The 115,343-nt window shown below is 70.5% G+C and carries 64 protein-coding genes (2 of these 64 running past the window's edge); 34 read left to right on the top strand and 30 right to left on the bottom strand.

The genetic code is table 11. The features are described 5' to 3' along the window. The 3 genes from ACZ63D_RS01770 to ACZ63D_RS01760 all read left to right on the top strand — a co-directional run. Positions 1-393, top strand: the 3' portion of a protein-coding gene (locus ACZ63D_RS01770; RefSeq protein WP_465352375.1) for an MBL fold metallo-hydrolase. It extends 507 nt beyond the left edge of the window; 393 of the gene's 900 nt are visible here — the last part of the coding sequence; its start codon lies beyond the left edge, outside the window; its stop codon occupies positions 391-393. Positions 394-478: 85 nt separating this feature from the next. Continuing rightward, positions 479-1,279: a M15 family metallopeptidase gene (locus tag ACZ63D_RS01765; RefSeq protein WP_465352374.1), complete on the top strand. Its 801-nt coding sequence runs from the start codon at positions 479-481 to the stop codon at positions 1,277-1,279. 52 nt (positions 1,280-1,331) lie between these two features. Further along, positions 1,332-1,835, top strand: a complete 504-nt coding sequence (locus ACZ63D_RS01760) for a DUF2199 domain-containing protein (RefSeq protein WP_465352373.1) — start codon at positions 1,332-1,334, stop codon at positions 1,833-1,835. 5 nt (positions 1,836-1,840) lie between these two features. Here ACZ63D_RS01760 and ACZ63D_RS01755 read toward each other — a convergent pair whose 3' ends face one another. Together ACZ63D_RS01755 and ACZ63D_RS01750 are read right to left on the bottom strand one after the other, a co-directional pair. Then, positions 1,841-3,883 carry an amino acid permease gene (locus ACZ63D_RS01755; RefSeq protein WP_465352372.1) on the bottom strand — a complete coding sequence of 681 codons (2,043 nt, stop codon included), beginning with the start codon at positions 3,881-3,883 and terminating at the stop codon, positions 1,841-1,843. 324 nt (positions 3,884-4,207) lie between these two features. Further along, a complete protein-coding gene (locus ACZ63D_RS01750) occupies positions 4,208-4,966 on the bottom strand; it encodes a hypothetical protein (protein ID WP_465352371.1) in 759 nt (252 codons plus the stop codon). Positions 4,967-5,270: 304 nt separating this feature from the next. Here ACZ63D_RS01750 and ACZ63D_RS01745 point away from each other — a divergent pair, with 304 nt between their 5' ends. Then, entirely contained in the window at positions 5,271-5,642 is a 372-nt protein-coding gene (locus ACZ63D_RS01745) for a neocarzinostatin apoprotein domain-containing protein (protein ID WP_465352370.1), read from the top strand. A gap of 59 nt (positions 5,643-5,701) precedes the next feature. Here ACZ63D_RS01745 and ACZ63D_RS01740 read toward each other — a convergent pair whose 3' ends face one another. The 4 genes from ACZ63D_RS01740 to ACZ63D_RS01725 are packed head-to-tail and all read right to left on the bottom strand — an operon-like array spanning position 5,702 to position 10,124. After that, complete coding sequence (locus tag ACZ63D_RS01740; protein WP_465352369.1) at positions 5,702-6,574, bottom strand: aminoglycoside phosphotransferase family protein; 873 nt, start codon at positions 6,572-6,574, stop codon at positions 5,702-5,704. Positions 6,575-6,608: 34 nt separating this feature from the next. Next, a complete protein-coding gene (locus ACZ63D_RS01735) occupies positions 6,609-7,706 on the bottom strand; it encodes a glycerate kinase (RefSeq protein WP_465352368.1) in 1,098 nt (365 codons plus the stop codon). Between the two features lie 8 nt (positions 7,707-7,714). Continuing rightward, positions 7,715-9,025 (bottom strand): 2-hydroxycarboxylate transporter family protein, encoded by a 1,311-nt coding sequence (locus ACZ63D_RS01730; protein ID WP_465352367.1) that lies wholly within the window; start codon positions 9,023-9,025, stop codon positions 7,715-7,717. A gap of 25 nt (positions 9,026-9,050) precedes the next feature. Then, positions 9,051-10,124, bottom strand: a complete 1,074-nt coding sequence (locus ACZ63D_RS01725) for a tartrate dehydrogenase (protein ID WP_465352366.1) — start codon at positions 10,122-10,124, stop codon at positions 9,051-9,053. A 118-nt stretch (positions 10,125-10,242) separates the two neighbouring features. On the opposite strand from ACZ63D_RS01725, the gene ACZ63D_RS01720 reads away from it, so the two are divergent. Continuing rightward, a complete protein-coding gene (locus ACZ63D_RS01720) occupies positions 10,243-11,178 on the top strand; it encodes a LysR family transcriptional regulator (RefSeq protein WP_465352365.1) in 936 nt (311 codons plus the stop codon). On the opposite strand, the gene ACZ63D_RS01715 is transcribed toward ACZ63D_RS01720, so the two are convergent. Further along, the gene (locus ACZ63D_RS01715) at positions 11,109-12,059 is read right to left on the bottom strand and encodes a LysR family transcriptional regulator (RefSeq protein WP_465352364.1); all 951 of its coding nucleotides are present in this window, start codon (positions 12,057-12,059) and stop codon (positions 11,109-11,111) included. The genes ACZ63D_RS01720 and ACZ63D_RS01715 overlap by 70 nt on opposite strands. Positions 12,060-12,164: 105 nt before the next feature. On the opposite strand from ACZ63D_RS01715, the gene ACZ63D_RS01710 reads away from it, so the two are divergent. Beyond that, positions 12,165-13,160: an amidohydrolase family protein gene (locus tag ACZ63D_RS01710; RefSeq protein WP_465352363.1), complete on the top strand. Its 996-nt coding sequence runs from the start codon at positions 12,165-12,167 to the stop codon at positions 13,158-13,160. Between the two features lie 22 nt (positions 13,161-13,182). On the opposite strand, the gene ACZ63D_RS01705 is transcribed toward ACZ63D_RS01710, so the two are convergent. The 3 genes from ACZ63D_RS01705 to ACZ63D_RS01695 form a co-directional block, all read right to left on the bottom strand. After that, a complete protein-coding gene (locus ACZ63D_RS01705; protein WP_465352362.1) occupies positions 13,183-15,441 on the bottom strand; it encodes a serine/threonine-protein kinase in 2,259 nt (752 codons plus the stop codon). Positions 15,442-15,522: 81 nt separating this feature from the next. After that, on the bottom strand, positions 15,523-16,536 hold the full coding sequence (locus tag ACZ63D_RS01700) for an ArsR/SmtB family transcription factor (RefSeq protein ID WP_465352361.1): 1,014 nt from the start codon (positions 16,534-16,536) through the stop codon (positions 15,523-15,525). 373 nt (positions 16,537-16,909) lie between these two features. Next, a complete protein-coding gene (locus tag ACZ63D_RS01695) occupies positions 16,910-18,322 on the bottom strand; it encodes an FAD-dependent monooxygenase (RefSeq protein ID WP_465352360.1) in 1,413 nt (470 codons plus the stop codon). 1,202 nt (positions 18,323-19,524) lie between these two features. Between ACZ63D_RS01695 and ACZ63D_RS01690 the strand changes: the two genes are divergently transcribed. From ACZ63D_RS01690 to ACZ63D_RS01665, 6 genes are all read left to right on the top strand, one after another. Continuing rightward, a complete protein-coding gene (locus ACZ63D_RS01690; RefSeq protein WP_465352359.1) occupies positions 19,525-20,745 on the top strand; it encodes an MFS transporter in 1,221 nt (406 codons plus the stop codon). Positions 20,746-21,712: 967 nt separating this feature from the next. Then, positions 21,713-22,954: a serine hydrolase domain-containing protein gene (locus ACZ63D_RS01685; RefSeq protein WP_465352358.1), complete on the top strand. Its 1,242-nt coding sequence runs from the start codon at positions 21,713-21,715 to the stop codon at positions 22,952-22,954. A 91-nt stretch (positions 22,955-23,045) separates the two neighbouring features. After that, the gene (locus ACZ63D_RS01680; RefSeq protein ID WP_465353677.1) at positions 23,046-40,607 is read left to right on the top strand and encodes a non-ribosomal peptide synthetase; all 17,562 of its coding nucleotides are present in this window, start codon (positions 23,046-23,048) and stop codon (positions 40,605-40,607) included. A gap of 9 nt (positions 40,608-40,616) precedes the next feature. Further along, on the top strand, positions 40,617-55,412 hold the full coding sequence (locus tag ACZ63D_RS01675) for a non-ribosomal peptide synthetase (protein ID WP_465352357.1): 14,796 nt from the start codon (positions 40,617-40,619) through the stop codon (positions 55,410-55,412). Next, on the top strand, positions 55,409-56,665 hold the full coding sequence (locus tag ACZ63D_RS01670; protein WP_465352356.1) for an MFS transporter: 1,257 nt from the start codon (positions 55,409-55,411) through the stop codon (positions 56,663-56,665). Before ACZ63D_RS01675 ends, ACZ63D_RS01670 begins: the two co-directional genes overlap by 4 nt. Beyond that, on the top strand, positions 56,665-56,862 hold the full coding sequence (locus ACZ63D_RS01665) for an MbtH family protein (protein WP_465352355.1): 198 nt from the start codon (positions 56,665-56,667) through the stop codon (positions 56,860-56,862). The genes ACZ63D_RS01670 and ACZ63D_RS01665 overlap by 1 nt, the downstream gene beginning before the upstream one ends. A gap of 488 nt (positions 56,863-57,350) precedes the next feature. Here the strand turns inward: ACZ63D_RS01665 and ACZ63D_RS01660 are convergent, their stop codons facing one another. Beyond that, complete coding sequence (locus tag ACZ63D_RS01660; RefSeq protein ID WP_465352354.1) at positions 57,351-58,421, bottom strand: S1 family peptidase; 1,071 nt, start codon at positions 58,419-58,421, stop codon at positions 57,351-57,353. Between the two features lie 451 nt (positions 58,422-58,872). Here ACZ63D_RS01660 and ACZ63D_RS01655 point away from each other — a divergent pair, with 451 nt between their 5' ends. Beyond that, a complete protein-coding gene (locus ACZ63D_RS01655; protein ID WP_465352353.1) occupies positions 58,873-59,568 on the top strand; it encodes a S1 family peptidase in 696 nt (231 codons plus the stop codon). 38 nt (positions 59,569-59,606) lie between these two features. After that, positions 59,607-60,143 carry a snapalysin family zinc-dependent metalloprotease gene (locus tag ACZ63D_RS01650; RefSeq protein WP_465352352.1) on the top strand — a complete coding sequence of 179 codons (537 nt, stop codon included), beginning with the start codon at positions 59,607-59,609 and terminating at the stop codon, positions 60,141-60,143. A 420-nt stretch (positions 60,144-60,563) separates the two neighbouring features. Here the strand turns inward: ACZ63D_RS01650 and ACZ63D_RS01645 are convergent, their stop codons facing one another. From ACZ63D_RS01645 to ACZ63D_RS01620, 6 genes are all read right to left on the bottom strand, one after another. Beyond that, a complete protein-coding gene (locus ACZ63D_RS01645; protein WP_465352351.1) occupies positions 60,564-61,964 on the bottom strand; it encodes a family 2B encapsulin nanocompartment shell protein in 1,401 nt (466 codons plus the stop codon). Between the two features lie 5 nt (positions 61,965-61,969). After that, positions 61,970-63,385 carry a family 2B encapsulin nanocompartment shell protein gene (locus tag ACZ63D_RS01640; protein WP_465352350.1) on the bottom strand — a complete coding sequence of 472 codons (1,416 nt, stop codon included), beginning with the start codon at positions 63,383-63,385 and terminating at the stop codon, positions 61,970-61,972. Between the two features lie 52 nt (positions 63,386-63,437). Continuing rightward, on the bottom strand, positions 63,438-64,550 hold the full coding sequence (locus tag ACZ63D_RS01635) for a family 2 encapsulin nanocompartment cargo protein terpene cyclase (protein WP_465352349.1): 1,113 nt from the start codon (positions 64,548-64,550) through the stop codon (positions 63,438-63,440). A 14-nt stretch (positions 64,551-64,564) separates the two neighbouring features. After that, positions 64,565-65,416, bottom strand: a complete 852-nt coding sequence (locus ACZ63D_RS01630) for a geranyl diphosphate 2-C-methyltransferase (RefSeq protein ID WP_465352348.1) — start codon at positions 65,414-65,416, stop codon at positions 64,565-64,567. A 325-nt stretch (positions 65,417-65,741) separates the two neighbouring features. Further along, the gene (locus tag ACZ63D_RS01625; RefSeq protein ID WP_465352347.1) at positions 65,742-66,065 is read right to left on the bottom strand and encodes a DMT family transporter; all 324 of its coding nucleotides are present in this window, start codon (positions 66,063-66,065) and stop codon (positions 65,742-65,744) included. A 2-nt stretch (positions 66,066-66,067) separates the two neighbouring features. Beyond that, a complete protein-coding gene (locus ACZ63D_RS01620; protein ID WP_465352346.1) occupies positions 66,068-66,901 on the bottom strand; it encodes an aldo/keto reductase in 834 nt (277 codons plus the stop codon). Between the two features lie 39 nt (positions 66,902-66,940). Between ACZ63D_RS01620 and ACZ63D_RS01615 the strand changes: the two genes are divergently transcribed. The 3 genes from ACZ63D_RS01615 to ACZ63D_RS01605 all read left to right on the top strand — a co-directional run bounded on the left by ACZ63D_RS01615 (position 66,941) and on the right by ACZ63D_RS01605 (position 68,962). Continuing rightward, a complete protein-coding gene (locus ACZ63D_RS01615; protein ID WP_465352345.1) occupies positions 66,941-67,558 on the top strand; it encodes a TetR/AcrR family transcriptional regulator in 618 nt (205 codons plus the stop codon). 304 nt (positions 67,559-67,862) lie between these two features. After that, on the top strand, positions 67,863-68,246 hold the full coding sequence (locus ACZ63D_RS01610; RefSeq protein WP_465352344.1) for a hypothetical protein: 384 nt from the start codon (positions 67,863-67,865) through the stop codon (positions 68,244-68,246). A 47-nt stretch (positions 68,247-68,293) separates the two neighbouring features. Further along, positions 68,294-68,962, top strand: coding sequence for a hypothetical protein (locus ACZ63D_RS01605; RefSeq protein WP_465352343.1), 669 nt, complete (start codon positions 68,294-68,296; stop codon positions 68,960-68,962). Positions 68,963-69,016: 54 nt separating this feature from the next. On the opposite strand, the gene ACZ63D_RS01600 is transcribed toward ACZ63D_RS01605, so the two are convergent. The 4 genes from ACZ63D_RS01600 to ACZ63D_RS01585 form a co-directional block, all read right to left on the bottom strand. After that, positions 69,017-69,457: a lasso peptide biosynthesis B2 protein gene (locus ACZ63D_RS01600; RefSeq protein WP_465352342.1), complete on the bottom strand. Its 441-nt coding sequence runs from the start codon at positions 69,455-69,457 to the stop codon at positions 69,017-69,019. Next, a complete protein-coding gene (locus tag ACZ63D_RS01595; RefSeq protein ID WP_465352341.1) occupies positions 69,454-69,720 on the bottom strand; it encodes a PqqD family peptide modification chaperone in 267 nt (88 codons plus the stop codon). The genes ACZ63D_RS01600 and ACZ63D_RS01595 overlap by 4 nt, the downstream gene beginning before the upstream one ends. A gap of 93 nt (positions 69,721-69,813) precedes the next feature. Beyond that, on the bottom strand, positions 69,814-71,466 hold the full coding sequence (locus ACZ63D_RS01590; RefSeq protein ID WP_465352340.1) for an asparagine synthase-related protein: 1,653 nt from the start codon (positions 71,464-71,466) through the stop codon (positions 69,814-69,816). A 270-nt stretch (positions 71,467-71,736) separates the two neighbouring features. Next, positions 71,737-71,856, bottom strand: coding sequence for a lasso RiPP family leader peptide-containing protein (locus tag ACZ63D_RS01585; protein WP_465352339.1), 120 nt, complete (start codon positions 71,854-71,856; stop codon positions 71,737-71,739). A gap of 318 nt (positions 71,857-72,174) precedes the next feature. Between ACZ63D_RS01585 and ACZ63D_RS01580 the strand changes: the two genes are divergently transcribed. The 4 genes from ACZ63D_RS01580 (at position 72,175) to ACZ63D_RS01565 (ending at position 76,203) form a co-directional block, all read left to right on the top strand. Continuing rightward, on the top strand, positions 72,175-73,842 hold the full coding sequence (locus ACZ63D_RS01580) for an ABC transporter ATP-binding protein (protein ID WP_465352338.1): 1,668 nt from the start codon (positions 72,175-72,177) through the stop codon (positions 73,840-73,842). 134 nt (positions 73,843-73,976) lie between these two features. Next, positions 73,977-74,684, top strand: coding sequence for an ABC transporter ATP-binding protein (locus tag ACZ63D_RS01575; protein ID WP_465352337.1), 708 nt, complete (start codon positions 73,977-73,979; stop codon positions 74,682-74,684). Next, complete coding sequence (locus ACZ63D_RS01570; protein WP_465352336.1) at positions 74,684-75,445, top strand: ABC transporter permease; 762 nt, start codon at positions 74,684-74,686, stop codon at positions 75,443-75,445. The genes ACZ63D_RS01575 and ACZ63D_RS01570 overlap by 1 nt, the downstream gene beginning before the upstream one ends. Beyond that, complete coding sequence (locus ACZ63D_RS01565) at positions 75,442-76,203, top strand: hypothetical protein (RefSeq protein WP_465352335.1); 762 nt, start codon at positions 75,442-75,444, stop codon at positions 76,201-76,203. Before ACZ63D_RS01570 ends, ACZ63D_RS01565 begins: the two co-directional genes overlap by 4 nt. 12 nt (positions 76,204-76,215) lie before the next feature. On the opposite strand, the gene ACZ63D_RS01560 is transcribed toward ACZ63D_RS01565, so the two are convergent. Next, positions 76,216-76,911, bottom strand: coding sequence for a response regulator (locus ACZ63D_RS01560; protein ID WP_465352334.1), 696 nt, complete (start codon positions 76,909-76,911; stop codon positions 76,216-76,218). Further along, on the bottom strand, positions 76,908-77,768 hold the full coding sequence (locus tag ACZ63D_RS01555) for a sensor histidine kinase (protein WP_465352333.1): 861 nt from the start codon (positions 77,766-77,768) through the stop codon (positions 76,908-76,910). Before ACZ63D_RS01555 ends, ACZ63D_RS01560 begins: the two co-directional genes overlap by 4 nt. Before the next feature lie 206 nt (positions 77,769-77,974). On the opposite strand from ACZ63D_RS01555, the gene ACZ63D_RS01550 reads away from it, so the two are divergent. Beyond that, positions 77,975-79,798, top strand: a complete 1,824-nt coding sequence (locus tag ACZ63D_RS01550) for an amino acid adenylation domain-containing protein (RefSeq protein ID WP_465352332.1) — start codon at positions 77,975-77,977, stop codon at positions 79,796-79,798. Between the two features lie 113 nt (positions 79,799-79,911). On the opposite strand, the gene ACZ63D_RS01545 is transcribed toward ACZ63D_RS01550, so the two are convergent. After that, entirely contained in the window at positions 79,912-83,016 is a 3,105-nt protein-coding gene (locus tag ACZ63D_RS01545; RefSeq protein WP_465352331.1) for an amino acid adenylation domain-containing protein, read from the bottom strand. Between the two features lie 148 nt (positions 83,017-83,164). Between ACZ63D_RS01545 and ACZ63D_RS01540 the strand changes: the two genes are divergently transcribed. From ACZ63D_RS01540 to ACZ63D_RS01525, 4 genes are all read left to right on the top strand, one after another. Beyond that, positions 83,165-83,368 (top strand): MbtH family protein, encoded by a 204-nt coding sequence (locus tag ACZ63D_RS01540; RefSeq protein WP_465352330.1) that lies wholly within the window; start codon positions 83,165-83,167, stop codon positions 83,366-83,368. A gap of 46 nt (positions 83,369-83,414) precedes the next feature. Beyond that, positions 83,415-89,654, top strand: coding sequence for an amino acid adenylation domain-containing protein (locus tag ACZ63D_RS01535; RefSeq protein WP_465352329.1), 6,240 nt, complete (start codon positions 83,415-83,417; stop codon positions 89,652-89,654). A 759-nt stretch (positions 89,655-90,413) separates the two neighbouring features. Then, positions 90,414-93,305 (top strand): amino acid adenylation domain-containing protein, encoded by a 2,892-nt coding sequence (locus tag ACZ63D_RS01530; protein ID WP_465352328.1) that lies wholly within the window; start codon positions 90,414-90,416, stop codon positions 93,303-93,305. A gap of 22 nt (positions 93,306-93,327) precedes the next feature. Beyond that, positions 93,328-93,543 (top strand): response regulator transcription factor, encoded by a 216-nt coding sequence (locus tag ACZ63D_RS01525; RefSeq protein WP_465352327.1) that lies wholly within the window; start codon positions 93,328-93,330, stop codon positions 93,541-93,543. A gap of 329 nt (positions 93,544-93,872) precedes the next feature. On the opposite strand, the gene ACZ63D_RS01520 is transcribed toward ACZ63D_RS01525, so the two are convergent. From ACZ63D_RS01520 to ACZ63D_RS01495, 6 genes are read right to left on the bottom strand one after another with little or no spacing between them, the layout of a single operon-like run. After that, complete coding sequence (locus ACZ63D_RS01520) at positions 93,873-94,460, bottom strand: response regulator transcription factor (protein ID WP_465352326.1); 588 nt, start codon at positions 94,458-94,460, stop codon at positions 93,873-93,875. Beyond that, the gene (locus ACZ63D_RS01515) at positions 94,457-95,785 is read right to left on the bottom strand and encodes an MFS transporter (RefSeq protein ID WP_465353676.1); all 1,329 of its coding nucleotides are present in this window, start codon (positions 95,783-95,785) and stop codon (positions 94,457-94,459) included. Before ACZ63D_RS01515 ends, ACZ63D_RS01520 begins: the two co-directional genes overlap by 4 nt. A gap of 5 nt (positions 95,786-95,790) precedes the next feature. After that, on the bottom strand, positions 95,791-100,176 hold the full coding sequence (locus ACZ63D_RS01510) for a non-ribosomal peptide synthetase (RefSeq protein ID WP_465352325.1): 4,386 nt from the start codon (positions 100,174-100,176) through the stop codon (positions 95,791-95,793). Then, entirely contained in the window at positions 100,173-103,340 is a 3,168-nt protein-coding gene (locus ACZ63D_RS01505; protein WP_465352324.1) for an amino acid adenylation domain-containing protein, read from the bottom strand. The genes ACZ63D_RS01510 and ACZ63D_RS01505 overlap by 4 nt, the downstream gene beginning before the upstream one ends. After that, positions 103,337-104,047, bottom strand: coding sequence for a DUF6875 domain-containing protein (locus ACZ63D_RS01500; protein ID WP_465352323.1), 711 nt, complete (start codon positions 104,045-104,047; stop codon positions 103,337-103,339). The genes ACZ63D_RS01505 and ACZ63D_RS01500 overlap by 4 nt, the downstream gene beginning before the upstream one ends. Next, complete coding sequence (locus ACZ63D_RS01495; RefSeq protein ID WP_465352322.1) at positions 104,047-105,411, bottom strand: FAD-dependent oxidoreductase; 1,365 nt, start codon at positions 105,409-105,411, stop codon at positions 104,047-104,049. Before ACZ63D_RS01495 ends, ACZ63D_RS01500 begins: the two co-directional genes overlap by 1 nt. 513 nt (positions 105,412-105,924) lie before the next feature. Between ACZ63D_RS01495 and ACZ63D_RS01490 the strand changes: the two genes are divergently transcribed. From ACZ63D_RS01490 to ACZ63D_RS01455, 8 genes are all read left to right on the top strand, one after another. After that, positions 105,925-108,480 carry a helix-turn-helix transcriptional regulator gene (locus ACZ63D_RS01490; RefSeq protein WP_465352321.1) on the top strand — a complete coding sequence of 852 codons (2,556 nt, stop codon included), beginning with the start codon at positions 105,925-105,927 and terminating at the stop codon, positions 108,478-108,480. 176 nt (positions 108,481-108,656) lie between these two features. Then, positions 108,657-109,376, top strand: coding sequence for an HAD family hydrolase (locus ACZ63D_RS01485; protein ID WP_465352320.1), 720 nt, complete (start codon positions 108,657-108,659; stop codon positions 109,374-109,376). 921 nt (positions 109,377-110,297) lie between these two features. After that, positions 110,298-111,137, top strand: coding sequence for an IclR family transcriptional regulator (locus ACZ63D_RS01480; RefSeq protein WP_465352319.1), 840 nt, complete (start codon positions 110,298-110,300; stop codon positions 111,135-111,137). A 631-nt stretch (positions 111,138-111,768) separates the two neighbouring features. After that, positions 111,769-111,906, top strand: coding sequence for a hypothetical protein (locus ACZ63D_RS01475; protein ID WP_465352318.1), 138 nt, complete (start codon positions 111,769-111,771; stop codon positions 111,904-111,906). Next, positions 111,897-112,709, top strand: coding sequence for a universal stress protein (locus ACZ63D_RS01470; RefSeq protein WP_465352317.1), 813 nt, complete (start codon positions 111,897-111,899; stop codon positions 112,707-112,709). The genes ACZ63D_RS01475 and ACZ63D_RS01470 overlap by 10 nt, the downstream gene beginning before the upstream one ends. A gap of 148 nt (positions 112,710-112,857) precedes the next feature. Next, a complete protein-coding gene (locus tag ACZ63D_RS01465) occupies positions 112,858-113,259 on the top strand; it encodes an Hsp20/alpha crystallin family protein (RefSeq protein ID WP_465352316.1) in 402 nt (133 codons plus the stop codon). A 145-nt stretch (positions 113,260-113,404) separates the two neighbouring features. Next, positions 113,405-114,070: a CBS domain-containing protein gene (locus ACZ63D_RS01460; RefSeq protein ID WP_465352315.1), complete on the top strand. Its 666-nt coding sequence runs from the start codon at positions 113,405-113,407 to the stop codon at positions 114,068-114,070. Positions 114,071-114,681: 611 nt separating this feature from the next. Beyond that, a protein-coding gene (locus ACZ63D_RS01455; RefSeq protein ID WP_465352314.1) for a universal stress protein crosses the window boundary here: on the top strand, positions 114,682-115,343 show its 5' portion. Its footprint extends 136 nt past the window's final position; 662 of the gene's 798 nt are visible here — the first part of the coding sequence; its start codon is at positions 114,682-114,684; its stop codon lies beyond the right edge, outside the window.

Raw genomic sequence — 115,343 nt, 5'->3', positions numbered from 1 at the left:
GAGGTGCTGCGCACGACGGCCACGCGGTTCCTCGACGTGTACCGCGGCCAGCTGCGGCCGTTCGAGACCGAGCACGAGGTGGCGCCGGGCGTGCGGATCTGCCGCACCGGCGGGCACACTCCCGGCCACAGCATCGTCCGGCTGGAGTCCCGCGGCGACCGGCTGACCTTCGCGGGCGACGCGGTGTTCCAGCCCGGATTCGAGAATCCCGACTGGTACAACGGTTTCGAGCACGATCCCGAGGAATCGGCGCGGGTCCGGATCCAGCTTTTGAAGGAGCTGGCGGCCAGCGGCGAGCAGCTGGTGGCCACGCACCTGCCGTTCCCGTCCGTCTGCCATGTGGCGGTCGCCGGGAACGCGTTCCGTTTCGTGCCGTCGGTCTGGGACTACTGAGCCTGCCTTCCCCGGGTGCGATCTCGCACCCGGGGATCGCTCAGGGGCTACGCCGGGGCGTGCTCTTGTGGTAAGCAATCCGGCTATGCGCCGAAAGATGATGCGCGGCCTGGCGGTCGCCGCGATGAGCCTGCTGACCTGTCTCGTCGCCGCACCGCCGGCGCCTGCCGCGCCGGAGCCCAAGGCACCGCCCGAATTCGTCGCCCTGCGTGACGTCGATCCGACGATCGTGCAGGAAATCCGGTACATCACGCCGCACAATTTCACCGGCGCGCCGGTCGACGGCTACCGCCAGCCGATGTGCATCCTGACCCGCGCCGCCGCCGTCGCCCTGCACAAGGCGCAGCTGTCGTTCCTGCGCCAGGGTTACACGTTGAAGGTCTACGACTGCTACCGCCCGCAGCGCGCGGTCGACAACTTCGTGCGCTGGGCCGAAGATCTGTCCGACCTGCGGATGAAAGCCGAGTTCTACCCGCGCGTGGAGAAGGACCGGCTATTCGCGGACGGCTACATCGCGGCGAAATCCGGCCACAGCCGGGGAAGCACGGTCGACCTGACGCTCGTCCGGCTTCCCGCGTTCCCGACGCGGCCGTACCGTCCCGGCCAGGCGCTGACGCCTTGCTACGGCCCGAAAGCCGAACGTTTCCCGGACAACTCGCTCGACATGGGCACCGGTTTCGACTGCTTCGACACTCTCGCGCACACGCTCGACCCGCGCATCGTCGGCGTGCAGCGGGAGAACCGGATGCTCCTGCTGCACGGGCTCGAACGGGCCGGGTTCAAGAACCTGCCCGAGGAATGGTGGCACTACACGTTCCAGCCGGAGACCTTCCCGGACACCTACTTCGACTTCCCGATCTGGCGGAGGTCGCTGACCTGCCGGTGAGATTTGGCCGGTTTGCCGGATTGGCCCCGGCCGCTTCGCTAAGCTCCCGATCATGACGACCGACCTGGGGTTCGACTGCTCATGCTGCGGTCGTCGCCACGACGAACTCCCGCTGGCCTACGGCGCGCCCGCCCCGGCGTACTGGCACGACGGGCTCGCCGGAAAACCCGGCTGCCTCCTCAGCGGCGAGCAGTGCGTGCTCGACGGCGAGCACTTCTTCGTCCGGGGCAGGCTGGTGCTGCCGATGCCGGACGGCGAGACTTTCGAATGGGGCGTGTGGGTGTCGCTCAGCGAAGCCAGCTTCGCCCGCGTCACCGAACTGTGGGAGGACCCTGCCCGGGTCGAGGAACCGCCGTATTTCGGCTGGCTGTCGACCGAACTGCCCGGCTACGAGCCGACCACGCTCAATCTCAAGACCAATCTGCACAGCCAGCCGGTCGGCGTCCGGCCGCTCGTGGAGCTGGAGCCGACGGACCATCCGCTCGCGGTGGAGCAGCGCACCGGCATCGACCGGGCCCGGGTGCAGGAGATCGCCGAACTGCTCCTGCACCCGTAGGCGGCTCAGCCCTTCCGCAGCTTCCGGCGCACCAGCGGCCAGAACGCCGCGATCACGGCCAGCGACACGAGGCTCGTCCACACCTGGGTGCGGGCGGAATCGTCGGTCAGCAGCATGACCACGACGATCGCCACGACGCCGGCGACGGTCAGCAGGCCGAGCCACGGGTGCAGCCACATCTTGAGCTTAAGCCCGGCGCGTTCCTCGGGCGTCATCTTCTGCCGCATCCGCATCTGGGTGAAGGCGATGAACGAGTAGACGAACAGCGCGACCAGGCCCGCGGAGTTCATGATGAAATCGAAGATGCCGGAGTCGGGCGCGACGAAGTTGACGAAGACCGCGAGGTAGCCGCCGATCGTGCAAGCCGCCACCGCGACGACCGGCACGCCGGACTTGCTCTTCCTGGCCACCACGCGCGGGGCCAGGCGCTTTTCGGCGAGCGCGGAGAACATCCGGCCCGCTGAGTAGAGCCCGGAATTGAGCACCGAACACGCCGCGGTGAGCACGACCGCGTTCATCACGAGCCCGGCGCCGGGAAGCCCGAACAACGTGAAGGCGTGCGCGAACGGCCCCTCCTGCTTGGGATTCGGCAGCTGGTTCCACGGGACGATGGTGACGATCAGCAGCACCCCGCCCACGAAGAACAGCAGGATCCGCCAGATCACCGTGACGACCGCCTGCCGCACGCCCTTGGCCGGATCCTCGGATTCGGCCGCGGCCATCACCGCGATTTCCGTGCCGAAGTAGGAGAAAATCACGATCGCGACGCCGCTGAGCACCGGCCACCAGCCGTTCGGCGCGAACCCGCCGTGCTGCCACAGGTTCGGGATCGAGAAACTCGCCCTCGGCCAGAGCCCGAACGCGAACAGCGCGCCGACCGCGAGGAACACGACGATCGCGGCGACCTTGATGCTCGCCAGCCAGTACTCGACCTCGCCGAACGACCGCGCGGACACCAGGTTCGTGCCGGTGAAGAACAGCAGCAGCACCACCGAAAACGCCCACTGCGGCACGTCCGGGAACCAGCCGCCGAGCACCGACCCGCCGACGACCGCCTCGAACGCGATCACGCCGATCCAGTAGTACCAGTACAGCCAGCCGACGAGATACCCCGCCCACTCGCCGAGCCCGACCCGCGCGTACTCCATGAACGACCCGATCGCCGGACGCGCCGCGGCCATCTCGCCGAGCATCCGCATCGCGAGGAAGACGAGCAGCCCGCCGATCAGATAGGACACGACGGCCGCGGGACCGACCGCGCGGACGACGTTGCCCGAGCCGACGAAGAGGCTGGCCCCGATGATGCCGCCGAGGGTGATCATGGTGATGTGGCGGGAGCGGAGCTTCTTGGGGGCGGGGGTGGTTTCGGCGGAGGCCGGGGCGGTTGTGGTGGCGGTGCCTGAGGTGGGCTTGGGTGGGGGCGCGGTGGCGTAGGTGGAGTCGCCTGGATTGGTCGCGGTGGTTTCGGCGAAGCCCGGTTTGGGTCGCGTCGTTGCGCCAGTGGCACCGTCCAGGGCTGCCGTGCGTGCGGCGGCCTCGCTGGAGGTTCCGTCGGTGCGGGTCGCCTTGCCCGAGGCGGTGTCGTCCGGAGCTGCCGTGCGTGCGGAGGCCGAGGCCGGGTTGCTCGTGGCGGCGGTGTCTGAGGTGGGGTCGTGCGGGGTCGCGGTGGAGTCGCTTGGATTGGCCGCGTATGGGGTGGTTTCGGCGGAGGCCGGGGTGGCTGCGGTGGCGGTGCCTGAGGTTTGGTCGGCTGGAGCCGCCTCGGAGCGAGTCGGTTTGCTGGTGCCGTCGCTTCGGGTGGCCTCGTTTGCGGCGGTCTCTCCTGGAGCGGCCGTGCTGGGGGCGGTCTCGGCAGCGGTTGCGTCGGTCCGGGTCGCCTCGGGCTGGACCGCTTTGCCAGTGGCCTCGGCCCGGGTCGCCTCGCGCGCGGCGGTCTCGTCCGGGGCGGCCGTGCGTGCGGTGGCCTCGGCCGGGGTCGCCTCGCTGGCGTCCGTCGCGCCCGGAGCGTCGGGGCTTCCCTTGCCCTGCCCGGTGATCCGATCAGCCATGGATCGATTTTCCTCTCCCTCGGCCGTGCCGTCCCGGCCGACAACGATGTCGGAACCGGCCGTCGAGCTGGGCCTCGCTGGACGGGGGACAGTGTGCGGCCGCCGGGTCCGTCGAGGCTAGGTGCGGGCGGGGGAGGATGCCCGGCGAGAGGGTTGTCGATCATCCGAATGGAGCAGCGAAGAGTGCCCGCCAGTGTCGGTTTTGTCGGGTGCTGGCCAATCAGCGTGCGGAATCCGCTGTACGCGCTCGTTGAGGGTCCGTCATGGTAGCGATGGTCTTGGACCTCGTTCGGCGGCGGAAGTTCGGCAATCGCGGCTGCCGTCCTAGCCTTCGGGGCAGGAGCTGATGCAGCGCACGGCGATGGTGGTGCTCATTTCGTTGCCAGGCCCGGAGATCAAGCCAGTCAGAAGCCGGTCCAAGTCTTCCCGGACGCCGCATCCGGAGAACGGCGGGATGTCGAAGCTGCTCGTGAGCACTGTCGGCGGCGCGGTGTTCTGCAGTCCGGTCAGTCCTTTGACCTTGATCGTCAGCGGGCCCGCCGTCGTGCAGTGGGGTCCCAGGTCCAGCACCTTGCCGTCGACCTTGGCGTCGCTCAGGCGAAGTCCGAGACTGAGGGTCAAATCGACGATCACCGACAGGTATTTCTTGCCGTCGGGGAAAAGTCTGGAGGCCACCACGCCCGCATCACCGGGGTTTTTCAGCAATACCCCGTGCTGTTCGCCCTCGGAGGTCAGGCTGACGGTGCTCGTCACCGGCATGAAGCGAAATGCCACGAAATACGCGTTCACAGTGGGCGGCAGGGTGATCGATCCCGATAGGGTTTCTTTCACCGAATCGACAGTGCTGTCGAAACGTCCTTCGCCGGTGGTCAGCTGGGAGCCCAGCTTCGCGATGCGTGTCACGGTATTCCGCACGAAATACGACGCTTTCAAACCCGCGGCAGCCGCGTCCATCCTCTGGGCGTCGGGCGTCGCTTTGACCTCGCCGGGGACGGCGGAGGCGGAGCTCAGCGAAAAGACTCCCAGCGAGAGCGTTGTGACGGCCGCGAGCAGCCGAAGGGCATGTCGTTTCCGCAGAGACATAGTGCGCAAGTCCTTCACCGCCAGAGGCATCGAGATGTCGAACCGTACTCGGCGCAGTTCTCGCCATGCAAGGACGAGAGTGTCAGGTCCGCGAAACGCGCACCATCGCCACGGTGGTTGTCATCTGCGTCCGAAACTCCGTCGTCCCGATTGTGATCCGCGTGATAACGGCCGATTCCTCGCCGCTCATCTCGGGCTGAAGCTTGACGCGTCTCTCGTCTTGACGGCAGACTGGGTCGCGAATTCCGAAAGAGGGGGAATAGTGAATTCATCGGGATATGTGCGAACGGGTGCTATTTCCGCGGTGATCGCCGTCGCGACTTTGGGCGGATCTTCTGTCGCGGCGGCGGCGCAGCCACCGGCCTGGACATTGTCCGTGTCGCCGTCAACCGGTCTCGCCGCTGAGCAGACGGTGAGCGTGAATGCCCGGGGTCTTGCCGCCAATCAGCAGATATTGCTGCTCGAATGCCCTACCCAGGACGGCAGTTGTTACGTCATCGGATATCCGATTGCGGACGCCAACGGCGACATCTCGACCACTGCCACGGTTTACCGGCATATGTCGTTTAGCGACCGCACCTATGACTGCAACACTTTGAGCGGGGGATGTTCGGTCGTCGGCAGCGATTCCTCCTCCAGCAGCGATCTGGTCAAGGTGCCGCTTAGTTTCCTGTAGTGAAGAACGGAGTTCAGCCGAACGGGACTCCCTCGCGGGACAGTGCGGAATCCGCCGGATCAAGCGCGCTGGAAGTCCGCCGCCGTCTCGGTGATCTGGTACGTCGTGCTCGCTGCTACGCGCGGATTCGTTGCCGCGTAAGCGGTGTAGGCGTTGAGCCCGGTGCTCAACGCGTAACCGCGTCCGCGGGCCCAAGCGTCCTCGTCGAGGCCTGACTCCACCCGGAAGATCTCTCGCGCCGAAGCCGGGAGCAGCGTCCACGCGATCAACGCGTCGCACGCTGGATCGCCGACGCCTAGCTCGCCGAAGTCGAGGACGGCGCTTATCCGATCGCCGGTCAGCAGGAGGTTGCCCGGATGAAGGTCGCCGTGCACCCACACCGGCGGATGCGGCCACGGCGGTGCGGCGAGCGCGGCGTCCCAGATCGCGGTGAGCGCGGAGCTGTCGAAAACGTCGGCGGTGGCGGCGATCGCGGCGCGAGTATCGGCATCCCGCCCGGCCAAGGGCGAGCCGGCGGACCCCGCGGCGGGGGCGGGGATCCGGTGGAGAGCCGAGACGAAACGGGCCAGTTCCGACGCGGTCCGGTCCGGGTGGGCGAGGCCGCCGATTTCCGGGGGCGAGCCCGGTCGCCAGCGGGACACCGACCAGTGCCAGGGATAGCCTTCGCCCGGCGCTCCGAGCGCGACGGGTTCGGGTATCGCCAGCGGCAGGTGCGGCGCGAGCCGGGGGAGCCACTGGGCTTCCTTCTCCGGTTGCCCCGCTGCCCATTCGCCGCGCGGCAGGCGCACGGACAGCTCGTCCCCGAGCCGGTAGATGACGTTGTCGGAGCCAGCCGGGTCGAGCCGCGACAGCGGAAGCGCTGCCAGTTCGGGCAGCTGACTCGCCAGCAGGCGCTTGACCAAGGTTTCGTCGGCAGGGTGCGTGGTCGGCAAAGGCGAGTCTCCCCGTGCGGAACGTTCGCCTTGATCAAACCATGCCTGGCGGCGGTGAGCTAACGGATTTCCGGGGCAGGTCGACGGTCTGTGCGATCCGTCGAAGCAACGCACCGGACAACCGCGGATCCGCGGCGGGATCGGCGGAACTGTGGTCGGTCAGGGCATGCACCGCGGACAGGCCCAGCGCTGCCGCGTCCTCCCGTTCCAGCTCGGAGCGCCCGACGACCGCGATCACCGGGACGCCGTTGCCGCGCCGGGCGACCGCGGCGGCGAGTTTTCCTTCCGCGGTCTGGCGGTCGATCCGGCCTTCTCCGGTGACGACCAGATCGCAGCCGCGCAAAGCCGCCGGGAAGTCCAGCAGGTCAAGGAAAAAATCGGCACCCGACACGATCCGGCCGCCCAGCAGGAGTGCGGCGAAACCGATGCCGCCAGCTGCTCCGGCTCCGGGCGTGGCGGCCAAAGCGGGTGCGTCCAAGAGTTGGACGAAGTGGTTCAGGCCAGCGTCCAGGTATTCGACGTCAACCGGGGCCGCGCCCTTCTGCGGGCCGTACACCGCCGCTGCGCCAGCCGGGCCGAGCAACGGACCCCGGACATCGGTGGCGATGACAATCTCGACGTCCAGGCTCGGTAGGTCGACCGCCGCGATGTCGGGAAGGGTTTGCCCGTTCAGGGTTTCCATCGGGCGGCCGCGATGGTCGGTGAACGCGGCGCCGAGGGCGGCGAGCATGCCGGTGCCGCCGTCAGTGCTGGCGGAGCCGCCCAGCGCGAGAACGATGCGGCGGGGGCCGAGCCGCAGGGCGTGCCGGAGTGCCTCGCCGAAGCCGCGGCTTGAGGCGGAAAGCGGAGCGAGCACGCCGGACCGGGTTTGCAGGCCGCAGGTGTTGGCGACTTCGACAATGGCGGTCGTGCCGTCGAGGGCGAGGACGGACCGGGTGGTGCCGGTGACTGTTACCGGCACGGGGCGGAAGCCGCTGGAGAGGGCGGCGGCGACGCTTCCGTCGCCGCCGTCGGCCAGCGCGAGAGCGCGGCTCTCGATTCCGCGGTCGGCCAGTCCGTCGGCAAGGTGGGCGGCGACTTCGGCGGCGCTGAGGCAGCCTTTGAATTTGTCCGGGGCCAGCAAGACTTTCATGACCGTCCTCAGTGGAAAGCTTGGATGAGCGACGCCGCGCTGATCACGGTCACGACGCCGCCGATGCGGGTGGAGATCTGCGCGAACGGCATGAGGACCATCCGATCGGAGGCGGACAGGATGGCGACGTCCCCGGTACCGCCGAGTCCACTGTGGCACACGGTGACCAGCGCGGCGTCGACCGGGTACATCCTCAGCAGTTTGCCGACGAGGAAACCGGAAGCGGCCATCGCGAGGACCACAGCGGCGCAGGTGAGCACGAAACCGGCGGAGAATACGCTGAAAACGCTTGCCAGCGGGACGTAAAGCATGCCGAGCCCGACCATGACCGGATAGATGAAATGCCCGGCGACCAGGTCGTAGCACGCCCGGGCGCTGTGCTCGACGCTGGCGGGCACCGCGCCGGAAAGCTTGGCGAGCACCGAAAAAACGATGGTGAGCACCGGGGCGGGCAAATGCAGGGCGGGTTCGCAGAGGGTGGCGGTGACGAACACGGTGCAGATGACCAGAATTCCGGCACCGTAATTCGCCACGGCGGCGGGCGGGTCATTGAACACCGGAGCGTTGTGCTTGACCAGATCGCCGCCGCCGTCGAGGTGTGGGCGCCGGGTGCCGAGGCGGCGAAGCAAACCAGCGGTCACGATGGCGACGATATTGCCGAGCACGGCGGCCGGAATCAGTTGCGAGACAAAGGATGCGGGCTCGCCGCCGAGCGCGTGCGCGTAGCCCGCCGACAGCGGCACAACGCCTTCGCCGATGCCGCCGCCGATGATCGGGACGACAATGAAAAAGAACGCTCGGTGCACGGAATAGCCGAACAGCGTCGCCACCCCGATCCCGGCGCCTACCGCGACGAGAGTGCCGAGCACGAGCGGCGGGAAAATCTTGACGAGCGCCTTGAGCATGGTCGTCCGGCGCATGCCCAGGATGCTGCCGACAACCAGCGCGGAGATGACGAAGTAGAGGAAGTTTGCCTTCTTCATCAAGGCCGCGGCGGCGTTCAGGATATTGTCGTCGAACACTCCGAAGTAGACGAGAACCGACGGGATCAGCAAGCACAGCAACGCGCCGCCGCCGATTTTCGAGATGACCGGCAGCCGGTTGCCGAGCGGGCCGAGCAGCATTCCGAAACCGGTGAGCACCGCGAGCCCGCCGATCATGTCTTCCGGGACGCGGTGCACGGCACCGGCGGCGACCACGAGAGCGGTGAGGACGACCGGCACGGGCAGCGGTACGCCGCCGACTTTGGCTTTGAAAGGGTTCCAGGTTCTGTGTTCGGTGGCGGAATCGCCGGTGGCTGCGGTGGATGTGCTCGTCATTGAGTTCTCTCCAGCCGGAAGGGGGTCAGCGGATGGCGTCGGCGATGGCGGTGCCGAGGTCGGTGGTAGTGGCGTTCCCGCCCAGATCCGGGGTGAGCGGGGCGTCGGAGCGGCCGAGCACGTCCTCGATCGCGCGCAGCACTGCGGCTCCAGCGGCGGGTTCGCCGAGGTGGTCGAGCATCATCGAGGCGCACCAGATCTGCCCGACCGGGTTGGCGATGCCCTTGCCCGCGATGTCCGGAGCGGAGCCGTGGACCGGTTCGAAAAGGCTCGGGAAGGTGCGTTCCGGGTTGATGTTGGCGCTGGGCGCCACGCCGATCGTGCCGGTGCAGGCCGGGCCGAGGTCGGACAGGATGTCGCCGAAGAGGTTGCTGGCCACGACGACGTCGAACCAGTCGGGGTGCAGCACGAAATGCGCGGCGAGGATGTCGATGTGGTACTTGTCCGTCGTCACGTCCGGGTAGCCCGCGGCCATGCGCTCGACGCGTTCGTCCCAGTAGGGCATGGAAATCGAGATCCCGTTGCTTTTCGTGGCCGACGTCAGCCGGCGCCGGGGCCGCGCTTGAGCCAGTTCGAACGCGTACTTGAGGATCCGGTCGACGCCGGTGCGCGTCATGACCGTTTCCTGCACCACCGTCTCGCGGTCGGTGCCCTCGAAGATTTTCCCGCCGATGCTGGAGTATTCGCCCTCGGTGTTCTCCCGCACGACCAGGAAATCGACGTCGCCGGGGACGCGCCCGGCCAGCGGGCTCGCGACTCCGGGCAGCAGCCGGACCGGCCGGAGCGAGACGTACTGGTCGAATCGGCGGCGGAACTGCAGCAGGCTGCCCCACAGCGACACGTGGTCGGGCACCGCGTCCGGCCAGCCGACGGCGCCGAAGAACAGGGCGTCGAAATCGTGCAGTTGCTCGAACCAGTCGTCCGGGAGCATCGTGCCGTGTTCGAGGTAATAGTCGGCACTGGCGAAGTCGAACTCGACCAGGTCGAGGTCGAAGCCGCCGGTTTTCGCCGCCGCGGTGAGCGCGCGCACGCCCTCGGGCACGACTTCCTTGCCGATCCCGTCGCCGGGGATCACCGCGATCCGGTGGGTGGTCGTCATTGTCGAAGTCCTTGGGAGTCGAGAGCGGTCAGGAGGTGGTGCGTATCGTATGAAGCACGAAACCTCGGAAAAACCCTCGAAGGCACACGACACCGTTGCGTCAGACGAAAGGAGCGGCATGGATCTGCCCGGACTGGACGATCTCCAGTTCTTCGACGTGGTCGCCCGCTCGGAGACGCTGACCCAGGCCGCGCGCCGTTGGGGCGTGTCGCCGTCGGCGGTCAGCAAACGGCTGACGCAGCTGGAGCGGCGGCTCGGCGTGCAGCTGGTCACGCGCAGCACGCGCCGGCTGAACCTCACCGACGAGGGGGAGCGCTACGCCGCGGGCGCCGCCCGGCTGCTTCCCGAGATCACCGACCTGGAGGACGAGGTCAGCCGTCTCCGGCACGGCGTGCGCGGGCGGGTCGCGGTGCATTCGACCATCGGGCTCGGCCGGGCGCACATCGCGCCGCTGCTGGGCCGGTTTCAACGGCAGCACCCCGGGGTCGAAATCGACTTGGAACTGTCTCATCTGCCGCTGCACATCGCGGGCACGCCGTTCGATTTCGCGATTCGCGTGGGACGGCAACGGGATTCCGCTCTGCACGCCCGGTTGCTGTACCCGAACCGCCGGGTAGTCTGCGCCGCGCCGAGCTATCTGTCCGCGCGGCCCGCGCCGGAGTCCATTCAGGACTTGCCCGCGCACGAATGCATTGTCATCCGCGAGAACGACTCGGACTACGCGATCTGGCGCTTCGGCACGGACGGCGACGAGGCCGCGGTCAAGGTCCCCGGCGCGATGATCAGCAACGACGGCGAGATCGCGACCCAGTGGTGCCTTGCCGGGCACGGGCTGCTGATGCGTTCGCTGTGGAATGTCGCCCCGATGCTGCGGAGCGGGGAATTGGTCCAGGTCCTCGCCGACATTCCCACTCCGGACGCTCCGATCTACGCGGTTTATCCCTCCGCGGATGCGGTGCCGCATCGCGCCCGGGCGGCACTCGACTATCTCGCCGGGGGACTCGCGGAGCGGCTCGGCGCGGAATTGCCGTCCGCGGGCGGCTCGATTTCTTGACCGGGTACCGGCGGTCGCTGGCAGGCGCGGACGAAGGCGGCCACGGCCGGGGCGGTCTCGGCGCTGCGGTACAGCAAATGAAAGTCGGTCGAGAGGCCGGGCTCGGCCAGCGGCCGGTACACCACCTCCGGAACCGCGGCCCGGTCCACGCCCGCCGGGATCACTGCTAGACCTGCCTTCGCGGCGACCAAAGCGAGAACGCTCAGCGTGGTGTCGGCGCGGAAGCGGGCCGGCGAGTCCCTCTCGCGGCGCAGCGGCCCCGGCGACGCGAGGTCGCCGTCGCCGGTGATGTACTCGATCAGTTCCTCACCGGCGAGCTGCTCGACGGTCAGCGTCCGACGCCGGGCGAGCCGGTGCCCGGCGGGCAGTGCGACCAGGAATGACACCGAAGTGGCCGGGAACGAGGCCAGCCGGGACTCGCCGGCCGGAGCCGGGAGCGCGCTGAAGCCGACGTCCAGTTGCCCGGAGAGGACCGCGGCGCGCTGCGCGTGCGGCCCGGTCTCCCGCAGCTCGATCCGGACCAGCGGGCGCGCCTGGTGGAAATCGCGGATCAGGCCTGCCACAAGGCCGCCGAACACGGCAGCGCCCGCCACGCCGATCCGGACATTCCCGGTCTCTCCGCGCAACGCCGACCGAGCCGTGTCGGCCGCCCGTTCGGCCTGGGCGAGCACTTGCCGCGCTTCGATCAGGAACGCTTCGCCCGCCGGGGTGAGCCGGGGCCGCCGCCCGGCGCGATCGAACAGCGGCCCGCCGAGTTCGTGCTCCAGGTCCCGGATCTGCATGCTGAGCGTGGGCTGGACCACATGCAGCGTGCGCGCGGCCGCGCTGAACCCGCCCTCCTCGGCCACCGCGACGAAATAGCGCAGGTGTCGCAGCTCCATCCCGGCTCCTATCAGTAGCACTGATCAATGGATCAGAAACAAGTGCTTGAGCCTATCGCTCGGCAGGGTCATCGTGGAGGGACAGACCGACGAACGGGGACAGCGATGCGGATCGTCACGCTCGAAGAACACTGGACCGACCCGGCGGTGACCGCCGCGGGCATGCCGACCATGCTCGAACACGTGCCCGGCTATGCGGCCGCGTTCGACGCGGACACGGGAATGCCGTACCCGCGGCACCCGGATCTCCTGGCGGACCTCGGTTCCGCCCGGATCGCCGACATGGACCGCCACGGCATCACCACGCAGGTCCTGTCCCTGGTCAACACTTTTCTCCCCGCGGACGTCGCCCCGGCGCTGACCGCCGCGGCCAACGACGCCGCGGCCGCGGCGGTCGAAGCGTTTCCCGGCCGGTTCGCGGCGTTCGCCGCCCTGCCCACGGCTGTGCCCGGCACCGCCGCCGACGAGCTGCGCCGATGCGTCGGCGAACTGGGCTTCGTCGGCACGATGATCATGGGACGCACCGACGGCGAATTCCTGGACCAGCCGCGGTTCGACCCCATTCTGCGCGCCGCGAGCGACCTGTCCGTGCCGATCTACCTGCATCCGGCCCCGCCGCCGGTGCCGGTCAGCGAGGCCAATTACGCCGGCGGGCTCTCGCCCGCGGTGTCGGCAGCGCTCCGCCTCGCCGCGTGGGGGTGGCATCAGGAGACGGCTGTGCATTTCCTGCACCTCGTGCTCGCCGGGGTGCTCGACCGGTACCCGGGCCTGCAGTTCGTCCTCGGCCACTGGGGCGAGTTCATCCCGTTCTACCTCGACCGGCTGGACGAGAGCATGCCGCGGCGGATGACCGGGCTCGGCCGGACGTTCCGCGAATACTTCCGGGACAACGTGTTCATCACCCCCAGCGGCATGTTCAGCCAAGCCCAGCTGCGGTACTGCGTGGACACCGTCGGCGCTGACCGGATCATCCACTCCGTCGATTTCCCGATGCTCGGCAACGAAGGCGCCGTGTCGTTCCTGACCGATTCGCAGCTTTCCCGCGAGGATCAGGAAAAGATCGCCCACGGCAATGCCGACGTGCTGCTCGGCCTCGGCTGATTTCGCGGCTGTGCGCTGCGGATCAGTGCGGCTGGGACAGATCGCCTGGACGGAAAGCTTCCGCGGTAGTGCTTACGGGCGTGTCGAGTTCTGCCTTGTGTTCGCGCGGATAAACCCAGCGCAGCGAGGCCGTTGACCCGGCTCCGATGAAACCGCGCTCGTAGAAGATCTTGCCGTCGCTTTGGTAGCCGGAAATCGAGTAGTGGTCGCCTTCGTCCTTGCGGTAGGTCACCCGGCCGCCGTTCGCTTCCGCTTCGGCGGCTGCGTCGTTGAGCGCTGCTGTGGCGGAGCGGCCGCCCGAATTGGTGCCCCAGACGGTCAAAGTCGCGTCGAGGGTGGGGTTGGTGAACGTCACTCCATCGCCGTTGTCCGGGCTGTAGGGCGCTGCGGTGTAGCCCTGGGGGACGCTGGTGGTGAAGCCGAAGCGAGGGTTGGTGTAGGTGCCGCTGACCGCGGGCGAGGACGAAGACGAGGACGGGGGCGCGGGCGGCCGGGAAGACGTTGTGACGCCTAGCATTGTCAGGAGTTTCGGTTGCAGCAAGTCGGTGAGCTCGGCGTACGGGACGGTCACTGTTTCTTTTCCGGACGCGGTGTCGCAGCCTAGGTCGTACCACAGGATTTCGAACTGGACTCCGGTCTTGGCGAAGCCGAATGAGGCTCCCGGGACGTGGTCGCGGGACGGGACCCGGTCCGCGGCGTCGATGCTGGCTTTCCGGCTCTCGCCGTCCACGGAGACTAAGCGGCAGAGACCGTTTCTGGTGTGTGGCTCGATGCGTTCGGTCAGGGTTTTCATTCCGGCGGCGGTCAGGATTTCGGGCCGGAACGTGTCCTTCGGGCCGAGCGTATTTCCGGTGGTGAGGTCGACGGTCACGATTTCCGGGAATCGCCATGTCGTGTGCCACAAGACATTCGAATCGAGATCGTGGTCGTAGCGTACGGAAAGCAGGCTCGGCGTCTGCAGCAGGATCTGCGCGGTGGTGCGTGCGGCGGGTGTTTCGCCGGTCTCGGTGAATCGCGGCTGCCAGTCCGGATTGGCGCGCGCGTCGCGGATAGCCTTGAGCCGCTTGTCGATCGGAGCTCGGAGAGCGTCGTTGAGGTGTTTTCGCACGACGGCGTCCGGTCCGCCGGACACCTGCGGATACTGGAGCCGATAGGTGATCGGCAGGGTTTGGTCGCGCCCCGAATCGGTTTGGATCGCTACGGTGAGCGCCGCGGGCGCGGGTGGATCGTCCTGGCGGTTGAAGACCAGGATTCCGCCGGTGACCAGCGCGCCGACGACCACCAGCACCGCGACGACCTTGCCCACGAGCACCGCGGTCGCCCCGGCCCCGGTGCCGGTGGCGGGAACCCCGGCCGCCACCGCGCCCGCACTCGCGCCGACCGGAGCGGCGGCGGTGCCGGCGGCGGTGAGGAGGGCTAGCGGAGTGAGCGCGGTCAGTGCGGCGGCTGAGGCGGCCAGGCGTTTCCAGCCGCGTTTCTCCCAGTCCTTTCCGTAGGCCTGGCGGGCGACGGTTTCCAATTCGGACACAAAAGCGTCCGCTGTGGACGGTCGCCACGCCGGGTCTTTGGCCATGCCGCGCGCGATCAGCGGGCGAAGCTGCTCGGGTACCGCGTCGAGCGGCACAGGCGCCATCTGGTGCAGGGAGCGCAGTTCGTCGGTGGTGGTCGCCTCGAACGGCTGGTGGCCGGTGATGCACTGGTAGAACACACAAGTAGCGGCGTACACGTCGGTGGCGGGACGGCCCGGTTGCCCGGCCCATTGCTCGGGCGCCATGTAGGACGGGGAACCGGCGTTAAGTCCATTGTGTCCGTCCAAAGTGGCCAGTCCGAAGTCGACCAGTTTCGACTGGCCTTCCCGGGACACCAGCACGTTTCCCGGTTTATAGTCGCGGTGGACGACTCCGGCGGCGTGCGCGTCGGCGAGGCCGAGCAGCGAACCCTTGAGCACGGCCAGTGCGGATTCCGGGGCGAGGACGTTTTCCGTCGCGAGAAGGGCGTGCAGGGACACGCCGGGCACCGCCTCCATCACGAGCGCGGCGCCTTGCGGTGTCTCGACGAAGTCGAACAGCCGCACGACGTGCGGGCTTCGGACGCCCGACAACAGCCACGCCTCGCGGCGGAACCCGGCGGCGATGTCCGGGTCGGCGAGGTACTCCGGGAGCAGGTACTTGATCGCCGCCATCCGGCCGGATTCCTGGTGCTTGGCCAGCACGACGCGGCCGAAGCCGCCGATGCCGAGCACGTCGACCTCGGTGAACCCGGGCACCTGCCAGTCGCTCATCCCCGCCGCTTCCCCTCTCCGCGAGGCCGGTCGCGGTCGGCGAGATCGTACTCCGGAAATGTGGCATCCGGGGCGGGTTTGTCACATTCGTGGTTTGGTCGAGGTATCGGGCTGTCCGGCCGCGGGATCCAGCAGGCGCAGTCCTTGCTCAGTAGTGCGGTAGCGGACCTCGCGGCCGGACCGCTGCCCGGCGACCAGGCCGCTGTCGCGCAGGACCCGGAGATGCTGCGAAACCGCGCTCGGCGATACGCGGAGGACTTCGGCGAGGTCGGTGGTCGTGGCGGGCGAGCGCAGGGTCTCGAGCAGTTCGGCGCGACGCCGTCCCAGGAGCCGGACCGCGGGTTCGGCGGGACGGCGCTCGGCGGCTGTCCACAGTGCACCGCTGCCTCGGGCCGGATAGCGGATCGTGGTCTGGGTGGTGGTGTGCAGTTTGATCATCACCCACGGCGGGCCGAGCACGACGGGGGAGAGCACCAGCCCGCCGGCGGGCCGCCCGGGCGAGGGACGGTGGTCGCCGTCGAGAGTGAGGCGCCCGCCGTGCCAGTTCAGTCTGGTGTGCAGGTCGTCGAACAAGCGGCCGGCGCCGCCGTCGGCCCATTGCTTGGCCCGGTAGGCGATGTCGGCGTCGAGGACGGCGCGCAGCCGGGGCCAGTGCGGTGCGATCAGGCGGTCGTGGGCCTGGCGCAGCTCGGCGGCGATGGCGCGAAGCCCGGCCGCGGGGTCGGCGGCGAGTGCCCGGGCCGACGCGGGCAGATCGTCGCCGAAGACGCCGCGCAGACTGCGCCGGACCTCACCCGCGGTGGTCCGGCACATCGCGGCGAGGGCCTCGTCGATCGTGCTCGCCGCGCGGGCCGGTGCGGGCAGCAGGAACTGCGGCCAGCTGGCCCGCCCCGTGACGAGCAGCGGCCAGGTCCGCGACAGGTCCAGCGGCCGGGCGGCGAGTTCGCCCGCGGCCCAGCGGGTCCAGCGCGCGTGGCGCGTCCGGCCCCAGCAACCGGCCAGGGTGTGCAGGCCGGACACGGTCTCGGACAGCGGCGAGACGGCGAGCCTGGTGCCTGCCAGGTCGCTGGTGCTCAGGTCGAGGGTGAGCGGCACGTGGCGATTATGCGGCAGATGGAGGGGGTGTGCGGGGTTGTGGGAGGGGGCGGGTGGGGTCGCTGCTGGCTTGGGTTTGCTCGGTTGGCGGTGGACTTTCCGGGATGTCTGGGGGTTGAGGTCTTTGGAGGTGCGGGGGTGTTCGGCTGGTTGCCGGTGTTGGTCGGGGTGCGCGGTGGCTGAGGTATTCGCTAGTCCAGGTCTGCGTGGCTCGCGGCAGGTCTCCCTGGGGAGCGCGACCGCTGCGATCTTCGCCGGTCCGGGTCGTCCGCGCGGAATGATCGTCGGCGAGTGGCGACGGTTGCCGGTTCTCTTCGGTCTCGGACCTGTCCGTAGTGCAGGGACCGCCGGGTGGGGCAGTCGTGCCGCTGGTTCAGGCGGCGGGCTCGCCGAACCACCGGGCGAGGTGGTGGTTCAGTTCCTGCTGGTTGTCGCCGATCCAGGCGACGTAGCCGTCCGGGCGGAGCAGCACGGCCGGGGCGTCCAGTGCGGCGGCGGGGTCGGTGCGGAGGTCGATCCGGTCTGCCCAGCCCGCGACGTTCAGCTGTCCGGTGCGGTCGAGCACCAGGCCGCGTCCCTGGCGCAGGTGATTGAAGAGGCGGCCCTGCGCGAGGTCGAGGTCGGGGAGGCGGCGGCCGAGCAGGCCGGGACCGTCGCCGAAGTCGTAGCGGACGTCGATCGCGGTGATTTTCCCGATTAGGCGGCGGTTGACCTCGTCTATGTCCATCAGTTCGGTCACCAGCCTGCGCACGGCCCGCGGTCCGGCTTCGGCGGAGGACAGTTCCATCTGGGCGCGGGTGTTGTCGAGGACGTCCGCGGCGACCGGATGGCGTTCGGCCTGGTAGGTGTCCAGCAGGGTTTCCGGGGCCCAGCCGCGGACCTGTGCGGCCAGCTTCCAGCCGAGGTTGAACGCGTCCTGAACGCCCAGGTTGAGCCCTTGCCCGCCCGCGGGCGGGTGGATGTGCGCGGCGTCGCCGGCCAGCAGCACCCGGTCGACGCGGTACCGCTCGGCCAGCCGGGTGGCGTCGCCGAAGCGGGACAGCCAGCGCGGCGAGTGCACGCCGAAATCGGTTCCGGCGACCGTACGGAGTCGTTCCCGGAAGTCTTCGAGAACGGGCGGTTCGGCGCTGAGGCCCGCGGCGGGGACCACGACGCGATACGCGCCTTCGCCTATGGGACTGATGAGGAAGCGCTTATCGATCTCGCGGACCTCGGCGACCTTGGCGGCGATCTCGTCCTGCGGTGCCGTCGCGGCCATTTCGCCCATCAGGGTCTCAGTTCGCGAGGGTTCGCCGGGGAAACCGACGCCGAGCAGTTTGCGCACTGTGCTGCGGGCGCCGTCGCAGCCGACGAGGTAACGCGATCGCAGCCGTTCGCCGTCGGACAGTTCGACGGTCACTCCGTCGTCGTCCTGGGCGAAGCCGGTGATCGCGCGGCCGTGCTGGACTTGCGCGCCCAGTTCGATCGCGCGTTCTTCGAGCAGCCGGACGACGACCGGCTGGGGAATGCCGAGCAGGTAAGCGGAATCGAGGTCTGCGGGAGCGGGTTTGGCGATCCCGGCGAAGACGCCGCCGACTGGACGCCGCCGTCCGTGTTCGAGGAGAGGCTCCAGCAAGCCGCGCATCGCGAATTGTTCGAGGCTGCGGATGTGCAGGCTGACGATGCGCGCGAGCGGGACGGGCTCGGTTTCCTTCTCCAGCACGAGAACCCGGACGCCGTGGAGCCGGAGCTCGGCGGCTAGCGTCGCGCCGGTGGGACCGCCGCCTGCGATGATTACGTCGATCATGAAAGGTCCGTTCGTTCGGTTTTCGTACGCTCAGCTCTGGCGCGGGTGATTGCCGGAGTGGTGATTGCGGGGCGCGTGATTGCCGGGCGGGTGGTTGCGGCGGTCGGGGTTCGCCTGGTCGGTGGCGTGCGTCGCGGTCTGATTCCGCTAGCCGCTGTTCGCCGAGATCGGGCGGTTTTGGTTGTGCGCTTGGATGTGGTGGGCTGAATTGTTGCCACGCCTGCTGTTGCGCGCTCGGCTGCTCGTCTCGGGACGGCTCGGCTGGCTGCCGGGTGCCGCGCTGTCGTGCGATGCGGGGCGGTGCGCGTGGCTATTGGCTGCTCCCGCATTGTCACCGCGACCCCAACTGCCGCCCGCTCGGCTGCCTGCCTCGCGATGGTTCGCCTGGCTGCCGGGTGCCTCGTCGTCGTGCGGCTTGCCGCCTGCCTTGGCGTGGTTTGCCCGGGTTGCGGGTGCCTCGTCGCACGGCTTGCCGCGATGCGCAGGACTGTTGCCCGCCTCGGCGCGGTTCGACTGGCTGCTGTGTGCTGCGCTGTCGTGCGGTGCGCTGAGGTTCGCGTGGCTGTTGCCCGCTTTGGCGTGGTTGGGCTGGTTGCCGTGTGCTGCGCTGTCGTGCGGTGTGCCGGGGTGCGCCTGACTGTTGCCCGCCTTGGCATGGTTCGCGTGGCTGCTGTGTGCTGCGCCGTCCTGCGGTGCGCCGAGGTGCGCCTGACTGTTGCTCGCCTTGGCGTGGTTGGGCTGGTTGCCGTGTGCTGCGCTGTCGTGCGGTGGGCCGAGGCGCGCGTGGCTGCTGCCCTCCTTGGCACGGCTCGCCCGGGTTCCGTGTGCCGCCCCCTCGTGCGGTTTGCGAGGTAGCTGGCTGCTTCCTGCCCAGCTGCCGTCACCATGGCCCCAGCCGTTGCCTGCTCAGCCACCGTCGTCGTCAGCTCGTACTGCCGCCGCGCCTCGGCCCGTCCGATTGGCGTGCAGCCAACAGCGACCGACGACAGTCGTCTCTCCCGCCGTCGCAGGCGGCCGCGCCCGGGCAGGGACGCGTCGAGCTGATCTTGGGTTCGCGCAGGACTTGGCATCGGCCGGTCAGTCTGTGGCACCCCACGTCTCGCGGCAACCCAAATACCCGGACAGTCCGCCATGAAGCAAGTCGATGTAGCCCCAGCCTACATGATGGCGAACATATGTTCGACCCGACAAAGCTCCCGGGCATGAAGAAAGACCGAAAGACGAAACTCCACGCCGCGTACTGGCGGCTGTGGTGGGCATCGGCGGCGGACAACGTGGGCGACGGGGTCTTCTCGGCTGCGGTCCCGCTGCTGACGGTGACCCTCACTAGCGACCCGGTGCTGGTCTCGGTCGTCTCGGCCGCGACCTTCCTTCCCTGGCTGTTGTTCTCCTTGCCTGCGGGAGCGCTCGTCGACCGGTGCGATCGGGTCGGTTTGCTGTGGCGGTCGCAGGCGATCCAGGCGGTGATCGTCGCGGTGGTCACCGTGATGATCGGGCTGGGGAGGATCGACGTCATCGGGCTGGCGGTCATGGGGTTCGGGCTCAGTGCGTGCGAGGTCGTGTTCGCCAGCGCGTCGCTCGCGGTGCTGCCGGACCTTGTGCCCGACGAACACCTGCACCGGGCGAACGGAAGTCAGTACGCGATCGCCAATGCCGGCCAGTTGTTCATCGGCCCGCCGCTCGGCAGTCTGCTGTTCGCCTTCGCGGCGGCGGCGCCGTTCGGGGTGGACGCGGCTTCGTTCGTGGTTTCCGCCGCGTTGCTGGCGAGCCTGCCTCGACGCCGGGCGCCGTGGGTCGCGCAGCCGTCGATCCGGGTCGCGGTGGCGGAGGGGGTGCGCTGGCTCGGGCGGCATCGGCTGTTGCGGACGTTGGCTGGGCTGCTGGCGGTGAATACGTTCTGCTATCAGCTCGGCAACGTCTCGGTCGTATTGCTCGCGACGCGGACGCTGCACGTCAGCGAGCGCGGTTACGGCGTGCTGCTCGCGGGGGCGGCGGCCGGAAGCGTGCTCGGCGGGGTGGTCAACGCGCGGGTAGTGGCGAGAATCGGTGCGCTGCGGGCGTTGGTGCTCGCGTTGGCTGTCAACGTGGTGATCTTCGTGCTCGCCGGGGTCAGTCCGAATGCGATCGTTCTCGGTGTCCTGCTGGGAATCAACGGGTTCGCCACGACGCTCTGGAGTGTCGTCACGGTCAGTCTGCGGCAGCGGGCGGTGCCGCCGGAACTGCGCGGGCGGGTGCACAGCGTCTACCGGATGCTGGGCTGGGGGTTGATGCCGCTGGGGGCGCTGGCCGGCGGGCTGCTCGCGGACGCGTTCGGTGTCCGGGCGGCGTATCCGGTGGCCGGGGCGGTGCGAGGGGTCGCGTTGGCTGTCGCGTTGCCGGTGCTGGTCTCGGCGATGCGGGCGGAGCGAGCAGAGGGTCCTTAGTGGACACTGGTGAAGGTCAATGCGCGGACACCTGGGCGTGGGATTTCCTTTACTCATCCGGGCGAAGAAGCGCTATGGAATATTCCATCCTAATTGGCAGTGTGCCGATAGCGGGCTCCCGCGGCGGCCGGTTCCGCTGTTCGGCTAATGGTCGACGGCGGCTGCAACGTTTCGGCTCGGGAAGGCGACTGAGCGGGCGGAGGTGGCGGCGATGGAATCGATAGCGGCGGAGCGGGACTCGAACAACGGTAAGCGCGGACTCGGGAGAGCCGGTTACCGAGCGGTAAGAGCTACTGCCGTCGCGCGCCATTCGTGTGGTCGTCCCGGGAGTCGTGAATTCCGCCCGGCAAGGAAGCGGCGGAATTTTCCGGTGATCGGGTGAGGTTTAGCGGAAGGAATCCCGATTCTGTGAGATCGACTTGTCTCGCGAGCTGTCCGGAAGCCTTTTAGACGCGGAGGAAGGTGATCGTTTTCCAGTATGCGGGGCAAGCCGGACAGGCGGCGGCGAGATTGCTGCGAATGGGGGAACGGCGACGGCTGTCGGCACCACTTCTTTGGTGGTGAGCGCTGATTCCGTGATCGCGAGAAATGCCGGTTTACGCTGGTCGGCGCAGCGGTATTCGGTGCGGTGCGCGGCCGGGACGTCCGCTGAATGCGAAAGAAGATCTTCCGCATATCTGCGTGTCGCCCCGAGGTGTGAGTCCCTTGTTCATATTTTAGAATGCTCTCGGCAATGTGTGACGCTGGGTGCAGCCACGGTATGCGGGAGTCCATCGTTTGGCGGTTGCTGGAGCGCAACCGAGCTAGGCAGGGTATGGATTCCAGTGCGGGTCTGGGGTTGCTCGCGCTCTGCTGGGGCTAGCGCCGCACGGGCGGGGGAATTCCCCCGGGCGGCTCCTACGAGTATTCGAAAGGCATGGTCATGCACTCCCGGAAAGAAAGATTCGACGTCCCGAGACCGTGCCCGGTGCCTGGTGCGGAGAGTGCGGACCGGCTGGCCGCGGCGCTCTCGCGGCTGGCCGTCCGGCATCGGGTTCCGGGAGCGCAAGTCGCCGTCTGGTCTGGAGGCGAGACGGCAGTGGTCCAGACCGGCGCCGAGGGCGCCGGCAGGCCGATGCGGGCGGATTCGCGGGTGCCGATCGGGTCGATCACCAAGGTGGCGACCGCGACGCTGGCGATGATGCTCGTTTCCGACGGCGATCTCGAACTGGACCAGCCGGTCGGCGAGATCCTGGGCGACCCCGGGCTTCCCGGGTCGCTGACCCTGCGCGGGCTGCTGAGCCACACCAGCGGCCTGCCCTGCGACCCGGCCGACTCCGCCGGGTCCTGCCGGAAGGAAGTGCGGTCCGCGGAGTTCGTCTGCGCGCCGGGGACCGCGTTTTCCTACTCCAACCTCGGCTACGCGCTGGTCGGCCTGCTGATCGAAGAGGTCACGGGCATGGGCTGGCGGGAGGCGGTCGGGTCGATCCTGTTGCGGCCCTTGGAGATCAAGCCCGTTTTCGTCGACAGCCCGGGCGTCGCGACCGGGCACGCGCGCGACGGCGAGCGGCCGCTCGCGCAGGTGCTGCCGCCGATGCTGGAGCCGGCCGGCGCGCTCGCGCTGAGCGCCCGGGACCTGGTCGAGCTCGGGCGGGTCCACCTCGGCAAGCCGGGGCTGCTCGACGTCGTGACCGCGAGCGACCTGCACCGTCCGGTGGCGGGCGCGCGACCGTTCGGCCTCGCCGACGGCTGGGGGCTGGGGCTGGCTTGTTTCGGCGACGAGGAATTCCGCTGGCTCGGGCACGACGGAACGGCCGACGGGACCTCGTGCCATCTGCGGATCGACCAGGCCGGGGCGTGTGTGCTCGCGCTGACCGCCAACGGGGCCGGGGGCACTGACCTCTGGCACGACCTGGCGGCGGAACTGCCGGAACTCGGCCTCCCGCCCCGTCCCGCGGGTGCGGAATCCTGCCCGATTCCCATGCCGGACGGCGATTTCGGCAGTTATCGCAACGGTTCCCTCGAATACACGGTCCGGCCGGACCCCGGCGGCGGCGTCTGCCTCGACGTGGACGGCGACCTCTTCCGCGAACTGACCCGGTACGCCGACGGCACGTTCACCGTCCGCGATCCGGCGACCGGCCGCGCCACCCCGTGCGGCCGGTTCCGCGGCCGGCCCGGCGCGGCGACCGCCGTCGAAATCGGCGGCCGGCTCGCGCGGCGGTGCTGAGCAGCGCCTTCGAACTCCTCGTCCCCACCCGCGCCAGGCGGGATCCCTTGGTGTGCCCGGAAGGTAGCGAAAAACGATGACCGCCCCAGAAATTCCGGCCGGACCGGACCGGACCGGCAGCCTGCCGGAACTGTTCGCCGCACAGGTGCGGCAGACCCCGGACGCGCTCGCCGTCGACGGCGCGACCCGGCTGACCTATGCCGAACTGGCCGGCGAAGCAGGTCGGCTCGCCGCTTCCCTGCTGCGGCTGGGAGTGCGCGCGGAGGACCGGATCGGGGTGCTGGCGGAGCGGTCGGCCGGGCTGGTCGTCGCGGAGCTGGCGGTGGTCGCCGCGGGCGGCGCGTATGTGCCGCTCGACCGGCGCGCGCCGGACAGCCGGTTGCGGACACTGCTGGCCGAGTCCGGGGTCTCGGTGCTGCTGACCGACGACCCGGCCCGGGCCGGGAAGGTCCACAACGGACAGATTGTCCCATTGGGACGGAAGTTGCCGGATGCGGCTTTTCCTTCGGCAGCAGTGCATCCGGACAATCTGGCGTATCTGATGCACACGTCCGGATCGACCGGAACGCCCAAAGGGGTAGCGGTCCGGCATCGGGACGTCGCGGCGCTCGCGGCCGATCAGCGCTTCGCCGGGAAAGCGCATCGGCGGGTGCTGCTGCACTCCCCGGCGGCCTTCGACGCCTCCACCTACGAAATGTGGGTGCCGTTGCTGAGCGGCGGCACCGTGGTGGTCGCGCCGCCCGGGGACCTCGACGTCGAGAGCCTTCGCGACGTTCTGTCCCGGTACGACGTCGGGGCGATCTGGCTGACGGCAGGGTTGTTCCGGGTCGTCGCGCAGGAAGCACCGGATGTTTTCCGGAGCGTGCGAGAGGTCTGGACCGGTGGCGACGTCGTCCCGGCCGGCGCGGTGCGGCGCGTGCTGCGGGCCTGCCCCGGCGTCACGGTGGTCGACGGCTACGGCCCGACCGAGACCACCACCTTCATGACCGCGCACCCGATCCGGTCGGCGGACGTGACAGCGGTGCCGATCGGCCGCCCGCTGGACGGCGTGCGCGCTTACGTCCTGGACGGTGCGCTGAATCCGGTCGCTCCCGGGGAACCCGGCGAACTCCACCTGGCCGGAGCCGGGGTGGCGCGCGGATACTGGGCGCGTCCCGGGGCGACGGCGGAGAAGTTCATCGCCGACCCCGTGGTGCCGGGCGAGCGGATGTACCGGACCGGCGATCTCGTCCGCTGGAACGACCAGGGCGAACTGGAATTCCTCGGCCGCACCGACGACCAGGTCAAGATCCGCGGGTTCCGGGTGGAACCCGGCGAGATCGAATCCGTGCTCGCCGCCGACGAGACCGTGGCGGAGGCGGTGGTCGTCGCGCGGCAGGACGGCCCGGGAGCGAAGCGTCTGGTCGGCTATGTCGTGCTGGTGCCGGGAGCGCCGCATAAAGACCTGAAAGCCGTCGTCGCGGCGGTCTTGCCGAGTTATCAGGTGCCCTCGGCGATTGTCGTTCTGGACGAGCTTCCGTTGAGTGCCAACGGAAAGGTCGACCGGAAGGCGCTTCCCGCGCCGTCGGCGGAACCGGAAGGCGCCGAACCGACAACGGACACCGAACGCGCCGTCGCCGAGATTCTCACGGAAGTGCTGGGACTGGACCGCATCGGAGTCGAGGACGATTTCTTCGCTCTGGGCGGGGATTCGATCCTGGCCGTGCAGGCGTTGTCCCGGTTGCGCCGCACGCTCGGCGCGGACCTTTCGGCGCGGGCCCTGTTCGACGCGCCCAGCGTGGCGCAACTCGCGAAACTCCTGGAAAACGGCCCACGCGCCGAGCAGGCAATCCCGAGAGCGGCAGCGCGGGACCTGCTTCCGCTGTCCCCGGCGCAGCGGCGGCTGTGGTTGCTCGACGAAATGACCGGCGGCAGCAGCGAATACAACACCGGCGTCGGAATCCGGCTGTCCGGTCCGCTCGACCTCGCCAAGTTGCGGACGGCGTTGGCCGCGCTGTGCGCACGGCATGAATCGCTGCGCACGACCTTCGAATCCGTTGCGGAACAGGGAATGCAGCGGATTTCTCCGACCGGGGATATCCCCTTGCGGGTAGCGGATTCCGTCCCGGACGACGAGACGCTGAAGGCCGAGCTGAGCGCACCGTTCGACCTGCGGACTGGCCCGCTGACCCGGGCCGTCCTGTTCCCGCTCGGTCCGGACGAGCATCTGCTTCTCTTGTGCCAGCACCACATCGTCACCGACGGCCGGTCGATCTCCGTGCTCACCGAAGAACTTCTCGACCTTTACCGGGGCGTGTCCTTGCCCCCGTTGCCGCTCGGCTACCAGGACTACACCCAGTGGCGCCTGGCGTCCGAAGGCCTCGACCAGCTCGGCTACTGGCGCGAGGCGCTCGACGGTCTCGAACCGCTCGCGCTGCCGACCGACCGCCCGCGACCCCCGCAGCGCACCACCGAAGGCGCGGTGCACCGGCACGACTTGCCCGCTGACCTGGTGCGCCGGGTCGCGGAAGCCGGCCGCGCGCAGGGTGCCACGCTGTTCATGACCCTGACCGCCGCCGTGCAGCTTGTCCTGGCCGCCTACAGCGGACAGCGCGACATCGCAGTGGGCACGGCGGTGTCCGGACGCGACCGGGCCGAACTGGAGCAGCTGACCGGATTTTTCGTCAACACCCTCGTGCTGCGGTCCTCTGTGGACGGTGGGCAACCGTTCGGGCACTTCCTCGCGGAGTTCCGCGAAACAGTGCTGGCCGCGTTCGCGCACGGTGATGTCCCGTTCGACCGGGTCGTAGAGGAAGTCCAGCCCGAACGCGACCCCTCGCGGACGCCGTTGGTGCAAGCCGTCGTCGTCCTGCAGCGACCGCTGGTGACGGAGCGAACGGTCGCCGGAGTGCAGGTCAGCGAGTACGCCCTGCCGCGGCCCTCGGCACGTTTCGACCTCGTCATCGAGTTCTGGCCGCAGCCGGACGGCTTGCGGGTCACCGTCGAGTACGCCACCGCGCTTTTCGACGACTCCACCATCGAGCGCCTCGCGCGAACCCTGGAGGTCGTGCTCGCCGGGATCGCGGCCGACCCGGCGCGTCCGGTGGGCGATTTCCCGCTGCTCACCGCCGAGGACCGCCGGTTCCTGCTCCCGAGCCAGCCGGAGCACGCGGCCGCCGGAACGGTGCCGGAGCTGTTCGACCGACGCGCCGCCGAAAGCCCGGACCGCACCGCGGTGGTGTGCGGCGACCTCAGCCTGAGCTACGCGGAGCTGCGGGCCCGGGCGAATCGCCTCGCGCAGCACTTGGTCCGGCAAGGCGTCCGCCCGGAGGACCGGGTCGGCGTGCTGCTGGACCGTTCGGCCGACCTCGTCGTGGCCGTCCTGGCGATCCTCAAGGCAGGCGCGGCTTACCTGCCGCTGGACCTGCGTGCCCCGGCCGACCGCCTGCGCCGCGTCCTCGACGGAGTGCCGGTGGTCCTCACCGACCACGCCTGGCACGACACCGCCAACACTGTCCACAATGGAATGTCATTGGTCGTGTCGGATGTGGACGAGTCCTCCACGGCGCCGGAAATCCGGCTGAGCCCGGAGAATCTGGCCTACGTCGAGTACACCTCGGGCTCCACCGGCGTCCCGAAGGGCGTAGCCGTGCGGCACGCGGACGTCACGGCACTCGCGGCCGATCCGCGGTTTTCCGGCCACGAGCGGGTCCTGGTGCATTCCCCGCTGGCCTTCGACGCCTCCACCTACGAGCTGTGGGTGCCGCTGCTCAACGGCGGCACCGTGATCGTAGCGCCGCCCGGCGACCTGGACGCCGACGCGATCGGGCGGTTGGTCGCCACGCACCGCATCACCGCGCTCTGGCTGACCGCGGGCCTTTTCCGGCTCTTCGCCGAGGAGAAGCCGGAGTGCTTCGCCGGCCTGCGCGAGGTCTGGACCGGCGGCGACGTCGTGCCGCCGCCCGCCGTCCGCCGGGTGCTCGACAGCTGCCCCGGCACCGCGGTCGTGGACGGGTACGGCCCGACCGAGACCACCACCTTCGCCACCTCCTTCGGGATGACGGCCGAGGTCCCCGACGTCATCCCGATCGGCACGCCGCTGCGGGACGTCCGGATCCACGTCGTCGACGACCGGCTCCGCCTGCTGCCGCGCGGCGCGGCAGGCGAGGTGTGCATCGCCGGGGCCGGGCTCGCGCGGGGATACTTCGGCCAGGCGGGCGCGACCGCGGAGAAGTTCGTCGCCGACCCGTTCGGCGAGCCCGGCGCGAGGATGTACCGGACCGGCGACCTGGGCCGGTGGCGCACCGACGGGACGCTCGAATTCCTCGGCCGCGTGGACGACCAGGTCAAGATCCGCGGCTTCCGGGTCGAACCGGCCGAGATCGAACGCGCGCTGGCCGCCGAGGACGGGGTGGCGCAGGCGTTCGTGACGATCCGGGGCACGGGCGGGCGCAAGCAGCTGGTCGGTTACGTGGTCGCGGCGGAGGAACTGGACACCGAGGCGCTGCGCCGCGCGGTCGCGCGCACGCTGCCGGAGTACATGGTGCCGTCGGTGCTCGTCCCGCTGGCTGAGTTGCCGCTCACCGCCAACGGCAAGGTCGACCGGCGCGCGTTGCCGGAGCCGCGGGTCTCCAGCGAGCGGACGGTGGCTCCGCGCACCGAACGGGAGGCCGTGCTCGCTGGGATCTGGGCTGACGTGCTCGGCCTCGACCGCGTCGGCGTGGACGACAATTTCTTCGCCCTCGGGGGCGATTCGATCCTGAGCATCCAGGTGAGCGCCCGGGCCCGGCAGGCGGGGCTCAGCGTGACCACCGCCGATCTCTTCCGGCATCAGACCATCGCCGCCCTTGCCCCGGCCGTCAACGAGGCCACGGCGATCCCCGAGCGCGGTCCGGAATGCGGCGACGTCGTCCTGACTCCGATCCAGCACTGGTTCTTCGGGCTCAACGCGGACCGCTTCGACCAGACGATCGCCGTCCAGCTGCCCGCCGACGTCGACTTGACCGCGTTGATCAGCGCGTTGGGCGCGTTGTCCGAGCGGCACGACGCGCTGCGCATGCGGTTCCGGCACGACCGCGACGCTTGGCATCAGCACAACACCGCCGTCGGAGAAGGACACACGCTGCTGCGATGGTCGCTCAGCGGCGAACCGCGGACGCTGCACTTGGCCGCGCACCACCTGGTGGTCGACGGCGTGTCGTGGCGGTTGCTGCTCGAAGACCTCGACCGCGCCTATCAGCAGGCCGTGCGCGGCGAACCGATCGATCTCGGCCCGCGGACGACGTCCTTCCGCGAGTGGGCGGGAAGGCTGGCCGAACACGCCGAAGCGGGCGGCTTCGACGACGAACTCGCGCACTGGTGGGAACTTCCGACGCCCACGCCGCTCCCCGTTGACGGCACGGCGGAGAACACGTTCGGCCGCGCCCGGGTCGTGACGGCCCGGCTGACTGCGGCCGAGACGCACGCGCTGCTGCGCGAAGTCCCGCAGGCGTACCGGACGCAGGTCAACGACGTGCTGCTGGCCGCGCTCGGCCGGGTGCTGGGAGACTGGACCGGGCACCAGCCGGTGATCGACCTGGAAGGGCACGGTCGCGAGGAGCTGTTCGAGGGCGTCGATCTGTCGCGGACGGTTGGCTGGTTCACCAGCATGTTCCCGGTGGCGCTGGACGTCCCGGACGGCTGGGGCGCGGCGCTGAAGGCGGTCAAGGAACAACTGCGCGCGGTTCCGCGCCGGGGGATCGGCTACGGCGCGCTGCGCTATCTCGCCGGGTCGGCTCCGGTGATCGAACCGCAGGTGAGTTTCAACTATCTCGGCCAATTCGACCTGCCCGGCGACCTTTACCCAGGCCTGCACCGCGAACTCGCGCTGGACGTCTCGCCCGGGACCGTCCGTCCGCACCTGCTGGAGGTGGTCGGCCGCGTCGAGGGCGGCGAGCTGGAGCTGGCCTGGCATTACGCCGAGGGGGTCCACGAGAAGTCCACTGTGGACCGGCTGGCCGCGGCGATGGCCGAAGCATTGCGCGAAATCGTCCGGCATTGCGCGGAGCCGGGCGCGGGCGGCCGGACTCCGTCGGACTTCCCGCTGGCCGGGCTCGGTCAATCCACAGTGGACGAACTGGTCGGCGACGGCCGGGATGTCGAGGACATCTACCCGCTCACGCCCATGCAGGCCGGGATGGTGTTCCACGATGTGGCGCAGCCCGGCGACCGGGTCTACTTCGAACAGATTTCGTTCACTGTGGACGAGGTGCCGGATCCGCGGCGGCTCGGCGAGGCCTGGCACAAGATCTTCGAGCGGACGCCGATCCTGCGCAGCCGGATCGTCTGGGACGGCGTGCCTCAACCGCTGCAGGTCGTGCACCGCTCGGTCGAACTTCCGGTGTCCTATCTGGACTGGTCCACAGTGGATCCCGAAGAGGCCCTCTCCCAGCTGTTGGAGCAAGACCTCGCCGACGGATTCGACCTTGCCCGCGCCCCGCTCGCGCGGCTGGCCATCGCGCGGGAATCCGCCACCCGGGTGCGCGTGCTCTGGACCTTCCACCACGTCCTGCTCGACGGCTGGAGCGTCTTCGGCCTCCTCTCCGACGTCCTCGCCCTGCTGCGCGGCGAAGAACCGCCGGTGCGGCCGCCGTTCCGCGACTATGCCGCCTGGCTCGCCAGCCAAGACGACGACCAAGCCGAGGCGCACTGGCGGGCCGAACTCGCCGGGGTGACGCCGACGCCGTTGCCCCTCGAACGCCCCGCGGTCCGCACGCACTCATCGAGTTCGACCGGCCGGATCCCCGTGGAGTTGGACGACGAGACCTCCGCCGCGGTGTACGCCTTCGCACGGCGGCACCGGCTGACTGTCAACACGGTCGTCCAGGGTGCGTGGGCCGCCCTGCTTGCGCGCTACAGCGGCGAAACCGAGGTGTGCTTTGGCGCGACGGTGTCCGGCCGTCCGGCGGAGCTGCCTGGCGCGGACGACATTCCGGGCATTTTCATCAATACCCTGCCGGTGCGGGTCCGGCTCGACGGCACCCGCGCGGTCTCGGACTGGTTGCGTGATCTTCAAGCGGCACAAGCGGAATCCCGTCGCTTCGGACACGTCGGCCTGACGAGACTGCAGGCGTGGAGTGGCGGCGGGAGCCTGTTCGACAGCATCGTCGTCTTCGAGAACTACCCGATCGACGAGGTGTCGCAACTGCGGGACGTCCGCGCGGCCGAACGGACCAGCTACCCGCTGGGCGTCGTCGCCTATCCCGGACGACGGCTGTCGCTGATCCTCACACACGACCCGGCGCGGATCGCCGACCCGGCGGCGGCCAGGCTCGCGAGGCACCTGGAAGCGCTGGTCCGGGGCATGATCGCGGCCCCGCACGAGCCGGTGTCCCGGGTGCCGATGCTGTCCGGAGCCGAAACCGGGCAGTTGCTCGCCGAGCGGAACGAGACCGCCCGCCCGGTGCCCGACGCGGCCGTTCCGGAGCTGTTCGAGGCGCAGGCCCGCCGCACCCCGGACGCCGTCGCGCTGGTGACCGACGACGAGCAGCTCACCTACCGCGAACTCGACGTCCGCGCGAACCGGCTGGCCCACCGGCTGATCGAGGCGGGTGTGCGGGCGGAGGACCGCGTCGCCGTCCTGATGAACCGCTCGCCGGAACTCGTCGTCGCGGAACTGGCGATCATCAAGGCCGGTGGTGCCTACCTGCCGCTGGATTTGCGCGCCCCGGCCGAGCGGCTGCGCCTGCTCCTGCACGAGGCCGAAGCGACCATCTTGGTAGCCGACGCCGCGTGGTTGGCGACCGCCGAGGAAGTCCACACCGGCACCATCCTCACCGGCGAGCGCAGCGCCCCGGACACGTCGCCAGCTGTCCGGGTCGATCCTGAGCAACTCGCGTACGTCATCTACACGTCCGGTTCGACCGGCCGTCCGAAGGGTGTGGCCGCGCGGCATTGCGACGTCGTGGCGCTCACCGCCGACCAGCGATTCGCCCGGCACGACCGGATTCTGCTGCATTCGCAACAGGCCTTCGACGCCGCGACCTACGAGCTGTGGGTGCCGCTGCTCAACGGCGGCACCGTCGTGCTGGCCCCGCCGGGAGACGTGGACGTCGAGACGCTCGGGCGTTCGCTCATCACCCATGGCGTGACCGGCGCGTTCCTCACCACCGGGCTGTTCCGCCTGGTCGCGCAGGAATCGCCGGAGGTCTTCGCGGGCGTGCGGGAAGTCTGGACCGGCGGCGACGCCGTGCCCGCGGCCGCGCTGCGCCGGGTCCAGGCGGCGTGCCCGGACACCCTGGTCGCCGACGTCTACGGCCCCACCGAGACCACCACGTTCGCGACCGTGCACCCGCTGCCCGGCGAGGTGCCGGACGTCGTCCCGATCGGCGGGCCGCTCGACCACACCCGGGTTTACGTCCTCGACGACGACCTCCGGCTCGTCCCGCCCGGCGCGCCCGGCGAACTGCACATCGCCGGCGCCGGGCTGGCGCGCGGCTATCTCGGCCGGGCCGGGCTGACCGCTGACCGGTTCGTCGCGGACCCGTTCGGCCCGCCGGGGGAGCGGATGTACCGCACCGGCGACCTGGTGCGCTGGAACGACGAGGGCGCGCTCGAGTTCGTCGGCCGGGCGGACGAGCAGGTCAAGATCCGCGGGTTCCGGGTCGAGCCGAGCGAGATCGAGGCCGCGCTCGGCGAGCATCCGGGCGTCGAACAGGCGGCTGTGCTGGCGCGCTCGGACGGCGGGGTGAAGCGGCTGGTGGCCTACGTCGTCGGCGAAACCGATGGGCTGGCGGAGTTCCTCGGCCGGACGCTGCCGGACTACATGGTGCCCGCCGCGTTCGTCCGGCTGGAGCGGTTCCCGGTGAACGTCAACGGGAAACTCGACCGGCAGGCGTTGCCGGAGCCCGAGTTCGGCGCGCGGGACCACGTCGCGCCACGGACCGAGCGCGAACGCGCGATCGCCGAAATCTGGGCCGACGTGCTCGGCGTGGAACGCGTCGGCGCGACGGATGACTTTTTCGAGCTGGGCGGCGATTCGATCCTCAGCATGCAGGTCGTTTCCCGGGCTCGCCGGGCCGGGCTGGAGTTGCAGCCCGGCGACCAGTTCGCGCACCGCACCCCGGCCGCGCTCGCTGCGGCGGCCCGCACCGCGACAGCGGCGGTCGAGCGCGGCCCGGTCCACGGCCCGGTGCCGCTCACTCCGATCCAGCGCTGGTTCTTCGCGACGCAAACCGCCGAACCTGACCATTTCCACCAGTTCGTCCGTCTCGACGCCCCCGACGCGGACGCGGCGCAGGCAGCCGTCGAGGCGCTGCTGACCCACCACGATGCGCTCCGGATGCGCTTCGCCCGCGGCGAAACGGACTGGCTCCAGGAGAACGGCCCGGTGGGTGCCGACGCACCGCTGGTCCGCCTCGACGGAGACCGGCTCTTCGTGCACCACCTCGTGGTCGACGGCGTCTCGTGGCGCGTGCTCATCGAGGACTTCGAGCGCGCCTACGACCAAGCGCTGCACGGCAAGCCGATCGACCTCGGACCCCGCACGACATCGTTCCGCGACTGGGCGATCCGGCTCGCCGAGCATGCTGCCGAGGGCGGGTTCGACGACGAACTCGCTTACTGGCGCGGCGTATCCGGCCGGACCACGGTGCCGGTGGACGGCCGGGGCAGTGCGACCGTCGCGTCGATGCGCTCGGTGACCGCCCGACTGTCCGCGGCCGAGACGAGCGCCTTGCTGCGAGACGTGCCGAAGGTCTATCGCACCCAGGTCAACGACGTCCTGCTCACCGCACTCGGCCGGGTCCTGCGCGACTGGACCGGCGGGACTCCCGTGGTCGACCTGGAAGGCCACGGCCGCGAGGAGCTGTTCGACGACGTCGACCTGTCCCGGACGGTCGGCTGGTTCACCACGGTCTTCCCGGTGGCGCTGGACGTCCCCGACGACTGGGGCGTGGCGCTCAAGTCCGTCAAGGAACAGTTGCGAGCGGTGCCGCGGCGCGGGATCGGTTACGGCGCATTGCGCTACTTGACCGGCACCGCCCCGGAGATCGATCCGCAGGTGAGCTTCAACTACCTCGGCCAGTTCGGCTCCGGCCGCCTGGAGTCCGACGAAAGCCCGCGCTCGGCTCGCGCGCACCTGCTGGACGTCGTCGGCCGCGTCGAGACCGGCGAGCTGGAATTGACCTGGTACTACGCCGAAGGCGTCCACGATAAGTCCACTGTGGACATGGTGGCCACCGCGATGACCACCGCTCTGCGCGAGATCATCCGGCACTGTGCCGACCCCGCGGCGGGCGGCCGGACGCCGTCCGACTTCCCGCTCGTCGCACTCGAACAGTCCGTTGTGGACGACCTGGTCGGCGACGGCCGTGAAGTGGAGGATGTCTACCCACTGACCCCGATGCAGTCCGGGATGGTGTTCCACGCGCTGTCCCAGCCGGGGGAGCGGGTCTACTTCCAGCAGGTCGGTTTCGTGCTCGACGGCGTCGAAGACCTGGCCGCGCTGGAACGCGCGTGGCAGCGGGTGGTCGACCGGACGCCGGTTCTGCGGATGCGGATCGCCTGGGAGGGCGTGCCCGAGCCGGTCCAGGTCGTCCAGCGGCACGTCCCGGTCCCGATCGCCCGGCACGACTGGCGCGACCGCACCCCGGACGAACGCGAGCAGGCCTGGCAGGAGCTTCTCGCCGCCGATCGGGACCAAGGGCTCGACCTCACCGAAATGCCGTTGCTGCGCCTGGCTTTCGCGCGGCTGTCGGACACCGAAGTCCGGGTGCTGTGGACGTTCCATCACGTCCTGCTCGACGGCTGGAGCGTTTTCGGCGTGCTGTCCGACGTCTTCGCCGCCTACTCCGGCGCCGAGCTCCCCGAGCGCCCGCCGTTCCGCGACTACGTCGCCTGGCTGGACCGGCAGGACGACGCGGCGGCCGAGGAACACTGGCGGCGCGAACTCGGCAGCCTCGTCGCCCCGGCCCGGCTGCCCTACGACCGGGCTCCCGCGCAGGCGCACACCAGCCGCTCGTCGGAATGGCTGCGCGTGCCGGTGGAAAACTCCGCACGGCTCAAGGACTTCGCCCGCCGGGCCGGTCTCACCCTGAACACCGTTCTGCAGGGCGCGTGGGCACTGGTGCTGGCGCGGCTCAGCGGCGAGCGCGACGTTTGCTTCGGCACCACGGTCTCCGGCCGTCCGGTCGATCTGCCCGGCGCGGACGACATCACCGGCATCTTCATCAACACCCTGCCGGTGCGGACCACGGCGACCGGCGCCGACGTGACCGCGTGGCTGGCCGAACTGCAGGCCGCGCAGGTCGAGTCCCGCCGGTACGGTCACCTTCCGCTGACCAAGCTGCAGGCGTGGAGTGGTTGCGGCGGAAGCCTTTTCGACAGCATCGTGGTGTTCGAGAACTACCCGATCGACAAAGCCTCGACGCGCGGATTGCGGCTCCGCGACGTCGACGCGGCCGAGACGACGAACTACCCGATCAGCGTCGTCGCGTCGCCGGGGGAGCAGCTGACCCTGGACGTCGGCTACGACCCCGATCTGTTCGACCCCGGCACCGCCGAGCAGATCACCCGGCAGCTCACCGCCGTTCTCGACGCTTTCAGCGCTGATCCGCACCAATCGCTGGAGGACATCGACCTGCTCACCGAGGCCGAACGCCACCGGGTGCTGGTCGAGTGGAACGAGACCGCGCAGCCGCTCCCCGCGGAGGACCTGACCGAACTGTTCGCCGCGCAGGTCCGGCGCGCGCCGGAAGCGGTCGCGGTGGCCGGCGACGGGGTCCGGCTGACGTATGCGGAGCTGGACCGGCAGGCCGACCAGCTCGCGCGGTACCTGGTCTCGCTCGGCGCGGGGCCGGAGACGCTCGTCGGCGTGCTGATGGACCGCTCGCCCGGCCTGATCGTCGCCGAGCTGGCGATCGTCAAAGCGGGGGCGGCCTATCTGCCGCTCGACACTCGCGCCCCGGAACCCCGGCTCAAGACTCTCCTGTCCGACGTGAAGCTCCTGGTCACCGACGAGTCCTGGCGCGCTACCGCCGCGAAGGTCCACAGTGGACCGACGGTCGTGCCCGGCGAGCACACCGCGGACGTCCCGCTCCCGAAGCCGGATCCGGACAACCTGGCGTACGTCATGTACACCTCGGGTTCGACCGGAAAGCCCAAGGGCGTGGCACCCCGCCGCCGGGACATCGTGGCGCTCGCGGCGGATCGTCGCTTCGCCGCGCACCGCCGGGTCCTGCTGCACGCGTCACAGGCCTTCGACGCCTCGACCTACGAGCTGTGGGTGCCGCTGCTCAACGGCGGCACGGTCGTCGTCGCCCCGCCCGGCGACCTCGATCTCGAGACCCTCGGCCGCGTGATCGCCGAACATAGCGTCGACGGCGCGTTCGTCACCGCGGGCCTGTTCCGGCTCGCGGCGCGGGAAGCCCCGGAGATCTTCCGCGGGATGCGCGAGGTGTGGGCGGGTGGCGACGCCGTGCCCTCGGCCTCGGTGCGGCGGGTGCGGGAAGCGTGCCCGGACACGATCGTCGTGGACGCTTACGGCCCGACCGAGACCACGACGTTCGCGCTGGCGCATCCAGTGCTCGGCCCGGTGCCGGACCTCGTGCCGATCGGGAAGCCGCTGGACAACACCCGGGCCTACGTCCTCGGCCCGGACCTGCGGCCGGTGCCGCCGGGCGCGGTCGGCGAACTCCACCTCGCCGGCGCGGGGCTGGCGCGCGGCTACCTCGGCGCGCCCGGCCTGACCGCCGAGCGGTTCCTGCCCGATCCGTTCGGCCCGCCGGGGGCGCGGATGTACCGCACCGGCGACCTGGTCCGCTGGACCGCCGACGGCGAACTGGACTTCGCCGGGCGCGCGGACGAGCAGGTCAAGATCCGCGGGTTCCGGATCGAACCGGGCGAGGTCGAGGCCGCGCTGGCCGCGCACCCGGGGATCTCCCAGGCCGCCGTGCTGGCCCGCGAGGACCACGGCGTCAAGCGGCTCGTCGCCTACTACACCGGTGACGTCGGGGACACCGCCGACCTGCCCGCGTTCCTCGGCCGGACCCTGCCGGACTACCTGGTCCCGGCCGCGTTCGTCCGGCTCGACCGGTTGCCGTTGACCGGCAACGGAAAACTCGACCGGCACGCCCTGCCCGCCCCGGACTTCGCCGCTACCGGCGGCCACACCGCCCCGGCGACGGAGGCCGAACGGGTGCTGGCCGGGATCTGGTCCGAGGTGCTCGGCGTCCAGGACGTCGGGGCCGAGGCGAACTTCTTCGAACTCGGCGGCGACTCGATCCTGAGCATCCAGGTCGTCTCCCGGGCCCGCCGCGCCGGGCTGATCCTCTTGCCGCACGAGGTGTTCCGGCATCCGACGCTGGCCGCACTGGCCGCGCACGCGGGCGGCGACCGCGGACCGCAGGCAGAGCAGGGCCCGGTCGTCGGCGAAGCGCCGCTCACGCCGATCCAGCGGTGGTACTTCGAGACCCAGCCGGAACGGTTCGACCAGCGGGTGGTGCTGGAATTCGCCGAGGACGTCGACGAGCCAGCGCTGCGACGCGCTCTGGAGACAGTCTGGGCGCACCATGACGCGCTGCGCCTGCGCTTCGGCCAGACGCAGCACAGTGACCCGCCGGGCCCGGTGGAACTGCTCGTCGGCGAACCCCATTTCGACCTCGAACGCGGTCCGCTGCTGAACGCGGTCCTCGACGGGCGACGGCTGCTGCTGGCCGCGCACCACCTGGTCATCGACGGCGTTTCGTGGCGGATTCTCCTGGAGGACCTGGAAACCGCTTACCGGGGCGAAGACCTCGAACCGAAGACGACGTCGTTCCTCGCCTGGGCCCGGAAGCTCGCCGAACACGCGGAGGCAGGCGGTTTCGACGACGAACTCGCGCACTGGCAGTCCCTCCCGCCGGTGTCCCCGGACGACCCGGGCGTCATCGCCGACACCCGCGAGGTCACCGTCCGCCTCACCGCCGAGGAAACGCGGGCGCTGCTGCAGGACGTCCCCGAGGTCTACCGGACGCAGGTCAACGACGTGCTGCTGACCGCGCTGGGCCGCGTGCTGCGGGACTGGACCGGCGAGGCCCCGGTGGTCGATCTCGAAGGGCACGGCCGCGAGGACCTGTTCGAGGGCGTCGACCTGTCCCGGACGGTCGGCTGGTTCACCAGCATGTTCCCGGTGGCGCTGGACGTCCCGGACGACTGGGGCACCGCGCTGAAAGCGGTCAAGGAACAGCTGCGCGCGATCCCGCGCCGGGGCATCGGCTACGGCGCACTGCGCTACCTGACCGGCACGGCCCCGGCGATCGACCCGCAGGTGAGTTTCAACTACCTCGGCCAGTTCAGCAGGGCAGAAGGCGGGCCTTTCCGCGTCGGAAGCCTGGACGCCGATGTGGCCCCGGACGCGCCCCGCACGCACGTGCTCGACGTCGTCGGCCGGGTCGAAGGCGGCGTTCTGGAACTGACCTGGTCGCACGCCACCGCCGGGGACACTGTCGAAGCCCTGGCCGAGCGAATGCTGTCGGCACTGCGGGAAATCATCGCCCACTGCGCCGAACCGGGCGCGGGCGGGCGCACCCCGTCCGACTTCCCGCTGGCCGCGCTCGATCAGGCAGCGGTGGACCAGCTGGTCGACGGGCGAGCAGTGGAGGACATCTATCCGCTGACGCCGATGCAGGGCGGGATGGTCTTCCACGGACTCTCGCAGACCGCGCAGGGCATGTACTTCGAGCAGGCGACTTTCGTGCTCGAAGGCGTCACCGATCCGCAGCGGCTCGGCCGGGCGTGGCAGCAGGTCGTCGACCGCACCCCGGTCCTGCGCACGTCGTTCGTCTGGACCGGCGTGGCCGAACCGGTCCAGGTCGTGCACCGCGAAGCCGAATTGCCGGTCCAGTACCTCGACTGGACGGACCTGGACGGGCACGAGGCGGAACTGGCGCGGCTGCTGGCCGAGGACCGCGCGCAAGGCTTGGACCTGGCCGTCGCCCCGCTGGCCCGAGTCGCGCTCGCCCGGCTCTCGGCGACGGAAGTCCAGGTGCTGTGGACGTTCCACCACGTCCTGCTCGACGGCTGGAGCGTCTTCCAGGTGCTCTCGGACGTCTGCACCGCCTACGCCGGGCAGCCGCTTCCGACGCGGCCGCCGTTCCGCGACTACCTCGCCTGGCTGGGCGGACACGACCAGGCCGCCGCCGAAGAGTTCTGGCGCACCGCACTCGCCGGGATCGAAGGCCCGACGCGGCTGCCGAGCGACCGGACCCCGCCGTCCGGCCACGCCCCGTGCTCGGCCGAGTGGCTGCCGGTGCGCTTGGACCGCGCCGCGACCGCCCGGTTGGACGCGTTCGTCAAACGCCACGGCCTCACGCACAACGTCGTGCTGCAGGGAGCCTGGGCGCTGCTGCTGTCGGCCTACAGTGGACAGAACGACGTCGTGTTCGGCGCGACCGCTTCCGGCCGTCCGGCCGAAGTGCCCGGGGTGGACGACATTCCCGGCATCTTCATCAACACCCTGCCGGTGCGGGTCGCCGTGGACCGCGCCGCCCCCGTCGCGGACTGGCTCGCGCAACTGCAGGCGGCGCAGGCCGAAGCACGCGGGCACGGGCACGTCCCGCTCGCCCGGGTCCAGGACTGGGCGGGCCTGCCGGGCGGGGTGAACCTGTGCGACAGCCTGGTGGTGTTCGAGAACTACCCGATCACCGGCGCGGCGGCGGGGCACGGCCTCGCCGTGCGCGACCTGTCCGCCCGGGAGACGACGAACTTCCCGGTCACCGTGGTCGCCTCGCCCGGTGCGGAGCTGACCGTGGACGTCGGCTACGACCCGGCGCTCTTCGACCCGCGGACGGTGACCGGCCTGGCCGCCCGGCTGCTGGAAATCCTCAGCGGCCTGACCGCGGACGGCGGCCGCGCGCTCGGCGCCGTGCCGGTCATGACCGCCGCCGAAACCCAGTTCCTCGCCGAACAATCCGACTCCCGCGGCGAACCGGAGCCCCGGTCTCTCCCGGACCTGTTCGCCGAGCAGGTCCGCCTCCGGCCGAACGCGCTCGCGGCCGTGCTCGGCGGCGAACCGGTCACCTACGCCGAGCTGAACCGGCGGGCCAACCGGCTCGCGAACCGGCTCGCCGGGCTCGGGCTGCGGCCGGAGGAACCGGTCGGGCTCGCCGTGGACCACGCGGACGCGGTGCTCGCCGAACTGGCCGTGGCCAAGGCGGGCGGCGCGTACCTGCCGATCGACGCGCGCGCTCCGCTGGAGCGGCAGCGGACGCTGCTCGACGGCGTCCGGTTCGTCGTCGCGGCGGAGGCGCATCCGCTCGGCCAGACGGTGCTGCTGTCCTCTGTGGACGACGAACCGGACAGCGACCCGGAGATCGCCGTCGATCCGGATCAGGCGGCCTGCGTGATGTACACGTCCGGGTCCGCCGGGGTGCCGAAGGGCGTGGTGGTGCGCCACCGCGACATCACGGCGCTGGCCGCCGACCACCGGTTCCGCGGCGGGGCGCACGAACGGGTCCTGCTGCACTCGCCGCTGGCGTTCGACGCCTCGACCTACGAGCTGTGGGTGCCGCTGCTCACCGGCGGCTGGGTCGTCACCAGCCCGGACACCGGCCTCGACGCGCCGCTGCTGCGCGGTCTCGTCCGCGAGCACGGCCTGACCGCGGTGTGGGTCACCGCCGGGCTGTTCCGGATCCTCGCCCAGGAAACGCCGGAGTGCTTCGCCGGCCTGCGCGAGGTCTGGACCGGCGGCGACGTCGTCCCGGCGGAAGCGGTGCGCCGGGTGCTGGCCGCGTGCCCGGGGCTGCGGGTCGTCGACGGCTACGGCCCGACCGAGACCACCGTGTTCGCCACCGCCCATCCGATGGACGGCGCGGTGCCGGACCGGATCCCGATCGGCCGCCCGCTGGACGGCACGCGCGTCCGGGTGCTGGACGCGGACCTGCGCCCGGTGCCGCCGGGCGTCCCCGGCGAACTGTGCCTGGCCGGCGCGGGTCTCGCCCGGGGCTACCGGGACCGGCCGGGGCTGACCGCGGACCGGTTCGTGGCCGATCCGGACGGCCCGCCGGGCCAGCGGATGTACCGCACCGGCGACCTCGTCCGGTGGCGGCCCGACGGCACGCTGGAATTCCTCGGCCGCCGCGACGACCAGGTCAAACTGCGCGGGTTCCGGGTCGAACCGGGAGAGGTCGAGGCCATGCTGGCGAAGCATCCGGACGTCGCGCAGGCCGCGGTGCTCGTCCGGGAGGACCAGCCGGGCGCGAAACAACTGGTCGCCTATGTCGTTTCGCCCGCGAAGGAAAATGCGCTCAGGGAGTTCCTGGCCCGGTCCCTGCCGGACTACCTGGTGCCCTCGGTGTTCGTGGCGCTCGACCGGCTTCCGGTGAGCGCCAACGGAAAACTCGATCGCCGCGCGCTGCCTGCCCCGCGGGCGGCCGAAACCGGACATGTCGAACCGGCGACCGAGACCGAACGCGCCCTGGCCGGGATCTGGGCCGAGGTGCTCGGCGCGGACCGGGTGGGCGTCCAGGACAACTTCTTCGCCCTCGGCGGGGATTCGCTGCGCAGCCTGCACATTTCCGCCAAAGCAAGCGCCCTGTTCGACGTCCGGCTCACCCCGGCCGACGTCCTGGCCGCGCGCACCGTCGCGGCGCTGGCCGCCACCGTCGAAGACCTCGTGCTGAGCGAGCTGGAACGGCTTGCCGCAGAACTGGAATCGTGAGGACTCCCCATGACCGCGTCCCGTGAAGACCGCATCGCGGCGCTGCCCGCTCACCTGCAGGAAGCGCTGCGCCGCCGGATGGCCGGAACGGCCGCCCGCGCGCCGGAGATCCCGGCCGCCGGCCGTTCCGGCCCGCTTCCGCTTTCGTCCGCGCAGCGCCGGCTGTGGTTTTTCAGCCAGCTCCGTCCGGACGACCCCGAGTACAACAGCGCCTTCGCCCTGCGCCTGACCGGTGAGCTGGACGTCGAAGCGCTGGCGACCGCGCTCCGGCTTCTGGTCGCCCGGCACGAACCGCTGCGCACGACCTTCCAAGAAGTCGACGGCGAGCCCGCGCAGCTGATCCAGCCGCCGTACGAAGTAGCGCTTCCGGTGGTGGACGCCGCACCGGAGGACCTCGACGCGGTCTTGAAAGCGGAGTACTCGCGGCCGTTCGATCTCACGCACGGGCCGGTGCTGCGTGCGGTGCTGGTGCGGCTCGGCTCGGCTGAGCACGTGCTGCTGGTGTGCGTGCACCATATCGCCACCGATGGCGCGTCCATGGGCGTGCTGACCGAAGAACTCGGCCTCTTGTACCGCGACGGCGAGCGGGCGCAGCTGCCGCCGCAGCCAGTGCAGTACGCGGATTTCGCGGTGTGGCAGCACAATCGCCCGACTCGCGCGGCCGGGCTGGAGCATTGGACCCGCACGCTGGCCGGGGTGACGCCGCTGGACCTGCCGACCGATCGGCCGCGCCCGGCCGCCCGGAGCACCGCGGGCGCGGTGCGCGAGTTCGCCGTTCCCGCGGACGTGGCTGGCGGGCTCGCGGAGCTGGCGCGCACCTCGGAAACCACGCTGTTCACCGTGCTGCTCGCGGCCTGCCAAGCGCTGTTCGCGCGCTACACCGGTCAGGAGGACATCGCGCTCGGCACGGTCGTGTCCGGCCGGGACCGCCCGGAGCTGGAACGGGTGGCCGGGTTCTTCGTCAACACCGTCGTCCTGCGGTCCACAGTGGACCGGTCGGCCTCGTTCGCCGAGCACTTGGCCGCGACCCGGCAGACCGTCCTCGACGCCTTCGCCCACGACGACGTCCCGTTCGAGGAAGTGGTCGACGCCGTGCACGCGGGCCGGGACCCGGGGCGCAACCCGCTGTTCGACGTCATGGTGCTGCTGCACAACGCCAGCGGGACCGGCCCGGCGTTCCCGGACCTGGCCGCCGAACCGGCCGGGGTGGCGCGGGACTCCGCCAACTTCGACCTCACCGTCGAATTCGAGGAATCCGGCGGCGGGCTGGCCGGGCTCGTGGAGTACAGCACCGAACTGTTCGACCTCGGGACGATCGACCGGCTGATCGCGCACCTGCTGCGGCTGCTGGCCGGGATCGCCGCCGCGCCGGACCGCCGGATCGCCGACCTGCCGCTGACCACCGAGACCGAGGAAGCGCAGCTGCTCGGCTGGCACGGTTCGGCGCTCGAGGTCCCGGACGGCACCATCGTGGACCTCCTCGACCACCAGGCCCGGACCCGTCCGGAGGCGACCGCGCTGGTCTGCGGCGACGTCCGGCTGAGCTTCGCCGAACTCGCCGCCCGCACTGACGCGCTGGCCGCGGATCTCGTCGCGCGCGGCGCGGGGCCGGAGCGCGTGGTGGCAGTCCTGCTCCCGCGTTCGGCCGACGCGATCATCGCGCTGTTCGCGGTGCTCAAGGCCGGGGCGGTGCACCAGTCGATCGATCCCGGCCTGCCCGCGGAGCGGATCGAGGTGCTGCTGGCCGACACCCAGCCGGTGGTGGTGCTGGACAACATCGACCCGTGTGCCGACGGCCCGCGTCCGGCCGGGCCGCGGCCGTCGGACGCCGCTTACGTCATCCACACGTCCGGTTCGACCGGCACGCCCAAGGGCGTCGTGGTCGAGCACGCCGCCCTGGTCAACCTCCTGGCCAATCACCGGGCCGCGTTCGGCCGCGAACGCTTGCGGGTCGCGCTGACCGCGTCGCTGTCGTTCGACACGTCGTGGGAAGGCCCGCTGCTGCTGGCGGACGGCCACGAACTGCACCTGATCAGCGACGAGACCCGCCTCGACCCGGCCGCGCTGATCCGCTACGTCCGCGAGGAACGCATCGGCTTCCTCGACGTGACCCCGTCCTACCTGCGGCAACTGCTGCCCGCCGGACTGCTGGAGGGCGGACAGCGGCCGCGGTTTTTGATGGTCGGCGGCGAGGCCATCGGCGAAAGCCTGTGGCACGAACTGGCCGGATCCGGAGTGGCCGCCGGGAACTACTACGGCCCGACCGAGTCCACAGTGGACGCCACGTGGGCTCCGGTGACCGGCGATCAGCCGTCGATCGGCCGTCCGCTGGGAAACGTCAGCGCGTACGTACTCGATGAACAGCTCCGGCTCGTCCCAGCCGGAGTGCCCGGCGAACTTTGCCTCGCCGGGGCCCAGCTCGCGCGCGGCTATCTCGGCCGGCCGGGCCTGACTGCCGACCGGTTCGTGGCGAATCCCTTCGGTGCGCCCGGAACCCGCCTGTACCGGACCGGAGACCGCGCCCGCTGGACCGTCGACGGCCGGCTGGAACACCTCGGCCGCACTGACGACCAGATCAAGGTTCGCGGCTTCCGGATCGAGCCCGGCGAAGTCGAGACCGCGCTGCGCGCTCAGCCAGGGGTGGTCGACGCGGCCGTCGACGCGCGCGACGGCAGGCTCGTCGCGTATGTCGTCGGCGACGCCGATTCCGCCGGACTGCGCGCCGCGTTGACTCACTCCTTGCCCGCGCACCTGGTTCCGTCGGCGTTCGCCCGCCTGGACCAGCTTCCGCTCACCCGGCACGGCAAACTTGACCGCCGGGCACTGCCGGAACCGGAGATTTCCGCGTCCGCGCAGTACGTCGCCCCGCGAGACGAACGCGAGCGGCTCGTGACCGAGGTCTGGGCCGAGGTGCTCGGCCTGGAGCGGATCGGCGTCGAAGACGACTTTTTCGCACTCGGCGGCGATTCCCTGCTCGGCATCCGGGTGGTCGCGCGGCTGCGTGCCGCCCTCGGCGCGGACGTTCCCGCCCGGCTGGTCTTCACCGCGCCGACCCCGGCGCTGCTGGCCGCGCAGCTGCCCGCCGCGTCCGCGCCGCAGGAGGCGATCCCGCTCCTGCCTCGCGGCGAAGGACCGTTCGAAGCGCAGCTTTCCTTTGCCCAGCAACGACTCTGGTTCCTCGACGAGTTCGACCCCGGCAGCACCGAGTACGTCTCGCCGACCGCACTGCGGCTGCGCGGCGAACTGGACGTGCCCGCACTGAACCAGGCACTCACCGCGGTGGTGGCCCGGCACGAATCCCTCCGCACGACCTTCGCGACGGTCGACGGCCGCGGCGTGCAGATCGTCCACCCGCCGCACGCCGTCGATCTCCAGACGGCCGACGGCGATCTGGACACCGCGCTGGCTGATGCGACCGGCCCGGTCGACCTGCACACCGGTCCGCTGCTGCGCGCCGCGCTCACCCGGCTCGGTCCCGGCGACCACGTCCTCACGCTGGTGCTGCACCATATCGTCACCGACGGCTGGTCCTCGGGCGTGCTCCTGAGCGAGCTCGCCGCCTGCTACGCCGCGTTCACCCGCGGCGAAGACCCGGGATTGCCGCCGCTGCCCGTGCAATACGCCGATTACGCGGTCTGGCAACGAAACCGCACCGACTTCGACGGCCAGCTCAGCTATTGGCGGCACCGTCTCGCCGGTCTCGAACCCCTCGAACTGCCGACCGACCGCCCACGCCCGGCCGTCCGCACGAAGAACGGCGCGCTGCACGAGTTCAGCGTCCCGGCCGGCACCACCGCGCGGCTCGCCGAGCTGTCCCGGCAGCAGGGCAGCACGCTCTTCATGACCCTGCTCGCCGCCTGCCAGCTGGTATTCGCGCGGTGGTCCGGGCAGGACGACATCGCGGTCGGCACCGTCGTGTCCGGCCGGGAACGCACCGAGCTGGAAGGCCTGATCGGCTTCTTCGCCAACACCCTCGTCCTGCGGTCCACTGTGGACTTGAACCGCGGCTTCGACGCGTTCCTCGGCGAAGTCCGCGACACCGTGCTGGACGCCTTCGCCCACCAGGACGTCCCGTTCGACCGGGTCGTGGACGACGTCCAGCCCGAACGCGACCCCAGCCGCACTCCGCTATGCCAGGTCATGGTCGTGCTGCACAACACCCCGGACGCCCGGCCCGCGCTGCCCGGCCTCGCCGTCGAGGAGCTCGCGCCGCCGATCGTGACCGCCGGGTTCGACCTGGCGATCCACTTCCAGCAGACGTCCGGGCGGCTCGACGCGGTCGTCAACTACAACACCGACCTGTTCGACGCGGCCACGATCGAACGGCTGAGCGGCTGGCTGCGGGTTCTCTTGGCTGGCATCGCGGCGGCCCCGGAGCGGCCGCTCGGACGGTTGCCGTGGATCTCCGCCGACGAACGCGACCGCGTGCTGCGGGAATGGAACCCGGTCGCGATCGCGTCCCCGGAGCCGACGCTGCACCGGCTGTTCGCCGAACAGGCCGCCCGCACGCCGGACGCCGTCGCGGTGACCTGCGAAGGCGTGGAACTGACCTACCGCGAGCTGGATCGGCGGGCGAACCGCCTGGCACACCGGCTGATCGCCGAGGGAGCCGGGCCGGAACGCCTGGTCGCGCTGCGGCTGCCGCGCTCGGCCGACCTGGTCGTCGCGGTCCTCGCCGTGCTCAAGTCCGGCGCGGGATACCTGCCGATCGACCCGGACTACCCGGCCGCACGGATCGAGGCGATGCTCGCCGACGCGCGACCGGTGTGCGTCGTGGACACCGTCGCGGCCGACGGACAGCCGGACAGCGACCCCGGGGTGCCGGTCCTCCCGGAGAACACCGCGTACGTCATCTACACCTCCGGCTCCACCGGAGTGCCCAAGGGCGTGCTCGTGCCGCACGCCAACGTCACCCGGCTGTTCTCCTCGACCGACCACTGGTTCGGCTTCGGCGACCAGGACGTCTGGACGCTCTTCCATTCCTATGCGTTCGATTTCTCGGTCTGGGAGCTGTGGGGCGCGCTGCTGCACGGCGGCCGCCTGGTGGTCGTCCCGGCCGACACGGTCCGCTCGCCGGAGGAATTCCTGACGCTGCTGGCCGAAGAGCGGGTGACGGTGCTCAACCAGACGCCGTCGGCGTTCTACCGGCTCGGTGCGCTCCCGTCCGCGCCGTTGAGCCTGCGGTACGTGATTTTCGGCGGCGAGGCCCTGGATCCCGTGCGCCTGGAGGAATGGCGACGGCGGCATCCGGACGGACCGCAGCTGGTCAACATGTACGGCATCACCGAGACCACTGTCCACGTGACGCACCGCGTGCTGGACGACCGCGCGACCGTCGGCGTACCGATCCCGGACCTGCGCGCCTACGTCCTGGACGCCTGCCTCGAACCGGTTCCGCCGGGCGTCACCGGCGAGCTGTACGTCGCGGGCGCGGGCCTGGCGCGCGGCTACCTGAACCGGCCGGGCCTCACCGCGTCCCGGTTCGTCGCCGACCCGTTCGGCGAGCCCGGCACCCGGATGTACCGCACCGGAGACCTGCTGTGCTGGACCCCGGACGGCGAACTCGCCTACCGCGGCCGGGCCGATCACCAGGTCAAGATCCGCGGTTTCCGGATCGAGCTGGGCGAGGTCGAGGCGGCGCTGTCCGCGCATCCGGACGTGACCGGCGCGGTGGCCGTCGCGCACGGCGCCGGGGACTCCCGGCGGCTGGTCGCGTACCTGACCGGGACGGTGCCCGGGACCACGGTGCTGCGCGAATTCCTCGCCCGCTCGCTGCCCGCGCACATGATCCCCGCAGTGTTCGTCACGTTGGACGAGCTGCCGCTCAACGCGAACGGAAAACTCGACCACCGCGCGTTGCCCGCGCCCGGTGCCCGCGTCGAAAACCGTTACGTGGCCCCGCGTACGGAGATCGAGACAGTGCTAGCCGAAGTCTGGTCGGCGGTGCTCGGCGTCGACCAGGTCGGCGTCGAGGACAACTTCTTCGGCCTCGGCGGCGACTCGATCCTGAGCATCCAGGTGGTGTCCCGCGCCCGCCAGGCCGGGCTGACGCTGTCGTCGAAGGATCTCTTCCAGCACCAGACCATCGCCGAACTGGGCCGGGTCGTGACTACCGGCGGCCCGGTCGCCCCGGCTCCGGAGCAGAGCGGACCCGCGCCGCTCGGGCCGATCCAGTCGTGGCTGTTCGAGCATCTTGAGCAGCCGTGGCGGCTGACCATGTCCGTCCACCTTGTACTGTCCTCAGTGGACGTACCGAGACTGACAGCGGCGATCGCGGAAGTAACCGCTCGCCATGCCGCATTGCGAATGCGGTTCTCCCAAGTGGACGGAACCTGGCAGCAGGAACCGTCCGCCACGGAACCGGCGGACATCCTGCGGCACGCCGATCTGTCCGAAGTGGACGACGTGGTCGCGGCGATGCACGAAGAGGCAGTGCGCGCACAGACCTCGTTGGACGTCGTCAACGGCCCGGTGTGGCGCGCGGTCCTGTTCACCTTCCGGGACCGCTCGCCGCAGCTGTTCCTGACCGCGCACCACCTTGTCATGGACGGAGTGTCCTGGCGCGTCCTGCTGGGCGACCTCGAACGCGCCTACCAGGGCGAACCCTTGGAGCCGGTGGGCAGCTCGTTCACGCACTGGGCCCGGACGCTCGCCGAGCACGTCCGCACCGGCGGGCTGGACGGCGAAGCGGAGTACTGGGAGGGCGTGCTGCGCGGCGTCGAAACCGAACTCCCGGTCGACCGTCCGGGGCGCAACACCGCGGAATCGGCGCGTTCGGTGTCGGTTTCCCTGGGCAAGGCGGAAACTTCCGCTCTGCTGCAGGACGTGCCCGGCGCGTACCGGACCGAGGTCAACGACGTCCTGCTGAGCGCTCTCGCCCGGGTGCTCGCGCGCTGGACCGGCCGGTCGCGCATCGTGCTCGAGATGGAAGGCCACGGCCGCGAGGACCTCGCCGCGCCGCTCGATCTGTCGCGGACGATTGGCTGGTTCACCGCGCAGTACCCGGTCGCGCTGACCGTGCCCGGCGAAGGATGGGACGCGATCCTCAAGTCCGTCAAGGAACAGCTGCGTGCCGTCCCGAACAAGGGCGTCGGCTACGAAGCACTCCGCTACCTGAGCGATTCCCCGCTCCGGAACGACCCGACGCCGCGGATCTCCTTCAACTACCACGGCCGCTGGGATGTCGGGACCCACGAGGACGGCCTTTACCAGGGCCGAGGGGAAAGCCTCGGCCAGGACTCCGCACCGGAGAGCGTCCGCCCGTACCTGCTGGACGTCGTCGGCGTCGTCGAATCCGGCGAACTGCACCTGACCTGGGAATACTCGGCCGAGGTGCACGAAGAGGCGACTGTCCGCGCCCTGGCCGAGGCGACCGTCGAGGCACTGCGGGAAATCATCGCGCACTGCGCCGGGGCGGGCGGCCGCACGCCGTCGGACTTCCCGCTCGCCCGGCTCGACCAGGCGAGCGTGGACCGGCTGGCCGGGGACGGCCGCGAGGTCGAGGACATCTATCCGCTGACCGCACTGCAGGCGGGCATGGTGTTCCACAGCCTGGTCGACACCGGGTCGAGCGCGTACTTCGACCAGTTCCGGCTGCGGCTGGCCGGGGTGCGCGACCCGCGCGCGCTGGCCGAGGCGTGGCAGCGGGTGGTGGACCGGACGCCGATCCTGCGCAGCAGCACGGTGTGGGACGGCGTCGACGAGCCGGTGCAGCGCGTCCATCGCGGGGTCCGGGTGCCGGTCGGGCAGCACGACTGGCGCGGCCTCGCCCCGGAGGCTCAGCAGGCCGAACTGGCGAAACTGCTCGAAGCCGACCTGGCCGCCGGGATGGATCTGACGACGCCGCCATTGATGCGCCTGGAGATCGCGCGCGTCGCCGACGACGAAGTGCAGCTGCTCTGGACCTCGCACCACGTCCTGCTCGACGGCTGGAGCACCGCGCAGGTCTTCGGCGAGGTCTGCGAGCAGTACACGGCGATTGTCGAAGGCACGCCGGCGAACCTGACGCCGCGGCGGCCGTTCCGCGATTACCTCGCCTGGCTGGCCGGACAGGACCGGGCCGCGGCGGAGGAGCACTGGCGCGACGTGCTCGACGGTTTCTCCGCGCCGACTCCGCTGCCGTACGACCGGCGTCCGGTCGAGGCGCACCGCGCGGAATCCGGGGCGACCGTGCTGGTCGAGCTGTCCGCGGAGGAATCGGCGGCGTTGCGCGACATGGCGAAAACCGCCGCGCTGACGGTCAACTCGGTCGTGCAGGGAGCGTGGGCACTGCTGCTCGCGCGCTACAGCGGCGAGCCGGACGTCTTGTTCGGCACCACGGTTTCCGGCCGCCCGCCGGAACTCCCGGGCGTCGAGGCGATGATCGGGATGTTCATCAACACCGTGCCAACGCGGATCGAAGTCCGGAATGGACAGCCGACCGCCGAATGGCTGCGGGCGATCCAGGCCGAGCAGGCGGACGCGCGCCGGTACGACTTCCTCGCGCTCTCGCAGTTGCAGGCCTTCACCGGGATTCCGGCGGGCGCGGCGCTGTTCGACAGCGTGGTGGTCTTCGAGAACTACCCGATCGAAGACAGCGGGCAGGACGGCGTCCGGGTGCTGGACGTCGAATCGCTGGACACCACGAGCTATCCGCTGAACCTCACCGCCTACCTCCACGACCGGCTCGGGCTCGAACTTTCCTACGACCCCAAGCTGTTCGACGAGACCACCGCCCAGCGGCTGGCCGGGCACCTCGCCCAGCTGGTGCGGGCGATCGCCGCCGACCCGGAGCGTCGCGTCGGCTCACTCTCGCCGCTCACCGCCGACGAGCGAAACCACGTGCTGGCCCTGGGACACGGCGATGCGGCCGATCTTCCGGCGGAAACCGTCCTGGACGTGTTCGACGCGACTGTCGCCCGGATGCCGCACGAGACAGCGCTGGTCTTCCACGACACCGTCCTGGACTACGCGGAGGTCGACGCCCGCTCCACGCGGCTGGCGGAGGAACTGATCGAGCGGGGCGCCGGGCCAGAGCGGGTGGTGGCGGTCATGCTGCCGCGCTCGGCCGAGGCCGTGCTCGCGGCGCTGGCGATTTTCAAGGCAGGCGCGGTGCATCTGCCGATCGATCCGGATCTGCCGGAGGAGCGGGTCCGCTTCCTGCTGAACGACGCGCGCCCGGTGATCGTGCTGGGCAGGCCGGACGAGAGCTACGCGCCGCCAGCGCCGTTCTCGAAACGGCCTGACGCGGACACCGCCGCGTACGTCATCTACACCTCGGGTTCGACGGGCACGCCGAAGGGCGTCGTCGTGGAGCATCGCGCGCTGGTGAACCTGCTGGTCGCCCACCGCGCGGTCTTCCTCGACCGCGGGCGGGAACGGACGGCGCTCACCGCGTCGCTGGCGTTCGACGCGTCCTGGGAACCGCTGCTGGCCATGATGGACGGGCACGAGCTGCACGTACTGGACGACGACACCCGGCTCGACCCGCGCGCACTGGTCCGCGCCGTCCGCGCGCACGGGCTCAACCTGCTCGACCTCACCCCGGCCTACCTCCAGCAGCTGCTGGACGCCGGGCTGGCGACCGGCGAGGTCCGGCCCCGCACGGTGATCACCGGCGGCGAGGCGGCCACGGAAACGCTGTGGCGGCAGCTGGCCGCCGCGGACGTCACCGGCCACAACTACTACGGGCCCACGGAAGCGACGGTCGACTCGATCCACGCGCCGGTCGTCGGAGACCAGCCGTTGATCGGCCGTCCGCTGACCAACTTCCGCGCGTATGTCCTCGACGGCACCGGCGAACCCGTGCCGCCCGGCCTGCCCGGCGAACTGTTCCTCGCCGGACCGCAGCTCGCGCGCGGCTACCTCGGCCGGCCGGGGCTGACCGCGGACCGGTTCGTCGCGGACCCGTTCGGCCCGCCGGGAGAGCGGATGTACCGCACCGGCGACCAGGTCCGCTGGACCGCCGAGGGCTCGCTGGACTACCTCGGCCGGGTCGACGACCAGGTCAAAATCCGCGGGTTCCGGGTCGAGCCGGGCGAGATCGAGACGGTCCTGCGGCGGCATCCGGCGGTCGCCGACGTCACCGTCATCGCCCGCGAAGGCCGCTTGGTCGCGTATGTCGTCGGCGAAACGCGGGGCTTGCGCGAGTGGACGCGCGAACGGCTGCCGGAACACCTGGTTCCGTCGGCGTTCGTGGCGCTGGACGCGCTCCCGCTCAACCGCAACGGCAAGCTCGACCGCCGCGCGCTGCCCGCTCCCGGCCGCGCCGGAACCGCCGAATACGTCGCGCCGCGCACCGCCGCCGAACAGCGGCTCGCCGCGATCTGGGCCGACGTCCTCGGCATCGACCGGGTGGGCGCCGACGACAATTTCTTCGAACTGGGCGGCGATTCGATCCTCAGCATGCGGATCACGTCGCGGGTGCGGGCCGAATTCGGCGTCGAGGTGTCGCCGCGGATGCTGTTCTCCGCGCCGACGCTCGGCCAGTTCGCCGCCGGACTCCCCGCACAGCAGGCTGGGCCGGAAGCGATCCCGGTGGTCGCGCGGGACGGCGCGCTGCCGTTGTCGTTCGCCCAGCAACGATTGTGGTTCCTGGACGAATTCGAACCCGGCGGCCGGGAATACCTCTCTCCCACCGCCTTGCGGTTGCGCGGAGAACTCGATCTCGGCGCTTTGCGGAAAGCCTTGAACACGGTCGTCGCCCGGCACGAATCGCTTCGCACCACGTTCGACGCGATCGACGGCCAGGCCGTCCAAATCATTCACGAGCCCGCGCTGGTCGACCTGCCGGTGGCGGACTTCGACGAGGAAACCCTGGTGCGCGAAGCACTCCGGCCGTTCGACCTGCGCACCGGGCCGCTGCTGCGCGCCCGGCTGTTCCGGGAGGAATCCGGCGACCACGTCCTGCTGCTGGCACTGCACCACATCGTCACCGACGGCTGGTCGGCCGGGGTGCTGGCCGCCGAACTGGACACTTGCTACGCCGCTTACGTCCGCTGCGAGGAACCGCAGCTGCCCGAGCTGCCGGTGCAATACGCGGATTTCGCGGCCTGGCAACGGGATTTCCTCGACAGCCCCGAACTCGACGAGCAGCTCGACCACTGGCGGGACCGCCTCGCCGGGCTCGCTCCGCTCGAACTGCCCACCGACCGGCCGCGGCCCGCGGTCCGCACGACCGAGGGGGAGTGGTTCGGCTTCGCCGTCCCCGCCGAGGTCGCCGCGAACCTCCGGGACCTCGCGGGCGCGCAGCACGGCACCCTGTTCATGACGCTGGTCGCGGCTTTCCAGGTCGTGCTGGCGCGCTGGTGCGGGCAGGAGGACGTCGCGGTCGGCACCGTCGCCGCCGGACGCGAGCGGGCCGAACTGGAACGCCTGATCGGCTTCTTCGTCAACACACTGGTCCTGCGGTCCACAGTGGACTCGCGCGGGTCGTTCCGGGACTTCCTCGGCGGCGTGCGGGACACGGTGCTCGACGCGTTCGCCCACCAGGACGTGCCGTTCGAACGCGTGGTGGACGCCGCTCAGCCGGTCCGCGATCCGAGCCGGACGCCGCTGTTCCAGGCGATGGTCGTGCTGCAGAACACCGGCGACCGGCCGGGCGGCGGTGCGCTGGCCGCCGAAGAGGTCGCGCTGCCCGCGACGACCGCGACCTTCGACCTGCTCGTGCAATTCGAGGAGGACGGCGGGTCGCTGCACGCCGCGATCAACTACGCCACCGGCCTGTTCGACGCGACGACCATCCACCGCTTCGCCGACCGCCTGCTGACCGCGCTGACTGTGCTCGCCGCCCAGCCGGACCAGCCGATGGAGTCGTTGCCGTTGCTGCCGCGGAGCGAGCTCGACCAGCTGCGCGCGTGGAACGACACGGCAGTGACCGTCCCGCCGGCTTCGCTGGCCGAGCTGTTCGAAGCCCAGGTCGCGCGGACGCCTGACGCTCCCGCGCTGGTCTCCGCCGCCGGGGAGCTCACCTTCGCCGAGCTGAACGCCCGGGCGAACCGACTGGCCCGGCTGCTCGCCGGCCGGGGTGCCGGGCCGGAACGAGTCGTCGCGGTGCGGTTGCCGCGCTCGGCCACGCTCGTCCTCACGGAACTGGCGGTGGCGAAGACCGGGGCCGCGTTCCTCCCGGTCGACCCGGGCTATCCCGCCGAGCGCATCGAGTTCATGCTGCGCGACGCCGACCCGGTGTTCGTCGTGGACAGCGAACTCGACGCCGGGGAATACGCCGACACGAACCTCGGCGTCCCCGTCGACCCGGACCAAGCGGCGTACGTGATCTACACGTCCGGTTCGACCGGGCGGCCGAAGGGCGTCGTGGTGCCGAACGCCGGTCTGGCGTCCTTCTCCGCCGCCGAGATCGAGCATTTCCGGATCCGGCCGGGCGACCGGGTGCTGGCGTTCAGCTCGCCCAGCTTCGACGCCTCGGTGCTGGAACTCTGCCTGGCCTTGCCCGCCGGCGCCGCGCTCGTCGTGCCGCCCGAGGGTCCGCTGCTCGGCGCGCCCTTGGCCGAAGTGCTGGCGGAGCAGCGGGTCACGCACGCGCTGTTCCCGCCGGTCGCCTTGGCGACGGTGCCCGACGTGCCGCTGCCGGACCTGCGCACCATCGTCGTCGGCGGCGACGTCTGCCCGGCCGAGCTGGTTTCCCGCTGGGCGTCCGGGCGGCGGATGATCAACGCGTACGGGCCTACCGAGACGACGGTCGTGGCCTCGTGGAGCGAACCGCTGTCGCCCGGCGGTCCGATGCCGATCGGCAAACCGATCCGGAACACCGAAGCGCGCGTGCTCGACGCGGGCCTGCGCGAGGTGCCCATCGGCTCGGCAGGCGAGCTCTACGTCCGCAGCATCGGCTTGGCGCGCGGCTATCTGTCCCGACCGGGCCTGACCGCCGACCGGTTCGTGGCCGACCCGTTCGGCCCTCCGGGATCGCGGATGTACCGGACCGGCGACGTGGTCCGGCAGGCGGCCTCGGGCGATCTGGAATTCGCCGGGCGGGCGGACGACCAGGTCAAGATCCGCGGGTTCCGCGTCGAACTCGGCGAGATCGAGGCGGCGCTGCGGCGGCACCCCGCGGTGCGCGAGGCCGTCGTGGTCGCCCGGGAAGCGGCCGGGCACAAGCGTCTGGTCGCCTATGTGATCGGGGAAACCGCTCAGCTGCGCGCCTTCCTGAGCGAGACGCTGCCGGACTACCTGATCCCGTCGGTGTTCGTGCCGCTCGGCTCGATTCCGGTGAGCCCTAACGGAAAAATCGACCGCGCCGCACTGCCCGAGCCTGATCTGTCGGCGGTGCAGACCGCCGAGTACGTCGCTCCGAGCACTGATCTGGAAGAACTGCTGGCGAACGTGTGGGCCGAGGTGCTCGGGATTCCCCAGGTCGGCGCCGCGGACAACTTCTTCGAGCTCGGCGGGGATTCGCTGCTCAGCATCCAGGTCGTGCACCGCGCGCGGCAGGCCGGGCTGGCGATGCGCTCGAAGGACCTCTTCACGCACCAGACCGTCGCCGAGCTGGCCCGGGTGGTCCAGCCCGCCGACGCGGCCGAGGACGACCGCCAGGCCGTGGTCGGGGCGGTTCCGCTGACCCCGATCCAGCGCTGGTTCCTGGATTCCGCGCCGGCGAACCCCGCGCATTTCAACCAGTCCGTGCTGGTCGAGCTGAACGGCCCGGTGGACGAGGAAGTGCTGCGGCAGGCCGTCGACGCGCTGGTGGCCCACCACGACGCGCTGCGCCTGCGCTTCGAGCGGACCGCCGGCGGATGGATCCAGCACAACGATCCCGTCAACCCCGGTTCAGTGCTCCGCACAGTGTCCACTGTGGACCTGGAGCGGGCCGCCGACGAGGCGCAGGCCGGTTTCGACCTGGCCCGGCCGCCGCACCTGCGGGCCCTGTTGTCCGATCCCGCCGGCACCCCGCGTCTTTTCCTGGTCGCGCACCACCTGGTGGTCGACGCCGTTTCGTGGGGCATCCTGCTGGAGGACCTCGAACGGGCCTACCGGCAGATCGAAGCCGGGGAAAAGCCCGACCTGGGCCCGAAGACCACCTCCTTCCGGGACTGGGCGCACCGCCTGCGGGAATTCGCCGAATCCGGCGCGCTGGACGGCGAACGCGAGCATTGGGCCCGCGACCTGCCCGGCTGCGAGCTGCCGGTGGACCGGACGGGCGTCGCTCCGGAGCCGCAGGAACTGGTGTCGGTCCGCGTCGGCGAACGGGACACTGATGCCCTCCTGCACCTGGCTCCCGGTGCCTACCGGACGCGGATCAACGACGTCCTGCTGACCGCGCTGGCCTGGACGCTCACCCGCTGGACCGGCGAACCGGCGGTCGCGATCGACCTTGAAGGCCACGGCCGGGAGGAAATCCTGGACGACGTCGACCTGACGCGGACCGTCGGCTGGTTCACGACCCTGTTCCCGGTCGCCTTGACCGTCGACCCGGCCGCGAGCTGGCGGAACCTGGTGAAATCCGTCCGGCGCCAGCTGCGGGCGGTGCCGGGCAACGGGTTCGGGCACGGGGTCCTGCGCTCCTTCCGCTTCCCCGACCTGGGCCGCGCCACGCCCCGGGTCGCCTTCAACTACCTGGGGCAGGGGGAGAACACCGGGTCCGGAGACGGGCTGTTCCTGCGCTCCCTCCCGCCGCTCGGCCGCGACCAGGACCCGGCGAACCGCTCGCCGCACGCGCTGGAGGTCGTCGGCGGGGTGCGGGAGGGGCAGCTGGAGTTCTCCTGGTACTACCAGCCGGACCAGCACTCTCGCGCGACTGTCGCCGGGGTGGCCGAAGGATTCGCGGACGCACTGCGGGCGATCGCGGCGGATTGCCGGGGCGATGAGGGATGAGCGGGATCGCGGCGAATCGCGACTACCGGCTGCTCTGGACCGGGCAGGTCGTTTCCGAAGCCGGGTTCAGCACGACCACCATCGCCTTTCCCCTGCTGGTGCTGGCGCTCACAGGGTCGGCCGCGCAGTCCGGGCTGGTGCTCGGGGCGGTCGCGATCAGCCAGCTCGTCGCGGGGTTGCCTGCGGGGGCGTTGGTGGATCGGTGGCCTCGCAAGCGGATCATGCTCGGGTGCGAGGCGGTGCAAGCGGTCGCTGCGGGCGGGTTGATGCTCGCGTTGCACTGGGGCGTCGCGCAGGTGTGGATGCTCGTTGCGGTCGCCGTCGTGATGGGGTTGAGCCGGGCGTTGTTCGAACCGGCGGAGGAAGCGAGTCTGCCACTGCTGGTGGCGGAGGAGCAGGTGCCCTCGGCGGTCGCGATGAATGCTGCGCGAACCAGTGCGGGACAGTTGTCGGGGACCGCGCTTGGCGGGTTTTTGTTCGCGGTGGGGCGGGTGGTGCCGTTTCTCTTCGATGTGGCGGCGCATTTGTTCGCGTTCGTGTCGTTGTTGTTCGTGCGGTTGCCTCGGCGGGTGGAACGGGCGGAGGACGCGCCACCGCGGCATCTGGGGAGGGAGATCGTCGAGGGGCTGCGGTGGGTGTGGGGGCGGCCGCCGTTGCGGGCGACGGTGTTGTGCGTGGTCAGTTTGAATTTGTTCTTTTCCGCGTATTATCTCGTGATCATCGTGCTGGCGAACGAGCGCGGGGTGCCGTCGGGGGAGATCGGCGTGATGGCGGCGATGCTGGGGGCTGGCGGGATTCTCGGGTCGGTGGCCGCGCCGTATCTGCATCGGTGGCTTAGTGCTTATGGGTTGGTCATCGGGGTTTTCTGGGCGTTGACCGCGTTGACTCCGCTGGCGGTTTTTGTGAGCAATGGGTATGTGATGGGGGCGTTGTTCGCGGCTATTGCGTTTTTGCCGCCTGCGGCCAATACTGCTATTGCTACTTATCAGCTTTTGTCCACTCCAGACGGTCTGCGGGGGCGGCTGGGCGGCGTGCTCGGGGTGACGGGTGGGCTCGCTGCGGCTGCTGGGCCCGCGGTGGGCGGGTGGTTGGTCGAGGTGTTGCCTGCGGTGCCTGCGGTGTTGGCGTGCAGCGGGTCTATCGCGGTGGTGACGGTGGTGACGACGTTCAGCGGGACTATGCGGGGGTTGCCTTCCGCGTCTCGGGTCTTGGAAGAGGCTTCTGGGCAGTTGACGGAGAAAGGGAAGATGTGATGGACGACGCTGGTGTGTTCCAGGTTTTGGTGAATGACGAGGAGCAGTATTCGCTGTGGCCGGCGGAGAAGGAGATTCCGGCGGGATGGCGGGCGGATGGGATGCGTGGCAGCCGGGAGGAGTGCATGCGGCACGTGGACGAGGTGTGGACGGATATGCGGCCTCGGTCGCTTCGGGAGAGGATGGCGGCGGAATAGTCGGCTCGTCGCCTGGCGGCGACATTGCGCCTCGTGGTTGCGGGGCACCCCGAAGGTTATTGTGATGACGGGGGGGGGGGGGGGGGGGGGGGGGGGGGGGGGGGGGGGGGGGGGGAACCCCCCCCCCCCCCCCCCCCCCCCCCCCCCCCCCCCCCCCCCCGCCCGCATTTTTGGCTTCGTATCGGGGTGCAGGGTGGGGAGTGGCTGCCTGGGGTGAGTGGGGTGGGGTGGTGGCGGTTCGGGGTGAGGGGTTCTCGGTGGTGGTTGTTGTGTGGTCTCGGTGCTCGGGCATCGTGAGCGTGCTGCGGGGGAGAGTGGGTTCGCTGGCGCGATCGATGCTTGCTCCGCGAGGCGGGAGCGATTCGCCTGGCTCGCGAGGGGATCTGCGCGTTGGTGGCGCGTGCGAGGCTGAAACGTACGTGAGGGGAACCCTGAGGGAATCTGATTCCCTCAGGGTTCCCCTCACGGAACAAAAGCGCGGAACGGGCTTACGGCAGGGTGAGGCCGTAGGCGCTCAGTGCTGCGGGGACTGGCTGGAAGAAGGTTTCTCCGCCGGAGTTGCAGTCGCCGCTGCCGCCGGAGGTGAGGCCCAGTGCGGTGGCGCCGTCGAACAGGGAGCCGCCGCTGTCGCCGGGTTCGGCGCAGACCGTGGTGTCGATCAGGCCGCTTACGCTGCCTTCCTGGTAGTTCACCGTCGCGTTCAGTGCGGTGACCTGACCGTCGTGGACGCCGGTGGTCGAGCCGCTGCGAGTGACCGTCTCGCCGACCGTCGCGTCGCCCGCCGCGGTGATCTGCTGGCCGGTGTTCACGGCGCTGGGGGCGTCGACGCCGGCGTCGTAGGTGGCGTACGAGTAGTCCGTGCCGGGGAAGTTCGCGCCGGACGTGCTGGCGATGTGCTGCGAGTTGCCCTGGTCCGCCCACCAGTCGTTGGTCGCCACGCCGCAGTGCCCGGCGGTCAGGATCGCGGCCTGTCCGCTCGAAGTGTGCACGTTGAAGCCGAGCGAGCAGCGCAGGCCCTGGCCCCAGATCGCGTCGCCGCCGCTGATCAGCGGGCGCAGCTTGCCCTTCGTCTGGGCGAAGCGGGCCTTGTCGCCGAAGCGGTGCACGGCGTTGGTCACCTGGGAGAGCTTGGCGCCGGTGACTGTCGAATCGGCGGTGACGAGCACCTGGCCGGTGCGCGGGTCGACGCGCCACGCGGTGCCGGGGACGCTGGCCGTGCGGGTCAGTTCCGCGGTGACGGCTTTCAGTTGCGACGCACGGTATTTCACGAACTTCGGCGTCGCGCCCGCCGCGCGGACCTGGTCGGCGGCGGCCTGGTCGGTGACGGTGACCGTCAGGCTCGAGGTGGCCTGGTCGTAATACGAGCCCACGGTGCGGTCGCCGAGCGACTTCGCGATGCTGGCGGACATGGCGCTCGCGGCTCTCGCGTTCGACGGTGCCGCGGACGGCTGGGCAGCCGCGGCGCCCGAGGCGGCGAAAACTGATCCAGCGGCCAGAACCGCCGCGGCGAAGGCGATACCGCCGCGTCCGCCGAGTCTTTGACTGAGTGCTGGGATCATGCACATCTCCGTTTCTTGCGAATAGGACGATGGCGCGCCGCGGTCAGCGAATGCGGGCGCAATTCGCAGTTTAGGGACGCCGGGCAATCGCTTATACCCACGAAAGTCGCGAATCCTGTTCGGTTTTGCTGTTCAGTGGCTCGCGTCGTCCGCTCAACGGAAGTTCGTTCTCTTCCGCATCCGATTCCTGAGCGGCTCGTTGAACAGCGCGGATGTCGAACCGGAACACCGTATTCCGCGTTCGGTTCATCCCCTTAATCGAAGTTCGTGCCGCCCCGCACGGTTCGGCGTCCGGCCGTGTCCCTCCTTTCGACGGTGTTCGGACTCCGGCGGCCCTGGGACTCTGTGGTTTCCCCCGCGGGCCCGGCGCCCGCGAAGTGTCCCCGGCCGTTTCCCCGGCCGAACTCCACTCCCGCCATTGGCGGGAATGGCTGCTATGGAAGGGAAAGAGATGCGGAAACTCATGCTGGCGGTGATGGGCGCGGCGGCCCTGGTGTTCGGGGTCGCCGCACCGGCGGTCGCGGCGCAGCCGGCCATCATCGGAGGCAGCGACGCCACCGAAACCTACTCGTTCATGGTGTCCCTGGACAACGGGTGCGGCGGAAGCCTCGTCGCGCCCCAGTGGATCATCACCGCGAACCACTGCGGCCAGGCGTCGCAGGCGCGGATCGGTTCCACCGACATCAACTCCGGCGAAGTCGGCCAGATCGACAACGTGATCACCGATCAGGGCACCGATCTCACCATGATGCACCTGAGCCAGCCCGCCCAGTCCGCGCCGGTCGCGATGGCGCAGAGCAACCCCGCGCCGGGGACGGGCGCGCGGCTGCTCGGCTGGGGCTGCACGAGCTGGCCGAACTGCCAGACGCCGCAAACCCTGCAGCAGATCGACCTCCAGGTGCTCGACAGCAGCGCGTGCGCGGAAGGCGGCGGCGGATCCGGCGACGTCTGCATCTCCGGCGACTACGCGCATTCGGCCTGCCACGGCGATTCGGGCGGCCCGGCGATCGTCGGCACCACCGGGAACTGGACGCTGGTCGGCGAAACCCACGGCCCCGGCGACAACGGCGGCGAATGCGCGACCACCACGCTCTACACCGGCATCGCCCAGTACATGTCGTGGATCCAGCAGCAGATCGGAAGCTGACCCCCGTCCCGGAAACCCTCGCGCGGAGAGGAAAAACCATGACCCTGCACCGCTTTGGCAGGCTGGCCGCCGGCGCGGCCGCCGCCTTGGTCCTGCCGCTGACCGGAGCCGGCGCGGCTTCGGCCGCGCCGCTGGACGCGGTCGAGCTGTACTACGACGCCAGCGGACTGCCCGACTACCAGGCCGAAGCCACCCAAGCCGCGGCGAACTGGAACAACTCGGTGCACAACGTGCACCTCAACAGCGGCGGCGCCGCGACGATCATCATGCACGAAACCACCGGCGGCGGTTCCTACACCCAGACCGACGGCCACGGCACCGGCGACATCTACATCGACACCCAGCAGGTCGCCGAGGGCAACGACCCGACCCGGATCATCGCCCACGAGATCGGCCACAACCTCGGCCTTCCCGACCACTACGAGGGCCCCTGCTCGGAACTGATGTCCGGGCACGGCCCGGGGATCACGTGCAAGAACGCGATGCCCGACGCCCAGGAGGCGGCACAGGTGGAAGCGAACTTCGCGAACGGCTTCGTGACGGTTCGGTTGCCGGACAAGCACATTTACCGCTGAGTGGCTGGTGCTCGCCGGGAGTACCCTGCTTTCGGCGGGTGCCAGCGCTCGGGAGTCGGCGGGGTTCGGAGGCGAGTGTCGCCAGCGGCTTCGCGACTGTTCGGTTGCCGGGCAAGCCCCGGTGTTCTTGAACCGCCGGTGCCCACCGGGAACGCCTGCTTCCGGTGGGCACCGGCGCTCGGGCGTCGGCACCGTCGGAGGCGAGATTCGTCGACGGTTCTCTTGCTGGATAATCACATCTGCCGCTGAACCGCCGACGCTCGCCGGGAGTGCGCTGCTTTCGGCGATCACGAGCGAGCAGGAGTCGGACGCGACCAACCCACAGGCTCCGCGACCGTTCACCCGCCGGACAAGCACATCCGCCCCCGACCCGCCGGTGCTCGCCGGAAGCGCCCCTGCTTCCGGCGAGCACCGCCGCGGTCACGCCCGGGCGATCTCGACGTCGTCGAGCACCCCCAGCGCGTCCGGCACCAGAATCGCGGCAGAATGATAAGCACTGACCAAATAGGACGACACCGCCCGGTCGCTGATGCCCATGAACCGCACGTTCAGTCCCGGCCGGTATTCGTCGGCGAGGGATTTCGGCCGCAATCCGATGACCCCGGCGTCGTCTTCCCCGGTGCGCATGGCGAGCACCGAAGTAGTGCCTGCCTCGGTGACCGGGATTTTGTCGCACGGCAGGATCGGGACCCCGCGCCACGCGGTGACGCGTTTCCCGTCCACGACGACCGGCTCCGGGTAAACGCCCGCCTTCGTGCATTCGCGTCCGATAGCCGCGATCGCCCGCGGGTGTGCGAGGAACAACCGCGTTTTGCGGCGGCGGCAGAGCAGTTCGTCCAGATCGCCCGGGGTCGGCGGGCCGGTGCGCGTGGTGATGCGGGATTTCAGGTCGGCATTGTGCAGCAGGCCGAAATCCGGGTTGTTGACCAGTTCGTATTCCTGCCGTTCCCGCAGCGCTTCCACGGTGAGCCGCAATTGCTCCTCGAACTGGTTCATCGGGTTGTTGTAGAGATCGGTGACGCGGTTGTGCACCCGCAGGACCGTTTGCGCCACCGCGAGGTCGTACTCGCGCGGCGAGGGCTCGTAGTCGACGTACGTCCCGGTGAGGACCGGTTCGCCGTCGTGGCCTGAGATCAGGTCGATGTTCGCTTCGCCCTTGCGGTTCTGCGGTTTCCGCGGCTGGGACACGGCCCGCGCGACGTGCGCGCGCAGGGAATCGAGCCTGCCGTTGAGCCGGGCGTACGAGCCGGCGGGCAGCGCCAGCGCGACCACCCTGGTGGCGGCGCGGGCGGTGAAACCCCAGGTGGCGTCGTCCCCGGAGAGGAGTTCGCCGCCGAAATGGTCGCCGTCGGTGCTGGTGCCCAGAAGGGTTTCCGCGCCGTACTGCCCCTCGCCGTGCCGGGTGACCTTGCCGTGGACCACCAGCACGAGCTGGTCCAGCGGCTCCCCGGCGGTGACGAGCGTGCTGCCCGCCTCGTATTCGCGCTGTTCGAACGCGTCGGCCAGCGCGCCGAGGGCGGTTTCGTCGGCGAAGCCGCGCAGCAGCTCGAGTTCGCCGAGTTCGGCGGGGACGACCCGCACCTGCGCTCCGGTCTGGAAGAAGGTCAGCTTGCCGTCGCCGACGGTGTAGGTGAGCCGCCGGTTGACCCGGTAGCTGCCGCCGGGCACCTCGACCCACGGCAGCTGCGACAGCAGCCACCGCGGGGTGATCGAGCGCATCTGCGGCCGCGACTTGGTGGTCGTGGCCAGCGTGCGGGCCGCCTTGACGCCGAGGGAAAGCTGCTGCTCCTGCTGTTCCGCGACAGGTTCCGTGACGGGCACCGGGCTCAGCCCTCCCGGCCGATTTCGGCGGCTTCCAGCACGGCGAGCGCGTCGGGCACGAGGACGGCGGCGGAATAGTAGGCCGAGACGAGATAGGACAGGATGGCCTGCTCGCTGATGCCCATGAACCGCACGTTGAGGCCCGGCTGGTATTCGTCCGGCAGCCCGGTCTGGTGCAGCCCGATCACGCCCTGGGCCTGCTCGCCGGTCCGCATCAGCAGCACCGAGCTGGTCTGGGTCTCGGTGACCGGGATCTTGTTGCACGGCAGGATCGGCACGCCCCGCCACGACGGCACCTGGTGGCCGCCGAGGTCGGTCGCGCCGGGGTAGATCCCGGCCTTGCTGCATTCCCGTCCGAACGCGGCGATCGTCTTCGGGTGCGCGAGGAAGAACCCGGGATCCTTCCACACCAGCGAGAGCAGCTCGTCGAAATCGTCCGGCGTGGGCGGGCCGGTGCGAGTGGGCACCCGCTGGTCGAAGTCGGCGTTGTGCAGCAGGCCGAAATCGGGGTTGTTGACCAGTTCGTGCTCTTGCCGTTCCCGCAGCGCCTCGACGGTGAGCCGCAACTGCTGCTCCGTCTGGTTCATCGGCTCGCTGTAGAGATCGGAGACCCGGCTGTGGACCCGCAGCACGGTCTGCGCGACGCTCAGCTCGTACTCGCGCGGGGAGGTGTCGTAATCGACAAAGGTGCCCGGCAGCCGCGGTTCGCCGTCGTGTCCGGCGGCGAGTGCGATCTCGGCCTCGCCGTGTTCGTTGCGTGCGGTGTCTCCGCTCGCGGTGAAGGCCTCAAGGTGCTCGCGCAGTGCGTCCGAACGGTTCAGCACGCCTTCGAACTCCTGGCGCGACAACGTCAGCACGGTCGCCGCGGTGACCGCCTTGGTGGTGAACTCCCAGATCCCGTCCGAGCTGATGAGCACGTTCTCGCCGAAGTAGTCGCCGTCCACGAGCGTGTCGAGCACGGTCTGGTCGCCGTAGGCGCCGACCCCCGTTTTCGTGATCTTGCCGTGCGCGACGAGGAACACCTGGTCGGCGCGGCTGCCGAATTCGGCCAGCACGTCTCCCGGCTGGTACTCGCGCTGTTCGAACCGCCCGGCGAGTTCGGCGAGCGCCTGCTCGTCGTCGAATCCGCGCAGCGGCGCGAGCTCGCCGAGTTCGGGCGGGATGACGCGGACCTCGGAACCGCTGGTCACGAACGTGACCCGGCCGTCGCCGACGGTGTAGGACAGCCGCCGGTTGACGCGGTACGTGCCCGCGGAGACCTCGACCCACGGCAGCACCTTCAGCAGCCACCGCGAGCTGATGCTCTGCATCTGCGGCACGGACTTCGTGGTCGTGGCCAGCTGCCGCGCCGCCGCGCGGCCTAGGCTCAAGGGTTCCTGGTCTTCCACGTCCGCGGAGTCGACCGGATCGGTGACAGTCACAGCGAAACCACCTTGTCTTCGAGTGCGAAGCCTGGGATCGGGCGTCGGGGGGTCAGGATCGGTAGCGAGGGTTCGTGGCGTGCCATTCGAAGCCGCCGCCCATCCAGTCGCGGACGCCGGCGAGGAAGCGCTGCAGTTCCGGCGACGGGATCGCGAGCAGGGCGCGGTGCCCCTCCTCGAACTCGCGCACGATCCGGTTGTGCAGCGCGACCGTGGTCTCGACCGCCTCGGAGACCGGGCAGCCCCGGTCGGCGGCGATCTGGAGCACCATGTTGCAGACCGGGTTCTCGTCGGCCGCGTCCTTGGCCACCGAATGCAGGTCGTTGACCAGGACCGTCGCGGTGCCCGCGCGCATCATCGCCTCCCGCACGCGCGGGTCGTAGTAGAACGGCGCGGGCAGTTCGTACCCGCCGACGGCGTCGACGAGGGTCATCGAGGTGTAGAAACTGTCGTGCTGGCGGGCGGCCAGGTATTCCCAGGCCGGGGGATAGCGGCCGGTGTGGCGCCACGCGGCGTAGGCGTCCCAGCTGACGAACATCGCGAAGGTCGAGTAGCAGACCCGCTGGACCAGCACCGGCGAACCGTGCCGGCCGAGATGGTCGATCGCGGAGCGGAACCCGACCCGGATCGGGTCCGCGTGCAGCGCCTCCTCCAGCGGCGCGGAGAACTCGCCCGCGGGCGCGACCGGGTCCATCGCGGGCATGACGAGCGCCAGCCGCGGCGGGAGTTCGGTCGGCGAGGCGCCGAGGGAACTGTCGTCGGCGTAGTAGTCGTCGGCCGCCCACCACACCGCGTTGAGCTGCGCGGCGATCAGCAGCCGGTCGGGGTCGGAGGTGTCCGGGTGGGCGAGCGTCACCAGCCTGCCGAACGTGGCTCGCGCGATCTGGTCCAGTCCCTCGCCCTCGAACCCGCAGTCCGCCGCCCACGCGACGAGCCGCCGGTCCACCTCCTCGGCGAGCGCGTCGTCCTCCCGCCGCACGACCGGGCAGTACAGCGGCGACGCGCTGCCGTCGCCCCAATCCCGCTCCGCGTACGCCGGGTCCGTCCCGCGCGGCGGCGCGAACTGCGCCGCGATCCGCGCCGCCGAGGTGCCCAGTCCGAGCGGGCCGGACAGCAGCGACGGCGGGCACGCGAGGTCCGGGCGGACGCCTGCGATTCCGGACATGTCGGCCCGCCCGGTCAGACGCGGTCGGCGGCGATGAGCAGGTAGTGGAAGCTGCCCTCGCGGTAGGCGGTCAGGAACGGCCCCTCGATGCCGGTCGCGACGGACGACTGCTCGCGCAGCTCCCAGTACGGGATCGTCGCTTCGGTCAGGTCCACGACGGTGATCGGGACGAAACCGTTGGCGGCCAGAGCTTTGAAATAGTCGCCGCGGGCGTGGATATTGCAGATGTAATGCTGGTCGATCTGGCTCACCGCGCGCGACCGTCCGCCGGTCAGGTCGTTGTAGCACCCGGTGATGGTGACGAATCGCCCGCCCGGCGCGAGTTGCCTCGCGTGTTCGGCGAACAGCTCGTGCAGATCGACGTACATCGTGCTTTCGTTGTTCCAGATTCCGGCGAAAGCGCCGCTTTCGAATCCGGTGTCGAGCATGTTGCGGAGATGGAAGCGCACCGAGCCGTCGATTCCGCGCAGCCGGGCTTGGTCATTGGCGAAATCGACCTGCTGCTCGGAAATGGAGATGCCGTCCACCTGGCAGCCGAACCGCTGGTGCGCCTGCACGCTCGTGCCGCCGCGCCCGCAGCCCGCGTCGAGCAGCCGGTCGGCGGGCTTGATGTTTCCGAGGTGCTGCAACAGGAATTGCGACTGCGCGGTCTCCAGCCGGTGCATTTCGGCGATGATCGCCTTGTCCCTGGCCTCGCCGCGTCCGTCCAGGACGGACGGATCGTAGTCGCCGATGCCGTAGTGGTGGTGGTAAAGCCCGTCGACGTCGCCGAGGCGCAGGTTGACCGGATCCTTTTCGGCGTTCCAGTAGTCGGCGACCGACTGCTGATACGCGGTGCGGGCAACCGGACGGGCAACAGACGTCATCATGTACTCCCTTTTCGGAAAAGCGATTTCCGATCGGCACGCGGCGAACTGTTCCGGTGCGCTTCCGCTCGGGCGGGGGCGTCCGGATTCTCTCCCTCGGGGTCCGAGGCTAGCGAGGATTCTTTTGCGCCGACAAGACGATTCGGCGGAATTCACTCGCGGGCTGGCGGCAGCGGTTCGCAGTGCCTCTTCTGGCCTAGGCGCTCACTCTTGCGGAGTGTTCTCGCGCCGGTCGCCGGGGCACGAACGATGCCGCCGCGGACACGGGCGGATGACGGCGGGCAACAGCCTGTGGGCGATCCTGGCAGACGGGTGACGCCGCCCGTCACGCGGTCCGGGAAGTCAGCTGAAGCAGGACGACGCCTCCGACGATCAGGGCGAGCGCGAGGATCCGCGGCACGCTGACCGGTTCGCGGAGCCAGAAGATCCCGGCGACGGCCGTGCCGACCGCGCCGATTCCGACGAACACCGCGTACGCCGTCCCGACCGGGACCGTTTTCATGCCGACGTTCAGGACGTACAGCACGAGGATCGTGAGCACTCCGCAGACGAGCGTCGGGACGAGTCTGGTGAAGCCTTCGGTGAGGCGAATGCTGTGCGCCCAGGCGATTTCGAGCAACCCGGCCGCGAAAACGGCGATCCAGCCCATGGTCAGGCCTCGTCGAGTGCGGCGCGAACGTCGGCGGGCAGGGCGAATTCCCGCGCGGCGACGAGGTCCGGGAGATGGTCCGGGTCGCTCGTCCCAGGGATGACAGCGACGTTGGGCGCGAGATCCAGCAGCCAGGCGAGGGCCAGTGTCGCCGCCGGAACGCCGAGCTGCCGGGCGTGCTCGGCCACCGGCGAATCTTCGTGGGCCAAAGCTCCGTTGCCGAGCGGACGGAACGCCAGATACGGGATTCCGGCGGCGGTGGCGGCATCGAGGACGTCCCGGCCGCCGGAATGTCCGACGTGGTACTCGTTCTCGACCGAAGCGATCGGCGTGACCGCACGTGCCTGGTCCAGCAGTTCGAGCGTGACGTTCGAGACGCCGACGTGCTCCAGCAGCCCTTCGTCGCGCAGTTCGGCGAGCGCCCCGACGGTCTCCGCCCACGGCACCGTGCTGTCGGGCATGAACCTGGCGTGTACCAGCGGAAGCCGCTCGACGCCGAGTTGCGCGAGATTGTCCCGCACGGCTGCCTTGACCGCTTCCGGCGCGGCGTCGGCGGCGAATCCGCCTTCGGGCGTGCGGCGCGCACCGACCTTGGTGGCGATGAGCAGGTCGTCCGGATAGGGCCGCAGCGCCTCGGCGAGCAGGCGGTTCGCCACTTCGGGCCCGTAGTAGCCGGACGTGTCGATCAGCCGGACGCCCGCGTCGACGGCCGCGCGGACGGCGGCCTTGGCGCGCTCCGGATCGGCCGGTGCGCCCATCGCTTTCGGCCCCGCGAGCTGCATGGTGCCGTAGCCGATCCGGCTCACGGTGCGGCCGGCGAGCGTGAACGAGTGCATGGTCTGCCCCCATCTCTTAGGTGGACACTGTGTCCACTTATGACTGTACTCGATCCGGACACGCTGTCCAGATACAGTGACGGGGTGAACGGCAAGCCAGTCACGGAACGAGCGGACGCCGCGGCGAACCGGCAGCGGATCCTCGCCGCGGCCGAGGACCTGTTCGCCACGAAAGGCCCGGACATCACGATGGGCGACCTGGCGGCCGCGGCGGGGGTCGGCCGCGGGACGCTGTACCGGCGCTATGACAGCGTCGCCGCGGTGGCGGTCGCCCTGCTGGACGAGCACGAGCGACGGCTGCAGGAAGCGATGCTGTCCGGGCCGCCGCCGCTGGGGCCGGGTGCTCCGCCGCGGGAACGGCTGGCGGCGTTCTACGACGCGATGATCGACTTGCTGGAGCGGCATCTGCCGCTGGCGCTGGGCGCGGAGACCGGGGCCCGGCGGTATCAGACCGGCGCGTACGGGTTTTGGCGGGTTTTCGTGGCGGCGCAGGTACGGGAGGCGGGGTTGCGGGACGACGCGCTGCCCGATGTGCTGCTGGCTCCGCTGGCGCCGGATCTGTACCAGAATCAGCGGCATGAGCGGGGAATGTCCGTCGCGGCGGTGAAGAAGGCGTTGCGTCGGCTGGCTTGCGTGCTGCCGGAGTGCAGTGGGTGAGCGGGGCGGGGTTGTCCGGCGAGGCGTGGGGGCGTGGGAGGGCCCGGGGACGGCGGGGTGCCTAGGTTGCCCCGCCGTCGGTGTGAGTTCGCTCGGGCTGGAAGCAGGCGGCTGAGGGAGGTCGCCGGTCGAACCGCGGTGTGCTGGCGGGGATTCGTCGGGTTGTGCCGTAGCGGTGGCGATGGAACAGGCAGGCGGTGGCGGAGCGAATAGTCCCGGGCGCGCCGGTCAAGCGGTCGCCGCGGGGCGGACCGGACGGCGGTTGACCAGCCCAAAACGCCGGGCGGCGGGGTAAATTCGCCGGATGAACGGTGGCGCGCCGATGCGGATCGGCTGGATCTGCCTGACGGTGGTCAGCGCGGGGATCCTCGGGTTCGGGATCGTGGTCCTGATCGCGCCGCCCGCCGGGGACGCGCTGCTCTACCGCACGGACGCGCTCGCGACCGCCGGGCTCGGGCTGTTCGGCGGGCTGATCGCGATCGTCCCGTTCCGCGCGGGCGAGCGGTGGGCGTGGTTCGCGTTGTGGTTCTACCCGGTGTTCTGGCTGGCGCATCTGGTGTTCCGCTTGCCGCCCGGGACGGACCACGTGCATCAGGTGGTCTTCGTGGTGCTGTCGCTGGTGGGGCTGCTCCTGCCGGTGCGGTTGTTCTTCCGGGCACCGGTCGAGGGGCAGCACGCTCGCCGGTAAACCGTGATGTGCGTACGGCGGCGGGTCCGCCGTGTCACCATTCCGGCGTGACCACGAAAAAGCCCGCCGCGGCAAGGGATTCCGCGCGGAAAACGGCTCCGGCGAGCGGTCGGGTCGTCGCGCTGCGTGCCGGGTGGTGCTGGCTCGCGACGGTGGTGCTCGGCGGCGCGGCCGCGGTGGGGTTCGTCAGCACCAGCACGGTGGCGGCCGCGGCGGGGGTGATTTTCGGGCTTTTGCTCGCCGCGCTGGCGACGTCGGCGGTGTTCATGTTCTCCGGACGCGGCTGGTTCCTCGTCGGCGGCTTTGTGCTGACCGGCTTCTACCTGGCCTGCGTCGGAGTGACGGCGGTCGGTTACCTCGCGGCGGACGGCGATCGGTACCGCGCGGTCGCGGTGTCCTCCGAATGCCACCACGTCAAGGGCGGCACCGCGTGCACGGCACGGGTCAACCGGCCGGACGGGACGCTGCTGTCCGAGGACCTGTCGGTGGAATCGCGGATGAAAAGCGGCGAGAAGGTCGACGTCGTCGAGGATCCCGCGGGCATCGTGGCGACCCACCGCGCGGACGAGTTGAACCCGGAGGCACTGCCGACCGACCTGGTGCTGCTGGGGATCTCGGCGGCGCTGCTGGCTGGGTTGTTCGCGTGGAGTGCGTGGCTGGGAGTGCGGCGGCCGTTGTTGATCGGGGGCAAGGGGGCGGGCAAGCCGCGGCACTGATGGTCGACCGGCCGGTTCGCTGGAGCACGGCCAGGTCAACTGGGCGGCTGGCGTTCACTTCACTGCTTTCTGATGCGCCGGGGCTGGTTCTGCCGTCGGCAGTCGCACGGCGTGGGCGACTATGTAGTCGGACACCTTCGGCGGCTCACCGACCGGCTCGTGCTCCACCTCGACCCAGGCATGGGCGGTGAACGGTTCGAGTGCGAAACCAGTGCACCAATCGGGGGCATATCCGTAAAAACGGCAATAAACGATCACCGCGACCGAGCGTTGGAGGCAGCCCTGGCCGGTGCAGCGCACGCTGACCTCGCACACGCGGTCCCGAGCCTTCCTGGCGAACTGTTTCGTCGGTGCTCCAGCTCCTTTGTGGACAAAGCTGATGACGCGTCCGAGTCGTTGCGGTGGCAAGGTGATCAGGCAGCGGGCGGCGAACACCGCCAACCGCACGCAAACGCCGTCCAGGAGTTTCCAGCGTCGCGGTTCGGGCGAACTCACGAGGTCACCTCGACCAGTCTCGCGTCGACCAGCGACGCCACGAGAGTCTCGATGTCTTGCCGGACGACTGTGTCGTCCGCGTCCGTCTCAGCCACGACCGCCGCGACGACGGTGTCCACCTCCTTGCCCTCCAGAAGCAGGGCGACCATCTGTTTGGCCATGCCGTTGAGCCGCCAGTAGGCGGCGTCCCTGCCTGTGCCGAGCAGGATCGCCTGATCGCCCGAGTCGTGGATGGTCACCCCGGACAGCAACCGTACGGTCATTTCCTTTTCCTCCCTCTCAGCTTTTCTGCTTGGCTCGCCAGTCCGCGGCCCGCGGTTGTGCCTCTTGGGGGCGACCGGCGGCGGCGTGCCGGCTCAGGCCGCGTTGCGCAGCCACCGTTCGGCGACGATGACGTTCTCCAGTTCCAGCAGCCCCGCGTCCGCCAGCGCGGGCGACTCGAGATAAGGCCGCAGCTTCCGCAGGTCGATCAGGCCGAGGTCGGCCAAGCGGGACGTGGCGAACTGGCGCAGCAGATCTTCCTTGCGCCGATGGTGCTCGGCGTAGACATCGGCAGTGAAGTCGCCGCGCCCGCGCTTGGCGAAAATGCGCTGAGGCATGAACGGCGACACGGTTTCGGCCAGGAGCGTTTTGTCGGTCCGCTCGTTCATCCGGAGAGCCGTGCTCGCTCGCAGCACGGCCTCGACCAGACGTCGGTCGGTGAACGGCGCCTCCCAGGCGATTCCGAGCCGAGCGTAGGCCACCCCGAACTGGCGGAGGATGGTGCCCTGATAGGCGATCGACTCGACGGTCTGATGCGCTGCCGGGTCCGGACCGAGAGGCGGAACGCCGCTCGCGACCGCTTCGTCGAAGGCGTCTGCTACCAGTGCCCGGCCGTTCTCGGTGAGCCACAACGGAAGTGCGGGCGGCGGGAACCACGAGTACGAATCGCTTGCCTTCGGCGGCGCGCCTTCGGCAACGGCCCGGGCGACGGCGCGAAGGTAGCTCTGATAGGACCTGCGATCGCGAATCCCTTCGGCGAAGGGCCGAAGCGGCACCTTGTTCGAAAGCTGGAACCGGCGAAGCTGCCGCCATGCGCGCAGGCTTCGCTCGTTCCAGACGGAGCGGTACACCCCGGGCACGATGTCGAAGAGCTCGTCGCCGCCGAGACCGGTGAAGTGGACTCGCGAACCGGCCTCCCTGATGGCCGGCGCGAGCACGTCGAGGTATCCCCGCGAGGCCGACCACACGACCGGGCCTTCGGCGAGCAACGCCTGGTCGGATTCGGAGTCCATGGCGAAGGCCGTGCTGGTCTCGGCGAGAGGCGGAAATTCGAACAGGTCCACGCCGAGGGCTCCGGCGGCCTCCCGGGCCCGCTCCGTTTCGTCGTTCCACGGGCTGGCCGACGACGTCCGGAAGGCACGGAACTTCTGACCGAGGTCGGTGAGCGCGTAGCAGAGGCTCGTGGAGTCGAGGCCGCCCGACAGGTCCGCGCTCACCAGGGTTTCCGGCCGGGTCGCTTCTTCCAGCACCTCGCGCAGTGCTGCGCGAACCCCGGCTCCGGCCTCGCGGAGCGGGAGCTTCGCTCCTTCCGGCGGCGACCACCACCGTTCGGTTCGCGCCGGACCAGTGCTTCCGAACCTCAGCCACTGGCCGATCCCGGCCGTGCGAATGCCCGACCAGGCGGTGCGTTCGGCGAACGGCAGGATCGGCATGGATTTCGCCAGCGTCAGCGCGAGCTTGCCTCGGTCGACCGCGGCGCCGGCGAGCGTCTTGAGCGCGGCCAGGGAATCGGAGGCGATCGGGGCGCCGTCGATTTCCGTCCAGAACAATTGGCGGGACGTCGACAGGTTCCCTTGCATGCGGGTCGTCCCGTCGGCGCATCCGATGAAGCAGGCATGGAGCGAGATGTCGCGCGCGACCCGATCCCAGGCCGCCGAATCGACTGGTCGGCCGATCAGATTTTCGCAGGGGATGTCGAAGTCTTCCGCGGAAAACGTGAGAATGCTGGCATGCGGTGAAACGCGCACTTCCGACCATGGTTCGTCGTGTGCGGAAATGACCCATGCCCGGCCGGACGGGTAGGTGATTACGCGGTTTCCGAGAGTTTCCGCTATGCGTTCGGTCAGCAAAAGAGAAATAGCTCGGTCCGGAAGTACGGCAAAGGGCATGCGGATCTCCCCCTGGTGAAGTGTCAGCCTTGGTTCGACGCGTGTTTCCGGCCGGCGAAGCCCCGGCCGGCGAGCCGGAGAACGCAGGCGGGGGTCCGGATCCCCCGCCTGCGCTAGCGGCGTCTCACATCAGAGGAAGGTTCGGCCACCGAAGATGTCGCGGTTGTCCCACCAGGGATAACCGTTCGTGACCTCGCGGAAGCTGCCGATCTTTTCGATGACCGGCGCGATGTAAGCAACCTTCTTCATTTCCGACTCCTCTCATCGTGAAATGCACAGGAAATGTGCACTGACAACAAGGGACGGACGAATAGGCAGGATCGTACGTCAATCAAATATGGTTCTTGATCCCCGTGGCGAACTCCCCAGTCGCGCCCTCCCCAGAACGAACATAGCACGACAGTTGGATGGGGTGCCAGAAAATGTGTAGCGTGGGCCTGGGAACCGAAGTTCTGAACCGGGGGTGTGCGGATGGACGGGGGAGACAGCAGGATGCGTCCTTTGAGAGTCTTCGTGAATCTCGCGCGAGAACAACGCCGAATACTTGTGCCTGCCGCCGCTTTCAGTGTGTTTGCCGCAGTCGTCTCGCTCGCGCAGCCAGTGGTGGTGAACGGGATCATCGGGGCGGTTCAGCGGGGGGAGCCGGTCGTGGCGCTGGTGCTGGCGGGGTGCGCGCTGTTCGTCTCGGCGGCCATCGCCATGTCCGTGCAGCAATACCTGTTGCAGCGCATGGGCGAGGGAGTCGTGCTCTCGGCACGCGGGTCGCTGGTGTCCGCTCTGTTGTGGCTTCCCATCGTCGAATTCGACCGCAGGCGAGCGGGCGATCTGGTTTCGCGGGTGAGCAGCGACACGACCGTGCTGCGGCTGGCGCTGTCGCAGGGGGTGCTCGCCGGGGCGGGCGGTGTGATCACGATGCTCGGGGCGCTCGGAGCGCTGGTGTACCTCGATCCGCTGCTGCTCGGTCTCACTGTGCTGATCGTGTCGGTGTTCGCGGTCGCCACCGCGCTGCTGGCCGGACGGGTCCGCCGGGCAAGCCAAGAAGTCCAGGTGCGGGTCGGCGCCCTCACCTCGGCCGTCGACCGTGCCGTGCGCGGCATCAGGACCTTGCGCGCCGGCAATGCCGTAGGCCGGGAAGAAACCGCGATTCAGGGCCACGCGAAGGCGTCGTGGCGGGCCGGCGTGCGCCTGGCGAAGGCCTCCGCGGTGATCGAACCGATGTCGGTGCTCGCCATGCAGGCCGCCTTGATCACAGTTCTCGGGGTGGGCGGCTATCGGGTGGCGTCCGGGCGCTTGCCGGTGCAAGACCTCGTTTCCTTCCTGATGTTCGTCTTCCTGCTCGTCGCGCCGCTCGCGCAGATCTTCGCCGCGATCGGCACCTTCGGCTCGGCGCTCGGCGCGCTCGATCGCATCCAGGAAATCCGGGCCCTTCCCTCCGAAGACGAGGTCCGGCGGAGCAAGGCCGCGGGCCCGGCGGTCGCGCTCGGCGGGGAACGCAATGCGGTTTCGTTCCACGACGTGCGCTTCGACTACGACCCGCACGGAGAAGAGACGGGCCGGAGCGCGGCGCTGAAAGGAGTTTCCTTCGAGGTCGAACGAGGTTCCAAGGTGGCGCTCGTCGGTCCGTCCGGAGCGGGCAAGACCACGACCCTCAACCTCATCGTGGGGTTCTACCACCCCGACTCGGGCGTCGTGGTCGTCGACGGGACCGACGTGCAGCAGGTCCCGGCGGACCAGGTCCGCGCCGGAGTCGCCTACGTCGAGCAGGACGCTCCCGCGCTGGCGGGCACTGTCAAGGACAACCTGACGATCTCGGCGCCCAACGCGACCGATGCCGAGTGCTGGGAAGCGCTTGCCTCGGTGAGCCTCGCCGACCTCGTCGAGCGATCCGGCGGGCTCGGCAGCGAGATCGGCGAGTCCGGGGTCCTGCTCTCCGGCGGGGAACGACAGCGCTTGGCCATCTCGCGGGCGCTGCTGGCGCGGCCGAAACTGCTGCTGCTGGACGAATCGACGTCGAATCTCGACGGTCGCAACGAGATGCTGGCCAGGGACGCCGTCCGCAGCGTGGCCGACGGGTGCACGATGCTCGTGGTCGCGCACCGCCTTTCCACCGTCGTCGACTCGGATCTGATCCTGGTCTTCGACGAGGGGGAGATCGTGGCGCGCGGTTCGCACGACGTTCTGCTCGCCGAGTGCGAGCTGTACCGCGAACTCGCTCGCCACCAGCTGATCAGCTGACGGCAGGGGAACGGGAGTAGGACCCAGGTCCGACGCCGCGGGAGCGGATTCAGTCCTGGGCCCGACGCGCGCGGCCGGTCCGGCGGAGTTCACTGGCCGGGACAGGCTCGAGGGCCGAGGGGGGACAGAACCTGATGCTGAAGCTGGACCGGCTCGTCAAGAAACGCGGATCCGCGCTGATCCTCGACGACGTGAGTTTCGAAGCCCGCGCGGGGAGGGTGACCGGCTTTCTGGGCCCGAACGGCGCCGGGAAGTCGTCGACGCTGCGGATTCTGCTGGGACTCGACCACCCGACCTCGGGAACCGCGCTGGTCGACGGCGTCCCGTTCGCGCGGCTGCGCGATCCGCTGGCGAAGGTCGGCGCGGTGCTGGACGGTTCCGGGGCGCACCGGTCGCGGACCGGCCGGGCGCATCTGAAATGGGTGGCGGCCTCCGGCGGCATCCGGCGGGAGCGCGTGGACGAGGTCTTGGCGGAGGTCGGTCTCTCCCAGGCGGCCGGCAAGCGGGTCGGCGGCTATTCGCTGGGGATGGGACGCCGGCTCGGGCTGGCGGCGGCTCTGCTCGGCGACCCGGAGGCGCTGGTGCTCGACGAACCGGTCAACGGGCTGGATCCGGAAGGCATCCGCTGGATCCGGGAATTCCTGCGCGAGCGTGCCGCGGCGGGCAGCGCCGTGCTGTTGTCGAGCCATCTCATGGGAGAGCTGTCGGAAATAGTCGACGACGTGGTGATCATCGACCACGGCCGGATCGTGGCGCTGGGGACTCTCGCCGAGATCGCCGGCGACCGCAGCCTGGAAGAAGCTTTCTTCGCTCTGACCGGGAAATCCCGGGGGCGCGCGTGATGAGGGCGTATCGAGCCGAACTCGGCAAGCTCGCCTCGCTTCCGGCGGTGTGGGCCGCGCTGGCGGTCGGATTGGCGGTTCCGGCCGGCATCGCCTGCTTCACGGCGAAATCCGCGATGGACGCGATCGCCAGCGGGGCGAAGACGAGCGCGGGAAGCGACGTCGGCTTCCAGGAACTGGCCTTCGGAGTGGTCGGTGCGATCATCCTGGGAGTGGTCGCGGCGAGCAGCGAGTACTTCACTGAGGGCGCTGACGCGGGAGGCGGGCGCCAGATCGCCACGAGCCTTGTCGCCGTGCCGTCGCGATGGCGGTTCCTGATCGCGAAGACAGCTGCCGTAACGACTGCGGTGGCGCTGCTGTCCGCGGCGGCTACAGCGATCACCATGGGGTGTGTTCAGGCGCTCTTGCCCGGCCACGTGGACGTTTTCAGCGGAGCCGGCGTCACCAGGATGCTGGGCGTCGTCGTCTACTGGGTGCTCACTTCCTTGCTCGCCTTCGGCATCGCTTTGCTGACGCGGAATGGGATTCTGCCGCTTGCCGTGCTGATTTTGAACACCTCGGTGGTCACGGTGACGTTCTTGCTCACGAAGATCACTTCGCTGGCGGCTTTCCTTCCGGACATGGCCGGGATGCGCATGTTCATCACGCAGGTGCAGTTGCCGGTGCGGTTGCCTCCCCTGGCCGGAGGCATTGTCATGGCCGTCTGGGTTGCAGCCCTCCTGGCCGGCGGATTCCTGGTGTTCCAGCGGAGGGACGCATGACGGCCACCACTTTTCGGGGTCGCGAGGTTCGGCGGGCGGTCCGCGCGGAAACGGTGAAACTCACCAGCTTGCCCGCGGCCTTCTTGGCCGTTGCCGGTACCTTCGCCGCTTCGGTCGTACTCGCGATCGCGTTCGCCGCCGCGGGGAGGCAGGGGAACACCGGCACCGCCGCGGAGCTTGACATCGGCCTCGCGCCGGTCGGCTACGCCCAGGCGGGGTTCATCGTTCTCGGCGTGGTGACCGCGACCTCCGAATACCAAGGCGGCCAGATTCACGTCACGCTCGTGGCGATGCCGAGGCGCGTCGTGCAGCACTTGGCGAAGATAGCGGCCCTTGTTTTCCTGGCAGTGCCTTCCGCGTTGGCGACCGTCGTCGCGGGCCTCCTCGCAGCCGGAGTGACACTAGGGCCAAGCGGGTCCGCGCCCCGGGTCGCGGACGCGCTGGCCGCCGTCGCCGGCGCCAGTGCCTATCTGACGCTCACGGCGGTGATTTCCGCCGCGGCGGCCACCATTGTCCGCCGCAGCATTCCCGCGCTGGCGGGTCTGCTGGTCTATTACTTCATTGCCGGCCCGCTCCTGCGCGACCGGCTGGCGGTGGCGACCTACCTGCCCGACACCGCGGGGTACAGCATGTGGTTCCAGAGCGGCGCGGGTCGAGACGGAGCGCTGAGCACCCTCGCCGGAGCGGTGGTCGTTCTCGCCTGGGTGGTTTTCGCGGTGGCGGTTTCCGCTGCGTGGTTCCGGCGGCGTGACGCGTGAAACCGCGCGAGCTCAGCGGGCGGGAAGGACCAGTCCGGCGTCGTAGGCCGCGATGACGAGCTGAGCCCGGTCGCGAGCGGACAACTTGCTCAACAGCCTGCTGATGTGCGTTTTCACCGTTTTGACAGAGATCACCAGCACGTCGGCGATTTCGGTGTTGGACAGTCCTTTGCCTACCAGGGCGAGGATCTCGACCTCGCGCTGGGTCAAGCCGCTCGGCGGCGCCTTGGCCGACCGGCGGGGCGTCGTGATGTAGTGCTCCATGAGCTGTTTGAGAAACGTCGGCGCGAAAAGGGATTCGCCGGCGTGCGTGCGGCGGATGGCCTCGACGAGGTCGTCCGGCTTGCTGTCTTTGAGCAGGAATCCGCTCGCTCCGGCGCGAAGGGCGCCGTAAAGGTACTCGTCGAGTTCGAAGACGCTCAGCACGAGAACCTTGGTCGCGGCCAATTCCGCGCACGAGGTGATTTCGCGAGTGGTGACGATGCCGTCCTGGCCTGGCATCCGGATATCCATCAGCACGACATCCGGACGCAGCAGCCGTGCCATCGAGAGCGCTTCTGTCCCGTCCTCGACCTGGCCCACGACGGTCATCCCAGGTGCCGTGTCGATGACGACGGCAAGGCTGTGCCGGAGGAGGTGCTGGTCGTCGACGAGCAGCACGCGGATCGGCGCGGAGTCGTCGTTGCCGGTCAGGGGCGGGGTGGTCACCGCGGTCCTCCGTCGGGAATCCGTGCGGTGACGCGAAATCCGGCGCCTTCCCGAGCCGCGACGAGGACGCCGTCGAGAGCGTCGACTCGTTCCCGCAGGCCCGCCAGGCCGTGACCGGCACCGCGGCTGGGCTGCCAGAGACCCCGGGGTCCGTCGTCGTGGACGTCGACGACGACTGTCTCGCCGTCGCGCCGCAGAGCGACCCGGATGCCGGTCGGTCCCGCGTAACGCGACGCATTGGCGATGGCCTCACGGACGATGGCGCACGCGGCGGCCTGCGCGCCCTCGGAGACGTCGCCGAGGTCGTCGATTTCCAGGTGCGGGTCGAGTCCGGCAGCGCGGGCGGTGTCGACGATCGCTGGAAGATCAGCCAGGCTTTCCACCGGCCTCAGCGGGGCGGCGGCCTGTTCGCCCTCGCGGAGCACGGCGAGCATGCGCCGGAGTTCGGCGACCGCGTTTCTGCTGGCCTGCTCGATGTCGGCGAGTGCCTGGTCGCGTTCCGCTTCTCGGGCGGCTCCGCGCACTCGCTGCGCCGCGGCGGCCCGGAGCGTGATCATGCAGAGCCCGTGCGACACGATGTCGTGCAGCTCCCTGGCGATTCGCAGCCGCTCGTGGTGTGCGGACTCGTCGGCCGCCCAGGACGTCAGCTGTGCTTCGTAGTGAAGACGGCGAACGCGGGCACGGAACACCGTCCACACCGTTACCCCGATCGCGGCCACCGCCACGGTGAGCGGCACGACGACAGAGGCGGGACCATTCGATCCGGCCGCCAAGAGGACAGCGGCGAGCACAGCGATTACGGTGCTGGCGAACAGCCAGGTCCGCAGTCGCCACCGCGGACGGTCCGGCCGGGTCATCGTTGTCATGGTAATCCCACAGTAGCGGGCCTGGACTGATCGTGTTCGTCGATGAACGCACCGAGGTTTCGGTGCGCGCGGCGGAGCCGGGAGGCTTGTGGCTCGTACCCCGGGACAGCCGGGATGTCTGCGCGTTCGTCTCTGGCCCCCGCGCAAACCCCTGGTCATGCTCCAGTCGGAACCGTTCGACGCGGGAGGACGCCTTCATGACCATGCAGCCTGAGCGCGGCCCGGACGTGCCGCTGCCCGAATTGTGCGTGCACGAGCTGTTCGCCCGGCACGCCGCCGCGGCGCCAGGAGCGACGGCCGTGCGGTACGGCGACGAACGGCTGGACTACGGCGAGCTGGATCGGCGCGCCAACCGGTTCGCGCACTTGCTGCGGGCGCGGGGGATCGGGCCGGAGACGCCGGTCGCGTTGTGCCTGGAGCGCGGGACGGCCCTGCCGGTCGCGATGCTCGGAATCCTCAAGGCGGGCGGCTATTACGTCCCGCTCGACCCGGGGTATCCGCCCGAGCGGCTCGCGTTCATGCTCGGCGATTCCGGCGCGACGGTCGCGGTCGCCGAACGGGCGCTGGCGGATCGGGTCCAGGCCGCGCCGACGGTCGTGCTCGCCGACGAAGCCGACCTCAGCGGGTGGCCGGACACGCCGCCGGAGACGAACGTGGTGCCGGACAACCTGATCTACCAGATGTACACCTCCGGCTCGACCGGCCTGCCGAAGGGCGTGCAGGTGACGCACCGCGGGGTGGTCCGGCTCGTGCACGGCTCCGGATTCGCCGATTTCGGTGCGGGAGAAGTGTTTTTGCTGCTGACGTCGTTGTGCTTCGATGTCTCGACGTTCGAGCTGTGGGGCGCGCTCGCCACCGGCGCCACGTTGGCGGTCCTGCCGCCGGGAGTGCCGACCGCGGCGTCGATCGAGGAGGCGGTGCGCCGATTCGGGGTGACCACGGTGTGGCTCAGTTCCGGCTTGTTCGGGCACGTGGTCGACGACCGGGTCGCCGCGCTCGCGGGGGTGCGGCACGTCATCGCGGGCGGTGACGTCGTTCCGCCGGCTCAGGCGCGGCGGGTGATCGAGGAACTCGGGGCCGAGATGAGCAACGGCTACGGCCCGACCGAGTGCACCACTTTCGCTTGCGTGCACCGGGGAATGACGGTCGCCGACACCGCCGGACCGATTCCCGTCGGCAAGCCGATCGCGAACACGCACGCGTTCGTCGCCGATGCCGATGGCATTCCGGTCGAGCCTGGTGAACGGGGCGAGTTGCTGCTCGGCGGTCCCGGGGTCGCGCGCGGCTATTTCCGTCGCCCAGCGCTGACCGCGGAGCGCTTCGTCCCCGACCCGGCTGGCGGCGGCGGACGGCTTTACCGCACCGGCGACGAGGTCGCGCTCCGGCCGGACGGGACGTTCGCCTTCTTCGGACGGCTCGACCAGCAGGTCAAGATCCGCGGTTTCCGCGTGGAGCCGGGCGAGGTGGAGGCGGCGCTCGCGGCGCATCCGCTCGTGCGGTCGGCCGTGGTGGTGCCGTATGAACGCGACAGCGGCGACCGGGTGCTCGCGGCGCACGTGGTGGCTGCCCGGCCCGCTGCGGCCGAGTTGCGGGAGTACCTGCTCGCCCGGCTGCCCGCGCATGCGGTGCCCTCGCTGTGGTCCTGGCCCGACGAGCTGCCGATCACGCCCAACGGCAAGGTGGATCGGGCGGCCTTGCCCGAGCCGGAGGAAGCCGGGCCGACGCGGGAGTTCGTCGCGCCGCGGACGCCGGTCGAGGAGGCTGTCGCGGAGGTGTGGCGGGAGCTGCTGGACCTCGGAAGCGTGGGCGTGCACGACGATTTCTTCGCCGACCTGGGCGGGCATTCGCTGCTGGCGACCCGGGTGGCGGCGTTGCTGGGGGAGCGGTTCCCGGTGGAGCTGCCGGTGAGCACGGTGTTCGAGGCGTCGACGGTGGAGCTGCTGGCGGCCGAGGTGCACCGGGCGGTGGCGGAGCATGTGGCGGCACTGTCCGATGTGGACGTCGAGCACGCACTGGGGTGACGCTGGCGCCCGGCTGGTTCGAGCCAGCCGGGCGCCGCGACCGCGCGGACAAGCACGGTTCGCGCGCGAGCTGCAAGCCGAGATCGACCTCAGAAAAGCGCCTAGCGGCCGGTTCAGGCCTGTTCGATGACCGCGGCCAGTTCCGCGACCGTCCGGGCGGCGAAGAGGTCCCGCAGCGAGACCCGGACCCCGAGCTTCTTCCGGATCCGCGCGAGCACCCGGGTGGCCAGCAGGGAATGCCCGCCGATGCGGAAGAAATCGTCGTGGACGCTGATTTCCTCCACTCGCAGCACTTCCCGCCAGATGTCGGCTAGCGCGCGCTCCGCCGCGGACGACGGCTGGGCGACCGGTTCGGCGCGTACCGCGTTTTCGGCCGAGGGATCCGGCAGCGCGGCGCGGTCCACCTTCTTGCTCGGCGTCAGCGGCAGAGCGTCCAGCGCGACCCAGTGCGCCGGGACCAGGTAGTCCGGCAGCTGCGAGCGCAGGTTCGTCCGCAGCGCGGCGAAGTCCGGTTCGCCCGAAGCTCCGACGACATATGCGACCAACGTCCGCTCCGGCAGGTCCTTCACCACGACCGCGACGGCGCGCACCGCCGGATGGGCGTCGAGAGCGGCTTCGATCTCGCCGAGTTCGATCCGGAAACCGCGGATCTTCACCTGCCGGTCGAGTCTCCCGAGGAATTCGACCGTCCCGTCCGAGCGGAAACGGGCGAGGTCGCCGGTGCGGTACAGCCGCGCTCCGGTCGAGTACGGGTCCGGCACGAACTTGTCCGCGGTCAGCCCGGGGCGGCGGAGGTAGCCCCGGGCGACGCGCAGGCCGCCGAGGTGCAGCTCGCCGGGTACGCCGACGGGAGCCGGGTGTCCGGCGGAGTCGAGCACGTACGCGCTGGTCGCGGCCACCGGGCGGCCGATCGGCAGGCTCGGGGCGTCGAGATCGGCGTCGTCGGCCCATTGCAGCATGCTCGAGATCGTCGCTTCGGTCGGGCCGTAGCAGGCCAGGAAACGGCCGGGCAAGCCCAGTTCGCGCCAGCGCCGGGCGTCCTCGGTGGTCACGACGTCCGCGCCGACGTTCACCATGGTCAGGTGGGCGGCTCGCGGATCGCCCGGCGTGAGCACGTTCAGCAGTTCGCGGTAGTAGGCCGGGGTGAGGTTGACGCTGGTGATCCGGTGCCGCCCGAGCTGGTCGGCGAGTTCCTCCGGCTCCCAGAACAACGGATCGCTCAGCACCACGGACGCTCCGGCGAGCAGCGGCGCGCCGATCTGCTCCAGTGAACCGTCGAAGGCCAGCGAAGCGAGCGAAAGCACCCGGTCGGCCGCGGTGATCCCGTACTCCCGGGCGATGACCTGCGCGTGTTCGGCGTAGGAACCGTGCTGGATCTGCACGCCTTTCGGACGCCCGGTCGAGCCGGAAGTATAGATGACGTAAGCGAGTTTGTCTGGATCGACAGTCCAATCGGGACTGTCCGAAGAAGACTCAGTAGTTTGGTCGAGGGAGACGACCGGACAGCCGGTGTCGGCGAACAACCCGGCGTAGCGTTCCTCGGTGACGACTGCGGCGGCGCGGGCGTCCTCAACGAGATAGGCGAGCCGGTCGGGCGGATTGGCCGGGTCGAACGGGACATACGCCGCGCCGGATTTCAGGACGCCGACCAGAGCGACTACGGCGTCGACGCTTCGTTCGAGGCAGACGCCGACGGTTGCCTCCGGGCCGAGCCCGTTCGCGCGCAGGTGCCGGGCGAGCCGGTTGGCCGCCGCGTCGAGCTGGGCGTAGGTGAGTTCCCGGCCGCCGCAAAGGATGGCGAGGCGGTCCGGGGTTTCGGCTGCTCGCTGGGCGAACAGGTCGGGGAAGCAGCCGGGGGTCACCTCGCTGCCGGGTGTCCGGGCCCAGCCGGACAGCAGGGCGAGTTCCGCGGCCGGGGTCAGGTCCAGTGCGCTGAGCCGCTGCGCCGGGTCGTCGGCGATGCTTTCCAGCAGGCGCTGGAAGCGGGCGGCCAGCCGGTGCGCGGTGGCGGGCTCGAACAGTGCGGTCGGGTAGGTGAGGGTGCCGGTCAGCGAGCCGTCCGGACGGTGTTCGAAGTGCAGCCCGAGATCGAACGACGCGGCTGTCCAGTCCACATCGGACTCTTCGACGTCGAGGCCGGGCAGCCGGAATCGCCGTTCGGGCACCTCGTACAGCCCGAAAAACGCTTGCACCAGCGGATTGCGGGAAAGGTCCCGATCCGGTTCGAATTCGCCGACGAGCCAGTCGAACGGGACGTCCTGGTTGCCGAAGGCGTCCAGCGCGGTCCCGGCGACCTGGTCGAGGAAGGCCGTGAAGGCCGGGTCGCCGCCGAGATCGGCCCGCAGCACGAGGGTGTTGACGAAGAATCCGGCCAGGCCCTCGACCTCGGCGGGGGTGCGCCCGGCGACCGGGCAGCCGACGGCGATGTCGGTGCCGCCGGTGTGCCGGGCGAGAAACACCTGGTAGGCGGCCAGCAGGACCATGAACGGCGTTGCCCGGCGCGAGCGGCCGAGCGCGGTCAGCCGCTCCGCGAGCGCGGCAGAGACCTCGATCCGCACGGAAGCACCGGCTGGATTCCACACCGGGCCGCGGGGGCGGTCCGTCGGCAGTTCCAGCGGGGCCAGCCCGGTCAGCCGTTCGCGCCAGTAGGCGAGCTGGCCGGCGAGGCGGGTTTCGGCGTCTTCCCGTTGCCAGAGCGCGAAATCGGCGTACTGGACCGGCAAGGCGGGCAGCTCGGGCAGGGTTCCGGCGTGGAACGCGCGGTACAGCTCGGCGAGTTCGGCGGCGAGGACGTCCCAGGACGCGCCGTCGAACGCGATGTGGTGCACGACGATCAGCAGGACGTGCTCGCGGGCGTCGAGGCGGAGCAGCCGGGCCCGCAGCGGCAAGTCGGTCGCGAGGTCGAAGGGCACGGTCAGCTCCGCCGCGACGACGGTGGCCAGCTCGTCTTCCGTGACGCCCTCGATCGGCAGCGGCACCGGCTGCGGTTTCCCGACCACCTGGACCGGCACGCCTTCGCGGCTGCGGTACCGCGTCCGCAGCACCTCGTGCCGAGCGACGAACGCGTCGAGCGAACGGCTCAGCGCGGGGACGTCCAGCTTGCCGCGCACCCGGAGGGTCAGCGGCAGGAGGTATTCGGTCCCGCCGGGCCGCAACGCGTCGAGGAACCACAGTCTTTCCTGCGAGAAGGACAGCGGCAGGTCGCCGGGCATGGTCATGGCGTCAGGGTGGCGGTTGCGTCCCGAGCCGCACAGAGGCGGGACGGTGCGTGCGTTGCTGCGCGTTCTTCTCTGTCGCGCCGCCGCCCGCGCGGGAAGGCTCGGCTCGCGACGGGACGGGTGTGCCCGGCGCGCGGAGGAGGACCGGATGAGCGAGGACGAACGCACCTACGACGTCGTGCTCAACGACGAAGAGCAGTACTCGATCTGGCTGGTCGATCGCGAACTGCCGGCGGGCTGGCGGTACGAGGGCAAACGCGGCCCGAAACAGGAGTGCCTCGACCACATCGACGAGGTGTGGACCGACATGCGCCCGAAGAGCCTGCGCGACCGGATGCGCGCCTCGGCCTAGGGGCCGCTCGCCGACCAGTCTCGCCGATCGACCCGCAGGGGGAGCGATGACCACCGAACAGTCCCGGCGCGACGAGCTGCTGGAGCGCTACCTGGCTCCAGCCCCAGCCCCGGCCCGCCCGGCGGCCGCGATGCGGGCCGATCGCAGCCGTCCGCTGCCGCTTTCCCCGGCGCAGCAGCGGGTTTGGGTGCTGGACCGGCTCCGGCCCGGCGGCACCGAGTACGTGGTGACCGCGGCGTGGCGGTTGCACGGCCTGCTCGACGTCGAGCGGTTGCGGGCGTGCTGGCAGAAGATCGTGGAGCGCCACGAGATCCTGCGCACCACTTACGGCGAACGCGACGGGGTGCCGGAACAACATGTCGGCGAGCCAGGGGTTGATCTGACTGTTCTCGATGTCGCGGTCGAGGAAGTCGAGGCAGTTACCCGGGACGTGGCCTCGGTGCCGTTCGATCTGGCTCGGGACCGGCCGCTGCGGGTGCGGGTCTTGCGGCAGTCGGAGACCGAGCACGTGCTGCTGCTCGTCGTGCACCACATCGCGTACGACGGGTGGTCGACGTCGGTGGTCGCGCGGGAACTCGAAGCGCTGTATCGCGGGGACACTTTGCCGGAACTGCGGGTTCAGTATGCGGATTTCGCTTCCTGGCAGAGGAAACAGGCGACTGGCGAGAAGGTCGCGAAACAGGTCGAGTTCTGGCGGCGTCGCCTAGACGGGGTGGTGCCGTTGTCTCTCCCGACGGATCGTCCGCGCCCGCCGGTGCACGATCCGCGCGGGGACATCCTTCGGTTCACGGTGGACGCCGGACTCGGGGCTGCGGTCGCGGCCCTTGGCCGGGAGCGTCGGGCGACCACGTTCATGGTGCTGCTGGCGGCGTATCAGATTCTGCTGAGCCGGTATTCGGGACAGGCGGACGTCACGGTGGGCACGCCGGTCGCCGGGCGCACGCGGGCCGAGGCGCAGGATTTGATCGGGCTTTTCCTGAATACGTTGGTGCTGCGGGCCGAGGTGGACGGTTCGCAGCCGTTCAGCGAATTCCTCGACGGAGTCCGGCGCGACACCCTCGACGCGTATTCCCACCAGGACGCGCCTTTCGAGCGGCTGGCCGAGGAACTCGCCCCGGAGCGCGATCTGTCCCGCAATCCGCTCTTCCAAGCCATGCTGGTGCTGCAGAACACCGCTGACGCCGGGTTCGAGGCGGCCGGACTGCACGGCTCGCAGATCCATTCTCCTTGGCACAGTGCGAAATTCGAGCTGACACTGGAATTGACCGAGCGGCCCGACGGCAGTCTGGACGGTGTGCTGGAGTATCCGGTCGCGTTGTTCGACCGGTCTACGGTCGCGAGGATCGGCGGGCATTTCACCGAGCTGCTGCGCGGGATCGTCGAGAATCCCGATGCGCGGCTGGCGGAGTTGCCCTGGCTGAGCGCTGCCGAAAACGCTGAGCTGGCGCAGTGGAATGAAACTGACGTCCCTTTCAAGACTGGGACATTGCTGTCGCTTCTCGCCGAGGGCGTCGCTGCTGGTGGAATCGCGGTGGTCGCCGATGGGCGTGAAGTGTCTTATGTGGAGCTTGATGCGTTGTCGAATCAGGCGGCGCATTGGCTTCGGGCGCGTGGGGTGGGGCCGGAGTCGGTGGTGGGGGTTCGGCTGGAGCGCGGTTTGGAGATGGTCGTCGCGCTCGTCGGGATTCTCAAGGCGGGGGCGGCGTATTTGCCGTTGGATCCGGATTATCCGGAGGATCGGCTGTGGTTCATGGTCGAGGATTCCGGTGCTGAGGTGGTGATTGAGCCGGGTGATCTCACGGCTCTCGACAGACCGCGGCATCCGGTGGATGTCGAGGTGCGGCCGGAGAATGCGGCATATGTGATTTATACGTCGGGGTCGACGGGCAGGCCGAAGGGTGTGGTGGTCGAGCATCGTGGGATTGTGAATCGGTTGCGGTGGATGCAGGACGAGTACGGGTTGACGCCGCGGGATCGGGTGTTGCAGAAGACGCCGTTTGGGTTTGACGTGTCGGTGTGGGAGTTTTTCTGGACGCTCTCTGTCGGTGCGACGCTCGTGATGGCCCGGCCCGGCGGTCACCGCGATCCCGCTTATCTCGCCGAGGTCATGTCCGAGGGCATCACCACGGCGCATTTCGTGCCGTCGATGCTGCGGGCGTTCCTGTCCGGGCCGGTGCCGTCGCTGCGGCGGGTGCTGTGCAGCGGCGAGGCGCTCCCGGACGAGCTGGCGGAACGATTTCACCAGGTGATCGGCGCCGAGTTGCACAATCTCTACGGGCCGACGGAGGCCTCCGTGGACGTCACGGCGACTCGGTGCCTGCCGGGGGAGACCGTCACGATCGGCCGCGCGATCGCGAACACCCGGGTGTTCGTGGTGGACGCCGAATTGCGCGAGGTGCCGGTCGGCGTGCCCGGCGAGCTGGTGATCGCCGGGGTGCAGCTGGCGCGCGGCTACCTGAACCGGCCATCGCTGACCGCCGAGAAATTCGTCCCGGGCCCGTTCGCGCGGCGGCCTGGCGAACGGCTGTACCGCACCGGCGACCTCGCCCGGAGGCTGGCCGACGGCCGGATCGAGTACCGGGGGCGGCTCGACCACCAGGTCAAGATCCACGGCAACCGGATCGAACTCGGCGAGGTCGAAACGACGCTGCTGACCCATCCCGACCTGCGTGCGGCGGCGGCCGCGGTGCACGACGACCGGCTCGTCGGCTACTTCGTGCCCGAGCCCGGCCGCAGTCCGGATCCGGCCGCGTTGCGCGCACATCTGGCTCGTACGCTGCCGGAACCGATGCTGCCGTCGGTGTGGCTCGCGCTCGACGCGTTGCCGTTGACCGCCAGCGGCAAGAGCGATCGCAACGCCTTGCCCGCGCCGGACGGTGCGCGCCCGAGCCACGGTTACGTCGCGCCGCGCACCCCGGCGGAAGCCGCGGTGGCCCGCGCGTTCGCGGCCGCGACCGGCGTCGACCGGGTCGGGGCGGAGGACAGCTTTTTCGCGCTGGGCGGTGATTCTCTGCGTGCCATCCGTGCTGTGGGGCTGCTGAACGCGGAGGGAATCGAGGCGAGCGTCGCGGACCTCTTCCGGCGGCAGCGAGTGGCCGACTTCGCCGCCGGGCTGGGTGGTCCGGCGGCAGCGGTCGAGGTGGTCGAGCCGTTCGCGCAGCTTGCCGCGGGTCAGCGAGAAGCGTTGCCGGACGACGTGACCGACGCTTATCCGCTGTCGCTCGCGCAGGCGGGCATGGTGCACGAGATGCTCGCCGGAGCCGACCGCGGGTTGTACCTGAACCATCTCGGCTACCCGGTGCACGAAGAGCTCGACCTGGACGCGTTGCAACGGGCGGCGGACCGGCTGGTCGCGCGGCACGAGATCCTGCGTACGTCCATCGATTTCGCCGCGGTCCCGCCGGTGCAGCGGGTGCACCGGACCGCTGAGCTGGAAGTGACCTGCGACGATCTGCGGGGGTTGCCCGCGGACGAGCAGGCGGAGCGGGTGCGGCAGTACCCGGCGGAAGACCGGGCGCGCGGATTCGACCTGCTCCGTCCGTCGTCGTTGCGGCTGCACGTCCACTGGCTCGCCGAGCGCGAATGGCGGCTGTCTTTCGGTTACGTGCACGCGATTCTCGACGGCTGGAGCCAGAATTCGCTGGTCGCCGAACTGATCGAGGATTACCGGGCCGGGGCCGCGGAGCCGGTCGAGCCGCCGCCGGTCCGGTTCGCGGACACGGTCGCCCGGGAGCGGGAATCCTTGGAGTCCACTGTGGACCGCGAGTTCTGGACGGGCCGGGTGAGCGCGGCCGAGCGGTTCGCCGTGCCGCCAGGGTGGGCGGGCGAGGACGACGGGGTGTACCGCACGGTGCGGGTTCCGTTCGGCGATCTGACGGCCCGGTTGCGTGCGGTGGCTTCGTCGGCCGGGGTTCCGTTGAAGAGCTTGCTGCTGGCCGCGCATCTCACTGTGCTGCGCACGGTCGCCGGGCAGGACCGGCCGTTCCACACCGGTGTGGTGACCAACTGCAGGCTGGAGCGGGCGGGCGGCGATCAGGTTCGCGGCATGTTCCTGAATACCGTGCCGTTCCCGGTGCCGGCGGGCGCGCGGGACTGGCCGGAGCTGGCTCGCGCGGTGTTCGCGGAGGAGACCGCGATGTGGCCGCACCGGCATTTCCCGCTGCCCGCGATGCAGGCCGCGTGGGGCGGGCAGGCTCCGCTCGTGGACGTTTTCTTCAACCACACGGACATGCACGTGCTGACCGAAGCGCGGGTCGATCTCGCCGAGGTCGCCGACAGCACCCCCAACGAGTTCGGCCTGTCCGTCTCGACCGTGCCCGGGGCGGTTGTGCTGGAGGCGTTCACGCACCGGGTCGCTGCCGCGCATCTGGAGTTTCTCTCGCGGTTGTACCGGCACGTGCTGGAGCGGATCGTCGCCGAGCCTGCTTCCGATCCGCGCCGATGCGGGCTGCCCGCGGGGGATCGGGCGGCGCTGCTGCGGAATCCGCCGCGGACGGAGCGGGCAGCCCGGATGCTGCCGGAGTTGTTCGCGGCTGCCGCGGCGGAGCACCCGGACGCGCCCGCGCTGCGGTGCGGCGAGGTGACGCTCGCTTATCGGGAATTGTCGGTGCGGGTCGCTAGGCTGGCGCGGTATCTGAACGAACAAGGAGTGCGGCGCGGGGCCTTGGTGGGGGTCCTGCTCGATCGCGGTCCGGACTTGCTCGTCGCGCTGCTCGCCGTGCATCGGGCGGGTGCCGCGTACCTGCCGATCGATCCGCGCTATCCGGCGAAGCGAGTCGGTTACGTGCTGGCTGATTCAGGAGTGGAGGTGGTGCTCAGCGAGGAACCGCTGGCCGGGCTGCTGGCCGGGACCGGTTGTGCCGCGGTGCTGCTCGACCGCGACGCGGCGGCGATCTCGGCGTGCCCGGCGGACGTTCCCGTGCCCCGGCCTGACGGCGATGAACTCGCGTATGTCATCTACACGTCCGGGTCCACCGGGCAGCCCAAGGGCGTCCAGATCGGGCACGGCGCGCTGGCGAATTTCCTGCTGTCGATGCGGGAACGGCCGGGTCTCGCGCCGGGTGCTTCGGTGCTCGCGCTGACCACGGTTTCGTTCGACATCTCCGCGCTGGAGCTGTACCTGCCGCTGCTGGCCGGCGGGCAGGTGATCCTCGCGACCGCGGAAGAGTGCGTCGATCCGCAGCGGCAGGCCGCGCTGATCGGCCGGGCCGCGCCGTCGGTAGTCCAGGCGACGCCCTCGGGCCTGCGGCTGCTGGTCGATTCGGGCTGGACTCCGCCAGCGGAGACAACGGTGTTCGCCGGCGGGGAGAAACTGCCCGGCGACCTGGCCCGGCGGCTCACCGCGGGCGGGGCGCGGCTGTGGGATCTCTACGGCCCGACTGAGACGACGATCTGGTCGACCGTCGCCGCACTCGACGGAGACGCCGTCGTCGCGTGGGAGCCGGTCGCCAACACCGAGGTGTACCTGCTCGGCGACGATCTGGAACCGGTCCCGCTCGGCGTCGTAGGCGAGGTGTGGATCGGCGGTGCGGGCCTCGCCCGCGGCTACGCTGGCCGCCCGGGCCTGACCGCGGAACGGTTCGCGCCGGACCCGCACGGCCCCCGGCCCGGCGGACGGCTCTACCGCACCGGCGACCTGGCGCGACGGCGGCCGGACGGGTCGGCGGAGATCCTCGGCCGGGCCGACGACCAGGTGAAGGTCCGCGGCCACCGGGTCGAACCGGGCGAGGTCGAGGCCGCGCTCCGAGCCGACCCCCGGATCCGGGACGCCGCGGTCCGGCCGACCCCCGCCGCGGACGGATGGGAGCTGACCGCCTACCTCGTCCCGGCGGCCGAACTGTCCATTGCGGACGTCCGGAAAGGACTGTCCGAGGTGCTGCCGGACTACCTGGTGCCGAGCGGTTTCGTCCTGCTGCCGGAACTTCCGCGCACCCCGGCCGGGAAACTCGACCGCGCCGCCCTGCCCGCACCGGACCCGGCGGTGCGCGAGCGCCCGTATGTCGCCCCGCGCGGTCCGGTGGAGGAACTGGTGGCGGGCGTGTGGGCGGAAGTGCTCGGCACGGACCGGATCAGCGTGCTGGACGATTTCTTCGACCTCGGCGGACATTCCGTCGCCGCCACCCGGATCTCGGTGCGCTTGCGCGCGGCCCTGGACGCCGACGTGCCGGTGCGGGCGTTGTTCGACCACCCGACGGTGGAGACTCTTGCCGCGGCGGTGGCCGGGTATCCGCGGCTCGCGTCGGGGCCGGTGGCACGGGCGACGATCCGGCCGCGTGCGGTTCGGTGAGCGGGGAGATTGAGGGGGAGAGTTGAGCCGGGGAGTTTTGAGCGCGAGGGGTTGAGCGGGGAGGGCTGAGCGGGATGGTGCTGAGGGTGGTGATCGCGGAGGTCGGTGATCGGGGGCGTGCGTCGAAACCCGCGTCGTCGCAACGGTTCGACCGTGGGCGGGGTTTTCGCGGGCTTGATGGCGAGGATTTGCTGGGGCGACTGGTTTTCCGTGGTGTGGCGGAGAGCCGGTTGCGCGGGTTTGGCGGAGCGCGGCTGCCGGACGGGCGCGGATGAGCGGGACGGTGCTGGCTTTGGCGGCGGGTGATCTTGGTGGTGCGGTGGCGGGGGCAGGTTTTCCGCGGCTGGAGCCGAAACTGGCGGCGTGGGTGACGGTTCGGCCGCGTGCGGTTGGGCGGGTGAGAGTGGAACGGCGGTGACTGGTTTTCGCGGCTGGAGCCGGAACCGGCGGCGCGGCCACGTGCGGTTCGGCAGGCGAGAGCGGAGCGATGGTGGCTTTTTTCCGCGGCGAGACGGTTGCGCGAATGACGGGGCGGCCGCATGCCCTTCGGTGGGCGAGCGAGGACGCGAGAGCCGAACGGCGGTGGCTGGTTTTCCCTGGCGGTCCGTGGAAACGGTTGCGTGGGTGACGATCCAGCCGCGTGCGGTTCGGTGAGCGGGGATGCACGAGTGCGACGGTGCCGAGCTTCGCGGTTCCGGAGATCGATGAGCGGGAGCTTGCGCCGGAACCCCTGCGCGAGGAGGCGGTGAGCGAGGGCGGATGAGCGAGACATTGCTGGACTTGGTGGCCGAAGGAATCGCCGCCGGTGGAATCGCGGTGGTCGCCGACGGGCGTGAAGTGTCCTATGTGGAGCTTGATGCGTTGTCGAATCAGGCGGCGCATTGGCTTCGGGCGCGTGGGGTGGGGCCGGAGTCGGTGGTGGGGGTTCGGCTGGAGCGCGGTTTGGAGATGGTGGTCGCGCTGGTCGGGATTCTCAAGGCCGGGGCGGCGTATTTGCCGTTGGATCCGGAGTACCCCGAGGATCGGCTGCGGTTCATGGTCGAGGATTCGGGTGCTGAGGTGGTCGTCGAGCCAGGCGACCTGACCGGGCTCGACGAGCCGACAGAGCCGCTGGACATTCTGGTGCGGCCGGAGAACGCGGCCTATGTGATCTATACATCGGGGTCGACGGGCAGGCCCAAGGGTGTCGTTATCGAGCATCGCGGGATTGTGAACCGGTTGCGGTGGATGCAGGATGAGTACGTTCTGACGCCTCAGGATCGGGTGTTGCAGAAGACGCCGTTCGGCTTTGACGTGTCGGTGTGGGAGTTTTTCTGGACGCTCTCTGTCGGTGCGACGCTCGTGATGGCCCGGCCGGGAGGTCACCGCGACCCGGGATACCTGGCGGACGTGCTCGTGGCGGAAGAGATCACGACAGCGCATTTCGTGCCGTCGATGCTGCGAGCGTTCCTGTCCGGACCAGTACCGGCCCTGCCGCTGCGCAGGGTGCTGTGCAGCGGCGAGGCGCTCCCAGACGAGCTGGCGGAACGATTTCACCAGGTGATCGGTGCCGAGCTGCATAATCTTTACGGGCCGACGGAGGCTTCAGTGGATGTCACGGCGACCCGGTGCATGCCAGGGGAGACCGTCACCATCGGCCATCCGATCGCGAACACTCGCATCCATCTCGTCGACGGAGAGCTGACGATCGCCGGGGTGCAGCTGGCGCGCGGTTACCTGAACCGGCCGTCGCTGACCGCGGAGAAGTTCGTGCCCAACCCGTTCGCGGAGACGCCGGGGGAACGCCTGTACCGCACCGGCGATCGCGCACGTCAGCGCGCGGACGGCGCGTTCGAGTACCTGGGCCGGTTCGACCATCAGGTCAAGATCCACGGCAACCGGATCGAGCTCGGCGAGGTCGAGGCGGCGTTGCACACGCATCCGGCGGTCGCCGCGGCGGTCACTGCGGTGCACGACGACCGGCTAGTCGCGTATTGCGTGTATCGCGACGGCACGACACCTTCGACGTCCGAGTTGCGGGAGAATCTCGCGGCCACCCTGCCGGAGCCGATGCTTCCTTCGGTGTGGATGTCGCTGGCCGCGCTGCCGCTCACGCCGAGCGGCAAAATCGACCGCAACGCTCTGCCCGCGCCCGACGGTTCCCGGCCCGCGCTGGCTGTCGGGTACGTCGGACCGCGGAACGCGACGGAAGCGGCGATCGCCGAGGTCTGGGCGGAGGTGCTCGGGGTCAGTCCGGTCGGGGTGCACGATCCGTTCCTCGAACTCGGTGGTCGTTCGCTGGCGGCGACCCGGATTTGCGCGCGGGTGTCTCGCCGCACGGGGCGTCAGCTATCGGTTGCGGATGTGTTCACCGCGCAGACGGTCGCGGAGCTGGCCGAGGCGGTCGCGGCGGCACCGGCCCCGAAGGTCCACAGTGGACAAAGCGGGATTTCGGCGGCGCAGCATCGGATGTGGTTTCTCGACCAGCTGTCAGGGCCGTCGTCGACTTACACGATGTACGAGGCCTACCGGTGCGTTGGAGAGCTGGACGTCGAGGCGTTGCGACGCGCGCTGGCGGAGGTGGTGCGGCGGCACGAGGCCTTGCGGACGACGTTCCGGAGTTGTCGCGGCGAACCGGAGCTGGTGGTTTCTCCCGAAGTCGAGGTTCCGTTGACGGTGGTGGACGGCCCGGTGGAGGAGATCGTCGACGCGGAGCTGGACCGGCCGTTCGATCTGGCTCGCGGGCCGTTGCTGCGGTGCACGGTGATCCGCGGCGAGCCCGGCCGGTTTACGCTGCTTGCGGTGATCCACCACATCGTCGCCGACGACACGTCGATGGAGATCTTCTGGCGCGACCTCGCCGAATGCTACGCCGGGCGGACATCCGCGCTGCCAGCGCCGGCCGTGCCCGCCGCGGTGCCGGACGAGGCTGGTCTTGCCTACTGGAAGTCGGCTTTGGCGGGCGCGCCCTCGGCGATCGAGCTTCCGGACAGCCTCCCGCGGCCGGCTCGGCAGGCGCAGGTGGAGGGCACCGTCGCGTTCTCCGTGCCTCGGCGGGTCGTCGGCGCACTGGAAACCGTCGCGACGGAGGCGGGCGCGACGGGGTTCATGGCTTTGCTCGCCGCGTTCGTTCTGGATCTGCGCCGGGCGACGGGCCGGGACGACCTGGTCGTCGGCACCTTCGCCGGCAACCGGCCGTCGGTCGAGGCCGAGGACGCGATCGGGTTGTTCGTGAACACGCTCGCGTTGCGGGTGCGCGTCGCGGGCGATCCGGCGTATCCGGAGGTGCTCGCCGCGGTCCGGGAGGCGGTGCTCGGCGGTTTCCGGCATCAGGACGTCCCGTTCGACCAGGTGGTCGCGGCGCTGCGACCGCCGCGCGACTTGAGCCGGAACCCGGTGGCGCAGGTGGGTTTCCAGTGGCTCGGGTCGCTCGCGGACCGGCTTCGGCTCGACGGTGTCAAAGCGGAGCCGTGGCGGGCCGGGCAGGGCGGGAATCCGTTCGACGTGCTGGTGACGGTTCGCGAGCATCCCGACGGCCTGGCCGGGACGCTGCACTACGACCGGGCGCTGTTCACCGAAGCCGCGGCGAAAACCATGGCCGACCGGTTCGCGCAGGTGGTGCGGACGGTTGCCGCGGTTCCGGCCACGCGCGGTTCGGAACTGCCGGGATGAACGGATCTCCTACACTGGCCGGGTGGACGGCGAGGCTGGGTACCGGCCGCAGCTCGGCGAACGCGAGCTGCGGGTGCTCCGGCTCGTCGCCGAGGGCTACAGCAACAGCGAGATCGCGGCCGAACTCGGCTGGTCGGAACACACGGTGAAGAACGCGCTGTACGACCTGATGGCCCGGCTGGGGGTCCGGAACCGGGCCCACGCGGCGGCTTACGCGGTGCGGAACGGCTTGATTTAGGGCAACGCTCGCTGGGGAGGGGGCGGACCGGTCGTGGCCGGGTCTCGCCGCCGGGACAAGCCCTCGGTGCAACGCGAACGCGGCCACAGCCGGTGCGCGATGCGCGCGCCCGATGGGGTTTTCTCAGCAGCCGTCGCGAGTCGGCCGGGCTTGTGGCTGAAAGGTCCGTGAGGGCCACCCTGAGGGAATCAGATTCCCTCAGGGTGGCCCAGGCACCAGCGTTCGCTGGGCAGCGGGGCAAATCGATCCGCCGCGATCGCGCCCGGAGCCGCCCGGGGCGGCGCAATCGCTCCCCGGCACGGCCAACGAGGCGCGAACTACGGCACCGCCTAAATAAGCCCCTGCCGCAAGGCGAACGCGACCGCGTGCGCGCGATTGCGCAACCGCAGCCGGTGCGTGATGTCGTGCACGATCGTCGTCACCGTGCGCGCCGAATAGGCCAGCGCGGAAGCGATTTCCGCGGTCTCGTGGCCGTCCGCGACCATGCGCAGCACGTCGCGTTCGCGGGCGTCCAGCGTCGGCGCGGCGGGGGCCGTGTGCCGGGCCTCGAACAGATCGCTCAGCAAATCCGGCGGCATGGTGCCGTGGCCGGTCGCCGCTGCGCGCACCGCTGACACCAGCGTCTGTTCGCAGGCCTGTTCCCGTCGCAACACCCCGCAGGCGCCTGCCTCGATCGCGCGCGCCGCCCGGGGCGCGTCGACTTTGCCGGTCACCAGCAGCACGGTGGCGTTGCGTTCCTTGGCAGCGCGGATCGCCTCGACGGCCTCGGCATCGACCTCGTCGACCGCCAGCACCGCGACCCCGCCGTCGCCGCCGGTGAACTCCGCGCAGCCGCGGAGCGCGCTTTCCAGCCCGGCCCGCAGGAACGGGTCGGCGGCGAGCACGCGCACCGGGATCGTCCGTTCGAGGGTGGTCATTTTCCCGTGTCCTTTCCGATCGCCGCTGCGGCGGGTTCCGGTTCTTCGAGCAGGTCCGGCAATTCCTCCACGCGCCGCAGCGAGGGCCGCGCGGCCAGCGCGCCCAGTACGACGAGCAGCAACCCGGCGAGCAGGAACATCAGTGCCATGCCACGACCGGGACCGGTGCCGATCAGGTGGCCGACGGAACCGGCCAGCGCGCCGTCCGGGCGCATGAGCGGTTCGAACACGCCGTCGGCGAGCGGGCCGGCGACGAGGTAGGCGACCGGGCTCGCGGCCTGCGACACCGCCCGCGAGGTCGCCATGACCTTGCCGAGGTTGGCCGGATCGACCTTGCTCTGCAGCACGGTCTGCGCGGTCCCGGTGATCACCGGCAGGGTGAACAGGAAGAACGGCCCGATCGCGATCACCAGGGCCAGCGACGGCGCCAGTGCGTGCGCAGCCAGCGCGATCCCGCCGAACGCCATGAACGCCGCGATCCCGCGCATCCGCTTCTTCGGCCCGCCCCAGACGCCCATCACGAGGCTCCCGGCGAACAGCCCGCAGCCGCCCGCGAACACCTGGAAGCCGAGTCCGGCGGGGCTGGCGAAGGACAGCACCAGCGGCCGCACGAGCGTCCCGGCGACGCCGAAGCAGAAGTAGAACCCGGCCAGCACGCCGAGCAGCCCGGTCAGCCCGGGACGCCGCCGCAGTTCCGCCCAGCCCGCCGGGACCTGCCGCCAGATCGACGGTCCGCCCGGCTCCGGCGCGGCGGTGCGCACGGCGGCGCGGGGCAGCGGAACCAGCGCCACGACCAGCAGCGACGCGGCGAACGTCACCAGGTCGATCAGCACCACCCCGCGCAGCCCGGTCAGCGCCAGCAGCGTCCCGGCGACGACCGGGGCGGCGATCTGCGCGCTGAACACCACCTGCGACAAGCCGTTCGCCCGGCTGAGATGCTGTTTCGGCACCAGCAGGGGGATCATCGCGCTGAAGGTGACCTGCTGCATCGTGCCGCACATCGCGGTCAGCGCGGTCACGACGTAGACGTGCCAGGTCTGCAGCTGGCCCGCGTCGATCAGCAACGCCAGCACGCCGACCGAAGCGAGTGCGACGCAGTCCGCGGCGACGAGGATCCGGCGGCGGTGCAGCCGGTCGGCCAGCGCGCCCGCGAACGGTGCGACCAGCAGCGCCGGGATCGCGCCGGACAGCATGATCAGCGCGAACTGGGTGGCCGAGCCGGACCGCTCGTAGGTCCAGACGCCGAGCACGAACCCGGTCAGCGCGGAGCCGACGATCGAGACCAGCTGCGCCGACCAGAGGAGGACGAACCCCCGCGTTCCCATGGTGGTCAACGGTGTTCCTTTCGGACGGTAGCGGCAGCGGGCGGGAGCGGTGCGGGCAAGTGTCCGATGTGGACGTAGTGCGCGAGATACCGTTGCAGCAGAACCCGGTCCGCGGGCGGGCACACCAGACCGCCCGCCGCGACCACGACCTCGGTGTGCGAACAGTCGAACACCGTCCGCCGGGGCGGCGACGTCCGTTCGACCATCGCGGTGATCGCGCTCAGCGCCGGGTCCGCCGTTTCCGCGGCGGCCGAGGCCAGCGCGTCGTGCCAGTCCCCGAACGGAATCGCCTCGATCGGGTAGCCGAACTCGCGCAGTCCGGCGACCACCTCGCCGAACCGGATCGTCCGCTGGTTGTGGAAGTGGAAATCGCAGCCGTACCCGGTGCGCCGCCGCGAGAGGTGGCCGATGGCGGCGGCCACGTGGTCGACCGGGGCCATGTCCTCCTCGAGCTCGAAGTCCTCCTCCGGCGCGGAGCCGAGCAGCGCCAGGCAGCGCAGCAGGTTCGCGAACCGGTCGCCGAGCGGGCCGATGCCGGTCCGGCTGTGCCCGGTCACCCGCGCCGGACGGTGCACGGTCACCGGCAGGCCGCGTTCGCGGGCGGCGCGCGCGAGCCGGTCGGCGGCCCATTTGCTCAGCTCGTACCCGCGATCCAGCCCCGCCGGGTCGTCGGGCGGGACGTCCTCGGTGATCACTGTGTCGCGGTCCAGCGGGTAGATGCCCAGCGACGACACCAGGTGCACCGGGGTTCCGCCGCTTCGGCAAGCCAGCCGCAGCAGTTCGGTGGTGCCGAGGACGTTGCCGGGCCGCAGCTGGGCGTACGGGCGCAGGAAGTTCGCCTCGCCGCCGCAATGGAAGATGACGTCGAGGTCCGCGGCGAGCGCGTCGAGCTCGGCTGCGGACAGGCCCAGCCGAGGGGCGGCGAGATCGCCGGGGATGGCGACGATGCGGGGACGGAAGCTGTCCTCCCACAGCAGGTGGTCGCGCAGCACCTGTTCGATCCGGGCCGCCCCCTCAGCCGCGTCGGCGGCTCGGACCAGGCAGCGCACGACGACGTCGCTGTGCCGCAGCAGGTCCGCGAGCAGATGCGGGCCGAGGAATCCGGACGCTCCGGTGAGCAGGGCGATTCGCGGCGCCATGGCGCGCTGGATCGCGGCCTCGGCCTGGGCGGGGGTGGAACGCGGGTCGATGTCGGCGGGCAGGACGGCGTCGGCCAGCACCTCGGCGAGATGGTCGTCCTCGCGCCGGCCGGGGGTGCGGATGGCGTCGGCGAAGGCGGCGAGGGTGCTGGCTTCGAAAAGGGTGCGCACCGGGACTTCCTCGCCCAGTTCCGCGCGGATCTTCGCCATCAGCGTCCCCGCCAGCAGGGAATGGCCGCCGCGCAGGAAGAAATCGTCGTCGCGGCCGACGCGGTCCACGTCCAGCACTGCGGCCCAGATCGCGGCCAGTCGTTGTTCCAGTTCGCCTTCGGGCTCGGTGAACGTCGAGGTCGTGGCGTCGGCGGGCTCGGGAAGGGCGCGGTGGTCGACCTTGCCGTGAGAGTTCAGCGGCAGCGCCGGGAGCACCGCGAACGCGTCCGGGACCAGGTAGCCCGGCAGGGTGGCGCGGAGCGCGGAGCGGACGGACAGCGGGTCGGCGTCGCCGACGAGATAGGCGACGAGCCGGTCCTCGCGGGCGGTGACCAGGACGTCCTGAACCCCGGGGTGGCGTCGGCAGGCGGCCTCGACCTCGGCCGGTTCGATGCGGTGGCCGCGGACTTTCAGCTGCCGGTCGACGCGGCCGAGGAACTCCAGCCGCCCCTCGCCGTCGAGCCGGGCGAGGTCGCCGGTGCGGTACATCCGCGAGCCGGGCACCGGGGAGAACGGGTCCGGGACGAACTTCTCCGCAGTGTCGCCGGGCCGGTCGCGGTAGCCGCGGGCGGGGGCATCGCCGCCGAGGCAGAGCTCGCCGGGGGCGCCGGGCAGCACCGGACGCAGCAGGTCATCGACGACGTAAGCCCGGGCATGGGGGAGTGGCGCGCCGATCGGCAGCTGCACGCGGCCGTCGAGTTCGGCGGCGTCGACGGTGCGGTAGCTGGTCGCGCAGACGGTCGCTTCGGTGGGGCCGTAGTGGTTGTGCAGCTCGACGCGTCCGCCGGTGAGCGCTGCCCACGTCTGGACGGCGGTTGTCGGGACCGCTTCGCCGCCGACCATCATCGTCCGCAGTGGACAGTCAAAGGTCGTATTTTCCGTTGCCAGTTCGGCAACCCACTTCTGCCAGAGCGCGGAAGCGGTGTCGACCATGGTGATGCCGCGGTCGCGGCAGAGCTGGACGAGACCGGGGCCGGTGAGCGACGCCGGATCGCGCCAGGGCAGGACGGTCGCGCCGGAGACCAGTGCGGGAAAGATGTCGCCCACCGCGGCGTCGAAGGTCAGCGGCGGAATCATCAGCACCCGCTCGCCGGGGCTGAATCCGTGCAGCCTACGGAAGGAATCGGCCAGTTCGGCGAGCGCTCCATGGCGGACGGCGACCGGTTTCGCGGCTCCGGTCGAGCCGGAGGTGTAGATGACGTACGCCAGGTCGTCCGGTCCCAGCGGGATTTCCGGCGGCGGACCGGCTTCGGGGCGTCTGCCGGGGTGCAGGACCGGGCCGTCGAACGCGAGATCGTGGTCAGTGATCAGGGCGGCCGGGTCGGCGTCGGAGAGCAGTCCGGCCAGCCGCGCGGGCGGGTGGCCGGGGTCGAGCGGCAGGTACGCGGCACCGGCCAGCAGCACGCCGAGCAGGGCGGTGATCGCGTCCCGGCCCGCGGTGAGGGCCACGATGTCGCCGCGCCGGACTCCGGCTGCGTGCAGGGCTCCGGCGATACGCCGGGCGCGGGAGACGAGTTCGGCGTAGGTGAGGCGTTCGCCGTCCTCTACCGCGACAGCATCCGGAGTCAGCGCGGCCTGGCGGGTGATGAGCGTGGTGACCAGGGTTCCGTCGGAGAGCACCGGCGGGGCCGGGTGGCCGCCGTTGCGCAGCCGGATTTGGTCCGCGGCAGGCAGCGCGTCCACTGTGGACACGGGAGCGTCCGGGGCGGTGAGGAGGGCACGCAGCAGGTGTTCGTACTGGTCGGCGAACCGGGCGACGGTGGCGGCGTCGAAAAGATCGGTCGCGTAGTCGAGACGTCCTTCGATTCCGTTGGGTGTGGTCGCCAGCGCCAGGGTCAGGTCGAAGCGCGCGGTGGTCACCGGAAGGTCGAGCCAGTCCGCGCGCAGGCCGGGCAGGTCGAGCCCGGCTCCGGCGGAGTTGAGCACGAACATCACCTGGAACACCGGATTGTGGCTGAGATCGCGGGCCGGCCGCAGGTCTTGCGCCACCCGTTCCCACGGGTAGCTCTGGTGCTCCAGTGCACCGAGGCAGGCGTCCTGCACCTGCGCGAGCACTTCGGACACCGTCGGGTCGCCGGTCAGCCGGGTGCGGACGGCGACGGTGTTGGCGAACATCCCGACGCACTGCTCGATCCCCGGCACGGTCTCGTCGCGCATCGGCATGCCGACCACCACGTCGTCCTGGCCGGCGTAGCGGGAGAGCAGCAGCACGTAGGCGGTGAGCAGCACGGTGTTCGCGGTGACGCCGTGCCGGTGGCAGAACGTCGCGAGGTCGGCTGCCTGCGCCGCGGACAGCTGGAAGGAATGGCCGTTGCCGCGGAAGGATTCGGCGGGCGGACGCGGACGGTCGGTCGGCAGTTCCAGCAGTGCCGGGGCGTCGTGGAGTTGCTCGCGCCAGTACTGTTCACCCGTCTCCAGCGGTTTGGCCGCTTGCCAGGCCGCGTAATCGCCGTAGCGGACGGGCGGCTCGGGCAGTGCCGATCCGTTCGCCGGATAGAGCGCGGACAGTTCGCGCAGCAGGATTCCGACGGATGCGGCGTCGGCGACGATGTGGTGCAGGGTCAGCACGAAGAGGTGCACGTCGTCGGCGAGAGCGACCAGCAGGCCGCGCACCAGCGGCGGCCTGGTCAGGTCGAACGGCCGGGCTCGTTCGGCGGCGAGGACCGCGTCCGCGGACTCCGGCTCGTCTCGAAGGTCCACATAGGACAGTTCCGGCGCGGTTCCGGGAAGGGCGGGAATCTGCACCGGCTCGCCGTCGGATTCGGCGAAACCGGCCCGCAGTGCTTCGTGCCGATCGACGACTGTGGCCAGCGCCCGGCGCAGCGCTTCGACGTCGAGCGCGCCGGTAAGCCGCCAGGACTGGGAGATCGTGTACACGCCGTCGCGCGCGCCGAGCCGGTCCAGGAACCACAGTTGCCGTTGCGCGGGCAGCAGCGGGACGGGGGCGTCGCCGGTCCGGCGGGGGATCGCGCCGGTGGCCGCGCCAAGGCCGTCGCGCGCGGCCAGCAGCCGGAACAACTGCTCTCGCTCGTGCTGGGTCATCGGTGCGCTCCTGGAGGGGAATCGGCTCGCAGCAGGGCGAGAACCTCGTCGTCGGGCAACGCGGCGATCCGTTCGCGCAGCAGCGCGATCTCGTCGGTGACGCCCGGGCTGGACTCCGCGGCTCGCAGTGCCGTCGCGAAGGTGGCGATCGTGCGCGCGGCGAACAGCGTCCGCAGGCCGACACTGGACTGGAAGTGCTCGCGAACCTTCGCCAGCAGCCGCGCGGCGAGCAGCGAATGGCCGCCAAGGTGGAAGAAATCGTCGTCCACCCCGATTTCCTCGACGCCCAGCACCTTCCGCCACAGTCCGGCCAGTTCCCGTTCGACGGCGTCGCGCGGGGCGATCCAGTCCGTTTCGCGGGATTCCCAGACGGGTTCCGGCAGCGCGGTCCGGTCGGTCTTGCCGTTCTTGGTCAGCGGCAGCGCATCCAGGAACACTGCGGTCTGCGGCACCAGGTAAGCGGGAAGCTGCTCGGAGAGCCGGTCCCGCAGCGGTCCCCATTCGGCGTCTTCCGCGACGACGTAGGCGACCAACCGCACGTCGTCCGGACCGGCGGAGCGGGCCAGCACGACGGCGTCGGAGACCCGCGGCTCGGCGCGCAACCGCGCCTCGATCTCGCCGAGTTCGATGCGCAGACCGCGGATTTTCACCTGGTGGTCGGTCCGGCCGAGGAATTCCAGCGTCCCGTCGCCGCGGTGCCGCGCGAGATCGCCGGTGGCGTAGAGGCGGCTTCCGTTCGCGGCGAACGGGTCCGGCACGAACCGCTCCGCGGTCAGCCCGGGACGGCGGTGGTAACCCCGGCTGATCCCCGCGCCGCCGACGAAAATCTCGCCCGCGACACCGGGCGGGACCGGGTTCAGTCCCGCGTCCAGCACGTGCAGCCGGGTGTTCGGCAGCGACGGGCCCAGCGGCACCACCGGCGCGTCCGCGCGGACCGGGCCAGCCGAGACGATCATCGTGACTTCCGTGGGGCCGTAAAGGTTCCAGACCCGGCCGTCGGACAGCGAGGCGACGAGTTCGCGGTCGAGCGCCTCCCCGCCGCACAGCCGTTCCCGGACGTTCACGGGCACCTCGCCGGACGCCAGCAGCATCCGCCAGCGCGTGGGGGTGGCCTGCAGGATCGTCGCGCCGCAGTCCGCCAGCCGCTGCGCCAGCGCGACCGGCTCGGCGGCGTCCTCGGTGCTGATCACCGCGACCGTGCCGCCGCGGATCAGCGGGATCAGCAGCTCTCGCACCGACATGTCGAACGCCAGCGTGGTCACCGACGCCCAGACGTCGTTTTCGGTCACGCCGAGCCGGTCCGCGAAGCCGGTGAGCAGGTTGACCACGCCGCGGTGCGGCACGGCGACGCCCTTGGGACGGCCGGTCGAGCCGGAGGTGTAGATGAGATATGCCAGATCGGCCGGGTCGTGTGCCACGTCCGGCGCGATGTCCGGCTCGGCGTAGTCCAGGTCGGCGTCCAGCACGGTCTCGAACCGGGTGAGCAGTTCGGGCAGGTGCACGGTGCTCTCGCGGTCGATGACGGCGATCCGCACGTCCGCCTCCGCGACGACGTAAGTGTGCCGTTCCAGCGGCCACTCCGGGTCGAGCGGGACGTACGCGCCGCCCGCCTTCCAGACCGCCAGCAGCGCCACCACCATCTCGGCGGAGCGGCGGACGCAGAGCCCCACCGGGACGTCCGGCCCGACGCCGCGGCGGCGCAGGGCGTGCGCGAGCCGGTTCGCCCGGGTGTCCAGCTCGCGGTAGGTCAGCGCACCGGCGATCGCCATCGCGGAACCGCGGTCCCGGACGTGCGGCGCGATCAGGTCCAACGCGGTGGTCGCGGCGGGTAGGACTGCTTCGTTCACTTCCACACGGCGTTGCGTGGCGGCTAGCAGGGAGACCTCGCCGATCCGTTGGGCCGGGTTCGCGGTGACGGAGGTCAGGAACGTGCGCAGATGCTCGGCAAAGCGGACGACGGTGGCCTCGTCGAACAGATCGGTGCGGTACTCGAGATAGCCGTGCAGGCAGTCGCCTTCGTCGCGGACGCCGAGCATCAGGTCCAGCTTCGCGGTGCCGGTGTGCGGACCGGCGAAGTCGGTGACGGAAAGCCCGGTCAGCTGCGGCAGCGCGCCGTCGCCGTGCCCGTTGAAGCCGACCTGGTAGATCGGCGAATGCCCGAGGCTCCGCTCCGGACGGACGGCCTCGACCACGCGCTCGAACGGGATCTCGGCCCCGCCGAGCGCGTCGACCAGGGCATCGCAGACGTCGAGGAGCAGTTCTTGAAAGCTCGGGCCGTCGGCGGTCGAGATCCGGACCGGGACGGTGTTGACGAAGAAACCGATCAGCCGCTCGGTCTCGACCTGCGAGCGTTGCCCGACAACAGTGCCGACAACGACGTCGTCCTGGCCGCTGTACCGGGCGAGCAACGCGTGGTAGGCGGCGAGAACGGTCATGAAAACCGTGGCACCGGAGGTGTCCGCGAGCGTGCGCACTGCTTCGGTGAGCGCGGGCGGGAACCGGAACTCGTGGATGCCGCCCGCGGAGGTCGCGGTCGCCGGACGGGGACGGTCGGTCGGCAGCGTGATCAGCTCGGGTGCGCCGCGCAGCCGGTCAGTCCATTCCCGCAGCAACTCGGCGCCTTCGGGACCGTCGAGGTGTTCTCGTTGCCACCGCACGAAATCCGCGTACTGCATCGGAAGCGGCGGCAAGACCGGTTCGGTGCCGGACAGCTCGGCGCGGTAGCTCTCCGCCAGCTCGTCCAGCAGCAGTGAGACCGACCACCCGTCGGCGATCGCGTGGTGCAGCGTGGCGGCCAGGACGTGCTGGTCCTCAGCCTGGCGCAGGAGCAGGACCCGCGCGAGCGGCCCGGCGGTCAGGTCGAACGGGGTGCGGATCTCCGCAGCCGCGGCCTGCGCGACCGAGTCGGCGCTGACCGCGCGGACGGTGAAGGAGAAGCCGTTCTCGGTGACGACTTGCTCCGGAACGCCGTCCCGCTCCCGGAAAACTGTCCGCAGGGCGGCGTGCCGGGCCGAGATCCTCGCGAAGGCACGGCGGAGGGCCTCGATGTCCAGCGGTCCGGAAAGCCGCAGCACAGTCGGCACGTGGTAGACCGGCGAACCGGGGTCGAGCCGGTCGAGAAACCACAGCCGTTCCTGGCCGGGAGAACACGGGAAGACGTTCACGGCGCCCCGATTCCGGCCTGGTCGGCCCCGGCCTCGTCCAGCTCGCGGGCGAGCCGGTCGTGTTCCACCAGCTCGCGCAGCTGGACCGGCACCTGGTCGCCGAACAGCCGCAGGTACGCCCGCGCCTGGTCCGGATCGGCGCGCAGGAACGGGTAGTCGGTCGCCACCATGTGCCGCACCACCAGCATCGGCACCGGGCTGCGCAGCGGGCGGAACGCCGGGTTCCACAGGCCGCCCTTGTCCGGCGGGCCGTTGTGGAACTCGCCGATCATCAGCCCCTCGGCCACGTACTCCGATTTCAGCGCGTGCTGCACGGTGTCGACCACGCCGGAGCGGTCGTCCGGCGGCGCGTCCGGGAACAGCAGCAGGATGGTGGTCAGCTGCGCGCCCGGACGCCCGCGCGGGGCGAGGTCGAGGAACCAGTCGCGGTAGCAGTGCAGGGTTTCGGTCAGCCGCGGGCCGGCGGCCGGGACGCCCGGTTCGACGGCGAGGTAGAACCGGCCGCGCTCCAGCGACGGCTGGGCGAACGGGCAGACGTTGCCGGCGCGGCCGAGGTCGGGATGCGGGCCGGACAGGTAGCCGCGGCCCCAGTCGAAGATCGCCCGAAGGTGGATCTCGTACCGCAGCAGGCGTTCGGGCAGGGCGAGCGGGTCGAGGTCGTGCCGCTCCACCAGGACGCGGCCGGGCTCGGTCGGATGGGTGAGCATCAGCTTCGGTCTCCAGGCGAGTGCGGTCCGGCGGCTCGCCCGCGGACGAGCGCGCCGCCGGTCAGGGCGAGGGCGAGCGCGGCGGCGCCGCCGGCCCAGGCCAGCGCGGCGTGCTGGCGCCGCGCGCGGCGCAGGGCGTCGGCGTACGGGATCGTGGTGTGCGAAACCATGGTGTAGAGCGGCATCCAGCGCTTCGGGAAGACGCGGCTGAGGACCAGATCCGCCTTCTTCCGGGCCAGGAACAGCGGCGACGCCACCCGGCTGCGCAGCTCGTCGAAGTTCTCCTCGGAAAGATCCGCGAGGACGTCGGTGTGCGGCTTGCGGCGTTGTTCGAAGGTGCGGAGCGCTTCGGCCCAATCGTCGTCGGCGAGGCAGTCGCGCAGTACCGCGCAGTCCTCCAGCGCTGAGTTCATGCCCTGGCCGTAGAACGGGTACACGGCGTGCGCCGCGTCGCCGATCAGCACTACGCGGCCTTCGTGCTGCCACGGTGAACTCCGGACGGTCACGAGATGTCCGGTCGGATGCGAAAGAAACTGCTCGACGATGTCGGGCACCAGGCGCCGCACGTCCGGGAACCGGGTGTCGAAGAGCGCACCCACCGACTTTTCGGTGGTGAGGGTGGCGAAGCTCTGCTCGCCGGACAGCGGCAGGAACACGGTCGCGGTGAGCGAACCGTTGACGTTGGGGTGCGCGACGATCAGCCCGTCATCGCCGGGCCAGACGTGCAGCGCGTCCGGGCTGCTGCGCACCTCGCCGGACGGACCGGCGGCGATCGCGAACTCCTTGTAGCCCCAGGGCAGGACGCGTTGCCGGAAGTCGGCGGGCAGACCGTGCAGCAGCCGGGTGCGCACGGCCGAGAACGCTCCGTCCGCGCCGACGACGAGGTCGGCCGAGGCGTGGTATGGACCACTGTCGCTGGCGAACGAGCAGACCGGCGCCGTGGCCGCGGACCCGCGGTCGAGATCGGTGAGCGTGACGCCGAAACGGGCGCTGACGTTCGGATATTCCAGGGCTTTGGCGAGCAGGATCCGGTTGAGGTCGTCGCGCAGGACGGAGCGCAGGATCTGGTCCTCGTGACTGCCGTAGGGCTGGAAATCCAGTTCGCCGTCGCGCTGGTGGATCACCCGCCCGCGCATCGGCGCGGCCGCGGCCAGCACCGGGGCGAGCAGCCCGACCTGGTCCAGCGCCCGGATTCCGCGCTGGGAAAGGCCGAGGTTGATCGACCGGCCGCCGCCCGCGCCGGCATCGCGCGGGTCCGGCCGTCGTTCGTGGATCTCCACCTCGTGCCCGAGCTGGGCGAAGTGGATCGCGGCGAGCGAACCGGCCAGCCCGGCCCCGGCCACCAGAACTCGTCTGCGGTTCATTCCGGCCGCCGTCCCGGCGCGTGAGGGCAATTGTGCCGTCGCCGTTCGGCGCGCTTTTCCGTTGAGCGGCCATTGGCGGCCGGGCGCGCAATTCGGCCGATCGGAGCAGTTCTGCGGGAACCTTCCGCGAAGTGCTCACCAACAGTGTTCCGAAAGAACTCCCCGGTAATCGCGGGCGAGGCGTGTCCGGCTGACTGCGGAAAGTGTCCGGGCCATTTCGGTAACGTTGTCGCGGCGCGATCCGATGAATGGCCCGGACTCCGTCCCGGTCGCGGTAAACGTCCAGGTCCGCTGCGGTTCACCGATCCTCCTGCGAGATTCGTGGCCGGCCGGACGCGCGGCCGAGGTTCTCCCTGTTGGCCGATAGCCCGGGGCGGGTCGCGGGCACTAACCTGTTCCCGCTTGCCCGGCTGATTTACCGGGGTTGTCCCGGGCACCCAATAAACCGGAAGTTATCGGGTGCGAGCATCCGTAGAATTACCGCAATTCGCTGGCCGGGCGAAGGGGGAGAGCGTGGTCGAGAAGGAGTTTGTCGGCAGGTCGGCGGAACTGGCCGCGTGCCTGGACCGCGCGGCCGCGGTGACCGTGGTGGAGGGAAGGCCGGGGATCGGGAAAACCCGGCTGCTGGCCGAGGTCGCCCGGCGGGCTCCGGATCCGGTGTGCGCGGTGCCCGGGGGCGCGCCCGGGTTCTCCCGCCGCCTGGCGCACGCGCTCGGCTCGGAATCGCTTGTGGTGGTGGACGACGCGCAATGGGCCGACGAAACGTCCTTGCGGTTGCTGATGTCGCTGGTCTCGAAACCGGAAACCGGGCGGCGGCTGGTGCTGTCGGTCCGCGACGGGGGCCATCAGCCGGTGCTGACCCGGCTGCTGCACGCCGAGCGGGTCCCGGCCCGGTACGTGACCCTGCCCGCGTTCACCGACGACGAGGTCGCCCGGCTGCTGCCCGGGCACGACGACGTCGAGCGGGCGCGGATCGCCGCCGCGGCCGAGCGCATTCCGCTGTACCTGTTGCTGCTGGCCGATTTGCCGCCGCACGAATGGCCGGGTCACGACGGCGGGCCGGCGGCCGGGGACCGGCCGATGCTGCCGGCGGAACGCGTGCTGTTCGCCGAAGTGTCGGCGCTGCCGGAGCCCGAGCGGCTGGTCGTCCAGGCCGCGGCGTGCGGCGGCGCGACCGTCGACGCGGACCTCGTGCAGGCGATGACCGTGCTGTCCCGGGCCGAAGTCGGCCACGCGATCGAACGGCTGCTGTGCCGGGGCGTGCTGGCGGGCGGAGCGGAGGGGCTGCGGTTCCGGCACCCGCTGGTCCGCGCCGCCGCCGCCCGGCTGGCCGGCCGCGGCTGGGCGGCGGGCGCGCACCACCGGGCGGCGGCCTATCTGCGCGACCTCGACGCGCCGCTCACCCTGCGCGCCTATCACCTCGAGAAATCCTTGTACCGCCACGATCTGGTCGCGGTCAGCGAGCTGGCCTCGGCGGGGGAGGAGGTGCTCGGCACCGACCCCGAGGCGTGCGCCCGCTGGCTCGGCGCGGCGGTGGCGAACCTGCCGGAGCGGATGCGCGGCGGGCACGAGCACTGCCGCCTTTCCATGCTACGGGCCGAAGCGCTGCTGGCATCCGGGCAACCGGCCGCGGCCCGGGCGTTGCTGACGGCCCTGCCGGACTCGCCCCGTGCCCTGGCACTGCTTTCCCGGTGCGAGCACGCACTCGGCCGGACCAGGCGCGCGCGGTGGATCGCCGAGGCCGCGATCGCCGCGTCGGACAAGGCCGACGCGCGGGCACAGCTCGAACTGGCGCACCTGGAACTTCTGGACGGCGACACTCTCGGAGCGCAGAAACGGCTCCGCCGGACCGCGGCCGACCCGAGCGCCGGACCTGCGGTGAGGGCCGGGATCGCGGCGCTCGCCGCCATCGGGCTGGCCTGCGCCGGGCGGACCGTCGAAGCGCGGCAAGCCCAGCGGGCCGCGGCCGACGGATTCGATCTGCTCGATGACGGCGAACTGCGTTCGGTGCTCTACACCGTGCCCGCGCTGTGCTGGGCCTCCTGCTTCCTGGACGACGATCGGCGCGCGCTCGCCTTGCTGGACCGCGCGGTGCCCCTGAGCGCGGCCGGACTGCGGCAGGGATTGCCGTTCCTGTATTCAGTGCGCGGCTACGTGCTGTGGAAACTGGGCCGCCTCGGCGAAGCAGCGGAGGCGGCCGCCGAAGCGGAGACGACCGCGACCCGCTTCGGCCACCACGACGTCGTGCCGATGGCAGCCGCGATCCGGCTGCGGGTCCTGCTCGCGACCGGAGATCGGTCGGCGGCCGAGCGACAATGGCGCACCGTGGAGAAAATGCCGCGGCCGGCTGTCGAATGGTGGCGGCGGACGGTCGAGCACATCCTCGCCGAGGCCGGTCTCGAACTCGGCATGCTTCCCGGCGCGGTCGAGCAGCCCATGGAGCGGACCGCGAATCCGTTGGCGACAGCCAGATCGGTCCAGGATTGCCGGGCCGCCCTCGCCTGCGGCGCGATCGCGGACGCCCGCCAGTGGGCCGCCGAAGCGAGGGAACGGGCGGCGGCGAGCGGATTGAACAGCGACCTCGGCCTCGCGCTGCTGGCTCGCGCGACGGTGTCGGCCGCCGGAAACGACCTCGCCGCCGCGTTGAGCGACGCTTCCGCCGCAGCGGTCGCGTTCGGCCGGGTGTCGATGGCATTGCATCGAGGACGCGCGGTGTTGCTGGTCGCGGAAGTGCTGGGACAGCAAGGAAATTTTGACGCCGCGACCCAGCGGATCGGTGAGGCGCGGGAGACGTTCCAAAGCGCGGGCGCGAGTGCGTTGCTGCGCGAGACGACGAAGGTGCAGCGGCGATTGGCCGGGCGGCGCAAAGCGGAAACCCCGCCGGGCGGCCGGGCGCTTTCGCGCCGCGAACGGCAAGTGGCGGAAATGGTGGTGCGCGGGCTGACCACGAAGGAGATCGCGGCGGAGTTGTTCCTGAGCCCGCGCACGGTGGACGCGCATGTGGCTCGGGTGCTGACCAAACTCGACCTCACCACCCGCGCCGGGATCGCCCGCAGGCTGATCGGCTGACGCGGCGGGCGTTTTCCCTCGTCGCCGGGCCGGGGCAGCGAGCGCCGGGGCTGGTGTCCCGGGGCATGGAACAAGCTGCTCGGCCGGCCGCGCGCCGCTGTACCGTCAGCGCGGATCATCATCCGAAGCGCACACGGAAGGGCTGTTTTCGTGGCTGCGAAGAATCTGCGCGACTCATGAACCACGCGACGAAATACGCCATTCTGGACTTGGACGGAACCCTGCTGCCCGGACACACTTCGAGGCATTATCTGCAGGTCCTGCTCGACGACGGGACCTGCGACCGGCAAGCGGGGCTGTCCTGCCTGGAAGCGATCGACCAGTTCTCGGCGGCGGACAAAGCGCCGCCCGGGCTGACGGACGAGATCTACCGGCTGTACGCGCTCGCGATGAAAGGCGCGCCGGTCGAACAGGCCCGGTTCGCCGCCGAGAAAACCTGGCGGGCGAGCCGGGGGAAACTGTTTTCCTTCGTCCCGGAACTGCTTTCGCTGCTGCGGGCGAGCGGGCACCGGATCCAGCTGCTGTCGGGCAACCACGATTTCCCGGTGCAGGAGGCGGCGAGGGACCTCGGCCTGTCCGGCGGGCACGGCGCCGTCGTCGAGGTGGCCGACGGCAGGTTCACCGGACGACTGCTGTCCGCGCCGGGCGCGGCCGGCGGCAAACGAGCTTTCGTCCGCTTCCTGGCCGAAGCGACCGGGTTCGACGCGGAGAACTCGCTCGCCATCGGCAATGCCGCCTCGGACGCGGAAATCTTTCCGTGCGTGGGCAAAGCCGTGGCCTTCGAACCGGACGCGGAGCTTCGGCGGCTTTCCGCCGGACAGCCCTGGCAGGTCGCCGACCGGCGGACGATCCTGCGGGTGTGCGCGCGGCTGCTCTCCAGTGCCGCGGCGGCGTGACCCGAGGCGGGAAATGGTGCGCTCGCTTCGGATTCGCGAGCCGGGTGCGGGTTCGGTGAGCAATTACGCTGTGGCGCAACGCAATCAAGTCGGATCGCGTAGCTCGCTGGTGCGGACTCTTCGGTCGTCACCCGGATGTCAAGCCTCTGTTCCGTGCGCTGGAACATCGCTCTGCGTTTTCATTTGGTCGCTCGCCGTCGACCGAGTACTGGTATGGTCGTTCGGCGGAGGCGTGGCGGTCGCCGGAAACGGTTTCCGCTCGTTCTCCCGATGTCGGCACCGGCGGCACCAACCCCGCCGCCGTGGCCGGCCGGCCGATCGCCGGTTCGGAACCGGACTCGCTCGCCGATCGCGGGGTGCGGGGACCGAAACGGCGGCGGCGCTGCCCTAAGCCGCTGACGCCCTCCGGGGAAAACGCGGGAATGCCCGGAATATTCTCGGGACCGGCCCGAGTGTGCGCAGGATTCGCCCGGCGTTCCGCCCGGGTTCTTCGCCGGGCGAAAAGCGGCGGGACGCCATTGTCACGGCCCGCGAGCAACGATGCTGCGCGAGCGTGCCCCGGCTACTCAGTGTCACCACTGGCGGCCGGTTTCGGGGACGGATCCGTCGCGAGACGACGCGTGCAGGCCAACGCGCTGCGCCACTGGGGCGATCTCTTTCAGTGAACGGGTGCGACCGGTTGTGCTGGACGCCCTCCTGGGCAAGCATGAAGGCGCGAGAGCACGACTGTTTCGGGAAAGACGCGGGTGGCGAGCGGATCGGACGGCAGCGGGGCGCGGTGCCGCCGGTGCGCGGCGCAGACGCCGGGGCCGCACAGGGCAGCGGCCGCGCAGCCGCGCCGAAGCACGCGGGACGAGGCTCCCGGCGGGCCGGACGGCGCGTGCGCACGAGGGACTGGTGGAGTCGGTGGAGGTTGCGGTCGTGACTACAAGTGACGATAACGGGCGGTGGGCTTGCACGAGCGTGGTGCCGCGCAGGCCGATTCCCCGGGCGCTTTCGATCCTGAGCGCCATTCGGGATTCGGGCGGGATCGAAACGCTGAGCGAGATATCGCGGTCGACCCGGCTGCCGAAAAGCACCGTGCACCGGCTTCTCGCCGAGATGCAGGGATACGGAATGGTGGTCCGGGCCGGATACCATTACCGGCACGGGGAAGCGGTGTGCCGGCTCGCCAGACCGGGTTCGACGCAGGAACTGCAACGGCTGCGCAGAAGAATTCTCCCGTCGCTCATCGACATCCACTGGCGGACCGGCTATCTGGTCGGCCTCGGCGTGGCAAGCGGCAACGTGGTCGATTTCGTGCATTTGATCTACAGCAGCGGATACTGCTCGCTGGCCGAGCGGATCGAAAACGATTCGCAGCTGGCCGGAAGCGCGGCGGGAAGGGTGCTGATGGCGTTCGACCCCGGCCTCGCCGCGCGCTTCGCGGTCTTCGCGGGCTATCGCGGCGAAGACGAGAACGGCAGCGGTCTCCCGGCCTGGCTGAGCGCGGAACTGCGCGAGATCAGGCAGCGCGAAGTGTCGTTCAACCCGCGCATCCCCGGCGCGCTGCTCGCCGCGGCGGTCCCGGTCTTCAACGTGACCGGGACGGCAGTGGCCGCGCTGAGCGTGGCCGCCCCGCGCCGGGTGTTCAATTCGCGGGAAGCTCACGCGTCGCTGCAGGCGACCCGGATGACCGCGCAGCGCATCCTCCGGGAAACGGTGGCGGCTGATTGGCGCAACGCGAAATCCGGCCGTCCGGTGGAACAGCCGCGACGCTGAGAGACGTCCGGAAGGCGCAAGCGCGTTCGGGGGAATGGCGCAACTTTCCGCTCGTCTCGCTAGTTCCCGGGGGCGGGCTCGCCGTGCCGCGCCGGGTTTCGGTTCAGCCAGCCGGTTGAGCCCGTGTTCTGGGGCGCGGTGAGGTTGCTCAGCAGCCGTCGTGCGGCACTGGCTCGGGCGCGTGGCTTTCTTTTCCTCAGCGGTCCGGGAAGGTCGCCTTGGGGAGGCTGACTCCCGCGAGGAGCCCTTCACGGACCACTCGTCCGTGCTTTGCGAGGCCGCCTCGTACTTCGCGCGATCCTGCTGTGCTGTCCGGAATTTCGTTGCGGCGTCCGCTGATCGGGCCATCCTGTCCCCTCGGACGGGCCGTGCCCGGTCCGGCGAGCGGCGGAGCGGCCGGGCTGGATCCGCGCTCCGGCAAGCATTTTCGTCCCCGCGACCGCTGAACAGCGCAGCCCGTTCGGGAGCCCAGACCACGATCTGCGCGCCGAACCGGAGCGGAGGGCCGCAGCGCCTTTCGTGCTGGGACCAAAGACTCCCACTACGCGGACGTCCGCCCGCAGTGGCACCGGACTGCGGCAGCCTAGCGTCGGCCGCGATACGACGAGGAACCGGCCGAAGGAGGCAAGTGATGGACGAAGAGCGGAGGGCTCCGTTGCCGGAGACCGCCCGTCGCCCGCCCGCCGGACGCGGCAAGCACGCTGCCGCGCTCTGCCGGCGAGCCGCAGAACCCCTTGCGGGCGAGGAGAATCTGGAGCAATGGCGGTGAGCCGGCCGGTGGTCGCCGGGGTCGACGGGTCCACGGCCGCGCTCGCGGCGGTTCGCTGGGCGGCGGTCGAGGCCGGGCGGCGCGGCGCCGGGCTCGTGGTGTTCCACGCCGAACTGTGCGACGACCCGGACCTGCTCCCGCACGGAAAACCGCCCGGCGACGCCGAACTGGTGCTGGAGCCCGCTCGCCGGCTGCTGCGGCAGGCGGCCGAAACCGCCCGCGAGGCCGCGCCCGCGGTCCCGGTGCGGATGTGCGTCCGGCTCGGGACGGCGGCCGAACTGCTGGCCGCGCTGTCCGACGAAGCCGGATTGCTCGTGCTGGGCGCGCACGGGCTGGGCGGTGCGCGAGACGGGACGATCGGGTCGGTGGCGTTGCGGGCGGCCGCGTCCGCACGCTGTCCGGTGGTGGTCATCCGGGGCAGTGCGGCGGAGGACGGGCCGGTGGTGGTCGGCCTCGACGACGCCGACGGCGGCGAACGCGCACTCGCTTTCGCCTTCGAAGCCGCCGTTTCCCGCGGTGCCGGAATCGAGGCGGTGCACGCCTGGCACGACGGCCGTCCGGGCCGGGAAGCCGGATTGCGGGAACAAGTGGCCGCGTGGTCCCGCAAGCATCCGATCGTGCCGGTGCGCGTGCACGTGGTGCGGGTGCGCTCGGCGGCGCGTGCGCTGTCCGGGATTTCGGCTGGTGCGCAACTGATCGTCGCCGGGGCACGGGCGCGCGGCCCGCTGGCGGGCGGATTGCTCGGCTCGACGGGGTACTGGCTGCTGGCGCACGCGGCCTGCCCGGTGGCGGTGGCGCGCTGAGCCTCGGGCGAGTCCGGCGGTTTCCGGAGCGAGGGCCGCCCGGTCTGTGACTTTCGGCCTTGGACTTCGGGCAGTCCGGCCGCGTCGCGATGGCGGGCAGGCGCGGTTTCCTGGAGAGGCGACACCGTTTGCGAGAAAGGAGCGCGCAATGACGTCACTGCTGCCCAGTTCCCGGATGGCGCTGCCGAACATCGCCGCCTGGCTCGACCGGCCCTGGCCGTTTTTCGACCACCACCCGGTGCGCATCGAGGAATTCACCGAAGGCGGGACTTACACCGTCCGCGCCGAACTGCCGGGTTTCGACCCGGAGAAGCACATCTCCGTCACGGCGCACGAAGGGATGCTGACCGTCGAGGCGGACCGCGAGGAGCGCAGGCACTTCGAGGGCCGGAGCGAGTTCTCCTACGGCAAGTTCACCCGCACGGTCCACCTGCCCGCCGGAGCGGTGACCAGCGAGGTGACCGCGCGCTACGCCGACGGCATCCTCGAGATCTCGATGCCGCTCGCCGCGCAGCCGCACGAGAAGCAGATCAAGATCCAGGCCGAGTAGGGCGACGGCTTCCTGAACAGTCCCATATGGACGCTGTTGCCCGCTGGTTCGGCGGCCCGTGCTAAGGCGCGTTGCCTGCTGGGCCGTCGCCCGGTCGGCCGAACCCCGGCCACGCGTGCTGATTCCCCGCGGTGAGGAGCCCGAGATGAAGAGAAGCCGCCAGATCCGGGCCGTGATGACGGCTGACGTCACCGCGGTCGAGCCGGACACTCCGGCCGAAGCCGCTCTCGCCGTGCTGGAGCGGCGCGATGTGGGCGGTGCGCCGGTGGTCGGCGAGGACGGCCGGGTCCTCGGCTTCGTCACCCGCGGCGATCTCGCGAGGCGGCGGTCCGGCCGAGGTTTCGGGAGGCGGCGCAAGACCGGGACGGTCGCCGAGGCGATGAGCACGCCGCCGGTGACTGTCGGCGTGGACGACGACGTCGTGTGCGCGGTCCGGCTGATGAACGCCCGCCAGGTGCACCGCCTGCCCGTGCTCGGAACCGACCGCACCCTGGCCGGTCTCGTCACGCGCGGCGACGTCGGACGGGTGTTCCTGCGGCCGGACAGCGAAATCCGCGACGAGGTGCGCGACGAGGTCCTGGACCGCGAACTGTGCCTCGACCCGGCGTCGCTGGACATCGCGGTGCGCGACGGCGTCGTGTCGCTCACCGGAACGGTCGAGCGGCACAGCGTCGTTCCGGTGATCCCGGTGCTGCTGGCGCTGGTCGGCCGCGTGGACGGCGTGGTGGCGGTGAAGGAGCATTTGCGGGTGGGCGTGGACGCCCGGCTCGTCCTGGCCGAGGAACCGGCCGCGGGCGGACTGCCCGGGTGACCCCCCGATTCCCCGCCGCCCGGCGGGAAGAACGGCCGCTGTCCTTTTCGGACGGTGGCCGTTTCCCTTTCGGGCAGGGGGGTGGGCGAAGGCTTTGATGGGCGGCTGTGGGGAAGCTGCCCGCTGTGGAGCGGTGGGGTTCGTGCTGATGACGTGCCCCCGGGCAAGGCTGCGGACTGGGCCTTCGGCTCGATCCGCAGCGGCGTGCCGGTTTCTGTGTGGCCGAGCGTAATGGCTGTCTGCCGACTGCAGTGCCGCCGTGCGGCGTCAGGTTCGTGCCGATGGAGCGGAATTCCCGACCGGGCGGGTCCTGGCTCGCCCTCGCCGTGTTCCGGTCGCCGTTCCCCCGTGGGGCACCTCGCGATGCTGTCGCGTCCCCCGTCGGGCTCTAGCCTGCGGGGCAGAATTCCCGACCGACCAGCCCCCCGGTTCGCCGCGCCCCCACACACCGCTCGCCACACCCGGCAGGCGAACCCCCGCCACCCGACCCGTCGCCGCAGATGCGCTTTCGTCCCTGCGGGAAGGGACTTCGGCCCCTGCCGGGCCGGTCCCGGGCAAGGCCACCGTGGATCCCGCTGCCGGAACCGGCGGCGGGAAGGGGGGAGGCGGCGGTGGCCGGGAAGGAGCCCGACGGCGGGGTGGTCGTCGGGGTGGACGAGTCGGAGGCCTCGCTGGCGGCGGTCCGCTGGGCGGCCGGGGAGGCGAGGCGCCGGGGCTGCCTGCTGCGGTTGTTCCAGGCCGGGACCGCCGAGCGGCAGGTGCGGGAGCGGTGTTCCCGCGCGCATCGGTGGCTGGGCCGCGCCGCGCAGGTCGCCGAGGAAGCCGCGCCGGGAGTGGCGGTCCGGCCGGTCGTGCGGGCTGGGGCCGCGGTCGATCTGCTGGTCCGGCAATCGCTGTCGGCGTCGCTGGTGGTGCTGGGTTCGCACGGGCTCGGCGGGCGGCGCGGGGCGGCGATCGGCTCGGTCGCGTTGCGGGTGGCGGCGGGCGCGTACTGCCCGGTGGTCGTCGTGCGCGGGCGGGCGCTGCCGGACGGGGCGGTCGTGGTCGGGGTGACGGGTGACGAGCGCGCTGGCGAGTTCGCGTTCGAGGCGGCGGCGCGCAGGCGGGTCCCGCTCGTCGTGGTGCGCGCCTGGCAGTCGGATCAGCCGGGGCGGGCGGCCGAGGAGGACTGCGCGCTGCGCGAGTGCGTCGCCGCGTGGGCAGACAAGCATCCGGACGTCGCGGTGCGGATCCAGGCGGTGCGGGAGCGCTCGGCGGGGCGGGCGCTGATGGC

This window comes from Amycolatopsis sp. NPDC104775 (assembly GCF_055583325.1).
The sequence above is the reverse complement of the archived record's forward strand: the minus strand, read 5'-3'. Positions and strand labels throughout refer to the sequence as shown.

What these genes read in the sequence shown, in the direction of transcription:
- ACZ63D_RS01765 (WP_465352374.1), top strand. Translation starts at nt 479, where the DNA reads ATGCGCCGAAAGATGATGCGCGGCCTGGCGGTCGCCGCGATGAGCCTG.
- ACZ63D_RS01760 (WP_465352373.1), top strand. Translation starts at nt 1,332, where the DNA reads ATGACGACCGACCTGGGGTTCGACTGCTCATGCTGCGGTCGTCGCCAC.
- ACZ63D_RS01755 (WP_465352372.1), bottom strand. Translation starts at nt 3,883, where the DNA reads ATGGCTGATCGGATCACCGGGCAGGGCAAGGGAAGCCCCGACGCTCCG.
- ACZ63D_RS01750 (WP_465352371.1), bottom strand. Translation starts at nt 4,966, where the DNA reads ATGTCTCTGCGGAAACGACATGCCCTTCGGCTGCTCGCGGCCGTCACA.
- ACZ63D_RS01735 (WP_465352368.1), bottom strand. Translation starts at nt 7,706, where the DNA reads ATGAAAGTCTTGCTGGCCCCGGACAAATTCAAAGGCTGCCTCAGCGCC.
- ACZ63D_RS01730 (WP_465352367.1), bottom strand. Translation starts at nt 9,025, where the DNA reads ATGACGAGCACATCCACCGCAGCCACCGGCGATTCCGCCACCGAACAC.
- ACZ63D_RS01725 (WP_465352366.1), bottom strand. Translation starts at nt 10,124, where the DNA reads ATGACGACCACCCACCGGATCGCGGTGATCCCCGGCGACGGGATCGGC.
- ACZ63D_RS01720 (WP_465352365.1), top strand. Translation starts at nt 10,243, where the DNA reads ATGGATCTGCCCGGACTGGACGATCTCCAGTTCTTCGACGTGGTCGCC.
- ACZ63D_RS01715 (WP_465352364.1), bottom strand. Translation starts at nt 12,059, where the DNA reads ATGGAGCTGCGACACCTGCGCTATTTCGTCGCGGTGGCCGAGGAGGGC.
- ACZ63D_RS01710 (WP_465352363.1), top strand. Translation starts at nt 12,165, where the DNA reads ATGCGGATCGTCACGCTCGAAGAACACTGGACCGACCCGGCGGTGACC.
- ACZ63D_RS01705 (WP_465352362.1), bottom strand. Translation starts at nt 15,441, where the DNA reads ATGAGCGACTGGCAGGTGCCCGGGTTCACCGAGGTCGACGTGCTCGGC.
- ACZ63D_RS01695 (WP_465352360.1), bottom strand. Translation starts at nt 18,322, where the DNA reads ATGATCGACGTAATCATCGCAGGCGGCGGTCCCACCGGCGCGACGCTA.
- ACZ63D_RS01690 (WP_465352359.1), top strand. Translation starts at nt 19,525, where the DNA reads ATGAAGAAAGACCGAAAGACGAAACTCCACGCCGCGTACTGGCGGCTG.
- ACZ63D_RS01675 (WP_465352357.1), top strand. Translation starts at nt 40,617, where the DNA reads ATGACCGCGTCCCGTGAAGACCGCATCGCGGCGCTGCCCGCTCACCTG.
- ACZ63D_RS01670 (WP_465352356.1), top strand. Translation starts at nt 55,409, where the DNA reads ATGAGCGGGATCGCGGCGAATCGCGACTACCGGCTGCTCTGGACCGGG.
- ACZ63D_RS01665 (WP_465352355.1), top strand. Translation starts at nt 56,665, where the DNA reads ATGGACGACGCTGGTGTGTTCCAGGTTTTGGTGAATGACGAGGAGCAG.
- ACZ63D_RS01660 (WP_465352354.1), bottom strand. Translation starts at nt 58,421, where the DNA reads ATGATCCCAGCACTCAGTCAAAGACTCGGCGGACGCGGCGGTATCGCC.
- ACZ63D_RS01655 (WP_465352353.1), top strand. Translation starts at nt 58,873, where the DNA reads ATGCGGAAACTCATGCTGGCGGTGATGGGCGCGGCGGCCCTGGTGTTC.
- ACZ63D_RS01650 (WP_465352352.1), top strand. Translation starts at nt 59,607, where the DNA reads ATGACCCTGCACCGCTTTGGCAGGCTGGCCGCCGGCGCGGCCGCCGCC.
- ACZ63D_RS01635 (WP_465352349.1), bottom strand. Translation starts at nt 64,550, where the DNA reads ATGTCCGGAATCGCAGGCGTCCGCCCGGACCTCGCGTGCCCGCCGTCG.
- ACZ63D_RS01630 (WP_465352348.1), bottom strand. Translation starts at nt 65,416, where the DNA reads ATGACGTCTGTTGCCCGTCCGGTTGCCCGCACCGCGTATCAGCAGTCG.
- ACZ63D_RS01625 (WP_465352347.1), bottom strand. Translation starts at nt 66,065, where the DNA reads ATGGGCTGGATCGCCGTTTTCGCGGCCGGGTTGCTCGAAATCGCCTGG.
- ACZ63D_RS01620 (WP_465352346.1), bottom strand. Translation starts at nt 66,901, where the DNA reads ATGCACTCGTTCACGCTCGCCGGCCGCACCGTGAGCCGGATCGGCTAC.
- ACZ63D_RS01615 (WP_465352345.1), top strand. Translation starts at nt 66,941, where the DNA reads ATGACTGTACTCGATCCGGACACGCTGTCCAGATACAGTGACGGGGTG.
- ACZ63D_RS01610 (WP_465352344.1), top strand. Translation starts at nt 67,863, where the DNA reads ATGAACGGTGGCGCGCCGATGCGGATCGGCTGGATCTGCCTGACGGTG.
- ACZ63D_RS01595 (WP_465352341.1), bottom strand. Translation starts at nt 69,720, where the DNA reads ATGACCGTACGGTTGCTGTCCGGGGTGACCATCCACGACTCGGGCGAT.
- ACZ63D_RS01585 (WP_465352339.1), bottom strand. Translation starts at nt 71,856, where the DNA reads ATGAAGAAGGTTGCTTACATCGCGCCGGTCATCGAAAAGATCGGCAGC.
- ACZ63D_RS01575 (WP_465352337.1), top strand. Translation starts at nt 73,977, where the DNA reads ATGCTGAAGCTGGACCGGCTCGTCAAGAAACGCGGATCCGCGCTGATC.
- ACZ63D_RS01570 (WP_465352336.1), top strand. Translation starts at nt 74,684, where the DNA reads ATGAGGGCGTATCGAGCCGAACTCGGCAAGCTCGCCTCGCTTCCGGCG.
- ACZ63D_RS01565 (WP_465352335.1), top strand. Translation starts at nt 75,442, where the DNA reads ATGACGGCCACCACTTTTCGGGGTCGCGAGGTTCGGCGGGCGGTCCGC.
- ACZ63D_RS01555 (WP_465352333.1), bottom strand. Translation starts at nt 77,768, where the DNA reads ATGACCCGGCCGGACCGTCCGCGGTGGCGACTGCGGACCTGGCTGTTC.
- ACZ63D_RS01550 (WP_465352332.1), top strand. Translation starts at nt 77,975, where the DNA reads ATGACCATGCAGCCTGAGCGCGGCCCGGACGTGCCGCTGCCCGAATTG.
- ACZ63D_RS01545 (WP_465352331.1), bottom strand. Translation starts at nt 83,016, where the DNA reads ATGACCATGCCCGGCGACCTGCCGCTGTCCTTCTCGCAGGAAAGACTG.
- ACZ63D_RS01540 (WP_465352330.1), top strand. Translation starts at nt 83,165, where the DNA reads ATGAGCGAGGACGAACGCACCTACGACGTCGTGCTCAACGACGAAGAG.
- ACZ63D_RS01535 (WP_465352329.1), top strand. Translation starts at nt 83,415, where the DNA reads ATGACCACCGAACAGTCCCGGCGCGACGAGCTGCTGGAGCGCTACCTG.
- ACZ63D_RS01530 (WP_465352328.1), top strand. Translation starts at nt 90,414, where the DNA reads ATGAGCGAGACATTGCTGGACTTGGTGGCCGAAGGAATCGCCGCCGGT.
- ACZ63D_RS01520 (WP_465352326.1), bottom strand. Translation starts at nt 94,460, where the DNA reads ATGACCACCCTCGAACGGACGATCCCGGTGCGCGTGCTCGCCGCCGAC.
- ACZ63D_RS01515 (WP_465353676.1), bottom strand. Translation starts at nt 95,785, where the DNA reads ATGGGAACGCGGGGGTTCGTCCTCCTCTGGTCGGCGCAGCTGGTCTCG.
- ACZ63D_RS01510 (WP_465352325.1), bottom strand. Translation starts at nt 100,176, where the DNA reads ATGACCCAGCACGAGCGAGAGCAGTTGTTCCGGCTGCTGGCCGCGCGC.
- ACZ63D_RS01500 (WP_465352323.1), bottom strand. Translation starts at nt 104,047, where the DNA reads ATGCTCACCCATCCGACCGAGCCCGGCCGCGTCCTGGTGGAGCGGCAC.
- ACZ63D_RS01495 (WP_465352322.1), bottom strand. Translation starts at nt 105,411, where the DNA reads ATGAACCGCAGACGAGTTCTGGTGGCCGGGGCCGGGCTGGCCGGTTCG.
- ACZ63D_RS01485 (WP_465352320.1), top strand. Translation starts at nt 108,657, where the DNA reads ATGAACCACGCGACGAAATACGCCATTCTGGACTTGGACGGAACCCTG.
- ACZ63D_RS01475 (WP_465352318.1), top strand. Translation starts at nt 111,769, where the DNA reads ATGGACGAAGAGCGGAGGGCTCCGTTGCCGGAGACCGCCCGTCGCCCG.
- ACZ63D_RS01470 (WP_465352317.1), top strand. Translation starts at nt 111,897, where the DNA reads ATGGCGGTGAGCCGGCCGGTGGTCGCCGGGGTCGACGGGTCCACGGCC.
- ACZ63D_RS01465 (WP_465352316.1), top strand. Translation starts at nt 112,858, where the DNA reads ATGACGTCACTGCTGCCCAGTTCCCGGATGGCGCTGCCGAACATCGCC.
- ACZ63D_RS01460 (WP_465352315.1), top strand. Translation starts at nt 113,405, where the DNA reads ATGAAGAGAAGCCGCCAGATCCGGGCCGTGATGACGGCTGACGTCACC.